This window comes from Kitasatospora sp. NBC_01266, from assembly GCF_036242395.1.
GTDB lineage: Bacteria > Actinomycetota > Actinomycetes > Streptomycetales > Streptomycetaceae > Kitasatospora.
On sequence record NZ_CP108458.1, the window covers coordinates 57,672 to 169,831 of the forward strand.

The 112,160-nt window shown below is 71.9% G+C and carries 106 protein-coding genes, 1 tRNA gene and 2 pseudogenes (2 of these 109 cut by a window edge); 52 read left to right on the forward strand and 57 right to left on the reverse strand.

Features of this window, described 5'->3' with window-relative positions; translation table 11 throughout:
- Positions 1-640 carry the 3' portion of an HAD family hydrolase gene (locus OG403_RS00260; RefSeq protein WP_329560345.1) on the forward strand. The gene continues 20 nt to the left of window position 1, outside the view, so 640 of the gene's 660 nt are visible here — the last part of the coding sequence; its start codon lies off the left edge, out of view; it ends in the stop codon at positions 638-640.
- 147 nt (positions 641-787) lie between these two features.
- Here the strand turns inward: OG403_RS00260 and OG403_RS00265 are convergent, their stop codons facing one another.
- Positions 788-1,459 carry a hypothetical protein gene (locus OG403_RS00265; protein WP_329560347.1) on the reverse strand — a complete coding sequence of 224 codons (672 nt, stop codon included), beginning with the start codon at positions 1,457-1,459 and terminating at the stop codon, positions 788-790.
- 21 nt (positions 1,460-1,480) lie between these two features.
- Positions 1,481-2,902 (reverse strand): endo-1,4-beta-xylanase, encoded by a 1,422-nt coding sequence (locus OG403_RS00270; RefSeq protein ID WP_329560349.1) that lies wholly within the window; start codon positions 2,900-2,902, stop codon positions 1,481-1,483.
- A 514-nt stretch (positions 2,903-3,416) separates the two neighbouring features.
- Between OG403_RS00270 and OG403_RS00275 the strand changes: the two genes are divergently transcribed.
- Positions 3,417-4,910 (forward strand): arabinofuranosidase catalytic domain-containing protein, encoded by a 1,494-nt coding sequence (locus OG403_RS00275; RefSeq protein ID WP_442910844.1) that lies wholly within the window; start codon positions 3,417-3,419, stop codon positions 4,908-4,910.
- Between the two features lie 125 nt (positions 4,911-5,035).
- Here OG403_RS00275 and araA read toward each other — a convergent pair whose 3' ends face one another.
- Genes araA through OG403_RS00290 form a run of 3 tightly spaced genes read right to left on the reverse strand, consistent with a single transcriptional unit; the run spans position 5,036 to position 8,947 of the window.
- Positions 5,036-6,544, reverse strand: a complete 1,509-nt coding sequence (araA, locus tag OG403_RS00280; RefSeq protein ID WP_329560351.1) for an L-arabinose isomerase — start codon at positions 6,542-6,544, stop codon at positions 5,036-5,038.
- A gap of 10 nt (positions 6,545-6,554) precedes the next feature.
- Entirely contained in the window at positions 6,555-7,226 is a 672-nt protein-coding gene (locus tag OG403_RS00285; RefSeq protein WP_329560352.1) for an L-ribulose-5-phosphate 4-epimerase, read from the reverse strand.
- Positions 7,223-8,947: a ribulokinase gene (locus OG403_RS00290; RefSeq protein WP_329560354.1), complete on the reverse strand. Its 1,725-nt coding sequence runs from the start codon at positions 8,945-8,947 to the stop codon at positions 7,223-7,225. Before OG403_RS00290 ends, OG403_RS00285 begins: the two co-directional genes overlap by 4 nt.
- 491 nt (positions 8,948-9,438) lie before the next feature.
- Here OG403_RS00290 and OG403_RS00295 point away from each other — a divergent pair, with 491 nt between their 5' ends.
- From OG403_RS00295 to OG403_RS00305, 3 genes are read left to right on the forward strand one after another with little or no spacing between them, the layout of a single operon-like run.
- Positions 9,439-10,611 carry a substrate-binding domain-containing protein gene (locus tag OG403_RS00295; protein ID WP_329560355.1) on the forward strand — a complete coding sequence of 391 codons (1,173 nt, stop codon included), beginning with the start codon at positions 9,439-9,441 and terminating at the stop codon, positions 10,609-10,611.
- Entirely contained in the window at positions 10,608-12,143 is a 1,536-nt protein-coding gene (locus OG403_RS00300) for a sugar ABC transporter ATP-binding protein (RefSeq protein WP_329560357.1), read from the forward strand. Before OG403_RS00295 ends, OG403_RS00300 begins: the two co-directional genes overlap by 4 nt.
- Complete coding sequence (locus OG403_RS00305) at positions 12,140-13,159, forward strand: ABC transporter permease (protein ID WP_329560359.1); 1,020 nt, start codon at positions 12,140-12,142, stop codon at positions 13,157-13,159. Before OG403_RS00300 ends, OG403_RS00305 begins: the two co-directional genes overlap by 4 nt.
- Before the next feature lie 171 nt (positions 13,160-13,330).
- Here OG403_RS00305 and OG403_RS00310 read toward each other — a convergent pair whose 3' ends face one another.
- Entirely contained in the window at positions 13,331-14,320 is a 990-nt protein-coding gene (locus OG403_RS00310) for a LacI family DNA-binding transcriptional regulator (protein ID WP_329572034.1), read from the reverse strand.
- 445 nt (positions 14,321-14,765) lie between these two features.
- Here OG403_RS00310 and OG403_RS00315 point away from each other — a divergent pair, with 445 nt between their 5' ends.
- The 3 genes from OG403_RS00315 to OG403_RS00325 all read left to right on the forward strand — a co-directional run bounded on the left by OG403_RS00315 (position 14,766) and on the right by OG403_RS00325 (position 20,058).
- Positions 14,766-15,809 (forward strand): LacI family DNA-binding transcriptional regulator, encoded by a 1,044-nt coding sequence (locus OG403_RS00315; RefSeq protein WP_329560361.1) that lies wholly within the window; start codon positions 14,766-14,768, stop codon positions 15,807-15,809.
- A 670-nt stretch (positions 15,810-16,479) separates the two neighbouring features.
- A complete protein-coding gene (locus OG403_RS00320) occupies positions 16,480-18,483 on the forward strand; it encodes a glycoside hydrolase family 6 protein (protein ID WP_329560362.1) in 2,004 nt (667 codons plus the stop codon).
- Positions 18,484-18,564: 81 nt separating this feature from the next.
- Complete coding sequence (locus OG403_RS00325; protein WP_329560364.1) at positions 18,565-20,058, forward strand: cellulase family glycosylhydrolase; 1,494 nt, start codon at positions 18,565-18,567, stop codon at positions 20,056-20,058.
- Between the two features lie 60 nt (positions 20,059-20,118).
- On the opposite strand, the gene OG403_RS00330 is transcribed toward OG403_RS00325, so the two are convergent.
- On the reverse strand, positions 20,119-21,177 hold the full coding sequence (locus OG403_RS00330; RefSeq protein ID WP_329560366.1) for a LacI family DNA-binding transcriptional regulator: 1,059 nt from the start codon (positions 21,175-21,177) through the stop codon (positions 20,119-20,121).
- A 258-nt stretch (positions 21,178-21,435) separates the two neighbouring features.
- On the opposite strand from OG403_RS00330, the gene OG403_RS00335 reads away from it, so the two are divergent.
- The 4 genes from OG403_RS00335 to OG403_RS00350 all read left to right on the forward strand — a co-directional run bounded on the left by OG403_RS00335 (position 21,436) and on the right by OG403_RS00350 (position 26,158).
- Complete coding sequence (locus OG403_RS00335) at positions 21,436-22,755, forward strand: ABC transporter substrate-binding protein (RefSeq protein ID WP_329560368.1); 1,320 nt, start codon at positions 21,436-21,438, stop codon at positions 22,753-22,755.
- 68 nt (positions 22,756-22,823) lie between these two features.
- Entirely contained in the window at positions 22,824-23,774 is a 951-nt protein-coding gene (locus tag OG403_RS00340) for a carbohydrate ABC transporter permease (protein ID WP_329560369.1), read from the forward strand.
- Between the two features lie 17 nt (positions 23,775-23,791).
- Positions 23,792-24,652 (forward strand): carbohydrate ABC transporter permease, encoded by an 861-nt coding sequence (locus OG403_RS00345; protein ID WP_329560371.1) that lies wholly within the window; start codon positions 23,792-23,794, stop codon positions 24,650-24,652.
- Between the two features lie 39 nt (positions 24,653-24,691).
- On the forward strand, positions 24,692-26,158 hold the full coding sequence (locus tag OG403_RS00350) for a GH1 family beta-glucosidase (protein WP_329560373.1): 1,467 nt from the start codon (positions 24,692-24,694) through the stop codon (positions 26,156-26,158).
- A gap of 351 nt (positions 26,159-26,509) precedes the next feature.
- Here the strand turns inward: OG403_RS00350 and OG403_RS00355 are convergent, their stop codons facing one another.
- Complete coding sequence (locus OG403_RS00355; protein WP_329560375.1) at positions 26,510-26,635, reverse strand: hypothetical protein; 126 nt, start codon at positions 26,633-26,635, stop codon at positions 26,510-26,512.
- Entirely contained in the window at positions 26,632-26,880 is a 249-nt protein-coding gene (locus OG403_RS00360; RefSeq protein WP_329560377.1) for a hypothetical protein, read from the reverse strand. The genes OG403_RS00355 and OG403_RS00360 overlap by 4 nt, the downstream gene beginning before the upstream one ends.
- A gap of 730 nt (positions 26,881-27,610) precedes the next feature.
- Between OG403_RS00360 and thpR the strand changes: the two genes are divergently transcribed.
- Both thpR and OG403_RS00370 read left to right on the forward strand, forming a co-directional pair.
- Entirely contained in the window at positions 27,611-28,222 is a 612-nt protein-coding gene (gene thpR / locus OG403_RS00365; RefSeq protein ID WP_329560378.1) for an RNA 2',3'-cyclic phosphodiesterase, read from the forward strand.
- 453 nt (positions 28,223-28,675) lie between these two features.
- Positions 28,676-29,323 (forward strand): hypothetical protein, encoded by a 648-nt coding sequence (locus OG403_RS00370; RefSeq protein WP_329560380.1) that lies wholly within the window; start codon positions 28,676-28,678, stop codon positions 29,321-29,323.
- A gap of 20 nt (positions 29,324-29,343) precedes the next feature.
- Here OG403_RS00370 and uppS read toward each other — a convergent pair whose 3' ends face one another.
- Positions 29,344-30,960 carry a polyprenyl diphosphate synthase gene (gene uppS / locus OG403_RS00375; protein ID WP_329560382.1) on the reverse strand — a complete coding sequence of 539 codons (1,617 nt, stop codon included), beginning with the start codon at positions 30,958-30,960 and terminating at the stop codon, positions 29,344-29,346.
- Between the two features lie 305 nt (positions 30,961-31,265).
- Positions 31,266-32,609, reverse strand: a complete 1,344-nt coding sequence (locus tag OG403_RS00380) for a cytochrome P450 (RefSeq protein WP_329560383.1) — start codon at positions 32,607-32,609, stop codon at positions 31,266-31,268.
- 410 nt (positions 32,610-33,019) lie between these two features.
- On the opposite strand from OG403_RS00380, the gene OG403_RS00385 reads away from it, so the two are divergent.
- Positions 33,020-34,996: an eCIS core domain-containing protein gene (locus OG403_RS00385; protein WP_329560385.1), complete on the forward strand. Its 1,977-nt coding sequence runs from the start codon at positions 33,020-33,022 to the stop codon at positions 34,994-34,996.
- Between the two features lie 107 nt (positions 34,997-35,103).
- On the opposite strand, the gene OG403_RS00390 is transcribed toward OG403_RS00385, so the two are convergent.
- Positions 35,104-35,820: a tRNA-dependent cyclodipeptide synthase gene (locus OG403_RS00390; RefSeq protein ID WP_329560387.1), complete on the reverse strand. Its 717-nt coding sequence runs from the start codon at positions 35,818-35,820 to the stop codon at positions 35,104-35,106.
- A 250-nt stretch (positions 35,821-36,070) separates the two neighbouring features.
- On the opposite strand from OG403_RS00390, the gene OG403_RS00395 reads away from it, so the two are divergent.
- Entirely contained in the window at positions 36,071-36,898 is an 828-nt protein-coding gene (locus OG403_RS00395) for an SCO6745 family protein (protein ID WP_329560388.1), read from the forward strand.
- A 282-nt stretch (positions 36,899-37,180) separates the two neighbouring features.
- Here the strand turns inward: OG403_RS00395 and OG403_RS00400 are convergent, their stop codons facing one another.
- The 3 genes from OG403_RS00400 to OG403_RS00410 all read right to left on the reverse strand — a co-directional run bounded on the left by OG403_RS00400 (position 37,181) and on the right by OG403_RS00410 (position 39,775).
- Positions 37,181-38,164 (reverse strand): phosphotransferase family protein, encoded by a 984-nt coding sequence (locus OG403_RS00400; protein WP_329560390.1) that lies wholly within the window; start codon positions 38,162-38,164, stop codon positions 37,181-37,183.
- Positions 38,165-38,311: 147 nt separating this feature from the next.
- Positions 38,312-38,998, reverse strand: a complete 687-nt coding sequence (locus OG403_RS00405) for an alpha/beta fold hydrolase (RefSeq protein WP_329560392.1) — start codon at positions 38,996-38,998, stop codon at positions 38,312-38,314.
- Positions 38,999-39,208: 210 nt separating this feature from the next.
- Entirely contained in the window at positions 39,209-39,775 is a 567-nt protein-coding gene (locus OG403_RS00410) for a YbhB/YbcL family Raf kinase inhibitor-like protein (protein ID WP_329560394.1), read from the reverse strand.
- A gap of 70 nt (positions 39,776-39,845) precedes the next feature.
- Between OG403_RS00410 and OG403_RS00415 the strand changes: the two genes are divergently transcribed.
- Complete coding sequence (locus OG403_RS00415) at positions 39,846-40,304, forward strand: MarR family winged helix-turn-helix transcriptional regulator (RefSeq protein ID WP_329560395.1); 459 nt, start codon at positions 39,846-39,848, stop codon at positions 40,302-40,304.
- Here the strand turns inward: OG403_RS00415 and OG403_RS00420 are convergent.
- Positions 40,282-41,304 carry a YihY/virulence factor BrkB family protein gene (locus tag OG403_RS00420; protein ID WP_329560397.1) on the reverse strand — a complete coding sequence of 341 codons (1,023 nt, stop codon included), beginning with the start codon at positions 41,302-41,304 and terminating at the stop codon, positions 40,282-40,284. The two genes, OG403_RS00415 and OG403_RS00420, sit on opposite strands and share 23 nt — an antisense overlap.
- A gap of 205 nt (positions 41,305-41,509) precedes the next feature.
- Between OG403_RS00420 and OG403_RS00425 the strand changes: the two are divergent.
- Positions 41,510-41,782 (forward strand): annotated as a pseudogene (locus tag OG403_RS00425) (glutamate-cysteine ligase family protein); the annotation flags it as partial.
- Positions 41,783-41,815: 33 nt separating this feature from the next.
- Here the strand turns inward: OG403_RS00425 and OG403_RS00430 are convergent.
- From OG403_RS00430 to OG403_RS00440, 3 genes are all read right to left on the reverse strand, one after another.
- A complete protein-coding gene (locus OG403_RS00430; RefSeq protein ID WP_329560399.1) occupies positions 41,816-42,307 on the reverse strand; it encodes a PH domain-containing protein in 492 nt (163 codons plus the stop codon).
- A 68-nt stretch (positions 42,308-42,375) separates the two neighbouring features.
- Positions 42,376-42,939 (reverse strand): GNAT family N-acetyltransferase, encoded by a 564-nt coding sequence (locus OG403_RS00435; RefSeq protein ID WP_329560401.1) that lies wholly within the window; start codon positions 42,937-42,939, stop codon positions 42,376-42,378.
- Positions 42,940-43,084: 145 nt separating this feature from the next.
- Positions 43,085-44,596, reverse strand: a complete 1,512-nt coding sequence (locus OG403_RS00440; RefSeq protein ID WP_329560403.1) for an alpha/beta hydrolase — start codon at positions 44,594-44,596, stop codon at positions 43,085-43,087.
- A gap of 333 nt (positions 44,597-44,929) precedes the next feature.
- On the opposite strand from OG403_RS00440, the gene OG403_RS00445 reads away from it, so the two are divergent.
- Positions 44,930-45,006 (forward strand) — tRNA-Ile (locus OG403_RS00445).
- A 97-nt stretch (positions 45,007-45,103) separates the two neighbouring features.
- Here OG403_RS00445 and OG403_RS00450 read toward each other — a convergent pair.
- On the reverse strand, positions 45,104-46,465 hold the full coding sequence (locus tag OG403_RS00450; RefSeq protein ID WP_329560405.1) for an aminopeptidase C: 1,362 nt from the start codon (positions 46,463-46,465) through the stop codon (positions 45,104-45,106).
- Positions 46,466-46,721: 256 nt separating this feature from the next.
- Between OG403_RS00450 and OG403_RS00455 the strand changes: the two genes are divergently transcribed.
- Positions 46,722-46,964: a hypothetical protein gene (locus tag OG403_RS00455; RefSeq protein ID WP_329560407.1), complete on the forward strand. Its 243-nt coding sequence runs from the start codon at positions 46,722-46,724 to the stop codon at positions 46,962-46,964.
- A 78-nt stretch (positions 46,965-47,042) separates the two neighbouring features.
- Here the strand turns inward: OG403_RS00455 and OG403_RS00460 are convergent, their stop codons facing one another.
- A complete protein-coding gene (locus tag OG403_RS00460) occupies positions 47,043-47,516 on the reverse strand; it encodes a flavodoxin family protein (protein WP_329560409.1) in 474 nt (157 codons plus the stop codon).
- Positions 47,517-47,797: 281 nt separating this feature from the next.
- Entirely contained in the window at positions 47,798-49,639 is a 1,842-nt protein-coding gene (locus OG403_RS00465; protein WP_329560411.1) for an OmpL47-type beta-barrel domain-containing protein, read from the reverse strand.
- Positions 49,640-49,870: 231 nt separating this feature from the next.
- Between OG403_RS00465 and OG403_RS00470 the strand changes: the two genes are divergently transcribed.
- Positions 49,871-50,545, forward strand: a complete 675-nt coding sequence (locus OG403_RS00470) for a Type 1 glutamine amidotransferase-like domain-containing protein (RefSeq protein ID WP_329560413.1) — start codon at positions 49,871-49,873, stop codon at positions 50,543-50,545.
- Between the two features lie 339 nt (positions 50,546-50,884).
- On the opposite strand, the gene OG403_RS00480 is transcribed toward OG403_RS00470, so the two are convergent.
- A complete protein-coding gene (locus OG403_RS00480) occupies positions 50,885-51,787 on the reverse strand; it encodes an aminoglycoside phosphotransferase family protein (RefSeq protein ID WP_329560414.1) in 903 nt (300 codons plus the stop codon).
- A 429-nt stretch (positions 51,788-52,216) separates the two neighbouring features.
- Between OG403_RS00480 and OG403_RS00485 the strand changes: the two genes are divergently transcribed.
- Together OG403_RS00485 and OG403_RS00490 are read left to right on the forward strand one after the other, a co-directional pair.
- Complete coding sequence (locus tag OG403_RS00485) at positions 52,217-52,591, forward strand: hypothetical protein (protein ID WP_329560415.1); 375 nt, start codon at positions 52,217-52,219, stop codon at positions 52,589-52,591.
- Positions 52,592-52,932: 341 nt separating this feature from the next.
- Positions 52,933-55,044, forward strand: coding sequence for an NEW3 domain-containing protein (locus tag OG403_RS00490; protein WP_329560416.1), 2,112 nt, complete (start codon positions 52,933-52,935; stop codon positions 55,042-55,044).
- A gap of 50 nt (positions 55,045-55,094) precedes the next feature.
- Here OG403_RS00490 and OG403_RS00495 read toward each other — a convergent pair whose 3' ends face one another.
- Together OG403_RS00495 and OG403_RS00500 are read right to left on the reverse strand one after the other, a co-directional pair.
- Positions 55,095-55,997: a GlxA family transcriptional regulator gene (locus tag OG403_RS00495; RefSeq protein WP_329560417.1), complete on the reverse strand. Its 903-nt coding sequence runs from the start codon at positions 55,995-55,997 to the stop codon at positions 55,095-55,097.
- Positions 55,994-56,173 carry a hypothetical protein gene (locus OG403_RS00500; RefSeq protein WP_329560418.1) on the reverse strand — a complete coding sequence of 60 codons (180 nt, stop codon included), beginning with the start codon at positions 56,171-56,173 and terminating at the stop codon, positions 55,994-55,996. The genes OG403_RS00495 and OG403_RS00500 overlap by 4 nt, the downstream gene beginning before the upstream one ends.
- A gap of 455 nt (positions 56,174-56,628) precedes the next feature.
- On the opposite strand from OG403_RS00500, the gene OG403_RS00505 reads away from it, so the two are divergent.
- Together OG403_RS00505 and OG403_RS00510 are read left to right on the forward strand one after the other, a co-directional pair.
- Entirely contained in the window at positions 56,629-56,925 is a 297-nt protein-coding gene (locus tag OG403_RS00505; RefSeq protein ID WP_329560420.1) for a muconolactone Delta-isomerase family protein, read from the forward strand.
- A 1,282-nt stretch (positions 56,926-58,207) separates the two neighbouring features.
- Complete coding sequence (locus OG403_RS00510; protein ID WP_329560422.1) at positions 58,208-58,600, forward strand: nuclear transport factor 2 family protein; 393 nt, start codon at positions 58,208-58,210, stop codon at positions 58,598-58,600.
- A 139-nt stretch (positions 58,601-58,739) separates the two neighbouring features.
- On the opposite strand, the gene OG403_RS00515 is transcribed toward OG403_RS00510, so the two are convergent.
- Positions 58,740-59,450, reverse strand: a complete 711-nt coding sequence (locus OG403_RS00515; protein ID WP_329560423.1) for a GNAT family N-acetyltransferase — start codon at positions 59,448-59,450, stop codon at positions 58,740-58,742.
- A 428-nt stretch (positions 59,451-59,878) separates the two neighbouring features.
- On the opposite strand from OG403_RS00515, the gene OG403_RS00520 reads away from it, so the two are divergent.
- Positions 59,879-60,316 carry a VOC family protein gene (locus OG403_RS00520; protein ID WP_329560425.1) on the forward strand — a complete coding sequence of 146 codons (438 nt, stop codon included), beginning with the start codon at positions 59,879-59,881 and terminating at the stop codon, positions 60,314-60,316.
- Here OG403_RS00520 and OG403_RS00525 read toward each other — a convergent pair.
- Positions 60,304-61,380, reverse strand: a complete 1,077-nt coding sequence (locus OG403_RS00525; RefSeq protein ID WP_329560427.1) for an NRDE family protein — start codon at positions 61,378-61,380, stop codon at positions 60,304-60,306. The genes OG403_RS00520 and OG403_RS00525 overlap by 13 nt on opposite strands.
- A 125-nt stretch (positions 61,381-61,505) precedes the next feature.
- On the opposite strand from OG403_RS00525, the gene OG403_RS00530 reads away from it, so the two are divergent.
- Positions 61,506-61,679 carry a CsbD family protein gene (locus tag OG403_RS00530; protein ID WP_329560430.1) on the forward strand — a complete coding sequence of 58 codons (174 nt, stop codon included), beginning with the start codon at positions 61,506-61,508 and terminating at the stop codon, positions 61,677-61,679.
- A gap of 92 nt (positions 61,680-61,771) precedes the next feature.
- Here OG403_RS00530 and OG403_RS00535 read toward each other — a convergent pair.
- Positions 61,772-61,909 (reverse strand): annotated as a pseudogene (locus OG403_RS00535) (ATP dependent DNA ligase); the annotation flags it as partial.
- Positions 61,910-61,952: 43 nt separating this feature from the next.
- Positions 61,953-62,090: a hypothetical protein gene (locus OG403_RS00540; RefSeq protein ID WP_329560432.1), complete on the reverse strand. Its 138-nt coding sequence runs from the start codon at positions 62,088-62,090 to the stop codon at positions 61,953-61,955.
- 301 nt (positions 62,091-62,391) lie between these two features.
- Between OG403_RS00540 and OG403_RS00545 the strand changes: the two genes are divergently transcribed.
- Entirely contained in the window at positions 62,392-62,940 is a 549-nt protein-coding gene (locus OG403_RS00545; protein ID WP_329560435.1) for a GNAT family N-acetyltransferase, read from the forward strand.
- Here OG403_RS00545 and OG403_RS00550 read toward each other — a convergent pair whose 3' ends face one another.
- On the reverse strand, positions 62,941-64,029 hold the full coding sequence (locus OG403_RS00550) for a HEAT repeat domain-containing protein (RefSeq protein ID WP_329560437.1): 1,089 nt from the start codon (positions 64,027-64,029) through the stop codon (positions 62,941-62,943).
- 113 nt (positions 64,030-64,142) lie between these two features.
- Positions 64,143-65,063 carry an alpha/beta hydrolase gene (locus OG403_RS00555; protein ID WP_329560439.1) on the reverse strand — a complete coding sequence of 307 codons (921 nt, stop codon included), beginning with the start codon at positions 65,061-65,063 and terminating at the stop codon, positions 64,143-64,145.
- Between the two features lie 104 nt (positions 65,064-65,167).
- On the opposite strand from OG403_RS00555, the gene OG403_RS00560 reads away from it, so the two are divergent.
- Together OG403_RS00560 and OG403_RS00565 are read left to right on the forward strand one after the other, a co-directional pair.
- Positions 65,168-65,743: a PadR family transcriptional regulator gene (locus OG403_RS00560; protein ID WP_329560440.1), complete on the forward strand. Its 576-nt coding sequence runs from the start codon at positions 65,168-65,170 to the stop codon at positions 65,741-65,743.
- Positions 65,744-65,808: 65 nt separating this feature from the next.
- The gene (locus tag OG403_RS00565) at positions 65,809-66,963 is read left to right on the forward strand and encodes an IS701 family transposase (RefSeq protein WP_442911037.1); all 1,155 of its coding nucleotides are present in this window, start codon (positions 65,809-65,811) and stop codon (positions 66,961-66,963) included.
- A 175-nt stretch (positions 66,964-67,138) separates the two neighbouring features.
- Here the strand turns inward: OG403_RS00565 and OG403_RS00570 are convergent, their stop codons facing one another.
- On the reverse strand, positions 67,139-67,870 hold the full coding sequence (locus OG403_RS00570) for an SDR family NAD(P)-dependent oxidoreductase (RefSeq protein ID WP_329560441.1): 732 nt from the start codon (positions 67,868-67,870) through the stop codon (positions 67,139-67,141).
- Positions 67,871-68,024: 154 nt separating this feature from the next.
- On the opposite strand from OG403_RS00570, the gene OG403_RS00575 reads away from it, so the two are divergent.
- The 3 genes from OG403_RS00575 to OG403_RS00585 all read left to right on the forward strand — a co-directional run bounded on the left by OG403_RS00575 (position 68,025) and on the right by OG403_RS00585 (position 71,184).
- The gene (locus OG403_RS00575; protein WP_329560443.1) at positions 68,025-69,794 is read left to right on the forward strand and encodes an MOSC and FAD-binding oxidoreductase domain-containing protein; all 1,770 of its coding nucleotides are present in this window, start codon (positions 68,025-68,027) and stop codon (positions 69,792-69,794) included.
- Positions 69,791-70,735: a hypothetical protein gene (locus tag OG403_RS00580; RefSeq protein ID WP_329560444.1), complete on the forward strand. Its 945-nt coding sequence runs from the start codon at positions 69,791-69,793 to the stop codon at positions 70,733-70,735. The genes OG403_RS00575 and OG403_RS00580 overlap by 4 nt, the downstream gene beginning before the upstream one ends.
- Before the next feature lie 131 nt (positions 70,736-70,866).
- Complete coding sequence (locus OG403_RS00585; protein WP_329560446.1) at positions 70,867-71,184, forward strand: hypothetical protein; 318 nt, start codon at positions 70,867-70,869, stop codon at positions 71,182-71,184.
- 259 nt (positions 71,185-71,443) lie between these two features.
- Here OG403_RS00585 and OG403_RS00590 read toward each other — a convergent pair whose 3' ends face one another.
- Positions 71,444-74,506: a hypothetical protein gene (locus OG403_RS00590; protein WP_329560447.1), complete on the reverse strand. Its 3,063-nt coding sequence runs from the start codon at positions 74,504-74,506 to the stop codon at positions 71,444-71,446.
- Positions 74,507-74,678: 172 nt separating this feature from the next.
- On the opposite strand from OG403_RS00590, the gene OG403_RS00595 reads away from it, so the two are divergent.
- Positions 74,679-75,179 carry a GNAT family N-acetyltransferase gene (locus tag OG403_RS00595; RefSeq protein WP_329560448.1) on the forward strand — a complete coding sequence of 167 codons (501 nt, stop codon included), beginning with the start codon at positions 74,679-74,681 and terminating at the stop codon, positions 75,177-75,179.
- A gap of 84 nt (positions 75,180-75,263) precedes the next feature.
- On the opposite strand, the gene OG403_RS00600 is transcribed toward OG403_RS00595, so the two are convergent.
- Both OG403_RS00600 and OG403_RS00605 read right to left on the reverse strand, forming a co-directional pair.
- Positions 75,264-75,704 carry a hypothetical protein gene (locus OG403_RS00600; protein WP_329560449.1) on the reverse strand — a complete coding sequence of 147 codons (441 nt, stop codon included), beginning with the start codon at positions 75,702-75,704 and terminating at the stop codon, positions 75,264-75,266.
- 170 nt (positions 75,705-75,874) lie between these two features.
- Positions 75,875-76,615 carry a GNAT family N-acetyltransferase gene (locus tag OG403_RS00605; protein ID WP_329560450.1) on the reverse strand — a complete coding sequence of 247 codons (741 nt, stop codon included), beginning with the start codon at positions 76,613-76,615 and terminating at the stop codon, positions 75,875-75,877.
- Between the two features lie 113 nt (positions 76,616-76,728).
- On the opposite strand from OG403_RS00605, the gene OG403_RS00610 reads away from it, so the two are divergent.
- Positions 76,729-77,208, forward strand: coding sequence for an HIT family protein (locus OG403_RS00610; RefSeq protein WP_329560452.1), 480 nt, complete (start codon positions 76,729-76,731; stop codon positions 77,206-77,208).
- Positions 77,209-77,505: 297 nt separating this feature from the next.
- Here OG403_RS00610 and OG403_RS00615 read toward each other — a convergent pair whose 3' ends face one another.
- Positions 77,506-79,902 carry a hypothetical protein gene (locus OG403_RS00615; protein WP_329560453.1) on the reverse strand — a complete coding sequence of 799 codons (2,397 nt, stop codon included), beginning with the start codon at positions 79,900-79,902 and terminating at the stop codon, positions 77,506-77,508.
- 226 nt (positions 79,903-80,128) lie between these two features.
- Here OG403_RS00615 and OG403_RS00620 point away from each other — a divergent pair, with 226 nt between their 5' ends.
- The 7 genes from OG403_RS00620 (at position 80,129) to OG403_RS00650 (ending at position 86,132) form a co-directional block, all read left to right on the forward strand.
- Positions 80,129-80,896, forward strand: coding sequence for an SDR family NAD(P)-dependent oxidoreductase (locus tag OG403_RS00620; protein WP_329560454.1), 768 nt, complete (start codon positions 80,129-80,131; stop codon positions 80,894-80,896).
- Positions 80,897-80,957: 61 nt separating this feature from the next.
- On the forward strand, positions 80,958-81,674 hold the full coding sequence (locus tag OG403_RS00625) for a FadR/GntR family transcriptional regulator (RefSeq protein WP_329560456.1): 717 nt from the start codon (positions 80,958-80,960) through the stop codon (positions 81,672-81,674).
- Positions 81,671-82,816 (forward strand): galactonate dehydratase, encoded by a 1,146-nt coding sequence (dgoD, locus tag OG403_RS00630; protein WP_329560458.1) that lies wholly within the window; start codon positions 81,671-81,673, stop codon positions 82,814-82,816. Before OG403_RS00625 ends, dgoD begins: the two co-directional genes overlap by 4 nt.
- Positions 82,810-83,664 (forward strand): hypothetical protein, encoded by an 855-nt coding sequence (locus OG403_RS00635; RefSeq protein WP_329560460.1) that lies wholly within the window; start codon positions 82,810-82,812, stop codon positions 83,662-83,664. Before dgoD ends, OG403_RS00635 begins: the two co-directional genes overlap by 7 nt.
- Positions 83,661-84,287 (forward strand): bifunctional 4-hydroxy-2-oxoglutarate aldolase/2-dehydro-3-deoxy-phosphogluconate aldolase, encoded by a 627-nt coding sequence (locus tag OG403_RS00640; RefSeq protein ID WP_329560462.1) that lies wholly within the window; start codon positions 83,661-83,663, stop codon positions 84,285-84,287. The genes OG403_RS00635 and OG403_RS00640 overlap by 4 nt, the downstream gene beginning before the upstream one ends.
- Positions 84,284-85,240: a sugar kinase gene (locus tag OG403_RS00645; RefSeq protein ID WP_329560464.1), complete on the forward strand. Its 957-nt coding sequence runs from the start codon at positions 84,284-84,286 to the stop codon at positions 85,238-85,240. Before OG403_RS00640 ends, OG403_RS00645 begins: the two co-directional genes overlap by 4 nt.
- A gap of 19 nt (positions 85,241-85,259) precedes the next feature.
- A complete protein-coding gene (locus OG403_RS00650; RefSeq protein ID WP_329560466.1) occupies positions 85,260-86,132 on the forward strand; it encodes an SMP-30/gluconolactonase/LRE family protein in 873 nt (290 codons plus the stop codon).
- Positions 86,133-86,185: 53 nt separating this feature from the next.
- Here OG403_RS00650 and OG403_RS00655 read toward each other — a convergent pair whose 3' ends face one another.
- The 6 genes from OG403_RS00655 to OG403_RS00680 all read right to left on the reverse strand — a co-directional run bounded on the left by OG403_RS00655 (position 86,186) and on the right by OG403_RS00680 (position 90,559).
- Positions 86,186-86,467, reverse strand: coding sequence for a hypothetical protein (locus OG403_RS00655; RefSeq protein WP_329560468.1), 282 nt, complete (start codon positions 86,465-86,467; stop codon positions 86,186-86,188).
- Between the two features lie 59 nt (positions 86,468-86,526).
- Positions 86,527-88,134, reverse strand: coding sequence for a glycosyltransferase (locus OG403_RS00660; RefSeq protein WP_329560470.1), 1,608 nt, complete (start codon positions 88,132-88,134; stop codon positions 86,527-86,529).
- A 28-nt stretch (positions 88,135-88,162) separates the two neighbouring features.
- Complete coding sequence (locus OG403_RS00665) at positions 88,163-88,687, reverse strand: hypothetical protein (protein ID WP_329560471.1); 525 nt, start codon at positions 88,685-88,687, stop codon at positions 88,163-88,165.
- A 181-nt stretch (positions 88,688-88,868) separates the two neighbouring features.
- The gene (locus OG403_RS00670) at positions 88,869-89,270 is read right to left on the reverse strand and encodes an ArsR/SmtB family transcription factor (RefSeq protein ID WP_329560473.1); all 402 of its coding nucleotides are present in this window, start codon (positions 89,268-89,270) and stop codon (positions 88,869-88,871) included.
- On the reverse strand, positions 89,270-89,407 hold the full coding sequence (locus tag OG403_RS00675; RefSeq protein ID WP_329560475.1) for a hypothetical protein: 138 nt from the start codon (positions 89,405-89,407) through the stop codon (positions 89,270-89,272). The genes OG403_RS00670 and OG403_RS00675 overlap by 1 nt, the downstream gene beginning before the upstream one ends.
- A gap of 108 nt (positions 89,408-89,515) precedes the next feature.
- The gene (locus OG403_RS00680) at positions 89,516-90,559 is read right to left on the reverse strand and encodes a zinc-dependent alcohol dehydrogenase family protein (RefSeq protein WP_329560477.1); all 1,044 of its coding nucleotides are present in this window, start codon (positions 90,557-90,559) and stop codon (positions 89,516-89,518) included.
- A 166-nt stretch (positions 90,560-90,725) separates the two neighbouring features.
- Between OG403_RS00680 and OG403_RS00685 the strand changes: the two genes are divergently transcribed.
- Entirely contained in the window at positions 90,726-92,444 is a 1,719-nt protein-coding gene (locus OG403_RS00685; RefSeq protein ID WP_329560478.1) for a sensor histidine kinase, read from the forward strand.
- Here the strand turns inward: OG403_RS00685 and OG403_RS00690 are convergent.
- Together OG403_RS00690 and OG403_RS00695 are read right to left on the reverse strand one after the other, a co-directional pair.
- Positions 92,430-93,425: an Acg family FMN-binding oxidoreductase gene (locus tag OG403_RS00690; protein ID WP_329560479.1), complete on the reverse strand. Its 996-nt coding sequence runs from the start codon at positions 93,423-93,425 to the stop codon at positions 92,430-92,432. The genes OG403_RS00685 and OG403_RS00690 overlap by 15 nt on opposite strands.
- A gap of 184 nt (positions 93,426-93,609) precedes the next feature.
- Positions 93,610-94,305, reverse strand: coding sequence for a response regulator transcription factor (locus tag OG403_RS00695; protein WP_329560480.1), 696 nt, complete (start codon positions 94,303-94,305; stop codon positions 93,610-93,612).
- 100 nt (positions 94,306-94,405) lie between these two features.
- Here OG403_RS00695 and OG403_RS00700 point away from each other — a divergent pair, with 100 nt between their 5' ends.
- The gene (locus OG403_RS00700) at positions 94,406-95,167 is read left to right on the forward strand and encodes an MIP/aquaporin family protein (RefSeq protein ID WP_329572038.1); all 762 of its coding nucleotides are present in this window, start codon (positions 94,406-94,408) and stop codon (positions 95,165-95,167) included.
- A gap of 33 nt (positions 95,168-95,200) precedes the next feature.
- Here OG403_RS00700 and OG403_RS00705 read toward each other — a convergent pair whose 3' ends face one another.
- From OG403_RS00705 to OG403_RS00720, 4 genes are read right to left on the reverse strand one after another with little or no spacing between them, the layout of a single operon-like run.
- On the reverse strand, positions 95,201-95,590 hold the full coding sequence (locus OG403_RS00705) for a CBS domain-containing protein (protein ID WP_329560482.1): 390 nt from the start codon (positions 95,588-95,590) through the stop codon (positions 95,201-95,203).
- A complete protein-coding gene (locus OG403_RS00710) occupies positions 95,587-95,802 on the reverse strand; it encodes a CBS domain-containing protein (RefSeq protein WP_329560485.1) in 216 nt (71 codons plus the stop codon). The genes OG403_RS00705 and OG403_RS00710 overlap by 4 nt, the downstream gene beginning before the upstream one ends.
- On the reverse strand, positions 95,799-96,263 hold the full coding sequence (locus tag OG403_RS00715; RefSeq protein ID WP_329560487.1) for a CBS domain-containing protein: 465 nt from the start codon (positions 96,261-96,263) through the stop codon (positions 95,799-95,801). Before OG403_RS00715 ends, OG403_RS00710 begins: the two co-directional genes overlap by 4 nt.
- The gene (locus OG403_RS00720; protein ID WP_329560489.1) at positions 96,260-96,907 is read right to left on the reverse strand and encodes an OsmC family protein; all 648 of its coding nucleotides are present in this window, start codon (positions 96,905-96,907) and stop codon (positions 96,260-96,262) included. The genes OG403_RS00715 and OG403_RS00720 overlap by 4 nt, the downstream gene beginning before the upstream one ends.
- 333 nt (positions 96,908-97,240) lie before the next feature.
- Here OG403_RS00720 and ppsA point away from each other — a divergent pair, with 333 nt between their 5' ends.
- A complete protein-coding gene (gene ppsA / locus OG403_RS00725; RefSeq protein WP_329560491.1) occupies positions 97,241-99,607 on the forward strand; it encodes a phosphoenolpyruvate synthase in 2,367 nt (788 codons plus the stop codon).
- Between the two features lie 119 nt (positions 99,608-99,726).
- On the opposite strand, the gene OG403_RS00730 is transcribed toward ppsA, so the two are convergent.
- Positions 99,727-100,305: a hypothetical protein gene (locus OG403_RS00730; RefSeq protein ID WP_329560493.1), complete on the reverse strand. Its 579-nt coding sequence runs from the start codon at positions 100,303-100,305 to the stop codon at positions 99,727-99,729.
- A gap of 270 nt (positions 100,306-100,575) precedes the next feature.
- Here OG403_RS00730 and OG403_RS00735 point away from each other — a divergent pair, with 270 nt between their 5' ends.
- Both OG403_RS00735 and OG403_RS00740 read left to right on the forward strand, forming a co-directional pair.
- Positions 100,576-101,586 carry a zinc-dependent alcohol dehydrogenase family protein gene (locus OG403_RS00735; RefSeq protein WP_329560495.1) on the forward strand — a complete coding sequence of 337 codons (1,011 nt, stop codon included), beginning with the start codon at positions 100,576-100,578 and terminating at the stop codon, positions 101,584-101,586.
- A gap of 285 nt (positions 101,587-101,871) precedes the next feature.
- On the forward strand, positions 101,872-102,837 hold the full coding sequence (locus OG403_RS00740; protein WP_329560497.1) for a pyridoxamine 5'-phosphate oxidase family protein: 966 nt from the start codon (positions 101,872-101,874) through the stop codon (positions 102,835-102,837).
- Between the two features lie 36 nt (positions 102,838-102,873).
- Here OG403_RS00740 and OG403_RS00745 read toward each other — a convergent pair whose 3' ends face one another.
- The 3 genes from OG403_RS00745 to OG403_RS00755 form a co-directional block, all read right to left on the reverse strand.
- A complete protein-coding gene (locus tag OG403_RS00745; RefSeq protein WP_329560499.1) occupies positions 102,874-103,158 on the reverse strand; it encodes a dsRBD fold-containing protein in 285 nt (94 codons plus the stop codon).
- Between the two features lie 168 nt (positions 103,159-103,326).
- Positions 103,327-103,962, reverse strand: a complete 636-nt coding sequence (locus tag OG403_RS00750; protein ID WP_329560500.1) for a CBS domain-containing protein — start codon at positions 103,960-103,962, stop codon at positions 103,327-103,329.
- A gap of 68 nt (positions 103,963-104,030) precedes the next feature.
- Positions 104,031-104,378 carry a hypothetical protein gene (locus OG403_RS00755; RefSeq protein ID WP_329560502.1) on the reverse strand — a complete coding sequence of 116 codons (348 nt, stop codon included), beginning with the start codon at positions 104,376-104,378 and terminating at the stop codon, positions 104,031-104,033.
- Here OG403_RS00755 and OG403_RS00760 point away from each other — a divergent pair.
- Entirely contained in the window at positions 104,372-104,527 is a 156-nt protein-coding gene (locus OG403_RS00760; protein ID WP_329560503.1) for a hypothetical protein, read from the forward strand. The two genes, OG403_RS00755 and OG403_RS00760, sit on opposite strands and share 7 nt — an antisense overlap.
- Here the strand turns inward: OG403_RS00760 and OG403_RS00765 are convergent.
- The gene (locus OG403_RS00765; protein ID WP_329560504.1) at positions 104,522-105,529 is read right to left on the reverse strand and encodes a 1-phosphofructokinase family hexose kinase; all 1,008 of its coding nucleotides are present in this window, start codon (positions 105,527-105,529) and stop codon (positions 104,522-104,524) included. The two genes, OG403_RS00760 and OG403_RS00765, sit on opposite strands and share 6 nt — an antisense overlap.
- 559 nt (positions 105,530-106,088) lie before the next feature.
- Between OG403_RS00765 and OG403_RS00770 the strand changes: the two genes are divergently transcribed.
- Positions 106,089-106,313 (forward strand): universal stress protein, encoded by a 225-nt coding sequence (locus OG403_RS00770; protein ID WP_329560506.1) that lies wholly within the window; start codon positions 106,089-106,091, stop codon positions 106,311-106,313.
- Positions 106,314-106,480: 167 nt separating this feature from the next.
- On the opposite strand, the gene OG403_RS00775 is transcribed toward OG403_RS00770, so the two are convergent.
- Genes OG403_RS00775 through OG403_RS00785 form a run of 3 tightly spaced genes read right to left on the reverse strand, consistent with a single transcriptional unit; the run spans position 106,481 to position 108,586 of the window.
- Positions 106,481-107,485 (reverse strand): IS3 family transposase, encoded by a 1,005-nt coding sequence (locus OG403_RS00775; RefSeq protein ID WP_329560509.1) that lies wholly within the window; start codon positions 107,483-107,485, stop codon positions 106,481-106,483.
- A 20-nt stretch (positions 107,486-107,505) separates the two neighbouring features.
- The gene (locus tag OG403_RS00780; protein WP_329560511.1) at positions 107,506-107,889 is read right to left on the reverse strand and encodes a hypothetical protein; all 384 of its coding nucleotides are present in this window, start codon (positions 107,887-107,889) and stop codon (positions 107,506-107,508) included.
- A gap of 28 nt (positions 107,890-107,917) precedes the next feature.
- Complete coding sequence (locus OG403_RS00785; protein ID WP_329560512.1) at positions 107,918-108,586, reverse strand: CBS domain-containing protein; 669 nt, start codon at positions 108,584-108,586, stop codon at positions 107,918-107,920.
- 217 nt (positions 108,587-108,803) lie between these two features.
- Between OG403_RS00785 and OG403_RS00790 the strand changes: the two genes are divergently transcribed.
- The 3 genes from OG403_RS00790 (at position 108,804) to OG403_RS00800 (ending at position 112,045) form a co-directional block, all read left to right on the forward strand.
- Positions 108,804-109,658: a universal stress protein gene (locus OG403_RS00790; protein WP_329560513.1), complete on the forward strand. Its 855-nt coding sequence runs from the start codon at positions 108,804-108,806 to the stop codon at positions 109,656-109,658.
- Positions 109,659-109,794: 136 nt separating this feature from the next.
- Positions 109,795-111,033 carry an APC family permease gene (locus OG403_RS00795; RefSeq protein ID WP_329560515.1) on the forward strand — a complete coding sequence of 413 codons (1,239 nt, stop codon included), beginning with the start codon at positions 109,795-109,797 and terminating at the stop codon, positions 111,031-111,033.
- Positions 111,034-111,154: 121 nt separating this feature from the next.
- Entirely contained in the window at positions 111,155-112,045 is an 891-nt protein-coding gene (locus OG403_RS00800; RefSeq protein ID WP_329560517.1) for a universal stress protein, read from the forward strand.
- A gap of 32 nt (positions 112,046-112,077) precedes the next feature.
- On the opposite strand, the gene OG403_RS00805 is transcribed toward OG403_RS00800, so the two are convergent.
- Positions 112,078-112,160 carry the end of a bifunctional acetate--CoA ligase family protein/GNAT family N-acetyltransferase gene (locus tag OG403_RS00805; RefSeq protein WP_329560520.1) on the reverse strand. It continues 2,671 nt past the right edge of the window, so 83 of the gene's 2,754 nt are visible here — the last part of the coding sequence; the start codon falls outside the window, past its right edge — the gene reads right to left on this strand; it ends in the stop codon at positions 112,078-112,080.

A 112,160-nucleotide genomic window follows, 5' to 3' on the forward strand; every position in this document is an offset into this window, starting at 1 on the left:
CGACCTCGACAACACGCTCATCGACCGTGATGCCGCCTTCGCCGCCTGGCTCGACGAGTTCGTCACCGAGCACCGGCTCGACGGCGCGGCACGCACCTGGTTGGTCCACGCGGACAGCCTCAACACCGGCCCGATGGACGGCTTCTTCCGTCGCGCGCGGCTGGAGTTCGGGCTGGCCCCGTCGGCGGAGGACCTCTGGAGTCGGTTCCGTCAGCGCATGCCCGAGCTGGCTCGCTGCCGTCCCCCGGACCTCGCGGCTCTCGGTGAACTGCGGGCCGCCGGCTGGAAGACGGCCATCGTGACCAACGGGATGACGGACAACCAGCGGGGCAAGATCCACCGCACCGGCCTCGCGGCCCTGGTGGACACCTGGTGCATCTCGGACGAGGTCGGGATCCGCAAACCCGACCCCGCGATCTTCCGGCTGGCCGCGCAACGCTGCGGAACCACGCTCGACCGGGGTGGTTGGACGATCGGCGACAGCAGCACCCACGACATCGCCGGGGGCCGCGGTGCGGGGCTCGGCACCATCTGGATCCGCCGCGACCGGACCTGGCCCGACGACCGGCCGGCACCCGACCACGAGGTCGACGACGTCGCCGAAGCCGTCAGGATCCTCCTCGGCCGGTCCGGGGCCTGAGCGGGTCCGGAGCCGTACTGCTCCCTCGAGGAGGCGCTGCGGACCGGTCAGGACCGTGCAGGGCCACCTTGTCAACGCGAACACTTGAGCGCGGCACGCGCCGGAGGCGGGGTCCCGACGGGACCCCGCCTTCGGCGCGCGGGGAACTCAGGACCGGTACGGGAGTGCCGCCTCCGAGGTACCCGCCGGGTGGGTGTGCAGCACGCCGTCCGGGCCGCCGATCCGCAGCTGCCACGGGTGCGGACTGTCGGTGGTCACCCGCAGGCGGTCGCCCTCGCGGCGCAGGTGGAAGACGGCGGTCCGGCCGGGGCCGTCGGTGCGCGGGATCTCCACGGTGCGCTCGGCCCCGTCGGCGAAGGCGTGCACCCGCAGTTCGACGCCGTCCGCCCAGGCGGAGACCGGGTGCTGGTCGTCGGCGCCGAGCGGGATGACGGAGTCCGGGCGGGCCAGCAGCGGCAGGGTGTGGAAGCCGTGCTGCTCCCGGACCCAGCGCGGGCCGGTGAGCTGAGCACCGGTCAGGAAGTTGGTCCAGGTGCCCTCGGGCACGTAGTACTCGACCGTGTCGTCGTCGGTGAAGACCGGGGCGACCAGCAGGTCCTCGCCCAGCAGGTACTGCCGGTCGAGCGCGGCGGCGGCGGGGTCCTGCGGGAACTCCAGCACCATGGCCCGCATCACCGGGATGCCGGTGGCGTGCGCCCGCTGGGCGGCGTGCCGCAGGTAGGGGGCGAGGCGGTGCTTGAGCAGGGTGAACTCGCGGGTGACCTCGACGGCCTCCTCGCCGTAGCTCTCGTTGACTCCGAGAAGATTGTTAACGCTCACATTTCCACTGTCAAGTGTGCGTCAGCCGAGGGTCCACTTCTGGTTGCTCTGGCCGCTGCAGGTCCACAGCTGGGCCAGGGCGCCGTCGGCGGTGGAGGCGCCGGTGACGTCCAGGCACAGGCCGGACTGGACGCCGGTGACGCTGCCGTCCGGGTTCAGCCGCCACTGCTGGTTGGTCTGGCCGTTGCAGGGCCACACGTCCACCCTGGTGCCGTTGCCGGTGCCCCTGCCGGCGGCGTCCAGGCACAGCCGGCTGCCGCCGCTGTAGACGGTGAGCTGGTCGGAGGCGGTGTGCGTCCAGGTCTGGTTCGAACCGCCCCAGCAGTCGTAGATCTGCACCCGGGTGCCGGCCGTGGTCGAGGCGTTCGGCACGTCCAGGCACTTGCCCGCACCCACCGCCCGCAACGCACCACTGCCACCACCACCGACCGGGCCCGAACCGCCGCCGAGGGCGGAGAGCGCCGCGCCGAAGGCGGGCTTGGGCTGGTCGTTGTCGTCGTACATGGTGGCGGCGCCGTAGCCGGGGAAGGTGCCGGGGATCCAGGAGTGCGCGTCGTCCACGCCCCACTGGGAGACGCCGACGCAGCCGCTGACGGCGAGGCAGTCGCCGACCACCGTGGCGTAGTCGGTAGCCTGCTGGGCCAGGGTGCCGCTGCTGGCCGGGAGTTGGATGCGGTCGTCGAGCTCGGTGACGGCGACGTTGAGGCCCAGGTTGACGAAGCGCTGCATGTTGGCCCGTATGTCGCCGGGGACCTGGCCGAGGATGAAGTGGCTCTCGAAGCCGATGCCGTCGAGCGGGACGCCCTGGGACTTGAGCTGGGAGGCCAGGGTGTAGAGGGCGTCGCTCTTGGGGTTCTGGCCCTCGATGTTGTAGTCGTTGAGGTAGAGCTTGGCGTTGGGGTCGGCGGCGTGGGCGGTGCGCAGGGCGTCGGCGATGTAGCCGGGGCCCATCGCGTTGTAGAAGGCGTCCTGGCGCAGGCTGCCGTCGTCGTTGAACGGCTCGTTGACGACGTCCCAGGAGTAGACCTGGCCCTTGTAGCGGGTGGCCTCGGTGGTGATGTGGGACTCCATCGCTCCCTGGACCTGGTTGCTGGGCAGGTTGCTCACCCAGGAGGGGAGTTGGCTGTGCCAGACCAGGTTGTGGCCGCGCACCCGCATGCCGTTTGCCTTGGCGAAGTTGACGATCTGGTCGCCGGGACCGAAGTTGTAGCTGCCGGGCGCGGGTTCGGTGGCGTCCCACTTCATCTCGTTGCCGGGGGTCACCATGTCGAACTGGGCGGCGGCGACGCTGGTTTCGCCGCTCACGCCGAGATCGCCGTCGGTCAGCGCGGTGCCGAAGTAGCGGGAGTCCGATTCGGCTGCGGCTCGCAGTGTCGTGCCGGTCGCGGCGGCGGGAGCGGTCGCGGCGCTGGCGGGAGCGGTCGCGGCCGGCAGGCCGACCACGACTGCCAGCGTGGCGGTGAGCGCGACGGCCCAGGCACGGTGCAGTGCCCTCGGTGCAGGTTTTGAGATGCATGTTCGACCTCCAGCGGTCGTTCCGGGCGAAGGCGCACACCGACGGCACGGCCTGTCGGCCGTGCGGGTCACGGGGTGCGCGGGGGGGATGGCGGATCGCCACCCCGGCGCGGGGCGGCGCCGCCCCGGCCGTCCGGCAACGGCACTCGGCGGGAGCGGCTCCCGTGGCCAGGAAAGCCGCAGCCCGGTCGGGGCGTCAAGAAGCGGTTGAAAGTTTCGGCATTGTTTCGAAACCTCCGAGGCCAACGGCGGTCGGCGGCCGAGCGGGCCCGGGAGCTGCGGCTGAGGCTACCAAACCCGGTTCCTGCGCAACCACTTGACAGTTGGTGATGCACACTGCACCGTCTCCTCCCATGACATCCTCCCCGTGGACCGGCATCCCCGAGCCGAGGATGTTAGCGCTAACAAATCCACCCGTTCGCGCTACCAGGGAGAATCCCGGATGAAGATCCCCCATGCCTGGCGCCGCCTCCGGCGGCCGCTGCGGACCACCGCCCTCGCTCGGGCGGCCGCCGCGATGACCATCGTCCTCGGTGCGCTGGCCACCGCCGGAACCACGGCCGGGCCGGCCCAGGCCGCCACCCAGGGGCCGTGCGACATCTACGCCGCGGGCGGCACGCCGTGCGTGGCCGCGCACTCCACCACGCGGGCGCTGTACGGCTCCTACGACGGCCCGCTCTACCAGGTGCGGCGCGCCTCCGACGGCGCGACCTCGGACATCGGCCCGCTGAGCACCGGCGGCTACGCCGACGCCGCGGCGCAGGACGCCTTCTGCGCCGGCACCAACTGCGTCATCACCGTCATCTACGACCAGTCCGGTCGGCACAACAACCTCACCCAGGGACCCGGCGGCGGGGCCGCCCCCACCACCGACAACCTGGCCGACGCCACCGCCGCGCCGATCACCCTGGGCGGGCACCAGGCATACGGCGTCTACATCGCCCCCGGCACCGGCTACCGCGACGACAACACCGACGGGATCGCCACCGGCGACCAGGCGGAGGGCATGTACGCGGTCCTGGACGGCACGCACTACAACGGCGGCTGCTGCTTCGACTACGGCAACGCCGAGACCAGCAACCACGACGACGGCAACGGCACCATGGAGGCCGTCTACTTCGGCGACATCAAGGTCTGGGGCTACGGCAGCGGCAGCGGACCGTGGGTGATGGCCGATCAGGAGAACGGCCTGTTCTCCGGGGTGAACGCCGGCTACAACGCGAACGACCCGAGCGTCAACGACCGGTTCCTGACCGCCATGGTCAAGGGCGAGCCCGACAAGTGGGCGATCCGCTCCGGCAACGCGCAGTCCGGCGGCCTGGCCACCGGCTACAGCGGAGCGCGCCCCGACGTCTCCGGCTACAACCCGATGCACAAGGAGGGCGCCATCATCCTGGGCATCGGCGGCGACAACAGCAACGGCGCCGACGGCACCTTCTACGAGGGCGTGATGACCTCGGGCTACCCGAGCGACGCGACCGAGAACGCCGTCCAGGCCAACATCACCGCCGCCGGCTACGGCACCTCCAGCGGTGGTGGTGGCAGTGGTGCGTTGCGGGCGGTGGGTGCGGGCAAGTGCCTGGACGTGCCGAACGCCTCGACCACGGCCGGCACCCGGGTGCAGATCTACGACTGCTGGGGCGGTTCGAACCAGACCTGGACGCACACCGCCTCCGACCAGCTCACCGTCTACAGCGGCGGCAGCCGGCTGTGCCTGGACGCCGCCGGCAGGGGCACCGGCAACGGCACCAGGGTGGACGTGTGGCCCTGCAACGGCCAGACCAACCAGCAGTGGCGGCTGAACCCGGACGGCAGCGTCACCGGCGTCCAGTCCGGCCTGTGCCTGGACGTCACCGGCGCCTCCACCGCCGACGGCGCCCTGGCCCAGCTGTGGACCTGCAGCGGCCAGAGCAACCAGAAATGGACCCTCGGCTGACCGGGCGTCACCAACCCACGACGGGCCCGGACGGCGGAGCACCAACCCCGCCACCCGGGCCCGTCACCGGTGGCGCGCCAGGCAACCCTCGCGACGGGGCGCGGGTTGCCTGACGCGGCACCGGCTCAGAACCCCTGCGCCAGGCGGTGGTAGGCCTGGTTCCAGCGCAGCTCCCGGGTGAACCGGCGGGTCGTGGTGTCGGCGTCGATCACCAGCAGCTCGACCCCGAGCATCTCCGCGAGATCGTCCAGCTCCTCGGTGCCGACCGCGCTGGAGAGCACGGTGTGGTGGGGCGCGCCGGCCGTCAGCCAGGCCTCCGCCGAGCTGCGCAGGTCCGGGCGGGGACGCCAGACCGCCCTGGCAACCGGCAGGTTGGGCAGCGGCGCCGGCGGCTCGACCACGTCGATCTCGTTGGCGACCAGCCGGAACCGGTCCCCGAGGTCGGCCAGGCCGACCACCACGGCCGGGCCCGGTTCGGCGTCGAAGACCAGCCGGACCGGGTCCTCCCGGCCGCCGATGGACAGCGGGTGGATCTCGCAGGACGGCGTGCCGGAGGCGATGCTCGGGCAGACCTCCAGCATGTGCGCCCCGAGCACCAACTCCCGTCCGGGCTCCAGGTGGTAGGTGTAGTCCTCCATGAAGGAGGTGCCCCCGGGCCGGCCTGCGGCCATCGCCTTGAGGGTCCGCAGCAGCAGCGAGGTCTTCCAGTCCCCCTCGCCGCCGAAGCCGTAGCCGTCGGCCATCAGCCGCTGCACGGCGAGCCCGGGCAGCTGGCGCAGGCCGCCGAGGTCCTCGAAGTTGGTGGTGAAGGCCTTGAAGCCGCCCGCGTCCAGGAAGCCGCGCAGGCCGAGCTCGATCCGGGCCGCGTAGCGCAGCGAGTCGTGCCGCGCGCCGTCCGCGCGCAGCTCGGGCGCGAGGCGGTAGGTCTCCTGGTACTCCTCGACCAGCGTGCCGACCTCCTTGTCCGAGGTCGAATCCACCGCCGCCACCAGGTCGTTGACGCCGTAGGTGTTGACCGAGACGCCGAACCGCCGCTGCGCCTCCACCTTGTCGCCCTCGGTGACGGCGACGTCGCGCATGTTGTCGCCGAAGCGGGCCAGCCGCAGGCTCCCCAGCGCGGCCCGGCCGGTGGCGGCCCGGGCCCAGGCGCCGATCCGGGCGGTCACGGCCGGGTCGGCGACGTGCCCGACGACGGTCTTGCGGGCCACTCCGAGCCTGGTCTGCACGAAGCCGAACTCGCGGTCGCCGTGGGCGGCCTGGTTCAGGTTCATGAAGTCCATGTCGATGGACTGCCAGGGCAGGTCGACGTTGGCCTGGGTGTGCAGGTGCAGCAGCGGCTTGCGCAGCCCGGACAGGCCGGTGATCCACATCTTGGCCGGCGAGAAGGTGTGCATCCAGGTGATCAGGCCGATGCAGTGGTCGTCGGCGTCGGCTTCCAGGCAGACCCGGCGGATCGCCGAGTCGCTGGTGAGCACGGGCCGCCAGACCAGCCTGACGGGCAGCTCGGACGACTGCCCCAGCGTGGTCGCGATCCGCTGGGACTGCTCGGCGACCTGGCGCAACGTCTGCTCGCCGTACATCTCCTGACTGCCGGTCAGGAACCAGATCTCGGGTCCTTCGGTCCTCCGGTTCACTGGTGGCTCCTCACTGGGCCGCGGGGCGCTGGCCGTAGACGTGTCGATAGCGGTGGTTGAGGCTGTCGATGTCGCTCCGCGCGATCGGTAGCGGCTCGCCCAGCTGGCGGGAGATGTGCACGGTGCGCGCCACGTCCTCGCACATCACGGCCGCCTTGACCGCGGCCTTGGCGTCCTTGCCGATGGTGAAGACGCCGTGACTCTTCATCAGGACGGCCGGCGAGCGGTGGCCGCTGAGGGTTTCCACGATTCCCCGGCCGATCGAGTCGTCGCCGATCAGCGCGAACGGGCCGATGGGGATCTCGGCGCCGAACTCGTCGGCCATCGCGGTGAGCACGCAGGGCACCGCCTCGCCGCGGGCCGCCCAGGCGCACGCGTAGGTGGAGTGGGTGTGCACCACTCCCCCGACCTCGGGCAGGTGGCGGTAGACGTAGGCGTGCGCGGCGGTGTCGGAGGAGGGCGAGTGCCTGCCCTCCACCACGTTGCCGTCCAGGTCGCAGACGATCATGTTCTCCGGCGACAGCTCCTCGTACGGGACGCCGCTGGGCTTGATCACCAGCAGGTCTTCACCCGGGACGCGGGCGGAGACGTTGCCGGCGGTCCAGACCACCAGGCCGTACCGCACCAACTCCTGGTGCAGGTCGCCGACCTGGCGGCGGATCGTCTCGATGGTCGTGGTCACGGTGCCTCGCTCGGCTCGGAGGGCTGGGTCGGGACGGCGCCGGCGGCGGTCGCCAGTGCGGCGTTGCGGATGCGGCGCAGCCGGTGCAGGGTGCCGTCGGTGGCGAACCGGTCGTGCAGCGCGCGGTACTCGGCGTAGAGCCGGTCGTACGCGTCGGCCCGCTCCGGATCCGGCCGGTACGCGGCGGGGCGAACCCGGCCCATCGCCGCCGAGGCGGCCCGCACGTCGGGGTGGGCCCCGGCGGCGACGGCGGCGTGGATGGCGGAACCGAGGGCCGGCCCCTGCTCGGACACGGCGAGCGAGACCGGCCGGCGCAGCACGTCGGCGTGGATCTGCATCAGCAGCGCGTTCTTGCCGAGGCCGCCGGTGACGATGTACTCGGTGACCGGCACCCCGCCCTGCTCCAGTGCCTCCACGATGACCCGGGTGCCGAACGCGGTGGCCTCCAGCAGGGCGCGGTAGACCTCCTCCGGACGGGTGGCCAGGGTGAGGCCGACGATCACGCCGGAGAGGTCGTGGTCGACCAGGGTGCTGCGGTTGCCGTTCAGCCAGTCCAGCGCCACCAGGCCGTGCCCGCCCACTGGTTGGCCCGTGGCCTTGCGGGTGAGCAGCTGGTGCGCGTCCTCGCCGGCGGCCTCCGCCTCGGCGAGGTAGTCGGCGGGCAGGCCCTGGCGCAGCCACCACGCGAAGATGTCGCCGACGGCGCTCTGGCCGGCCTCGTAGCCGTAGCTGCCGGTGACGATGCCGTTCTCGACCACGCCGCAGATGCCGGGCACCTCGGCCGGCGCGGCCCCGTTGACCACGTGGCAGGTGGAGGTGCCCATGATGGCGAGCAGCTGCCCGTTCTCCACGGCCCGGGCGGCGGGCGCGGCCACGTGCGCGTCCACGTTGCCGGCCGCCACCGCGATGCCCTCCGGCAGGCCGGTCCAGCCGGCCGCCTCGGCGGTCAGCGAGCCGACCCGGGAGCCGAGCGGGGCGAGCGGGTGCTCCAGCCGGGTGCGGGCGAAGTCGGCGAACTGCGGGTGCAGCGCGGCCAGGTAGTCCTCGCTCGGGTATCCGCCGTCCTGGTGCAGGCCCTTGTAGCCGGCGGTGCAGGCGTTGCGGCTCTCGGTGCCGGTGAGCTGCCAGACGATCCAGTCGGCGGCCTCGATCCAGCGCTCGCAGGCCGCGTAGACCTCGGGGTCCTCCTCCAGCAGTTGCAGCGCCTTGGCGTACTGCCACTCCGCGGAGACCTTGCCGCCGTAGCGCGCGATCCACTTCTCGCCGCGGGTGTGGGCCAGGGCGTTGATCCGGTCGGCCTGCTCCTGTGCGGCGTGGTGCTTCCACAACTTCGGCCAGGCGTGCGGGCGGTCGGCCCACTGCGGGAGCTCGGCGAGCGCGGTGCCGTCGGCGCGGGTGGGCAGCACCGTGCAGGCGGTGAAGTCGGTGGCGATGCCGATGATCCGGGCGGGGTCCACGCCCGCGGCGGCCACCGCGGCGGGGACGGCGGTGCGCAGCACCTCGCGCCAGTCCGCGGGGTGCTGGAGCGCCCAGTCCGGGGGCAGCGCCGCGCCGGTGCCGGGTAGCCGCTGCTCGATGACGGCGTGCGGGTACGCGTGGACGGCCGTCCCGAGCTCCTCGCCGTCGCGGGCCCGGACCAGCACGGCTCGACCGGAGAGCGTGCCGAAGTCGACACCGACGACGTAGCTGTCCGGGTCCGGGCTGGCAGATGGCGCGGTCACGTGTGGTCCTTCAATTCGAGGGGCGTCCGGGGTCGGAGCCGGTCGCCGACGCGTTCCCGCTTCGGCGCGGGAGTCGGCGACCGGCCGGCCGTTCCACGCCTGTGGGGAAGGAGGGAACGGGAGCCGCCGACGAGCGGCAGAAGCGGGATGTGGCGCTCGCCGGCGGGGTCTGGTGGGTCGATCGCGCAGCCGGCGGCGGCCGGCGGCAGGCAAATTGTTAGCGCTAACACCTGGCCTGTCAAGAGCGCCGAACGGGGGGCCGATTCGATGCTCCGGGGGCCCCTCGCGACGTTCCGTCAAGAGCCCGCGGAGGCTTGTGCGGCAGCTCGTCGACCCGTTGACGCCCGACTCTGTGAGCGCTAACAATACTCGCCACCGCCGAAACATCCGCGCAACACGAAACTCCTCCGCACCACGCCGACGGCGAGCTGACGCCGGCCATCCGCGACCCGCCGCTCCCGCCCCGGAACGGCCCACCGAGAGGACAGCACGTGCGCTCCGCAAACCCGCTCCGCCGAAGCTCGCCCCACCGAGGCTCAGGACTCATCCGGCTCACCGCCCTGCTCGCGGCCACCTCCGTGGTGCTGTCCGCAGCCGCCTGCAGCAAGCAGGGCGCCGGTGCCGCGAGCCCCGCGACCTCCGGCGCCGCTGCCGCTGCCGCCGCGAGCATCCAGGGCGACATCACCTTCAACGACGCCAACCTCGCCAAACTGGACCAGTCGATCAAGGACGCCCTCGCCGGCAAGGACCTCTCGCAGCTCAACGAGGCCATGGTGGTCAACGTCGCGGTCGACTACTGGAACGCCGGCAAGATCGGCTTCAACAAGGGCACCGGCGACCTGTCCGTCAAGGGCACCTTCCAGGCCCCCGCGAACGGCCGGCTCGACCAGCAGCTCTCCATGCTCTCCGCGCTGCACTCACAGAACCTCACCGGCCTGGAGGTGTCGGCGATCGACGCCACCGCCGTCAAGGCCCCGATCGACTCCTACACCAGCGCCGGCGTCCCGGTCCTCGCCATCGACTCCCCGCTGCCCCCTGAGGACGGCGCGGCGCTCTACCTCGGCACCCCGAACTACCAGGCCGGGCAGAAGGCCGGCGAGGCGATGAAGGCCGCCCTCGGCGGCAAGGGCCAGGTGGTGGTCCTGGTCGGCTCGCTCACCGCCTCCAACGCCGTCGAGCGCATCCAGGGCTTCGAGGACGCACTCAAGGACTCGGACGTCAAGGTGCTCCAGAAGATCAGCGACGGCATGGACCAGTCCAAGGCCCTCTCGAACGCCGAGAACGCCTTCCAGACCAACCCCGGCGTCAACGGCATCTACGGCGTCTACTCCTACGACGGCCCCGCAGCCGGCCAGGCAGTCCAGTCCGCGGGCAAGAGCGGCAAGATCAAGGTCGTCTGCGACGACAGCGACCCGCAGACCCTCGGCTTCATCAAGCAGGGCGTCATCCAGGCCAGCATCCTCCAGCAGCCCTACCAGCAGGGGTACACCGGCGCCTACCTGCTCGCCGCCCTCAAGGTGCTCGGCAGGGACGCCACCATGGCCCTGGTCAAGCCCTACCTGGAATCCGACGGCACCACCCTCAGCTCCGGGGTCGGCGTGGTCACCCAGGCCAACCTCGCCGACTACCAGTCCATGCTGGCCAAGCTCGGCATATCCGGATGACCACCGGGACCGACGCCGCCATCGCCCTGCGCGGCGTCAGCAAGAGCTACGGACCGGTCACCGTGCTGGACCTGCCCGAGCTGGAGCTGACGAAGGGTCAGATCGTCGGGGTGGTCGGGGAGAACGGCGCGGGCAAGTCCACCCTGATGGGTGTGCTCTCCGGCACCGTCACGCCCAGCACCGGAGCGGTGCTGGTCGACGGCCGCCCGCTGCACGGCGGCCGCCCCGACCACGCCAAGGCCCTCGGAGTCGCGCTGGTGGCCCAGGAGTTCCCGCTGGTCGGGCAGTTGTCGGTGGCCGAGAACCTGCTGCTCGGCCGCCGGCCGAGCGGTGCGGAGCAACGCCCGTTGGGCCGCTGGCTCTTCGACCGCGGCGGCACCCGCCGGGCGGCCCGCGAGCTGCTCGCCGAGGTCGGCGTCGAGGTCGATGTGGACCGGCCGGTCGAACAACTGCCGGTCCCGGTCCGCCAGATGATCGAGATCGCCAAGGCCTGGGGACAGCGTCCGCTGGTGCTGATCCTGGACGAGCCGACCTCCTCGCTGGGCCCGGTCGAGGCACGGCAGGTCCTCGACCTCGCCGAGCGCCATGCGGCGGCCGGCGGGTGCGTCCTGTTCATCGGCCACCGCCTGGACGAGGTAAGGGAGTTGGCCGACCGGGTGATCGTCCTGCGGAGCGGGCGGCTGGTCGCCGACCTCACCCCGCAGGAGGCCACCGAGGAACGGCTGATCCGCGAGATGGTCGGCAGCGAACTGACCCGGATCGACGTCACCCCGCCCCCGGCCGACCGGGCCACCGTGCTGTCCACCCGCGGCCTGACGGCCGACGGGCTCGGCCCGGTCGACCTCGACCTGCGGGCCGGCGAGATCGTCGGCGTGGCCGGGCTGATGGGCTCCGGCCGCAGCCGCCTGCTGCACACCCTGATGGGCGCCCAACCGCGCACCGGCGGCACGGTCACCCTCGGCGGAGCGGACTTCCACCCCAGGCACCCCGCCGACGCGGTGGCGGCCGGCCTCGGCCTGGTGCCGGAGGACCGCAAACAGCAGTCGCTGGTCCTCACCCACTCGGTGCGCTGGAACGCCACCCTGACCACCCTGCGCGGGATCAGCCGCCGCGGGGTGCTCACCCCGCGCGCCGACCGCGCGCACGCCGACCGGATCATCCGGGACCTCAAGGTCCGGCTGCACAGCCCGGATCAGCCGATCGGCGACCTGTCGGGGGGCAACCAGCAGAAGGTCGTGTTCGGCCGCTGGCTGGCCGCGCGCCCCCGGGTGCTGCTGCTCGACGAGCCGACCCGAGGGGTGGACGTCGGCGCGAAGGCGGACATCTACCGGCTGATCGACGACGCCGCCAAGGAGGGGCTGGCGGTCCTCGCCGCCTCCTCCGAGCTGGAGGAACTGCTGTGGATCTGCCACCGGATCGTGGTGATGGCGCACGGCCGGATCGTCGCGGACATCCCGCGCGACCGGTTCAGCAAGGAGAAGATCATGACCGCCGCGGCGGGGACGCCGGCGGGGACGGAGGTTTCGACATGAGCACCGGTACGGCACCGGCCCCGGCCGGGAAGCGAGTGCGGGCCGGGAGCGGCGCGGCCGGGTCGGCACTGAGCCGGCTCGCGCGCACCCCCGAGGTCGGCGTGGTGCTCGCCTGCGTGCTGCTCTTCGTCGGCCTGGCGCTCGCCAAGCCGGCCTTCGCCGGGGCGGTCAACCTGCAGAACATGGGCGCGGACCTGGCCCAGTACGGGGTCATCGCGATCGGCGAGTCGCTGGTCGTGCTGACCGGCGGCATCGACCTGTCGGTGGGCGCGCTGCTCGGCCTGTCCGTGGTGCTCGCCGCCTGGTTCAACGTCAAGGCCGGGATGCCGGCCGGGCTGGCGATCCTGTGCACCCTGGCCATGACCGGCCTGGTCGGGTGGATCCACGGACTGGCCGTGACCAAGCTCGCCATGCCGCCGTTCGTCACCACCCTGGTCACCTACACCGTCGCCCAGGGCGCGTCGCTGGCGATCACCTCGGGCATCCCGGTGGTCGGCATCTCCGGCTTCTTCGGCGACCTCAGCCAGACCTTCGTCGCACAAGTCCCGCTGCCTGCCCTGCTGTTCGCCGTGATCGCGGTCGCGGCGTGGTTCTTCCTGGAGCGCACCTACGCGGGCCGCCAGGTGTACGCGGTGGGTGGCAACAAGGAGGCCGCCCGGCTGGCCGGCATCCGTGGCGACCGGCGGATCATCGCCATGTACGTCACCAGCTCGCTGCTGGCCGGGTTCGGCGGCGTGCTGGTGGCCGGCCGGATGGGTGTCGGCTCCCCGACCGTCGGCGTGGGCTGGGAGCTGTCCGCCATCGCGGCGGCGGTGATCGGCGGGGTCTCGCTGGTCGGCGGGCAGGGGCGGATCCTCGGCATCGTCGCGGGCGCCGTCCTGCTGGAGCTGATCAACGACGGCATGATCGCGCTCGCGGTCAACGCCGACTACACCAACATCGTGCTGGGCGTCGTACTCGGGCTCGCGATCCTCGCCGACCGGCTGCGCGCCCGCAGGTTGTCCCGCCGCGGCTAGGGCGAGCCCTCGGCGGGGCTCCGCGCGGTGGGGTCGCCGCGCGGGTCGGGCCGCCGTGCGCAGCGGGTGCGACGCGCGCACGGCGGCTTCGTCATGCCCGGCCGCGTGCGGTCCGCCCCACCGTGGTCGGCCGCACCCGGCCGACCGGGTCTCGTGCCAGGTGATGGCCGGTCAGTCGCGCGCGGCGGGACCGGTGCTGCGGCGCAGCACCATCTCCGGCGAGATCCGCACCGGCGCCGGGGTCTCCCGCCCGCCCGCCAGTTCGGCGACGAGCAGTTCGAGCGCCCTGCGGCCCAGTTCCCCGAAGTCCTGCCGCACGGTGGTCAGCGGCGGGGTGAAGTACGCCGCCTCGGGGATGTCGTCGAAGCCGACCACGCTGATGTCGCGGGGGATCGACCGGCCGGCCTCGTGGAAGGCCCGGAGCAGGCCGAGCGCCATGTGGTCGTTGGCGCAGAACACCGCACTGACGCCGGCCGCCTGCGCGATCCGCAGTCCGGCCTCGTAGCCGGACCGCGCACTCCAGTCGCCGCTCTCGACCGGCGGCACCTCGGCCCCGGCGGCCTCCAGGGTGCGGCGCCAACCGTCCTGGCGGTCCTCGCTCTCCATCCAGCCGATCGGCCCGGCCAGGTGGTGCACCGTGCGGTGCCCGAGGTCCAGAAGGTGCCGGGTGGCCGCCTCGGCGCCCGCCCGGTTGTCGACCGAGACCAGCGGCACCCTGGCCTTGGTGCCCGAGCCGACCGCGACCACCGGCACCGAGCTGGACAGCTTGGCGACCGCACTGATCGCGGAGGTCTGCGGCGCGATCACCACGACGCCCTCGACGCCCTGGTCACGCAGGCGGTCGACGGCCTCCTGGACCGAGCGGCTGTCCAGCGAGCGCAGGCTGGCGACGCTGACGAAGTATCCGGCGCTGCGGGCCGCCCGTTCGATGCCGTCGAGCATCGAGGCGGGCCCGTACAGCGTGCTGTCGAAGCTGACCACGCCGAGTGTCTGGGAGCGCCGGGTGACCAGGGCGCGGGCGGCGGAGTTGGGCCGGTAGTCGAGCTCACGGATCGCGGCGAGCACCCGGCCCCTGGTGTCGGGGCGCACATGCGGCGCGCCGTTGAGGACCCGGGACACCGTCTGGTGGGACACCCCGGCCAGCTTCGCGACGTCCGCCATCACCGGCTGGCGCTGCTCCGTGCCGTCGGCTGCTGCTCCCACTCCCAGCTCCCCTCCTTGATATCGGGACACAACTGGTCCCGCGCCTGGCAAGCGTATCCGCCCGAGCAAATGCCAGCGCCACCATGGATCCGGCTCGTTCGCTTGCGAGGACGGCCCGTCGACGCCGGAATCCGCCGCCGAACGGTCCATCGGGGTGAACCTCACGCGGTACGTGCGGTCCCGGACCGGTCGTCGCGGGTTCGGCGTGGACCACGCCTGCGCGAGCAGGCCCCGCCCAGGTGTGCCGCACGCGGCGGTCGGTCGTGGGCAGCCGGTCGTTCGCGGCGCCGGCTCCCGTGCCCTTGACGCCGCCTACACCGTGCGCGATGGTGACCTGGCGCGGCGTAGCGGGCGGCGCGCTTCCAACTCCCACCCCCTCTCCCGACAGGCGAGGTCTGCCCGCATGCCGCAGCCCGACACCACCTCCGAACCGTCGGCCAGCACCGCGGCCGCACCCGCCCGTGTGCCCGCCACCCTCGCCGAAGTCGCCCGCCGCGCAGGCGTGTCCACCGCTACCGCCTCCCGGGTGCTGAGCCGGTCGGCGCCGGTCTCGGCCCCGGTGGCCGCACGGGTGGTGGCGGCCGCACGGGAGTTGTCCTACGTACGCCGGCGGGCACCGCGCGGGCGCGACACCGGTGTCGTGGCCGTGGTCGTCTTCGCGGATCCGCTGCGCTACCACGCCGACCCGTTCCACCTCCGGTTGCTGACGGGGTTGCGGCAGGCCGCGACCGGCCTGGAACGGGAGTTGGCACTCTTCAACGTCCCCGAACGGGCGCACCGGCCTGCCCTGCTGCGGCACCTGTGCGGCGGGCACGTGGATGGAGTGCTGCTGGTCGGGGCATGGGAGGACGCGGAGTTGCCGCGCCTGCTGCGGGCCGCGGACGTGCCGGTAGTGTCCGTCGGCCGCCCGGTGCGGGCCGGGACGGTGGCGTACGTGGACGTGGCGAACCTGACCGGCGCCCGGCTGGCAGCGCTGCGGCTGTGCGAGAGCGGTCGGCGGTCGGTGGCCACCATCGCCGGACCGCCGGGCACCGCGGTGGGCGCGGACCGTCTGGCGGGCTACCGGCAGGCGGTGACCGAGGCCGGACCAGTGGTCCGGTCCGTGGTCGCCTACGGGGACTTCTCGGGCGCCTCCGGCGAGCACGCCATGCTCCGACTGCTGCAGCAAAGGCCTTACCTGGAGGCGGTGTTCGTCGCTTCCGATCCGATGGCGATCGGTGCCCTGCGCGCGCTGCGGCGGCTCGGGCGCCGGGTGCCGGAGCAGGTCGCGGTGATCGGCTTCGACGACGTCCCGGCCGCGGCCCTGGCTCGGCCGCAGCTGACCACGGTGCACCAACCGGTCGAGCAACTCGGCGCCCGAGCCCTGGAGATGCTGCTGGAGCGCCCGGACCGGTCAGCGTCCCTGGTCCTCCCGACCAGCCTGGTCCTGCGCGACTCGGCCGACTGACGGACTGTCCGGACAGCCGGTGGTGCCGTGCCGGGAATGCCCCGAGCACCGCCCCGGCACGCGGCCAGCGAGTACCTGACGCCTGATCAACCACCCGGGTTCACCGTCGGCTGACGTGACAGGAACGACTGTTGGCGGCAGCGGCCGCCGGGGTGGTGCGGGCGCCGCCGGCCGTCGCGGACCGGGCGAGCGCGCTGACCGCCGCGAGGGTGGGGGCTGGGATGCGGGAGTGCAGGGTCCTGCGTCGCGTGCACGGCCTCCGGATGGGTGGGGGAACGCGGGCCGGCTTCCTGCCTGGTCCCGCGTGACGCAGCGTTCCGCGCCCGACCGGCCCGGTAAACGCCGCCGCCCGGCTCCCGCCCGGGGCGCCGGGGGCGATCGCGGCGCCGACCAGCGCGGACGGCCGCCGACGACTCGGGGCGGCAGCAGGTAAGTTACATACCCCATGGGAGCGCGCCCATTTCGATCCGGCCGTATCCGCCGAGGCTCTTGACGGCCCCCCATCATCCTGGCTTTATGTGTTTCGGCACCGGCAGTGCCGCCTGCCGACAAGTGGAAGCGCTCCCACACTCCGCCCGGAACTGCGGCGGCCCGGGTTTCCCGCTCCTCCCGCAGCATTCGGCAAGGCGCCACCCGGGCCCACCCCCACCCCACCCGAAGGGACCCGCTCGTGCCCCTCTCCGCTCTCCGCAGGCTCCGGACGGCGGCCGTTGCCGCCGCCCTCGGCGCCGCGGCTCTCGTTCCCCTGGTCGGCGCGCAGGCCGCGCACGCCGCCACCACCCACCTGGCCAATCCGTTCGTCGGTGCGACCGGCTACCTCAACCCCGACTACACCTCCGAGGTCAGCGCCCAGGCCGCGGCCGACGGCGGCACGCTGGGCGCCACGGAGGCCCAGGTCGCGAGCAACTCCACCGCCGTCTGGATGGACCACATCGGCGCCATCGCGGGCGACGGCGGCCGCCTGGGCCTGCGCGCCCACCTGGACCAGGCGCAGGCCCAGGCGAGCGGCGACAACTCCCCGGTGGTCTTCCAGGTGGTCATCTACGACCTGCCCGGCCGGGACTGCGCCGCGCTTGCCTCGAACGGCGAACTGCCGGCCACCGCAGCGGGGTTGGCCAGCTATGAGAGCCAGTACATCGACCCGATCGCGGCGATCCTGGCCGACCCGAAGTACGCCTCGCTGCGGATCGCCGCAATCATCGAGCCGGACTCCCTGCCGAACGCGGTGACCAACCAGAGCAAGCCGACCTGCGCCACCGCGACGCCGTTCTACGAGTCCGGCATCGAGTACGCGCTGAACAAGCTGCACCCGATCGGCAACGTCTACGACTACCTGGGCATCGGGCACTCGGGCTGGCTCGGCTGGTCGAGCAACATGGTCCCGGCCGGCCAGGAGTACGCCAAGGTCGCCAAGGCCACCAACGCCGGCTTCGCCAGCGTGGACGGCTTCATCAGCGACACGGCCAACACCACCCCGCTGAACGAGCCGTTCCTCACCGACCCCGACCAGCAGGTCGGCGGCCAGCCGGTGAAGTCCGCCAACTTCTACCAGTGGAACCCGGACTTCGACGAGTACACCTACGACACCCAGATGTACTCGACCCTGGTGTCCAACGGCTTCCCGAGCACCATCGGCATGCTGGTCGACACCTCGCGCAACGGCTGGGGCGGCAGCTCCCGACCCACCGCGCTGAACTCCAGCGCGACCGACGTCAACGACTACGTCACCGAGAACAAGGTGGACCAGCGCCCGTTCCGCGGCGACTGGTGCAACATCAACGGCGCGGGCATCGGCGCCCGGCCGCAGGCCCAGCCGTACGGACCGACCAATCCGATCATCGCCTTCCTCTGGGTGAAGCCCCCGGGCGAGTCGGACGGCGACTACCCGACCGCGACCCACCCGCACGGCGACCCGCACTGCGACCCGAACGGCACCCAGACCGACGGCAACGGCGGCACCTACCCGACCGACGCCCTCGGCGGCGCCGACGTCCCGGCCGGCCAGTGGTTCGGCGCCGAGTTCCAGCAGCTGGTGCAGAACGCCTACCCGTCCTTCGGCTCCTCCACCGGCGGGGGCGACACCACCCCGCCGAGCACCCCGACCGGGCTGACCGTCACCGGCACCACCGCCACCAGCGTCTCGCTCTCCTGGACGGCGTCCACCGACAACGTCGGCGTCACCGGCTACGACGTGTACCGCAACGGCACCAAGGTCGCCACCAGCACCACCACCGGCTACACCGACACCGGCCTCACCGCCGCCACCGCCTACCAGTACACCGTCGCCGCCTACGACGCCGCCGGTAACACCTCCCCGGTCTCCGCCGCCGTCACCGCCACCACGGCCGGCAGCGGAGGCGGAACCGGGGGTGGCGGCTGCACCGCGACCTACTCCGTGTCCAACGACTGGGGCAGCGGCTTCAACGCCAACGTCACCGTGGCCAACACCGGCAGTGCGCCCACCACGTCCTGGAAGGTGACCTGGACCTGGGCCGGCAACCAGCAGGTGACCAACGCCTGGAACGCCACCGCCACCCAGACCGGCAGCGCGGTCAGTGCCACCAACGCGGGCTACAACGGCACGGTGGCCGTCGGCGCCAACACCAGCTTCGGTTTCTCGGGCAGCTACTCGGGCAGCAACACCGCCCCGACCCTGACCTGCACCACCGGCTGACCCTGGGCCATCCCCTCCCCCACGGGGTCGGCCGGTCCACCCACCGGCCGGCCCCACTCCCCTGCGTACAGGAGCGCTCCCATGACTCCCCGCACCGTACTCGCCACCGCCGCGGCGGCCGCCGGCGCACTGGCCGCGGCACTGCTGCTGCCCGCCGGCGCGCTACCCGCCGCCGCCGCCAACAGCACTTCCTGCGACGTCGGTTACAGCACCAACGACTGGGGCAGCGGGTTCACCGCCAACCTCACCATCACCGACGCCGGCAGCACCCCGATCAACGGCTGGAGCCTCGACTACGCCTACACCGGCAACCAGACCCTCACCAACGGCTGGAACGGCACCTGGACCCAGACCGGCAGCACCGTCACCGTCACCAACCCCGGCTACGCCACCACCATCAACCCCGGCACCAGCTACACCACCAGCGCCAACTTCACCTACCGTGGCAGCAACACCGCCCCTACCGCCTTCAGTGTCAACGGCATTGCCTGCGGCCCGAGTTCCAGCCCCACGCCCACCCCGACCCCCACTCCCACGCCGACCGGCCCCCCTACGCCCGGGGGTCCCGCGCCCGCGCTGCACGTGGTGGGCAACCAGCTCCAGGACGCCACCGGACGGACCGTCACCCTGCACGGCGCCGACCGCTCCGGCGCCGAGTTCGCCTGCGTGCAGGGCAGCGGCATCTTCGACGGCCCGGTGGACCGGGCCTCCATCGACGCGATGAAGAGCTGGCACCTCACGGCGGTCCGGATCCCGCTCAACGAGGACTGCTGGCTCGGTCTGCCGAACGTCCAGGCGGCCTACGCCGGCTCCACCTACATCAACGCGATCAAGTCCTACGTGCAACTGCTGCACCAGAACGGCCTGAACACCATCCTGGACCTGCACTGGACGGACGGCGCCTACGCCGGCAACTCCTCGGGCTGCGCCTCCGCCACCGCCACCTGCCAGAAGCCGATGCCGGACGCCGCCGAGGCGATCCCGTTCTGGCGCTCGGTGGCCGCCACCTTCAAGGGCGACGACGCGACCGTCTTCGACCTGTTCAACGAGCCCTACCCGTCCCGCGCCACCGGCAGCGAGGCCAGCGGCTGGGCCTGCTGGCGCGACGGCGGCAGCTGCCCGGGCATCGGCTACCCGGTGGCCGGCATGCAGTCGATGGTGGACGCGGTGCGCGGCACCGGCGCGGACAACGTGCTGATGCTCGGCGGGATCGAGTACGCCAACGACCTCACCCAGTGGCTGGCCTACGAACCGACCGACCCGCTGCACCAGTTGGCCGCCTCCTGGCACTCGTACAACTTCAACGCCTGCTCCTCGTCCAGCTGTTGGGGCAGCGAGATCGGGCCGGTCGCGGCGGCTGTGCCCGTGGTCACCGGCGAGCTCGGCGAGAACGACTGCGCGCACGGCTACCTGGACACCCTGCTGCCCTGGCTGGACCAGCACGGGATCTCCTACCTGGCCTGGACCTGGAACACCTGGGACTGCTCCAGCGGCCCCTCGCTGATCTCGTCCTACGACGGCACGCCGACCGCCTTCGGCGCCGGCTACCGCGCCCACCTGGCCGCCCTGGGCTGATCCGAGCGCGCCCCGGGTGCCGGGAGCCCCTGACGGCTCCCGGCACCCCGACCTGTCCGGTCACGCCGAGTCCCGGACCACCAGCTCCGTCGCCAACACCAACTGCCGCCGAGTGCAACCGGGTTCAGCAATCTGCTCAAGCAGTTGCCGGACCATGGCGCGTCCCATCTCCTCGGTGGGCTGGCGCACGGTGGTCAGCGGCGGATCCGTGTGCCGGGCCACGATCGAGTCGTCGAAGCCGACCAGCGCGACGTCCTGCGGCACCCTGCGCCCAGCCGCTCGCAGCTCCTGCAGCGCACCGGCCGCCAGCACGTCGGAGGCGCAGAAAACTCCGTCCAACTCTGGTACACGAGAGAGCAGTTCGGCCATCGCGGAGCGACCGCCCCGCTCGGTGAAGTCCGCCACCGCGACCAGATCCGGCTCCGCCGGGACCCCGCCTTCGGCGAGCGCGGCCCGGTATCCGGCGAGCCGGGCCTGAGCGCCCTCGATGTCCAGCGGGCCGGTGATGGTCGCGATCCGGCGGCAACCCCGCCGGATCAGGTGGCGCACCGCCATCCGGGCCCCACCGGCGTTGTCGGCCGCCACGTAGCTCAGCGGCTCGTGCTCACCGCGCCGGCCGGCCAGCACGGCGGGCATGCCCAACTGCTCCAGCACACCCGGCAGCGGGTCGTCCAGGTGCACCGCGACCAGCAGCACGCCGTCCACCCGCTGCGCCCGCAGGTACGCCGACAGCCGCTCCCGTTCCCGCTGGTCGCGCACCAGCACCAGCAGCAACTGCAGCTCGCTGTCGGACAGTTCGGCCGATACGCCACTGATGATGTCGGCGAAGTACGGCTCCGAGAACAGCCGGGTCTCGGCCTCCGGCACCACCAGCGCGATCGCGTCCGTGCGCGAGGTCACCAGCGAACGGGCCGCCCGGTTGGGCACGTAGCCCAGCTCGGCCACCGCCCGCTCCACCGCGGCTCGTGCCTTCTCACTCACCCGGGGCGAGCCGTTGATCACCCGCGAGACGGTGCCCCGGCCGACGCCGGCCAGCACCGCGACCTCCTCCAGGGTGGGCCGGGCACGGACGTTCACCACCGGCTCGGGACCGGGGGCGCGCGATCCGCCGACACTCATCCGCGACCTCGTCTGCTGCGGGTCATCCACCGGCCTGTCCTGTCTCGTCCGGGTTGGACCTATCGGTCCGGGCGTCGCCAGGATACGCATCGGTCACATCCGCGCCGTCCCCTTGACACATGCCCCCGGTAGGAAGCAACCTTCCGGCAAGTCCTTGGGAGCGCTCCCACATCGTGCTTCCACAGTACACCGCAGAGTCCGCCGGACAACGGGCAGATCGAACTGCCACTCCGGGCCACTTGCCCAGAAGGAGTTCCCGTGCACCAGGCTCGAACCACCCGCCCCCGCAGAACCGCCCTCCTCGGAGCCGGCGCGCTGGCCGCCACCGCCGTACTGCTGGCGGGCTGCTCCTCCAGCGTCGGCGCCCCTAGCGCCGCCCCCTCCGGGCAGAAGATCACCCTGACCGTGGGCGACTTCGGCACCTTCGGCTACAAGGAGGCCGGTCTCTTCGACGCCTACATGGCGGCCCACCCGAACATCACCATCAAGGAGGACACCACCACCGCCGAGGCCGACTACTGGACCGCGCTGCAGACCCACCTGGCGGCCGGCAGCGGCATGGACGACGTGCAGGCCCTGGAGGTCGGCCGGATAGCCCTGGCCACCTCCGACGCGCTGAGCAGCGCCTTCGTCGACCTCTCCAAGGCACCCGGGGTCGACAAGGGCGACTACCTGCCGTGGAAGTGGCAGCAGGCCACCACCTCCGACGGCCGCACCATCGGCCTGGGCACCGACGTCGGCCCGATGGCCATCTGCTACCGACAGGACCTCTTCCAGGCCGCCGGCCTGCCCAGCGACCCCGCGGCCGTCAGCGCGCTCTGGGCCGGCGACTGGTCCAAGTACGTCGAGCAGGGCAAGGCCTTCCAGGCCAAGGCGCCCAAGGGCACCTACTTCATGGACACCGCCACCGGCCTGTTCAACGGCGTGGTCTCCTCCTCCACCCAGCAGTACTACAAGGGCGGCAAGCTCGACTACAAGGACTCGCCGAGCGTCAAGTCGGCCTGGGATCTGGCCATGCAGGCCGACGCCGCCGGACTCTCCGAGGGGCTCAAGGAGTTCGACCCGCCGTGGCAGACCGCCTTCGCGCAGTCCTCCTTCGCCACCACGATCTGCCCGTCCTGGCAGCAGGCCAACATCCAGAAGTACTCCGGCACTGCCAACGCCGGCAAGTGGAACATCGCCCAGGCCCCCGCCGCCGGCAACTGGGGCGGCTCGTTCCTGGCCGTGCCGAGCTCCGGCAAGCACCGAGCCGAAGCCGAGGCCCTGGTGGCCTGGCTGACCGCACCCGAACAGCAGGCCAAGGTCTTCCAGGCGGTCGGGAACATCCCGTCCAACCAGGGCGCGTACTCGCTGAGCGCGGTCAGCGACTACAGGAATCCGTACATCGGCCCGAACGCCCCCACCGGCCAGATCTTCTCGGCCGCGGCCAAGGCGATCCAGCCCGCCGAGACCGGCCCGCACGCGGGCGACCTGCAGGACGACTTCAGCAACGGGATCCTGCTGGTCGAGCAGAACCACAAGAGCGCGGGCGACGCGTGGAACACCACCGTCCAACAGATCGACAGCAGCATCCAGTGATCCGAACCCCCGGGGTCAGAGCGTCGCCCACCGGGCCCCGGGCCCGACACGACGGAAGGGAATCGCCCGTGGCCACCCCTCCCGACGCCCGCCACCGGCAGACCTGGCGCAGCCGGCTCCACCGCTGGGACAGCAAGGGCTCGCCCTACGCGTTCGTCGCCCCGTTCTTCCTGCTCTTCGCCGCCTTCGGGCTCTTCCCGCTGCTCTACACCGGCTGGCTGTCACTGCACCAGGTCAGCCTCTACAACGTCAACCAAGCCCGCTGGGTGGGATTCCAGAACTACCTCGACCTGTTCACCGGCGCGCCCAGCCGCTTCTTCTGGAACGCGCTGCGCAACACCATCACCCTCGGCACGCTCTCCACCGTCCCGCAGCTGGCGATCGCGATCGGTCTGGCCCACCTGCTCAACTACCGCCTGCGCGGGCGCGGTTTCCTGCGCACCGCGCTGCTCGCCCCGTACGCCACCTCGGTGGCCGCGGCCACCCTGGTGTTCGCGCTGATCTTCAGCCCCGAGGGCGGCATGGCCAACTGGGTGATCCACCTGTTCGGCTTCGGTCCGGTCAACTGGGAGGCCGGCAAGTGGACTTCGCAGTTCGCCATCGCCACCATCGTGACCTGGCGGTGGACCGGCTACAACGCGCTGATCTACCTGGCCGCGATGCAGGCCGTGCCCGGCGAACTGTACGAAGCCGCGGCGATCGACGGGGCCGGCCGGCTGCGCCAGTTCTGGCACGTGACGGTACCGGCACTGCGGCCGACCATCCTGTTCACCGTGGTGATCTCCACCATCGGCGCCACCCAACTCTTCGGCGAACCCTTCCTGTTCGGCGGCCAGAGCGGCCACCAGGGCGGCGCCGACAACCAGTACGAGACGCTCGGCGTGCTGATGTACGACCAGGGCTTCCACGACAGCATGCTGGGCCGGGCCTCGGCGGTGGCCTGGACGATGTTCGCGCTGCTCCTGCTGCTCGGCCTGGCCAACGCCCTGATCGCCCGCCGCCTGCGGCGGGCGCAGTGAGGAAGGAGCGACGAGGAATGGTGCTCAGGAGAACGACCGGAGCCGGCCGGACCCACCACGCCGGCCCGCTCAGCTACGCGGTGCTGGTCGTCGCCGCCCTGGTGTCGCTCTTCCCGCTCTACTGGACGCTGGTGGCCGCCTCCACCGACGCCCACCGGGTGGTCTCCAGCCCGCCGCCGCTGGTCCCGGGCGCGAACCTGTTCAAGAACCTCTGCTACGTCTGGCAGAACGCCGGCGGCCGCGGCATGGGCGTGGCACTGCTCAACTCCACCCTGGTCGCGGGGTCGGTGACGCTCGGCACGGTGGTCTTCTCGGTGCTGGCCGGCTTCGCCTTCGCCAAACTGCGGTTCGCCGGGCGCGGACTGCTGATGGGCCTGGTCGTGGCCACCCTGGCGGTGCCCGCGCAGCTGAGCGTGGTGCCGCTGTTCATCCTGATGAAGCAACTGGGCTGGGGCAACCACCTGCAGGCACTGATCATGCCGACCCTGGTGACCGCGTTCGGCGTCTTCTTCATGCGCCAGTACCTGGTCCAGGCGCTGCCCACCGAGCTGCTGGAGGCGGCCCGCAGCGACGGCGCCAACTCGCTGCGGGTGGTCTGGCACGTGGTGCTCCCGATCGCCCGCCCGGCCATGGCGGTGCTCGGCATGCTGACCTTCGTCCAGTCCTGGAACGACTTCCTGTGGCCGATCATCGCGATGAACGGCTCCACCAACCCGACCGTCCAGGTGGCACTGGCCGGTCTCGGCACCGGCTGGTCCACCGACTGGTCGGTCATCATGGCCGGGGCACTGATCGGCACACTGCCGCTGCTACTGGTCTTCGTCCTGTTCGGCCGCCAGATCGTCGGCGGCATCACCCAGGGCGCCGTGAAGGGCTGAACTTCCTTGGTCCTACTACCTCTTTGGGAGCACTCCACGATGACCTCGGTACCCCGAACCACCGATCGTGCCGACTCCGCGCACCGGTTGGGCGAGCGCCCGGCCTTCCCGACCGGCTTCCGCTGGGGCGCCGCCACCGCGGCCTACCAGGTCGAGGGCGCCGTCCGGGAAGGCGGCCGGACGCCGTCGATCTGGGACACCTTCAGCCACACCCCGGGCAAGGTCGCGAACGGCGACACCGGCGACCTGGCCACCGACCACTACCACCGGTTCCGCGAGGACATCGCACTGATGGCCGAACTCGGCATCCAGGCCTACCGGTTCTCCATCTCCTGGCCGCGGATCCAGCCGACCGGCCGCGGTCCCGCGCTGGAGCCCGGCCTGGACTTCTACCGGCGGCTCACCGACGAACTGCTGGCGCACGGCATCCAGCCGGTGGCCACGCTCTACCACTGGGACCTGCCCCAGGAGTTGGAGGACGCCGGCGGCTGGCCGGTGCGGGCCACCGCCGAGCGGTTCGGCGAGTACGCCCACGTGGCGGCCGAGGCACTGGGCGACCGGGTGGCGGTGTGGACCACGCTCAACGAGCCCTGGTGCTCGGCCTTCCTCGGCTACGGCTCCGGCGTGCACGCGCCGGGCCGCACCGACCCCGCCGACGCGCTGCGCGCCGCCCACCACCTCAACCTCGGCCACGGCCGGGCGGTGGCAGCGCTGCGCGCCGTGCTGCCGCGCCCGGCCGAGCTGTGCATCAGCCTGAACCTGCACCAGGTGCGCGCCCTGACGCAGCGTCCGCAGGACCTGGACGCGGGCCGCCGGATCGACGCGGTGGGCAACCGGATCTTCACCGGCCCGCTCCTGCACGGCGGCTACCCGGCGGACCTCAAGGCCGACACCGCGCACCTGGTGGACTGGGAGCAGTTGGTGCAGCCCGGCGACGAGGCGGCGATCGGTGCACCGATCGACCTGCTGGGCCTCAACTACTACACGCCGACCCTGGTCTCCGCGGCGGACGACGGCGTGGGCGCCAGCGAGCACGACGCGCACGGCAGCGGCGAGCACTCCCCGTGGCCGGCCGCCGAGCAGGTGCTGTTCCACCGGCCACCGGGCGAGACCACGGCCATGGGCTGGTCCATCGACCCGTCCGGCCTCTACGACCTGATCACCGCGACCGCCCGGGCCAATCCCGGCCTGCCGCTGCTGGTCACCGAGAACGGCGCCGCCTTCGACGACACCCTCGGCCCCGACGGCACCGTGCACGACCCGCAGCGGATCGCCTACCTGCACGCCCACCTGACCGCCGTGCACCGGGCCATCGCGGACGGCGCGGACGTGCGCGGCTACTTCCTCTGGTCGCTGCTGGACAACTTCGAGTGGTCGTACGGCTACCGCAAGCGGTTCGGCGCCGTGTACGTGGACTACCCGACCCAGCGCCGGATCCCGAAGTCCAGCGCCGCCTGGTACGCGCGCACCATCCGGGCCAACACGGTGGCGGCCGGGCCGGAGTAGCAGAAGCCGCGCAGTGCACGCATGGTGGCGGTCGGCAGCCGTCGGCGATCCGCCGACGGCCCCGCGCACCAGTGTCCGCCTGGGCTACGGCAAGCCGTGGCTCTGGCCGTCCACGGGGTGGAAGCGGCAGCGGCGCCGGCCTCCAGGGCCCTGGCGCCAGTGTCCACCGAGCCCGGTCCGGCGGCCAGTTGGCTCCCCGGTGGCGGGCGAAGTGGTCCGGAGCGTGCCGACTCGGGGCGGGAACGTGTGCGGTCCCCCGTCATCACCGTGCCGGGCGCCCGGCACCCCGCCCGGCGCGCCCGGCGCGCCCGGCCGTACGGGGCGGGGCGGGCGCGGCGCGGCACGGTTCCGTCAGGTGCCGCTGGACCACAGGATGGGGCCGGAGCAAGTGTAGTTCCCGTTGTTGGGGGCGTAGAGGACGATGTCGCCGTTGGTCTCGAAGCAGACGTAGGCACCGGCGTTCTGGCGTTCGGTCAAATAGCCCGTGCCGGTCTGCCACAGGAGGTAGTAGCCGGGCGGGGGGGGTTGGTGACTTCGAAGTTGCCGTTGGGCACCATGCTCACGAGATTCGGCGAGCCGGTGCTGGTGTTGGACGCCCACACCGCGGTGCCGCCGTTGTTGTAGACGACGAAGTTGCCGTCGTTCTGGCTGGCGAACATGTAGTCGCCCGCACAGACGTAGCTGATCTCACCCATGGACTGGCCGGGCAGCAGGTACGCCACGGGGCTGTTGCTGTTGCTGCAGGGGTCCGAGGTGAACGCCTGGGCGACCTGGCGCGGGTGAACATCGCGTCGTACAACGCCGGGTTCTCCGTGGCGTAGCTGCTGTATGCGCGGGCGACCGCACCGACCGCCTCGTCCGGTGCTGCCTGGCGTCGAGCGTCACCGAGGGCTTCGGCGAGTTCGCCGAAGCCCTCCAGCGCGATGGTCTCGACCAGGCCTTCCACCGACGCGAAGTGTTCGTAGATCACCGGCTGGCTGTACTCGACCCCGGTCGACAGCCGGCGGGTGGTCACCGCGTCCCAGCCTTCTGCGCGCTCGTCCAACGACCGGCCCTCGCCCGGGTCGACGATGCCGCGCTCACCGCGGTCATGGGCAGCGTGCACCGCTTCGGCGACCGGCGGATGCCTGCCCCCGGGATCCTGGGCATCATCGCCGCGGCTGCCGCGTCAGTCCTTGCCGCGTTGGCCGACCGACCTGCCGAATCAATGCTGGCGGGAGGCGCGCAGCCGACACCGCCTGGTTGCCGGACGCGCAGAGCCTGCCGGTGCGGCACGCCTGGGGCGCCGCGCTGGAGCGTGCTGACGCCCTCGCACCGGTCGGCGGGACCGGGCCGGTCGGCACAAGGCCGCTGTCCGCTGCCGTGAACTGCAGTCTCGGCGGTGGTCGGGGTCGGAAGCAGGCGTTCCGGTCCGGGTGCCCGGGAGATTGGGTGAGGTGCTAGAAATTCCTCGTGGACCATGACCCTGAGCCCTCGACCCTGCGCGTCTTCGTGGCACTGGCCCCGCCCGACGACGCGAAGGACGAACTGGCCCGGGCCCTCCAGCCTGCCTACGCCGCGTACCCGCAGCTGCGGTGGAACCGGATCGAGGACTGGCACATCACCCTGGCCTTCCTCGGTGAGCTGCCCTCCACAGCAGTGCCCACGCTGCGGTCGACGCTGGCTGCCCAGGCGGCATCGCACCCCGCCCCGCGCCTGGGCCTGCGCGGCGGCGGCCACTTCGACGAGCGAACGCTCTGGAGCGGGATCGACGGGGACCTGGAGGGACTGCACCTGCTCGCCGCCGACGTCCGGGACGTGGTGAGGTCCTGCCGAATCGAGTTCAGGGACCGTCCGCTGCGCCCCCATCTGACCCTGGCACGGTCCCGCCGCGACGATCCCGCCAGCGTGCTCCTGGCCGCCGCCGGGCTCACCGGGTTCGTGGGCCGGATGTGGCGGGCCGAACGTCTCCACCTGGTCGGCAGCAACTTCGGCCGCGGGCCCGGGCCGATCCGCTACCGCGACATCGAGGCGTGGCGGTTCGGCACCGCCGTCCGGACCGGCAGCGGTCCCGCCGGGACGTAGCCATCGGTGGTGACACCGGCCGGTGGGCCAGGCCGACCGCACCCGCCAGATCAAACCGGCTCCGCGCTCAACTACTTGATATTTCCCCGCTGTTGGGTCGGATCGTGGCGCAGCTGTCGCAGAGCCCGCGCCGGCCTGGGCACTGCGGATCACCGTCGCCCCGATTCGGAAGAACCCGGGCTGCGGCACGTCATCGGCAGCCGCTTCGACCAGGACTTCCCGGGCGGCGGCCCCGTCGGCACCGAACAGCGTCCCGAACCGGGGCCTGAACGCCCCGCAGCGGTGCCCGCAGCGGCGCCCGAGGGGCCGGCCGAGGCCAGGCGGTATCGGCGGCGCGGCCTGTCACCCTTTCGTGTACTTACCCGCGCATTCCGCAGCCGGGGTGTCTCGGCGGTCGGAGGATCCTCCTGGGGGTCGTGTCCCGCGGCCCGAGGAAGGATGGTGCGCACACCGATGAGCACGACGCGACGAATGGTGCTGAGCGCGGCCTTGGCCGCCCCGCTGCTGGCCCAGTTCACGGGGACGGCGTCCGGTGCCACCGCGGACGACAAGTGGGGCACGGTCTCCGACGGCTGGGTCGAGGTTCGCTGGACTGCGCCGGCCCAGGCGCAGTTGGACCGGTTCGAGGCCGTGGTCGAGGCCGTGGCTCCGGCCGAGTTGGTCAAGGACTCCGGCGGTTCGGCGGTGCGCTTCCCCCTGCGGTCGGCCACGGGCGATCCCGCGCTGACGAACCTGCCCACCGCGCAGGGCGACGGCGTCCTCGACGGCGGGGTCGCGGTGCGCACGCCGAGCGGCACCTTCCAACTGGTCGGCTTGGAGAGCGTTCTGCAGGACGGGGTGGCGTCCGGGAAGTGCGTGGTCAACGGTGTCGACGTCGGGCACCACGCGGTGGTCCGGTGCGGTCTGGCCGAGGGCCTGCTGAGCGCCGAGAGCGTGCCGGTGGGCCAGCCGTTGAAGGTCCAGCTCAGCGAGGTACCGCTGCGTGCCACCCCTGAGCTGTTGCAGGTGTACACGGCCACTTTCGGCACGCCTCCGTTCGCCGCTGACACGGTGCTGGCGTACGTGAGCGCGCAGGGCGTGTACACCCCGCCGAAGCCGTGAGGTGAGGGCCGATCCCGGGCTCAGGAGACGGGGGCTGGTTCCGCCGGGCGGGCGGGCGCGGGAAGGTCGCCGCCGAACCGGCGCCGGCGGCCGGCGTACGCCGTGAGGGCCTCCCGCAACTGCGCCAGGCCGAAGTCCGGCCAGGGGGTCGGGTCGAAGACCAGTTCGGCGTAGGCGAGGTGCCAGGGCAGGAAGTTGCTGATCCGCTGCTCGCCGGAGGTGCGGATCAGCAGGTCGATGTCGGGCAGGTCGGGTACGTAGAGGTTCCGGGCCAGGTCGGCGGGGCCGATGTCCTCGGGCCGGATCCTCCCCGCGACCGCCTCGGCGGCCAGCGCGCGGGCGGCGGCGGCCAGTTCGTCCCGTCCGCCGTAGTCGACGCAGAGGGTCAGCGACAGCACCCCGTTGTTCGACGTCATGCTCTCCACCACGGCCAGGGCGGAAGCGAGCGACGGCTCGATGCGGTCGCGCCGCCCGCACCAGCGCACCCGCACGCCGAGTTCGTGCAGCCAGGTCGCGCCTTGGGCGATCCCGTCGGCCAGGGTGTCGAACAGGGCGGCCAGTTCCTCCTGGGAACGGTCCCAGTTCTCGGTGGAGAACGCGTAGATGCTCAGGTGCCCGACTCCCAGCCGCAGGGCGGCGTTGACCAGGCGCATCGCGGCCCGCTCGCCCGCGTGATGGCCCTGAACGGCCGGCAGGCCCCGCAGCGCGGCCCACCGCCGGTTGCCGTCCATGATCACTGCGACATGGCCCGGCACCGCACCCACGTCCGCCCGGGCCGGGCGACGGCGCGCCGCCCCGGCCGACGTCAGCGGCTCGACACCGTCGACGAACACCCGACCCTGCTGGAGCGAGACCTCGTCGAACTGCAACTGCGCCCCCAGCAGCAGGCTGTGCAGGAACGGCTGGCAGTCGGAACCCACCATCCCGGTCACCGGCACCACCTGCTCCAGCAGGCCGCGCCAGTGGCCGAGTTGGACGCCCACCAACGCGTCCAACGCCTCCCGCCGCTCACCGCTCCGCAGGTCACCGACCTCCAGCCGCAGCCCGCGCATGTCCTCGCGCGGCAGGTAGCACCGCCCGGCGGCGAGGTCGACCGGCAGATCCTCGAAGATGTCCACCAGCTGGCACACCTCGCCCAGCACGGAGGTCAGCGACGACACCTCCGGCCCCCTCGCGCCCAGCAGCGGAGTCCACAGCTCGGCAACCACCCCCGAGACTCCTCGCAGGTAGCGCCGCTGGTCCGCGAAGGTCTCGAACACCGGCGGGCGGACGCAGTCGGTACCGATGGCCTCGAGGAACTCCTCGACCATCCCCTGGTCCAGATCCCACTGCCACACCGTGTCCACGAACGCCCGCCGCAACGGGTGCTCGCTGCGCCCGGCGCGCAGCTCCTCCAGCGTGTCGCGGCGCCAACGGGTGATCAGCTGCTCGCGGTCGGCCTCCGCTCCCTCGTCGGCGATGCGGTCGGTCCGCACCATGAAGGCGTGCACGGCGTGGAAATGGGGGCGGATCGCGGCGGGCACCAGCTCGGTCGCCGTCCACATCGGTGCCAGGAACTGCCTGGTCTCGGCCGCGCACAGCTCGTAGGACGCACGCAGTTCGGGTGAACCGTTGAACGCCGCCTCGTTCCTCAACACTTCCGGACCTCACCTTCGACCACGCCGCCGGTACGGGACCCGCAGCCTCGGCAGCGCGGCGGGCGGCGGCACCTCCCCGCCACCCGTGGCGGGGCCTCCACCATCACTAACGACACGCCGACCGATCGGTGCCGATCCCGGTGGCAGACCCCCGCCGCGAAGTCCGCGTTCTGGCACAGCACGCCGAGCACAGGACCGCGTGCCACCCCGGAGCCGGCGCCGGGGTGGCACGCGGTCCGCTGTGCACGCCTACTGGAGACCAGCTGGTGGACCCACCCGGACCTCCGGACCGCGACTGTCCCGCGTCACCGGCTGAGCGCGCGCAGCCGCAGCCGGCCCGGTTGCAGCACGGTGGACAGCCGCACCGGACGGTCGTCGAGCGGGTCGCCCGGTACCGGGGCGGGGTGCCAGCGGGCCAGCAGGGTGGCCAGTGCGATCGTCGCCTCGGCCCGGGCGAAGTCGGCGCCGATGCACTGGCGCGGACCGTTCGAGAACCCCGCGAACCCCCAGCGGGGCAGCTCCGCGGCCCGCTCGGGCAGCCAGCGGTCCGGGTCGAAGCGGGCCGGATCGGCGAAGATCCGCGGGTTGTGGTGGGCGACGTAGGGGCTGAGCAGCACCTGGCTGCCGGGGGTCAGGGTGCGCCCGCCCAGTTCGACCTCGCGGGTGCAGGTGCGCAGCAGCACCCAGCCGGGCGGACGCCGGCGCAGCGACTCGGTCAGCACCCGGGCGGTGTAGCGGAGGTGCGGCAGGTCGGCCCACTCGGCGGGGCGAGCGCCCGGCAGCACCGCGTCGAGCTCCGTCTGGAGGGTGGCCAGGACCTCGGGATGCGTCATCAGCAGGCGCAGTGTCCAGGCGAGTTGGGAGGCGGTGGTCTCGGCGCCGGCCAGCAGCAGGGTCACCACCTGGTCGTGCAGCTCGGCGTCGGAGAGCGCGGAGCCGTCCTCGTCCCGGGCGGCCAGCAGGCCGGCCAGCAGGTCGTCCCGGCCGGGGCCGCCGGTGCGGTACTCGCGCACCAGCTCGGCCACCGTGCGCTCCAGGGTGCGCACCGCCCCCCGGTAGCCGGGGCCCGTGGGTAGCAGCATCACCCGCCGCAGCGCCCCGGCGAACGCGGTCGCGAAGGCCTGCTGCAGCCGGTCGGCCAGCTCGTCCGGTACCTCGGTGCCCAGCAGCGTGCGCGCCACCACCCGCAGCCCGAACCGGTAGCAGGCGGGAAAGACCTCCACCGTCTCACCGGGCTGCCAGGAGTCGGCCAGCGCCGCGGCCTCCCTGGTCATCACGGCGGCGTACTCGGCCACCCGTTCGGGCCGGAACTCCGGTTGCAGCATCCGCCGCTGGCGCCGGTGGTCGGCGTGCGCGCAGGTGGCGAGACCGTTGCCGAGCACCCGCCGGAACCGCTGGTAGAGCGGCCCGCCCTTGTCGAAGGTCCGGTCGTCCGCGTACACCTGCCGCAGCAGCTCCGGATGGCAGGGCACCACCAGTCTGGTCGGCCCCAGTCGGATCTCCACCAGGTCCCCCAACTCCGGCAGGCGCCCCAGGAACCCCGCCGGATCCCGCACCAGCGCGGGCAGGTGCCCGAGCCCGGGCCAGGCCCCGGGCGCGTCCGCCCGGCGGTACGTCGTGGTCGTGGCGGAGCCTGCTGACGAGGACACGGCACCAGCGTAGGCGCGAGTGGCGGTGTCGGGGTAGGGCGCCACGAACGGGGAGCAGCGCCGTGCCTGTCCCCCGCTCAGGGCTCGCGAGCCGTCACAGTCGGGGATCCTGGACCGTTCGGGCAGCTCGGATTGGCCCTGGGTCCGCCCTTTCCGCCCTTCCCGCACGGCGGCTGCTGCGGCAGAGTCGCACTCCGAGGCGATGCGACGGATCTCGCGCGGAGGGATCTTCCATGCGGCGCACCACCGGGTCCCGACAGAACACCGGCGCCGACCGGGAACAGGCCACGCCGGGACCGCCCGTTCGCAGGTCCGGCACGCTCCCGGTCGCCGCCCGGGACCCCAGGGACGCCAGGGCCGCCGTCGGACGCGGCAGGCCGCTTCCGGGGCCGCCGGCTGCCCTGCAACGGGTGATCGGGAACGCGGCCGTCGCCCGGATGGTCGAGCACGAGCGGAACCAGGAGGCCACCGGCCGGGACGCCGTGCGGGAGGCGGTGAGGGTGGCCGGGCGCGGTGGCCGCCGACTGCCGGACGGTGTGCGAACGACCATGGAGCACGCGTTCGGCACCAGGTTGGACCACCTCAGGGTCTCGGTCGACGAGCAGGCCACCGCGAGCATCGACGCCAAGGCGTACACCGTGGGCGACACCATCGTCGTCCAGAACGCGAGCGTGCTGCGCGACGTCGAGACCATGGCCCACGAGATCCACCACACCACCCAGCACGACGCCCCCGTCGGTCTCAGCGATCCCAACGACAGATGGGAGCGCGAGGCGTCCGACGTCGGGGCCCGGGTCGCCCGCGGTGAGAACATCGACGACCGCGCGGCCGGCGGCGGGGACCGGCAGCACGACGCCGTCCACCGCACCGCGGTCCAGCGCCGCGTCGGCTTCGAGTTCGAGTCGCAGTGGCGGGTGCGCGACCACAACAACCTGACCGCGCAGGACGAGCAGGGCTACCAGGACGAGGTCTCCCAGCGTGACGCCCTGATCGGTGTGCAGGTCCTGCTGAGGATGGCCGACCGGCAGCAGCACAGTGATCTCCTGGACGATACCGAACGAGCCAAGCCTGGCGATGAGTTGAAGAACGCGTGGCTCACCGCCCAGCCGGGCGGAGCCGGGCGGTACCAGGCCACCGCCGAGGGCGCGGCACGGCTGGCGCGGGCGCGACGGGATGCCCCCGACACGTACGCGCAGCACCTGCACTTCGCCGCCCTGTCACTGCTCCAGAACGGCCGGATCCGGGAGACCCCCATCCGCGGCCGCGACGTCCCCAAGATGGGCACGGTCGGTGCCGGCACGGGCTACCGGCTCACCTCGGACGTCAGCCCGACCGGTGGCTCGGCCCTGGAATGGGTGACCGATCCGCTCACGAGGAAGGACGAACTCCTCCAGGTGATGGGGGAGATCACCGAGGTGTCGAGCGCCCTGGACGCCCGCAAGGACCAGGAGTCCTTCCCGCTCCAGGACGTCGACCTCGGCGGTTTCAGGGCGCTGCCGGGGATGATGGTGTTCCCGCTCGACGGTGCGCTCGTCTACACGCCGCAGATGACCGGCGGATTCAAACTGGACGAGCTGCCCCGGCTGATGGAGTACCTCCAAGTGCCGGACAAGCGACCCACGTTCACCACCCCTGGCGCCTTCGACCAGCGCAGGGAGGCCAAGCAGGACCTGCACCAGGACAGCATCCGCCTGGTCGACGGCATTCGTCGGGCGGCCCAGGAGCAGGCCAAGGCCCTGCCCGGGGAGGTCACCGGCGGTGCGGCCACGGACGGGCTGGTCGGTCTGGCCACCCTGATCGGCAGCTATCTGGCGTACGGCGCCGAGCTGGGGAACAGGGCGAACTCGAAGTCGATCGCGGGTGGTCTGATGTCCCGCACCTCCTTCGCCCACAACTTCACGCTGCTGCCCCGCGCGATGCGGATCTACTACCGCGAACACCCGGGCGAGTTCGCCGCGTTCGTCCTCGGAGCGGCCGGTCTGGACCCGGCCGACGAGCAGGCCCTGGTGTACCCCAGGAGCGTCGAGCACGGGGACGCCGGCAACCGCGTCGAGCGGCAGATCCCGCTGACGCGCCTCCAGTGGCTCACGGGCATGCCGGCCGGCAAGGACCTGCTGCGCAACTACAAGCACCTGACCGAGGCGGAGAAGATCCAGGCCAACGAGGAGGACTGGAGCCACATCCACGCCTCCCTCGGCGCCCTGGGCTCGGTGGACGACCGGGTCGGCACATCCGGCAAGGAGGAGGTCGCCCTGGTGGCCGAGCTGCGCCGGATGAAGGACGGCCTGCGCACCGCCGACCTCACGCCCCTGGCCACCGCCGCCTTCGACCTGGTCCAGCGTCTGAACGAGGGCAGGAGCCTCAAGTACGAGAAGAAGAAGCGATGACACCGGCCACGTACCGACTCCGGCCTACTGGCCGGGGACCGAGAGCCCGGCACCGACGCCATGGACCTCGCCCTCGACCTGGCCTCGGCGCCGGGGCGGGGCACCCGTCAGCGTCCCCGCAGGGAGAGCGAGACGAGGGTCAGCCGGCGCAGTTCCTCCGGGGCGTACGGGTGTCCGCCGTCGGTGATCTCGGCAAGGGTGCTGAACGAACCCGGGTAGACCATCACCGAGAGGTCCTTCTGCACCAGACAGGCGAAGACCGCGAACTCCTCCAGAAGGTACTGCGAGGACATTCTGAGCCGCCTCTCCAACGCGGCCTCGGTGAGCCGGTCGGACTGCCTGCGGTGAAAGCGTCGGCCGGACGCCTCGACGGATTCCCGGAACCTCGGGTCTTCCCGGTGACAGTCGGCGAGGCTTCGACGGAGCCTCGCGTAGGCATCCCACTCCTGCACCTCGGAGCAGCGCAGGTAGGTGAATCGGGTGTGCTCGCGTTCGGCCGCGAACAGGGCTCGGGTGTCGGCTATGAAGCGGTCGCCCAGGGCCAGCGCCCGGGAGAGCGCCTCGTCCTCGGACAGGCTCCGGGTGGAGGCCAGCGTGATCCGGTGGATGCTGTCACCGACCAGCACCGTGCACCGGGGGAAGTGCCTGGCTATCCAGCGGAGCATGGCAGCGAGCTTGCCCGGGGTGAAGTTGCTGTTCTCCAGGCTGACGCCGAGGAAGCACTGGCCCCGGTCCGCCAGGCCGGCCCGCTGGGCAGGAGGGGAGACCACGTCGATGCTCGCCTTGTAGGACCTGCGTGGTCGGTCCGCGGGAGCTTCTGACACGACCATGGGTATCAGACCGTCAAGAGACATGCAGCGAGCCTTCTTTGCTATGAAGTGAACGATTGATGCTCAATATCGATCGAAACTAGGTCGCGGGTGATCCACCGTCAAGTTCGTTCAACTCGCCCACGACATAGCGGGCTTGGGTCCTCACAGGGTGGAGCCGGGTCCGAGCGCCCGGCGGCCGGCCCGACCGATCCTGAGCGCCGCTCCCGCTCCGCGGGGCGCGACCACGGGCATGATGGAGGCCATGACGCAGACCGCCCGCCGCATGTTCGAGCTCCTGGAGCCGATCTGCCTGGTCACCTACTTCGCCGACGAGTGCAACGAGGAGCTGGCCGCTCTCGGCCACCGCACCTACTGGGACGGCTACTTCGCCAGCCGCGCCGCACCGCTGGGGCGGGTGCCGGCACAGGTCGTGCACGCGGCCTTCTACAGCTTCGCCGACGGGGAGGCCGCGCGGCACATCCCGAGCGCGTGGGAGACGATCCCGCCCGAGGCGTCCGTCGCCGCGCGGGAGCGGGGCAGCGCGGCCTCCGTACGGCGGATCCTCGGCCCCGAGTTGGCCGCCTCCCCCGGCCTGGCGCGCGCCGCCGACCTGATCACCAGAGCCGCGACGAGCACGCCCACAGCAGGCCGGGTGATGTTCGCCGGGATGCGCAACCTTCCGGTGCCGAGCGACCCGGTCGCCCGGCTGTGGCACTCCGCCACCATGCTGCGCGAGCACCGCGGTGACGGGCACGTCGCCGCTCTCGTCGGCGCGCGCATCGGCGGCACGGAGGCCCACGTGCTCGAGGCGCTGGCGAAGGGCATCCACCCGCCGGAGTCGTTCGGGCGCCTCCATCACCTGCCGAAGGAGCGGCTGGCCGCGGTCATGGACGGCTTGCGCGAGCGCGGGCTGGTCGACACCGACGGCCGCTTCACCGACACCGGCCGCGAGACCAAGCAGCGCATCGAAACCCTCACCGACGAGCTCGCCGCCCCGCCGTACGACGCCCTGTCAGCTGCCGAGCTCGACGAGCTGGTCGCCGAGCTCGAACCCATCACCGCGGTGCTGGTGGCCGCGGGGTCGCGGTGACGAGCAGCGCCCGACGGGACGAGCGGTCCGCCGTCCGCTACGGCGAGTTCCCGTCACTCCGTCGAGCCGCTGATCGGGGCGGCCGGCCCGCACGCCTGACCACCTCTGCCGGGCATGACCGCGGCGTGGACGGGGTTCTCGACGCAGTGCACCAGGTGGAGCGGGAGTAGCTGGTGGACCGGATCTGCGTCGTGCGACGCGACCGTACCGCCGTATTCGCCAACGAGCTGGTGCCGGTGGGCAGCGGGGCGTCCTTGCAGCGGTCACCGCTGGCACGGAAATTCACGAGTAGCGTTCGAAGAGAGCCTGGATGTATGCCTCAAGTCTGCCGGCCAGCAGAGAAGGGGTCAGATCCGAGCGGCCCAGTTCGCGCCAGGGGACGGCGACCTTCTCGGCATCCGGAGCAAAGGCCAACGCGTCGAGTAGCCGCCAGTACAGATGCGCCGCGTTCTCACCCGCGAGCTGTCCTCCTGCGGCGAGGTACCGGTCCGCAAAGGTCATGCCCAGGGGGACGCCGTGGAGTAGGGCCAGGGCACTCGAACAGTGGGCCACGTCCAGGTCGGCCGGGCCCCACGAGGTCTCCACCCAGTCGACGATGCCGCTGACACGGACGTCGTCGCCGTCACCGTCGAACAGAACGTTGCCCGGATGGAAGTCCCGGTGCAGGAAGCAGGGCTCGTAGGCGGGAGGAGCCTGCCGGATGACATCGACAGCCCGTCGCCAAAGCTCCGGCCTCGCCGTGGACTCAGGCAGCGTCACCCGCTCCGGGGAGGTCCAGGGCTGCCAGGTCCGCGGCCTCGTCTCCGCAGTGACCTCGACCTGGTGGATGCGAACCAACTGGTCGGCCAACAGATCGACACGCTGCTCGACACGGACCTCGTCCACACGGACGGTCCCGCGCAGCAGCGACATCAGCAAGGACGGATGGTCGCAGCAGGTCGCCGTCGCGTCCACCGCCACGAGCGCGGCTGCGGGCACATCCGTCCCACCGAGCAGGCCCAGGATTTCGGCCTCACGTGACAGCAGACCCTCCGCGTGCCGGACGTAGAAAGGCTTCACGAACGACCGCAACACCAGGTCACGACGACCGTCCGGCCCAACGATGCTCAGCCGGCGCATCTCCGAGGTCCAGCCACCGCGCAGGCGAGCGACATCCGCTATTCGCTCCCCGGCAGCGAGTCTTTGCGCCACCCAGGACCGCGTGGAGCCCCAGCTCTGCGCCTCAAGATCCGCACCGGCACGCTCTGCGCCCTCACCTTTGATCACGAAGGGAGCCTATCGGCGCCCAGCCGGACATGTGTGAGAGCCCTGGGCTCCGAAGCCCCGTGAACACCTCCACCCACAGCGGCTCGACCCACAGGCACCCCGCCCATCCGGGCGGAATGCCCCGCACCCGGCCCTCTGCAACAAGCTTCAGGACTCCAGAGCCTTCGCGGCGTCGCGGATGACGTCGAGGACGAAGTCGGGGTGCGACAGCATGGGCACGTGGCTGCTGTCCACGCTGTAGGTCTTCGCGCCCATGCGCTCGGCGACGGCCCGCTCCAACTCCGGGTTCACGGTGCGGTCGTCGTTCGCGACGATGTACCAGCTCGGCTTCGTACGCCAGGCGGTGCCGGGGACCTGCTGGGCGAACAGGTCGGCGACCGGCACCGCACCCGTCGCCAGGACCAACTGCTGCTCGGCCGCAGGCAGATCGCCGCAGAAGTCGCCGACGCCCGACTCGAGCAGCCACAGGCGGCCGTCGGCGACGTCGAGGTGCTCGAAGACGGGTGTGCCGGGGAACTTCTCCTGCTGGCTCTGCGAGGTCTCGTCCTCGTCGGGCGCGAGCGCGGCGATGTAGACCAGCGCGCCCACACGGTCGTGCACGCCCGCCTTCGTGATCAGCGTCCCGCCGTAGGAGTGGCCGACGAGCACGACCGGGCCGGGCACGTGGTTGATCGCCCGGGTGACGCACGCGACGTCGCCTTCGAGTGAGTCCAGGCCGTGCTGCGAGCTGTAGACCTGGTGACCCTCGGCCTGCAGCGCGGGGATGAGCTTGCTGAAGCACGACCCGTCGGCCCAGAGTCCGTGCGCGAAAACGATGCTGGCCTTGCCTGCCATGACGTCCTCCTCGTAACTGTCAAGCCGTGACTCCACGCTACGCCGAGCTGCCGAGAAGCCACTCATCGTGATGGTCCCATCGGGCCTCGACCGAGGCGTCGGGTGGCCCCCTCGCGAGCGGGCTCGCGCTCAGGGCGTGTCTTCGCCGCAGCCCGCGAGGAGGGCGGTGTGGGTCGGAGTGGGTCGGAGTGGAGCGCGGGCGCTACCGGGTCAGCGGTTCTCATAGGTCCCGTCCAACCGGGCCCGTCCGAGGACATGGCCCGTGACGGCGGCGACCAGTTGGTCCAGGGTGAAACCGGCTGCCAGTTCGGTGGCCCGGTCGAGAGCGAGGAGTTGGAAGACGTAGGCGTGGGGTCCGTGCGACCGGATCGGCATGGGTCCGGCGTAGCCCAGGCGGCCGAGCGGGCCCTTGCCGTGCCGGATCCCGGGGACCGGGCTGGGGTTGGCCAGGGCGTTGTCCGCGATGCCGCCCAGGGCCGGGTCGATGCCCAGCGCGAGCGCGTGGACGGCCGGCTTGCCGAAGGGGACGTCGGGGTCCTGCGCGATGAGCGCGAGCTCGACGGTGCCCTGCGGCGGTTGCGTCCAGGCGAGGGCCGGGGAGATGTTCGCGCCGAACAGCCGCCCGCGATGGGTGCTCGGGATGGGCGTGCCGTGGCCGAACGCCGGGCTGGTCAGGGTGAAGTTCTCCGGGGCCTGGAGGGCGCTGTCGGCCCAGGCGAGGGTGTGCTGGCCGGCGCGCCGGTTGCGCAGTGCGATGCCGAGCGGGTTCGCGGGCATGGTTTCGGCTCCTCCTGAGGCTCACTCTGTTTAGGTATACGAAAGATATGCTTAGGTATACTAAGAAACCATGGAGAACCACGCAACCGGCGGACCGCCCGCGGCCGGGATCGAGGACAGTGAGCTCGGTGCGCAGGTGCGCGCCGCCATCGGGAGCCTGTACCGCCGCTTCCGCAGCGAGCGCCCCGAAGGCGCCCTCGGCGACGTGGCGCTGGAGGTCCTGACCTACCTGCACAAGAACGGGCCCCAGACCCTGACCGACCTCAGTGAGCGAGGCCGGGTCTCCCCCGCCTCGATGAGCCAGACCGTCAACCGGCTGACCTCCGCCGGCTATGCCGTGCGCTCGCCGGACCCGCGTGACGGCCGCAAGGTGCGCTTCAGTGCCACCGAGGAGGGCCACCGCCTGGCCGGCGCCACCCGGGCGCAGCGGAACGCCTGGCTCGACGAACAGCTCGGGGCCCTCGGAGCCGAGGATCGCGCCGTGATCGCCCGTGCCGCCGCGCTGTTCAGCCGCATCGCCGACGCCTGAACCGCTGACGCCTGAACCGCTGGTGCCCGACCGGGGCGCTGGTGTCCTGGTCGTCGAAGGTGACCTGGACGTGCTGTTCCGGGCGGCGCTTCTGCTGGCGGGCGATGGCTCCGAGGACGGCCTGGTCGGATGGGGTGAGCGGGGGCTGCAGGAGGCTGCGGGGCCACAGGTGGCGGGCCAGGACCACGTTCGTCTCGGCCGCGTACACGGTGACCTGAGCGGCCAGGTAGAGCCAGGAGAGCAGGCCGATGACGGTGGCGAAGAAGCCGTAGATCTGGCTGCTGTGCCGTAGCTGGTGGGTGACCAGCACCGCGCCGAAGGCCTGGAGCACGGTGAACAGCGGCCCGGCCAGCAGACAGCCCGGCAGCAGTGGGCGGGCGGCGATCTCCCCGGGGGTCAGGATCCGGAAGCACGCCAGGCACATGCCGGTGTTGACGACGGCGGACAGCAGCAGGCCCCCGATCCCCGCGGCCGGGCCGGCCAGCGTGGTGCTGACCACGGTGGCGGCGGCGGTGCTCAGCAGCAGCCCGGTACCGAGGACGGCGAAGAGCAGCAGGCTCCGGGCCAGCCTGGGGAGGTATCCGGGCCGCCGGATCTCCGGGACGTTCCAGACCTCGGCCATCGCGTGCTGCAGGACCTGCGCGATGCCGAGCGCGCCGTACAGGAGCCCGAGCAGCGCGACCGCCAACGCCAGACCGCTGCCCTGCACGGAGTGGATGTTCTGGCGCAACTGGTCGCCGATGATCGGGAAGTCCGCGAGCGCGGAGTTCAGCACCGCGTGCTGGGTGCCCGGCCGGCCGTGCAGGACGAAGCCGAGCACGGTGCTCAGCAGGAGCAGCAGCGGGATCAGCGCGACGAAGCCGTAGTACGTGATCAGGGCGGCGAGCAGGCCGCCGCGGTCGTCACCGTACTTCTTGACCACACCCACCACGACGGCGGCCGCCGGCCGGCGCTGCTGCGCGCGGTCGACGGTGCGCACGACGTGTTCGAGGCGGTTCATGCGGCTGTCCTCCGGTGGCGGCGGACGGGTCGTGGATCGCGGCCCGGCACCAGACGTCTGCCCGGTCGGCGGCGCTTTCGCACGTGCCGGGTCGTCGCACGGCGACCCCGCGGGCGGGCCCGCGTGTGCTCGGCCGGCGTGCGGGTACCTGTGAGGTGTGACTGTCCGCACCGGGGCGACAGGTGGTGGCGGGAGGACCACCGGGGTGGTCGGCCCGCCGACCGTGGGGGTGGAGGAGGAGTACCTGCTGCTGGACCCGGCCAGCGGGCTCCCGGTGCCGCAGGTGGAAGCGGTGCGCGAAGCGGCGGGCCTGCACCCGGCCGTGGAGCACGCGGAACTCCAGCACGAGCTGCTCCAGGCCCAGGTCGAGGTGGCTACCCCGGTCTGCCAGGTCCTCTCCGAGGTCGGCGGCCATCTGCTCCGCCTGCGGCACGCACTGGCGATCGCCGCCGAAGGGGCCGGCTGCCGACTGGCCTCCTGACCGGCCGGGGAAGAGCCCGGGTCTCCCGGCTCACCCGGCTTCCGCAGCCGGATCGGACGGGCGCTCGCCCGTGACGTGCGCCCAGCGCTCCTCGATCACGAGCCTTGCCGAGGCCGCTCCTTCCGAGGATCCCAGTCGGGTGCCGGGGACGATGAACGACCGCCCGGACTTCCGACGCACCCGGACCATCCACGTCGTGCTGCCGCGACCGGTCCGGCTGTGGAGCTCGACCGCGGAGATCTCGGACCACGGGACCGAGCGACGGAGCGCGGGTGACCGTGTCCTGAGGTGGGACGCGCTGAGGACGGTGTACCCGAACGCCAGAAAGGCGATGTAGAGCGCGCCGAAGAGGACCGCGGCCATCACGATGGCCGCCACGGGGCGGGCGTCATGAGCGGTCACCGGATCACCCGCGAACCACGCCCAGCCTCCAAAAGCCGTCGCGACCACCAGACTCACAGCCAGCGCGATGAAGCCGATTCGGCGATCGCGTGGACCGCCCCCGATCCGGATCTCTTCCACGCCGCGATCCTACGGCTGGCTGTCATCGAGCAGGTCGCGGGTGGCGGAGTCCCGTTCCGCAGCCGTGGCTACTGCTGACCCCACTGCTCCTCGGTGATCTCGTACCGCACGCCTCCGTGCTCGGAGCCCTCGACCATCTCCATGTCGGAGGGAGTGGGGATGGTGTCCGCGAGCGTCATTTCGAGCTTCTTCATGACGTTGCGCGAACCGTGGTTCACGGACATCGTCTCAGCCCAGACCATCCGCACACCGAGCTCCGTGAACGCCTTGTCCAGCAACGCCCGCGAGCCCTCGGTGGCGTAGCCCTTGCCCCAGGCCGCCCGCCGCAGCCGGTAGCCGAGTTCGACTTCGTCCAGCGGGCCCTGCGGCTCGGGACGCAGGATGAACCAGCCGATGAACGCGCCGCCGTCCTTCTCGTGCGCGGCGAACAGTCCGAGGTCGCCACCCCACTTCTCGTAGCCGGCAAGGATGTTCGGCAGGTGACGCTCGCGGATGACCTCGGGCGCAGTCGGATTGCCGCCGGTCAGGTAGCGCATCACCGCCGGGTCGCTGTCCAACTCGATCAACAGGTCCGCGTCATCGGCGGTGAAGCGGCGCAGGGCCAGGCGCCCGGTCTCCAGGTAGGTGTCCACGAGTCGATCTTGCCTGAAGCAGGTCGGGCGGCCCAACAGCTTTTCTCGGCGACTCGGGGCTCTGCCGTGACGTCGCGGGATACGGAGACGGGTGCACCCTGGTGTCGGCCCAGGCCGGCCGCCGTCCGGCCGACGGATCTGACAGTCACTTACTTGAGCAGGTCTGGTCCTTCGCCGGCAGCCTGCCGGTGGTCAGGTAGGCCGTGGCGCTCGCGTCCGCGCAGGACTTGGTGACGCCGAGGACGCCGTGCCCCTCGCCACCCGCGACCGTGACCATGCGGGAGCCGCGCAGGGCCCGGTGCATGCCCTGCGCCATGGCCAGCGGCGTCTGGGAGTCCCACTGGTTCTGCAGGATGAGCACGCTGACGTCGTTGTTCACCACCGTGGTGGGCTCACCGCCCGCGGACTGCCAGAAGGCGCACGGCTGGATGTTGGACCCGGCATCGCCGTACAGCGGGTACCGGGCCTTGTCGCGGATCGCGTCGCGGCGGTACTGCTCGGGGTCGCGCGGCCAACTGCCGGTGTCCCCGCAGAAGATGGCCCAGGCGGCGGCGCCGGCGTTGTCCGCGGGAACACTGTGGGCGAAGGTCGGCGGAGCGGGGTGCGGGGCCGGCGTGGTCGGACCGGCCGGGGCGGGCTTTCCGCCCGCGGCCGCCTCCTTCAGCGCCGCGATCCAGGGGCTGGCGGTCTCGACGTGGACGAACGCGTCGTACCCGAGGCGGAGGTCGTCACCGGTGAGGGGCGCTCCCTCGGTGGGGATGGGCTTGCGGTCGGCCTGGGCGACCAGGTCCCAGAAGGTCCTGCGGACCTCGTCCGGCGTAGCTCCCAACCGGTAGGTGGCGTTGCGCTCGGCGGCCCACTCGGTCCACCTCGTGAAGTCGAGCTCGGCTCCCTTCGCCCACCCCTGGAACGTGCCCCGCCAGATCGTCGTGGGGTCGACCGCACTGTCCAGCACGACGCGGTCGGCCCGCTGCGGGAACATCTGCGTGTAGACGGCGCCGAGGTAGGTGCCGTAGGAGTACCCCAGGTAGGAGATCTTCTTCTCGCCCAGCACCGCGCGGATGACGTCCAGGTCGCGCGCGGTGTTGCGGGTGGTGATGTACGGCAGCGTGTCACCCTCCTCGGCCTGGCACTTGTCGGCAACCGTCCGGGCCCACGCCACGTCCTTCGCGAATGTCCGGTCCGTGTAGGCGTGTTCCCAGTTCTGTTCGTCGTCGGTCAGGCCGCAGCCGAGCGGGGAACTCTGCCCGACGCCCCTCGGGTCGAACCCGATCAGGTCGTACTGCCGCTGCACGGCCGCGGGCAGCAGCGTGCCGACGGAGAGGGGCATGTCCAGCCCCGCGCCGCCCGGGCCACCGGGGTTGAGCAGCAGGGCACCGTGCCGCTCCGCCGCACTGCCCGCCTTGATCCGGGATATCGCGAGGTCGATCTTCCGGCCGCCGGGATCGCCGTAGTCCAGCGGCACTTTGAGTGTCGCGCACTGGAAGGCGGCGGGGCTGTCCGGGGCGCAGCGCTGCCAGTGGGGCTGCTGCTGCGCGTACTGCCGCAGCGGGTCCCCGGTCGCGGCGAAGGACGCCGCGGGAGTGAGTGCCGAGAGCAGGGCCGCCACGGCGCCGACGGTCAGCAGGGAGGTTGTTCGGCCGTTTCGCACAGTCATGCCGGTCCTTGTGGAGAGGAGGTGCCTGGATTTCCTCCAGCCTCTTACGTGCGAACGGCCGGTGAGTCCGCCGCCGGGATGGGATGTCTGTCCAACTTGCGGCGTATGTGCGCTTGGTGACGTACCACCAGGGGTTGAGGACCCTGGCACCCGCTCGGAGTCGAACCGGGTCTCCTCGCCCAACGGGCGGGCCATCACCGCCACGTCCCGTCCGGCCGCCGCCCAGCAGAGCTCGCGCTGCGGGCGGAGCTGGTGGCGGTGGAGCGCCCGGGTGAACGTCGAGCAGGTGACCTGGCGGCCGAGTTCGGTCGGCTAATGTCTTCCACGCGACACGGGCCTATAGCTCAGACGGTTAGAGCGCTTCCCTGATAAGGAAGAGGCCACAGGTTCAAGTCCTGTTAGGCCCACCAGCGTCGAACGCCCGGAGTGGATATCCGCTCCGGGCGTCTCGGCATTCAGCGGTTCACCCGGCGCTCGGCACCCGGCCCGCCCGGACCAGGGCCCCGCTCAGTCGGCGAGGGCACCCATCGGGTCCCAGGCCGGCAGGACGATCGGCGGTTGGTCGAGGGCGGCGGCCAGTTCCGGCGGCAGCGCGGAGCGGCGGACCGCGATCTCGAAGACGTGCTCACCGAACCAGGAATCGTTCATGGTCCAGAAGCCCTTGTCGGCCTTCTCCTCGCCCCAGCTGTTCTCCACCCGCCAGCGGCGCGGGGCGCCGTCCAGCACGTCGACGCCGGTGAGCAGCATCGCGTGGGTCATCCGCGTCTCGTGGTGGAGCAGCCGCGCGGCCTTGTCCATGGTGAAGGCGGTGTCGTAGACGGCCGCGTAGTCGAAGAGGGCGGCGTCCCAGACACCGGCGTCCGCGCGCATCATCTTCGTCACGTCGCAGCCGAACCACACCGGCTCGCCACCGACGATCGCCGCCGTGGCCAGCCGCTTCAGCAGCTCCATCGGCACGTTGAGGTAGACGACCGGCGGGGCGTCCACGACGTTGCCCAGGTACTCGACGGTGAACGTGCGGCCCACCGGACTCGTCTCCCGCGGGTCGTGCACCAGGCAGACGTACTGGTCCAACGGGAGTTGTACGTACGAGGCGGCGAACTCCGCCGGGGTGAGCCAGCCGTCGCGGTGGAACTCCCGTTCCTTGTCCTCCCACTGCCACAGGAAGCGCTGTGGCGGCGTGCCGAGATGGATGCTGATCACCCGGTGCACGGCGGCCAGTACCTCCCGCTTGGTCCTGCGCTGCGCGTCGATCCCCTCACCGGCCTGCCCACGCAGGTCACGGGCACCCTGGCGGAGCAGGGTGCCCAGGGCCCGGTTCATCGCCCGGGTCGCGGAGGAGCTCTCACTCTCCGGCATGGCGGACTTGGGTACCAGGCCGTGCTTCGCGACCAGCGCCGCGAACATGTTCCACTGGCCGCCGTCACTGATCGGACTCGCCAGCAGCTGCGCCACCGTGCGGTCGTCCACGTCCCGGTCCGAGGTCTCGATGACCGCCTCGAGGAAGTGGTTCGCCCGCTCGAACTTGTCCCACCACAGGAGGTAGTTCTGGGAGAACTCGAAGTCCTTCACGCCCAGCTTCCGAGCGGCCCCGACCCGCAGCAGGTTGAGCCCGGCGAACATCCAGCAGCGGCCGCTCTGCTTCTGGTCGGTGGCCCGCCAGTCGTCCAGGTGGTGGGAGACCGAGTGGTCGATGCCGGTGAGAACCCGCCGGTCGAGAGCGATGTCATCCACCGGCGTCCGGGTGACGGCGTTCTGCATCAGCAGGTTCGCCGACCTGGCAGCGAACTCTTCTTCGAACAGCTGAAGTTGATCCGATGTCAGCTGGCGGCCCATGGCCGGGTGGGCACCGTCGTTTCCGAAGGTCACAGCAGTATCCTCCAGTTCCCGGTGGTTCGTGCGAGGAGCGCGCAAAACCACACCGTCGCACGACCGTTCGGCCGGAGTCAATGAAGTCAACGGAGTCAACGGGGTTGGCGCGGTGGCGGCTCACGGTGGTGACGATGGCGAACGGCGGGCGGGCGTTGGCGAGTTCTGGTGTCGGCTCGTGATCGGCTGCCGGAGCTGCCGGAGCTGCCGGAGCTGCCGCCTGGAACCGATTCCGCGGGTCGGGCGTCCAAGCAGCATGTCAGCCTTCCGTGCGTTCCTCTTCTGTCTGGGGATCGCTCTCCTCCTGGGCGCGGCGGTGACCGCGCTCGTCCGGGTGGCCGAGCCGGTCCCGGGCATGCACTGCTTGGTCATGAGCCAGAGCGGAGTTCGGGCCTGTCCGGACGTGCAGTCTGTCCGCCATACCGGGATCGCGATCGGCATGGCCGTGGCCGCCGTCGTGCTGTTGGTCGCCAGTGGGCTCGGACCGCGCCGTTCCTGACCGCCACCGCGCTCCAGCCCGCGCCGACCGATCACGGCGCAGGCTGAGCACTCCCCCGTGCGGGCGCTGCCGAGGTGGTCAGGAGGCCGCACCGCTCCGGTCCCGCAGCCCCTGCGCGAACGCGTGAGCGAGCGCCAGGTCCCCGGCGTCGGGCCGCGCCTTGTTGATGCCGCCGACGAGCCTGAAGGGAAGCCAAGTGTCGTAGCCGCGGCAGGAGAAGACGTCACCCACGGCGTAACCCTTCTGCTCGAGAAGCCGCACGAGTGGGCGGCTGAAGGGTCGCAACCGCGGTTCGGGCAGTCCGCTGGTGGCGAAGACGAACGCCCTGCCTCGCTCCTCCTGCGGCAGTGAGCGGACGAACCGGCGCAGCCGTGGGTGGAACTTCCCCGAGAAGATGCCCGAGCCGAATCCCACCAGGTCACAGGTGGCGAGCTCTGCCGGGTCAAGCTGCTCGGGCTCCACGACCGGGGCCGACAGGACCTGACCCAGGACCTCGGCGATCCTCTTCGTGTTCCCGTGCGACACGGAGGCGCACACGATGATGGCCTTCATGGTGATTCCCCTTTCCTACCTCAGGACTCGGTCAAGGCGCTGCTGGAACCGGGCCGCGATTCGGACTTCTCACCGGAACACGGCCCGCTCACGGATACGGCCGCGGCATCGCGTCTCGGTCGCACCCGAGGAGTGGACAGGACAGCGTCGACGAATGTGACATGGCCACCTGGGGGGCCGGGCGGGCGGGCGCGAACGCTCCCGGTCCGGTGGACACGGCAGCGCCCGGGGCCGTCGGGACCCGGGCGCTGCGGTTCAGCCGGTGGTGGTGGTCAGCACGCTCACGCGTTCGGGCCCGACGGGTGGCCGTGGCCGTGCTCGTGCTCGTGCTCGTGGCCGTGCTCGCAATCGATCCGCAGGGTCAGGGACTTGTCGGCCTCCTGGTTCTCCGCGAAGTCGATCGAGCGGTACAGCAGCTCGTGCCGGCCGTCCGTGGTCAGCGTGACCGGGCCGGTGTAGGCCGTCCAGCCGGCGCCGTCGAGGTTGTACTCGGTCCGGCTCACGCCCGAGATGTCGTCCGTCGCGGTGAGGGTGACGGTGACGTCCGTCGTGAAGTAGTCCTTCCGGCCGGCGGCCGGGTCGGTGGCGGCGGTGGTGACCGGCGGCGTGGTGTCCAGCGGCAGGATGCCTTCCTCCTGCTCCATGGTCGGTTCGTTGTTCGGGGTCGGCAGGTCGGGGAGGAGGGGGGCCGTGAGCAGGCCGATCCCGCCGGCGCGCAGCCGCAGGGCGCTCCAGTCGTCGTGGCCGGAGAGCCGGGTCTTCTGCCCGTCACCGTTGACGTCGGCGGTGACCACGCCGCGGTTCTGGACGCCGTCGCAGTTCCAGTCCACCCAGCCCTGGCTCCGCGGTGTGGTGATAAACGGGCCCTTCGGGTCGTTCTTGCAGTAGTGGACGACGTCGTAGTTCTTGCTGCTGAACGGGTAGTTGCTCTCGTCGATGAACACCTCGTTCAGGCTGCGGGCTTCCCGGGAGTAGTCGGCGATGCCGGTGGTCGTACCGGCGGTCAGGCCCCGGACGGAGTACGAGTAGTTCATCACGCTGAAGTACTGCGGCTTGTTGTTCGGGAGGTCCGCGTCACCACCGTGCCGCAGGTCCAGGTTGTGGCCCAGTTCGTGCATGAAGTCGACAGCCTGTGCGGCGATCTGGGGGACGTTGGAGGCGAGGGCGCCCAGGCTGAGGATGAAGTCACTGCCCGGGAGCTCGGCGATGCCGAGGGTGGTCGAGCCGGGCCACAGGTGGTCGGCCGAGATCGCGTAGTGGAAGACCGGGACCCGGCCGGAGCTGACGAAGCCGCCCTTCTCGGTCTTGATCTTGCTGAAGGCGTCCCACTGGTAGTTGCCGTTGCCGTCCACGGTGCCGAGGTTGGTCGTCTCGGTCAGCTGCCGCGCTTTGCTGAGCGCGCCCCAGGTGGCGTTGGTGTCGAAGTTGAGGATGCTGTTCGGCCCGGCGTCGATGTGCAGGTTGATGCCGGTGGTCGGCGAGTGCTTGTTGTACGGGGAGTTCTTGAACGCCTCGACCACCTGGCGGATGGCCTGCGGGTCGAGTGCGTGGCTGTGGGTCTCGTCGGCCATCCAGTCGAGCTGGACGAAGATGTCCGGCTTGTTCACGGTGGCGCCCATCTTGGGCAGGTCGATGAACTGCGGGTCGCTGCCGTCGCTGGGGAGGATGGTGACGCCGTTGCGCTTCCAGTCGTCGGGGATCCCGTCGCACGTGGTCGAGTTGCAGTCGAAGGTGAACTGGACGGTCGGGTTCGAGCCCTCGCCGCCGCTGTGACTGATGACGTAGCCGCCCGGTGCCGTCTGGGTGTAGCTGTTCGGCCCGGTGGTCGGGCTGTCCCAGCTCACCTGCACCGTGCCGACGGTCTCTCCGGCGACCCGGAAGGAGGCGTTGCCCGCACTGCCGTTCGAGCCGAAACAGGGCCCGGACGACCAGCTGGCGGAGGTGCCCGCGGCGATCTCGCTCGGCTGACTGCCGTTCAGGCAGCCCCTGGTCATGGTGAAGGTCGCGAGTGACAGGGCGCGGTCGCTGTTGTTGGCGAAGTTCACCGTCACGCTGCCGCCCTCGCGCCGCGCGGCGGCGGCCGGCGAGATGACGGCGGCGAAGGTGAGCATGGCCAGCGCCATCACCAGTACGGCGGAGAGCCCGGTCCGCGGTGCGTGGCCGGGTCTGCCTGGCCTGCCCGGCCCCCCGGCTACGGAGGGTGCATATTCTGTATCCATACCGTCACGCTAGGGTGCGCGCTGACGGTGGACCGTCACGACCTGACGGGTTGTCACCCTCTCGGACGCGGTCCGCTTGCCCCACGGCGGCGGGCTCGTTCGAGCGGTTGCTGACGTGGTGCTTAGGGTGGTGTGATGAAGCTTCTCCTCACCGACTCCGGCGTCAGGAACGCAAGCGTGCTGGCGGCGCTGGTCGATCTCCTGGGCAAACCGATAGCCGAGGCCAACGCCCTCTGCATCCCCACCGCAGGGTACGGGGGCCCGTATGCGGATCCGGGCGGGCCATGGCGTTTCGTCAGCGGACGGTCCCCAAGTCCCATGACCGAGTTGGGGTGGAAGTCGGTGGGCGTGCTGGAACTCACCGCGCTGCCCAGCATCGACAGGGAACGCTGGGTCTCCTGGGTCCGAGAGGCAGACGTCCTGCTGGTGAACGGCGGCGACGCGCTCTATCTGTGCCACTGGATGCGGGAGTCCGGACTGGCCGACCTCCTCCCCTCGCTGCGCGACACGGTCTACGTGGGGCTCAGCGCCGGGAGCATGGTGCTGACTCCCCGCATCGGGGAGGAGTTCGTCGGCTGGAAGCCGCCCACCGGTGACGACAGCACGCTGGGAATCGTCGAATTCTCCATCTTCCCGCACCTCGACAGCCCGGACTGTCCGGAGAACACCATGGCCGAGGCGGAACGCTGGGCCGCCAAGATCAAGGGCCCGGCGTACGCCATCGACGCTCAGACCGCCATCAAGGTGACCGACGGCGGCGTCGAGGTGGTCTCCGAGGGGCACTGGAAGCTGCTCAACCCGGCAGTCTGAACGTCGACTGCCTTCCGCCCCTCGACTAGAGGAGGGCCAGGTGGGGCTCGACGCCGGCCCCGGCGCAGCTGGCGTCCCACAGGCGCTCGGCAACGGCGGGATCGGTCATGTGGGCCCGCGCGGGCTCCGGTCGCGGTGCGCCACGCAGGCCGAAGGCCCTGGGGTCCCCACAGTTGTCCTCCCCGCCTCCCAACACCCTGCCGAACGCACGCGCCAGGCACTGCCGTGTACTGACCGAGTGGCTTCCCTCACGTGAAGTAGCAGCCCGGGGTGCGCGTGCGGTGCCGGCCTCGCCTGGCTGTGCCTGATCGACGACCCCGCCCCAGGTGACGGCCCAGCTCAACTGCGGGCGAGGGTCACGAGGAACCGGGTTCCGGTGTCATCCCGTCCCGCGCAGAGTCTGGGGGCCACGTCCACGACGGCCAGGGCACGGCACCAGGCCAGTACCCGGTCAGGAGACTGCCCCGGAACAAGTGCCGCCAGTTCCTCGACTCGCCGCTCCAGATCGGCGACTTCCGCCACCCCCGCCATCACCCAGTCCACGGCGTCGAAATCGGGATCGCCCAGCGTGGGCCGGGGATCGATCGCGACCACACTCGGGCCGGGTCCGGACAGTACGTTGGCCTGGTGGAGATCACCGTGGACGAGTCCCACCGTGTCGCCGCCGGCGAGCTCCAGAGCGGCCGCGCGGCTCCGCTTGAGGACCGCCGGGTCGAACGCGTTGCTCAGACCGGCGGTCGACAGCCTGCGATCGGTCATTTCGAAGAGGAAGTCCACCCGGTGCGCGAGCGGTGGCAACGCGGAACCCTGGCCGCCGGAAGGGGAAGGGATCCGCAGGTCGCGCAGCAGGGCCGCGACCTGCGGCAGGGTCCAGTCGAGTTGCCTCATCGGGATTCCCGGCTTCACGTCCTGCAGCAGCAGGGCCCCGACAGCAAGGTCCTCCGCCAGCAGATCGACAACCGACGGCGTGTCGGCCCAGGCGTGCAGTGCCTGTGATTCCGCGGCAGCGATCTCGGGATCGGGGGTGAGCTTCAACCACGCCGTTGCCCCGTCGGCCCGTTGGGCGCACCGGAACACCCGTGAGGTACCGCCTCCGCCCGCCTCGAGGACATTCAGGTTCCAGCGAGCCGTCAGCTGATCCACCAGCGCCGGGAGGCGATCGCACCAGTCCAGGGCTTCCGGTCCGAAGCGCACGGCAAGCCGCTTGCGCACTTCCGGTGCCACGAAGGCTGACTCGTCCACCGCATCCCCGTTCGTCAACGCATCCCTGTTCGTTGTCGCAGGTCGCCGAACGTATCAGGGTGCCGAGCAGTGCTGCGACAGAGATCTGGAACGCAGCGCGGCAAGGACACGCCCTTCCCGGGTTCCCGGCGATGCGGAACGCACGGGCCGCCCGGCGCGAGGCTGCGCCGGGCGGCCGCGGTGCGGGTGGCCGGTGCGGCGTCAGGTGACGCTGCCTTGGGCGTCGACCATCGACTTCACCGCGTTGTCGAAGAGCCTGCGCTTGACCGGGCCGTCCTCGGGCGCCGCTCAGCTGGTCCGATAGGGTTCGCAGCCGAACCAACCCGGTCCCATCGCCGCGATCACCGCCAGGCAGCACCGGTCTCCGGAGGGCGGATAATGGCCGGACCGCAGACCAGCTGCGCCGATCGATGGAGAGGCAGAGGACGGATGACCCTGGAAGAAGGCCGGCGCGTCAGGCTGACTGAGGATCTCGGGCTCGGCGAGGCAGTCGCCGGGGAGCCCGGGAGCGTCGTCGGATTCCTGTCGCTGGGAGCCGGGCTCGAGGGCACCGTCGAGCGGGTGGACGGGGAACTCGCGCAGAGCGAGGGGGCCCGCGAGTACCAGCGGCTGGGGGCGCTGTTCGAGGACTACGGGCACACCATGCCGGCAGCGAGCCGGGAGCGGCTGGCGGCGGAGATCGCCGCGCTGGAGCCGGAGTGGGCCGCGGATCGGGAGCGCGGGAGGCAGCTGACGGTCCGGGTCCGGTGGGACAACGGCTTCGTCCTGGACGGGGCGCACCAGCACATCCTCACCCCACTGTGAAGGAGGACGTCCGGCGCTTCGTCCCTCGTGGTCCGGTCGCCGGACGCTCCGTCCACCCCTACCCGGTTCCCGCACGACGGCTGGCCGGCCCCGCTGCGCCGTGCCCCTCGCGGTGATCCGTACGGACACCCACACCCGCCATGTTCTGCACTGCCATGCGCGTTATTGATTGCTTCTGCAGCCATCTTGTCATGAACGAGCAGCTTCCCGTAGAAAGGCTCTGCTGAGACAGCGTCAGCGACCATGCCCTGACCCCCGAGACCCCGTGAGGTCGAAGCGTGCCAACCGCCCTTCCCCGATGGCTCCGTGCTGCCGTCGCCTGCTGCTCCACGCTCGCCGCCGTGTCCGCCGGAACGCTCGCGGCCCAGCCCGCGGCCGCCGCGCCGCCCGCCTCGCCCGGTGCCGTGACCCAGTACCCCGACTATGCCCCCACCCCGCCGATGGGCTGGAACGACTGGTCGTACTACCAGTGCGGGATCGACGAGAAGACGATCCTCGGCAACGCCCAGGCCCTGGTGACCACCGGGCTGGCGAAGAAGGGGTACGACACCGTCACCATCGACGACTGCTGGATGTCCCAGCAGCGCGACGCCCAGGGCAACCTGGTCGCCAACCCGACCCTGTTCCCGCACGGAATGGCCTACATCGGGCAGCAACTCCATAAGCTCGGACTGAAGTTCGGCATCTACGAGGACGCCGGGACCGCCACCTGCGGCGGCTTCCCCGGTTCCCTCGGCCACTGGCAGCAGGACGCGGACCTGTTCGCGTCCTGGGGTGTCGACTACGTCAAGCTCGACGGCTGCAACGTCCCCTCCAAAGCCGGCGAGACCGACGATCAGAGCTACCGCGACACCTACACCGCGATGAGCCAGGCACTGCTCAACACCCACCACCGGATCACCTTCTCGATCTCCGCGCCCGCCTACTTCCAGGGCACGGCGAACTGGGACTCGGTGATCGGCTGGTCCGCGCAGCTCGGCAACCTCTGGCGGGAGGGCGCGGACATCGCGCTCGGCCAGGACACCGGCCCCGACAAGTGGGCATCGATCGACTACAACTACAGCTACAACGTCGGGCTGCCCGCGCTGCAGCGGCCGGGGCGGTGGAACGACCCCGACTTCCTGCTCGCCGGCGACTCCGGGCTCAGCCCGGACGAGATCCAGAGCCAGGTCTCGCTCTGGTCGATGATGGCCGCGCCGCTGATCTCCAGCACCGACCTCACCCAGCTCTCACCGACCGCGCTGGCCGCGCTCGGCAACCGCGACGTCATCGCCGTCGACCAGGACCGGCTCGGCGTCCAGGGCCGCGTCGTCCAGCACGGAACCGGCTACGACGTCCTGAGCAAGCCGCTGGCCGGCGGGGACCAGGCCGTCGCGCTCTTCAACTCATCCGACACCGCGCAGACGATCACCACCACCGCCGCCCAGGCCGGCCTGCACGCCACCGCCGGCTACACGCTCGAGGACCTGGTGAGCAAGCAGGTCACCGGGACGACCGGCGTGATCTCCGCGGACGTGCCGCCGCACGCCACCGTGCTCTACCGGGTCCACCCGGGCGCGGCCCGTGACCTGGCGCCCGCGACCGCGATCACCTGGCAGGACGTCAGCACCGCGCAGCAGCCCGGGACCTACCGGATCACCCTGGCCGACCACGGTACCGTCGCCCTGGGCGACACCCGGCTGCGGATCAACACCCCCGCGGGCTGGACCGCCACCCCGGCCACCGTCACCCTGCCGGACATCGCGCCGGGCGGCACCGCGTCGGCCACCGTGACGGTACGCGGTCCCCAGGGCACCCCCGGAACCACCGTCACGCCGGTCACCGCCACCGCGGGCTACCGGGCCCGGTCGGGCCGGACCGACACGGTCAGCGGTGAGCAGACGATCGTCCAGGTCGTGCCCTACCCCTCCCTGGCGGCCGCCTACAACAACGTCGGCGCCACCTCCGAGAGCGACACCACGCCCGGCAACTTCGACGGCGGCGGGGACAGCTACTCGACCCAGGCCCTGGCCGCGGCGGGCGCCACCGCGGGCGCCACGATCAGCGCCAACGGCCTCAGCTTCAGCTGGCCGTCGGCCGCCGCGGGCACGGCCGACAACGTCTCGGCCACCGGCCAGGAGATCACCCTCGGCGGCCAGGGCCACGCGCTGGGGTTCCTCGGCGCCGAGGCGGGCTTCACCGCCGGCCCGGTCACCGTCACCTACACCGACGGCACGACCAGCACCGGCCAACTCGGCTTCCCCAACTGGTGCTGCGCCCCGACCGACGCCTACGGCGCGAAGGCGGCGTTCACCACGGGCCACCGCGACACCCCCACCGGCCCGGCCGACTTCGGCACCAGCTACGGCGTCTTCACCAACACCGTCCCGCTGACGCCCGGCAAGACCGTCCGCTCCGTCACCCTGCCCGACGCCCCCGCGATCCACGTCTTCGCACTCAGCGTCCAACCGTGATCCACGCGGCCCGCGGGATCATCCCCGCGGGCCGCGCGGCTCCCTCGGGTTCAGGCCCGAGCCCGCAGGCGGCGGAGCATGCGGGCGTCCTGGAAGCCGACGGCGCGGGCCGCGCTCTCGCTGGTCGCGCCGTGGGCGATGAGGTGTTGGGCGCGCTCCAGCCGCAGTTCCTGCTGGTAGCGCAGTGGGGTGAGCCCGGTGGCCTCGGTGAAGTGGCGGGTGAGGGTGCGTTCGCTGATGCCGGCGCCGGAGGCGAGTCCGGCGAGGCTCAGCTGGGTGGTGAAGCGGGCGTCGATCAGGTCCTGCACCTGGTGGACGGCGTCGACCAGGTGGGCCCGGTGCCGGAACATCACGCTGGTCTGCTGCTCGTCACCGTTGCGCCGGGCGTAGACCACCATCTCGCGCGCGATCCGGGCGGCGGCCGCGGGCCCGTGCCGGACGGCCACGAGGTGGAGCGCGAGGTCGATGCCGCTGGCGATGCCGGCCGAGGTGACCACGCGGTCGTCCACCACGTAGAGCACGTCGCGCAACACCCGGGCCCGCGGGTAGCGGCGGGCGAGGTCATCCTGCGCGTCGTGGTGCGTGGTGCAGCGGCGGCCGTCCAGCAGCCCGGCGCGGCCGAGCGCCACCGCTCCCGTGCAGACACTGGCAACCGTGCCACCGGCCGCGTGGTGGGCGGCCAGCTTCTCCAACGCCGCCGGGGACAGCCCGTCCTCGTCCCCGGTCGACGCACGCCGGCCGGGAACGACGAGCAGGTCCTCGGCCGACAGCCGCGGCCACTGGGTGGCGGCCCGCAGCGAAAGGCCCTGGGCCGTCAGGACGTCCTCCTGCTCGGCCACGTAGCCGATCTCGTATCCGAGGCCGAAGTCGGCCGCTGTCGAGAACACCTGGGCCGGCCCGGCGAGGTCCAGCAGGTGCAGCCGCGGGACGAGCAGGAAGACGACGCGGGTCACGATCCGGTCAGCTCCTTGACGGTGGCGATCCGCGCGAAGCGGCCCGAGAGAGCGTACTCGGTGCGGGCGGTGATCTCGTTGACCTGGCCGACGGTGTCGGGGTTGGAGACGGCCGCCCAGCTCTCCAGCTGCCGGAAGGATTCCTGGACGTCGATGACGAGGAGTGCTCTGTTCATGTCTCGATCTTGACGGGTGCGGGGCGCTCGGTTGAAGGCATCATCATGCCCCGATGCGGAACGATCCGGCCACTGCCGGACCAGGTCCTCCCCCGGCGGCCTGCCCCGGAAGAACCGCCGGCCCGAGCCGCCGCGTGGCGATCGGTGGTCCTGAGGGTGCGCCATGGGGCCGGGCTCAGGACCCAATGCCCAGACATGGACCGATCTTCCTGCCCAGCGCCGCACGGCTCCAGCGGTTCCGGTTCTGCCCCGAACTGGCGCGCGGGGATCTCCCTCAGGGCCCAGCCCATCGCCACCCCCGTCCACCCATGCCACCCCCGCCACAGCCGGCTGACGGCTCGACCGGGCCAGGGCCAACCCGGCGGAAGCGGAAGACTGTTGAATCAATTGACCCCGAACGTTACGATCAGTCAATCCGCTTGTCACACGACAGGTCGACATAACGGAGGGCTCCCATGGATTTCCTGGTACGCATCGACGGCTCCCGCGTCTTCGAACTTCCGGCCGACGAACGGAACGCCGTGGTCCAGCGAGAGCACACCCACGCGCACGAACTCCAGGCGACCGGCGTGCTGCGGCACATCTGGCGACTCCCCGGCCAGCGCGGCAACATCGGCATCTGGTCGGCCGCGGACGCGGACGCGCTGGAGAACGTGCTGACCGGCCTGCCGATCCGCCCCTACGCGGAGATCGAGGTGACCGCGCTGGCGACCCACCCGCTGACCCTGGAGGCGGCGGCCGCCCGCGGCTGACGGCAGACGGAGAAACTCCTTTGGCCCCGACAGTACTTCGGGGCCAAAGGAGTTTCGGGAAGACGGCTCGGCGGGCGGCGAACACCTCCTCGGCGACGCCCTTCGCCTGGTCCGGGAACGACCCTTCACCGAGGCCGGCGATGCTTGGCGCATCGTCTCCCAATGGGCCGCCACCCAGACCTCGGGCGATGTGGTGCGGATCCGAACCGCGGACAGCCGGCGCGCCGTTCCCGCTGAGAGAGCCACGGCACGGCGGGCCTTCTGCCGACGGGGAAACTGCGGCGCGAGAGCGCGGACGACGGGCATGGCGCGGCAGCGGGACCGGTGGGGTTGGACCGAGGCGTTCGAGGAGGGGTTCTGCCTGGTGCTGGCGGGGGGTCTGTCCGCGGCCGGGTTGGTGTCGCGGTTCTCGCCGGAGCCGGTCGCGGTCGCGGTGTCGGAGCCCGACGAGGCGGTCGGCGAGGGGTGGGTCCGGGCGGGCGTCACGGGTGGGTGGGCGTTCGCTCTCGAGCTGTCCTCGGCCCAGGGCTCGCGGCCGGAGGTGCTGCGGGAGCTGTCGCGCGACTCCGAGGTACTGGGCCTGCTGAGCCTGCCCATGGCGAGCCTGCTGCGGTACTGCCGACCCGCTGCCCGAAGCCGCGGGCTCGGGGCCGGTGCCGGTGCCCGCCGCCCGCTGGGGACAGGACGGCCCGATCCCGGCCGGTGCTGTCATGGCTGTGCCGATGCCGCTGGGGAGAACAGTCTCCTGAGTACACGCTCGAACCCCCGCGCCGACCCTCCTGAGCAGCTGTACCGCCTGCGCGGACAACGGCACGAGCTGCGCGCGCTCCCAGGGGGCAGGCGTGGGCTGATGCGGTATCAGTGGATGACGCGGTAGTCGACGAGCAGGTAGCCGGTCGGTGAGGTCCCGGACGAAGTCGACCAACCCGCCCTCGATCACCGTCGTGTTGTCCCACTCCTGGTCCAGCGGTGTGGACGTGGCGACGTACTTCTCGACCCCGTTGATGAACGTGGCGAACGGCTCGGTCTCGCTGCCCGGCCAGTACCGTGCCCACTCCCCGGCCGGTCCCCACCCCCGCGGGTCTCGCTGGGGTCGCCGATCCTTCCACCGGGTCCTCGGCTCGGTTGAGCGGGACGCCCAACGCATCAGCGATCTCGCGCTCCGTCTCGTCCCCGCACCTCGAGACTAGCGTGCACAGCGCACGCATCCAGTGCTACAGTCAGAGCGAAGCGTGCGCAGGGCACGCAGTTGCTCCGAGTGTCAGCCTCGAAAGGGATTCCCATGAACAGCACCGGTATCGCCGCCGCCATCACCGATCTGGTCTTCAACTCCGCCATCACCGTGGAACAGGCCGCCGACCTCCACTTCACCCCCGACTACCGGCAGCGCACGGACGGGGAGTGGGCCGACCGCGCCGGTTTCATCGAGCACATCGCCCACCTGCGCACCGTCGTCGCCGACGGCTTCGTCGAGGTCCACGACGAACTGCGCGACGGCACGAAGTACGCCGACCGCCACACCGTGCACGCCACGAAGAAGGACGGCTCGTCCGTGCGCCTGGAGGTCTACGTCTTCGCCGACGTGGCGCCCGACGGCCGCTTCAGCCGCGTCGAGGAGACCACGCTGATGGTCCAGGGCTCCGAAGCCGACCGGGACCTCGGCAGCGCCCGCTGACCACCACCGTCCGGCGAATCGGCGTCAGCACAGCTTCCGGTGACCCGCGTCTGACGGCCGGCCCCCCGCGATTCGAGCACGGGGGGCCGGCCGGCGCAGTTCTGTCGAGCAGTCCGACTCGGACCGGCCCGACCTTCGGTCAGTCACCCCGCCGCGGCCCCGAAAGCGGTGCTCGGTGAACACCCGGGTTCAGGAGCCCGAGCACCGGCCGGCATTCGGCGACGCCGACGAGGTCGATATCCTCGCGCCGGCCCCTGGACCACTGCTCGCGCGTCAGCCGCCAGCGGTAGAGCTCTGCGGCTTCACCGCGCCGGGTGGCCCAGTCGGTCCCGTTGCGCTGGTAGCCGAGGGCCTCCGAGACCCGGTTCGAAGCATGGTTGTCGACGAACGCGTCGCTGGCGGCCGCCTGGGCTTCGAGTCCGTCGAAAGCCAGGTGCAGCACGGCCTGGCGCATCTCCTTGCCCAGGCCGCGTCCGCGCGCATCGGGGCCGAGCCAGGAGAACGTGGTGACGGTGCCGAAATCGGAGAAGTCGGTCGCCTTCACGTCCTGCATGCCCACCGGTTCGCCGTCGACGACCACCACGAAGTACAGCCGCCAGAAGTCGTCGCTGACCTTTGCGCGGCCGGCCCAAATCGCGCGGAGCCAGGCCCACTCCCGGTCCGGGCCGTCCTTGTACAGCGACATCGGGTCGTCGAACGGCCACGGCGGCGCCGTGACCACCCCCCTGCGGACCACGGGCAGCAACTGCTCCAGCAGCTCATCCGTCGCGCCCAGCAGCGACAGCCGAGGCGTATGCACCGCCACGTTCAGCGGAGGATACTCGGACGCGGTCTTGGCGATCGTCGGCACGCACGCAAACGTAGCGGCGGCCGGCAGGGTCCGCACCCGATTATGTCCCGGGCGGACCCAGCCGGGCCATTTCGACTGACCGCGGGGTCGGGACTGGACGGTCAATGGTCCAACTCCCGTTCTGAACGAGACAGTTGACGCTCGCTCTACTGTGCCGCACCCCCGCTCGTGGCCGTTGCCGCTCACTGCTACCATCCCGCCGACCCGCCGTGGCGGAACTCCCGCGGAACTCCCGGCACGAGGCACACGGGAGCTCCCCGCACTCCGGCGACGGGACAACCCGGTGGACCAACCTGCCGCGCTACCGCCGACCCCCTGCCTGACCTGCGAAGACCAACCGACCGGGCTCGACCGGACAGCAGCTTCTACCATGGGTGGCAGGGCCCAGCTCAGGAAAATTCCGGGACCGAAAGCAGTGGAGGTGCCTGATGGCCGAACTCCCGCCGCCCCCAGAGGGAATCGTGGTGACCCACTTCATCGTCTCGGACGATGTCGAGCGCTCTCGGCGTTTCTACACCGAAGTACTCGGCGGCAGGGTGGTGTTCTCCGGAGCGCCGACCGTTGTCGCGCTGTCCAACAGCTGGATCGTCATCAATCTCGGTGGAGGCCCGACCGACGACAAGCCGACGGTCCTGCTGGAGACGCCGCCCGATCCCGACCGGGTCAGCAGTTTCCTCAATATCCGGGTCAAGGACATCAAGGCCGTGTATGCCGACTGGAGTGCCCGGGGCGCTCAATTCCTGACGCCGCCGAAACAGCACCAGTACGAGATCCGCTGCTACATCCGCGATCCCGACGGTCATCTGATCGAGGTGGGGCAGACCACGGACCCGGACGGGGACTGGTTGCCCGCTCAGTGGTCATAGGGGCCCAGGTCGATCCGGCGCCAGGCTCCGTCGCCCGGAACCGGGCGGAAGTCGTAACGCGCTCCGGCGGGCCCCAGGGCGAGCAGGGAGATCGAGGTCGATCCCCAGATCCGCCCGTCACCGAAGTCCCGGCGCTGTATCAGGGCAGCCGGATCGTCCAGGTCCAGTCCGTCACCGCAGGCCAGCGGCAGCCAGTCGCCCCACGCGTCCTCCGCCGAGCCGTCGGCGGGCTCGGGGCGCGCCACGGCCTGGAGGCGATCACGGAAGTGGGCCGCGCGGGCGGCCATCATCAAGCGGACCCGCTGCGAGGCGGTGCGGTTCTCCGCTCGGCCCTCGAGCCCGTCGTTGAGCACGACGCTCAGCCCCGGCGGCAGCGCGCGATCCGTCAGCCCGCTCCCGCTCCAGCTCAGCAGGCGTGCCCCGGTGGGCCGGGCCACGAGCAGATGGAACGGGTCGTACCGCTCGGGCTCGAGGTGGTCGAGCCCGTGGTCGATGACGGCGGTGAGCGGCAGGTCTCCGCGCGAGAGGCGGGCCCGCGGGTCCACCTCGGGTCCGAAGCCGTTGAGGAGGCAGGCAGCCACCGGCCCGTCCTGCCGCTCGCTCTCCGGGTCGACCGCGAACCAGGTTCCGCCCGCCACCAGGTCCAAGCCGCCGACGACGGCGGGCCGCGACGGCCAGTGACGATCCGGCGGCAGCCACGGTCGACCGACGTATTCGTCCCGGACGGACAGCAGGAGGACCGGCACCGCCGATGACGGTTCGAGACTGATGAACGCCGTGCACACGATGGTCCCCCGTGGATGTCCGGCCGCCCGCCGGGGCGACCCGCTACCGGGGTGATTGGCATGACCACCCCACTTAATGATCCTCGCATGGTGGGACATGCCTAGAGTAGAAGGGGGATTGACAACAGGGCCCAGCTGTCGGTGGGTTCCGGCAGCAGGGCCCGGCGGGGCGCAGCGCGGGCCGGCAGTACTCAGGAATCCGCAGCCGACTCCGTCTGTTTCTGCGGCGGCCCGGGATCGACGGTCATGTACTGCCCTCAGGAAGTTCAAGGATTTCATCGAGGACAGGAGGTGCCGTCCCGATCCGGTGTGAGACGGCCCGCGCCGGGCAGACGCGGTGTCCGGGCCCGTTGCACGCTCCGGGGCCGGGCACAGCCGGATCCGACGACGAGAAGGGACCCGCCATGAGTGGCGAGGACAAGATCAAGAACGCTGCCGAGAAGGCGAAGGGCAAGGCCAAGGAGGCGACCGGCCAGGCGGTCGGCAACGAGCGGCTGACCGCGGAGGGAAAGGCGGACCAGGCCAAGGGAGACCTGAAGCAGGCGGGCGAGAAGCTCAAGGACGTGCTGAAGGACTGACCACGGGCCGGCCCAGCCGGCCCAGCCGGACCGTCGCGGCCGGCGTGCGGATGGCGCCGACGCGGCGGTCCTCGCTGTGGACGTCGGCCACCGGACGCCCGGCGGCGGTCCTGTTCCAGGCGGTCGAGATACGGCCGCAGAGTGCGCAGCACGGCCGTGTCACAGCCGCTGCCGACCTTCCCGGCACAGCGCAGCACGCCGTCCTGGTAGTAGCCGAGCAGCAGCGCACCGAACGTTCTGCGGCTTCCCGGTGCGCGAGGCGAGGCGGCGCGGTCAGGAGGACGAGAACGGGAACGTGGCGAGCAGCACGGTCAGCAACGCCAGGACGGCCACCGCCGACAGCGTGATCACCACTGCGGCCCAGCGCTGGTCGTACCGGTGGACGGGATCGCTCTTCCGCGTGGCAGTCATCGTCGTCCGGCCTCCTCGCACAGTGGGCACCAGCCTGACAGCCGTGCCCCGGCGTGACTCCAGCGTAGGAACGGCGGTCCACGCTTTTCAACCGGCGCCGAGCCGACGGCGTCGAAGCCGCCCAGACAGCCGAGAAGCTCCAGTGCGCGCCGGTCGGGCAGTGCCTTCCCGGCACCTTTTCCGGGTGCGTGCAACTGGAGTCTCGTCGGGGGCGTCTCGATGTGGGGCGACGTCAGAAGTCGTTGCCCGCCGTGGCCGTACGGATTCGAACCGTGTGGCCGAGAGGATCAGGAGCCGCTCCATGCCGGATGAGATCACCGCGCACCCCGTCCCCTGGCCACCTGCCCCGATCAGGACCGAGCGGCTCGTGCTCCGCGAGCCCGAGGCCCGGGACCGTGCGGCGTTCGTCGAGTTGCTGGCCTCGCCGGAGGTGCACACCTTCCTCGGCGGCCCCCGGGCGCGTGACGAGCTCGAGCGCGAGCTGCCCGGGGCGCCCGAGCGGTGGCCCGGGAGTTTCGTCGTCGATCTCGACGGGGCGATGATCGGCCAGATCCTGCTCAGGAGGCCGACGGGGAACCGTCGCCCGGCTGCCGCGGGGAAGGCTGATCTCGGCTATCTGTTCCTGCCGCGGGCCTGGGGGTCCGGGTACGCCGCCGAGGCATGCGCGGCGGCACTCGACTGGTTCGACGGCGTCTGTCCGGGCGAGCCGGTGGTGCTCGCCACCCAGAGTGCCAACGTCCGCTCGATGCGCCTGGCGGCGAAGCTGGGGTTCACCGAGGTGGAGCGGTTCCAGGCCTGGGACGCCGAGCAGTGGCTCGGCCTGCGGTCCCCAGGTTCGGGCCGGGACTGATCACTGAGGCTGAGGGCCGGGAGCGGAGTCGGGCAGGGTTGTCGGCAGGTCGGTGGCGACCAGCTCGGCGGCGCGCGTCGGGTCGCCGTCCGCGCGCGTGAGCAGTGCCTCGATGTCGTAGCCCGATGACCCGAAGGCGGCGTCGACGCCGAGGGAGCGGCCCCAGCCGAAGCGTTCCATCGAGACGGCGGCGTCCAGGTCGGGGCGGAGCCGGTGGAGCGTGGCGACCAACTCCCAGGCCCAGGCGTCCAGGCGGGCCCGCCGCGCCGGATTGCAGGCGTTCACGGCGTCGGTGACCCAGTCGTCGCCGGGCTCGTACTCCGGGAGGGCCGGCAGCTGTTCGGGGACCCCCGTGGTCTGCGCCGCGCTGAACGTGAGGACGTGTGCGCCCTCGGGGTTGCCGACCAGTTCGACCAGGAGCGGGACGGCGCGGGGGTCGTGCCGACAGGCCAGTCCGCGGACTGCTTCCGTGCGGGTCTCGGCGTGCTCGTCGGCCGTCCGCTCCCAGAGCGCGGCCCGGATCGCGGGGCTGTCCACCTCGGCCTGGACGCCGAGGGTGAACGTCGCCCAGTCGCGGACGTGCGGGTCCGGGTCCCGGGTCAGCCCGATGAGGGTGTGGATGTCCGGTCCGTCCGGCAGGCCGGTGAGGACCTCCGCGAACGAGCGGGCCACTGACTCACGGACCTCGGCGTCGGGATGCCCGGCGAGGGTGACGAGGACGGGGACGGCGCGCGGGTCGTACGTCTTCTCGATCGCGCGCGCCAGGGTCCGCAGCACGCGGGCCTCGGTCTCCCGCTGCGCGAGGGCCACCAGCGCGGTGGCCGTCCCGGCGCGGGCTGCCTCGTGCTGCGTGCTGGTGTCGCACAGCAGGCTGCAGCCTGCCTCGCGCTCGACCGGATCGGCCGAACCGATCAGCTCCAGGCCGAGCGGCGGCGCCCCCGCCCCGTCCGCGGCCGCCTGCCACAGCAGCGATGCGTAGTCGTGCCAGGCGTCCCGGTCGTCCGGGTCGGACGGGTCGTCCGGGTCGGTGGCAGCTCGCAGTGCCGCCACTGCCTGGGTGACCAGCTTCGACACGCTGTCCGTTTCCATCCGGGCATTCTGCTGCACGAACCGCGAACGCGCGCGGGAATTGTCGGCCCGACCGCGCTTGCGGTCCACGTACCACGTGCGCGGCGAAGCCCGGCGCGCACGCCGGGCCTGGCTCAGGCCAGGGCCGAGGCGATGGCCGACGTCCAGGTGGCGGTGGCGCGGCGGGCCAGCCGGGTGTCGGGTGCGTAGCCCTCGAAGAGGTGGAACGCGCCTGGGACGACGTGGAGTTCGGTGTGGACGTCGGCGGTCATGAGCCGGCGTCCGTACTCGAGCGCCTCGTCGCGCAGGGCGTCGGCCTGGCAGATCTCGAGGTAGGCCGGCGGCAGGCCGGTGAGGTCCTCGGCGCGCGCCGGGGCGGCGTACGGGTCGGCGGTGGCGGAGCCCAGGTACAGCGGCCACATGCCGCGGACGACGCGGCCGTCGACGATCCGGCCGTCGACGCAGGTGTCGACCGAGGGCAGGGCGCAGCGGTCGTCCAGGGCGGGGACGAGCAGGAGTTGGAACGCGAGGCGCGGGCCGCCGCGGTCACGGGCGGCAAGGGCGACGGCCGCGGCGAGCGCGCCTCCGGCGGAGCGGCCGGCGACGGCGAGGCGGGCGGGGTCCAGGCCGAGCCGCTCTGCGTTGGCGGCGGTCCAGAGCAGGGCCGCGTAGCAGTCGTCGAAGGCGGCGGGGTAGCGGTGTTCGGGGGCGAGGCGGTAGTCGACGGAGACGACTGCGGCTCCGGCGGCCAGGCACAGGTCGCGGCAGTTTCCGTCGCCGGTGTCGAGGTCGCCGGAGATGAAGGCGCCGCCGTGGAAGTAGAGGACGCCGGGGCGCGGGCTGTCCGGCGCGCCGGTCGGCTGGTAGACCCGGACGGTGATGTCGCCGGCCGGGCCCGGGAGGATGGCGTGGTCGACGGTGATCCGGGGGTCGTCCGCCGGGGGCCTGGCAGCGAGCAGGTCGCGCAGGTAGGCGCGGGTCGCGGCCGGGTCGGCGAGCGGGTCGAACGGCGGGACGCGGTCCAGGACTTCGGCTATCTCGGGGTGCAGGTGCATCGCGGGCGCTCCACAGTCTCATTGATATGGTTGCGGCGCGCCGACGCTAACGGTCTCAGTGATATGGTGTCAATTGAATGGTTGAGCACCGGCGAGGAGAGGGAGTGGACACCGTGGCCAAGGACCTGACGCCGTCCCAGCTGGTCGTGCTCGGCCTGATCGCCCGGCACGGGCCGATGACGCCCTACGAACTGAAGGCCAGGGTCGAGTCCTCCGTCAGCCGGTACTGGCCGATTCCGCATGCCCAGCTCTACCGCGACCCGCCCCGGCTGGCCGATCTGGGCCTGCTGCGCGAGGACGCCGAGGAGCACGGCCGCCGGCGCCGGGTCTTCCACCTGACCGCGGCCGGGCACGAGACCCTGCGGAGCTGGCTCGCCGACCCGACCACTCCCGAGCCGGAGACCCGGAACCCGGCCCTGCTCAAGCTGACCTTCGCCGACCTGGGCGCCCCTGGCCAGGTCGGCGAGTTGGCCGGGGCCCAGGCGGCGCAGCACCGCCAATGGCTCGACACCTACCTCGACATGCGCGCGCAGCTCGACCCGCACGCCCCGGACACCCCGGCACGCACCCGCCTGCTGACCCTCGGCATCGCGCACGAGCAGAGCTACGTCACGTTCTGGGAGTCCCTGGCGGCCGACCCGGACGGCACCGGCGCTCCGGGGCCCGAAGCGGCCGGCTAGTACTGCAACTGCACTTGCGTGACGATCATGGTTTTGGCTCGTTGAAGTGACTGTGTGCTGAAGAGCTGACGGTTGAGCAGGTCGAGTCGTGGTCCGATGGCATAGCCGGGTTCCATGCCCGGTTCGCCCACCATTTCGGCAGGTCGGAGCCCCGCGAGCGGGCGCTGGACTACCTGAGGGGGCTACTGGCCCCGCTGGAGCGGAAAAACGGCTGGACGCTGTCCGAGCAGGTCGGGCAGCTGCGCCCGGACTCGGTCCAGCGCCTGCTCAACCACTCCGAGTGGGACGAGGACGCGGTCCGCGACGACGTGCGCGACTACGTGGTGGAGACCATCGGCACCAGGGACGGCATCCTGATCGGAGACGACACCGGCTTCCTGAAGAAGGGCACCAAGTCCGCCGGCGTCCAACGCCAGTACACCGGCACCGCCGGCCGGACAGAGAACAGCCAGATCGGAACGTTCCTGGCCTACGCCTCGACCAAGGGCCGTGCGCTGATCGACCGGGAACTCTACCTTCCCGTCTCCTGGACAGATGACCGCGAGCGCTGCCGAGCTGCCGGCATCGACGACGAGATCCCGTTCGCGACCAAGAACGAGCACCTCAAGTGGATGCTGCAGCGCGCGATCGACGCCGGGGTCCCGTTCGCATGGGTGACCGCCGACGAGGCGTACGGGCAGGTGAAACACCTGCGCTCCTGGCTGGAGGAACGAGGCGTCGCCCACGTGCTGGCCACCAAGGTCAACGACACCGTCATCACCACCAGTTGGGCCGATATCCGCGTGGACTCCCTGATCGCCGCCCTGCCCCGCCAGGCATGGAAACGCCTTTCCGGCGGGCAGGGCGCACACGGCGAACGGATATACGACTGGGCCCGCGTCGCGATCCGCCCCGTATGGGAGAACGGCTTCGGGCACTGGGTCCTGGCCCGCAGGTCGGTGAGCGACCCCACCGAGATCGCCCACTACGTCTGCTACGGCCCCGTCGACACCCGCCTGAAAGACCTGGTCAAGGTGGCCGCGGCCAGGTGGGCCGTGGAGGAGTCGTTTCAGATCGCGAAGAACGAGTGCGGCCTGGACCACTACCAGGTCCGGCTCTACCGCGCCTGGTACCGCCACATCACCCTGTCCATGGCCGCACTCGCCTACCTGACCGCCCTACGCGCCCAGGAAGCCACAAAAGGGGCACCGCAGACGACGAGCAAGACCTCATACCCCTGAGCGTCCCGGAGATCCGCCGACTGATGGGCCACCTCGTCAAACCCCGCCACCAGACCAACGAACACCATCTGCACTGGTCACGCTTCCGACGACGCAGCCAAGCCCGAGCACGCCGATCCCACTACAAACGCCGAGGCCACACTCCCCAGATGCGGTTGCAGTACTAGGACTCCGCTCAGAAGCCGGCGCTCTGGCCGCCGTCGACGTGCAGGATCTCGCCGGTGACGAATGAGGCCCGTTCGAGGTACATGATCGCCTCGACGACGTCAGGGATCTCGCCCATCCGACCGAGCGGGTGGAGCGCGGCGAGCGAGCCGCCCGGGTCGTCCGGGTCACCGGGGTCGTCCGGGTGCATCGGGGTGCGGATGACGCCGAGCGAGACGGCGTTGGCGCGGATGCCGCGTGCCGCGTACTCGATGGCGAGTTCCTTCGTCGCCGCGACCAGGCCGCCCTTGGTCAGCGAGGCGAGTGCTGCGGGGATGCGCGCGTTGGCGCGGTCGACCAGCGAGGTCGAGACGCACAGCAGGTGGCCGCCGGCGCCGCCGGCGAGCATCGCGGGGATGGCGCTGCGCGTGACGTCGAAGAAGCCGCGCAGGTTGACGCCGGTCACCAGGTCGTAGTCGGCGTCGGTGTAGTCGGTGAACGGTTTCTCCAGGTAGACGCCGGCGTTGTTCACCAGCGTGTCGATCCGGCCGAAGCGGTCCAGGGCCTGCTCGACGATCCGCGCTCCGGTGCCGGGCCGGCTCAGGTCGCCGGGCACGGCCAGCACGTCCGGATCGTGCGACGAGGGGATGGCGCGGGCCGTCGCGACGACGGCGTACCCGTTCCCGCGGTACGCCGCGGCGACGGCCGCACCGATGCCCCGTGACGCACCGGTGACGATCGCGACCTTCTTCGCTGAGCTCATGAATGTGTCCAAGGAGGTGTCCACTCGGCGACAGCGCCCATCACACCCACGCTACGTCGCACCGGGTCCCGGCGCCGCGCAGGGCCCTTCGGGTGCGGTCGGTGGCCGACCGTACGAGGCTGGAGGAGGGTGCGCTCGACCGGAGGGAGGTCCTGTGGCCGCTCTGATCGCCGTGAACGTCGGCATGCCCAAGGACGTCGCCTGGCACGGGAAGACCGTCCGCACCGGCGTCTGGAAGCAGTCCGTCGCCGGGCCCGTGATGGCGCGCCGGCTCAATCTGGACGGCGACGGGCAGGGTGACCTCGCCGGGCACGGCGGCGAGCAGCGTGCCGTGCTGGTCTACCAGTTGCACTCCTACCGCCACTGGCAGGAGTTCCTGAAGCGGGACGACTTCAGCTACGGCCAGTTCGGCGAGAACCTCACCGTGGACGGGCTCGCCGACGACGAGGTGTGCATCGGCGACCGCTACGCGATCGGCGGTGCGGTCTTCGAGGTCACCCAGCCCCGGGTGACGTGCTACCGCGTGGGGTTGCGGCTGGGTGAGCCGCAGATGGCGGCCCTGCTGGTGTCCCATCGCCGTCCGGGGTTCTACATGCGGGTGCTGACGGAGGGTCAGGTGCGGGCCGGGGACGAGATCGTGAAGATCGCCTCGGGGCCCGAGGAGATGACCGTCGCGGAGATCGACGCGCTGCTCTACCTGCCCGGCCACGCCCGGCGGGAGCTCGAACGGGCGCTGCGGATCCCGGCGTTGAGCCCCGGCTGGCAGACCTCGCTGCAGGCCCTGCTCGACGACGCGGACGGCGGCTCCGGTGCCGTGGGCGGGAACAGCGGGCTGGCCACCAGCAGCCCGCCGCCAGCCTGGCCCGGGTTCCGCCGGCTCGCAGTCGTCCGGATCGCGCCGGAGAGCGCGAGCATCTTCTCGCTCACGCTGGCCTCGGTCGACGGCGAGCCGCTGCCGGCCGCGCTGCCGGGGCAGTTCCTCGGGGTCCGCCTGCGGCCGGACCCGCAGGCCGCCCCGGTGATCCGCGACTACTCGCTCTCCGGCCGGCCGGGCGCCGACACCTATCGCATCAGCGTCAAGCAGGAGCCGCACGGCGTCGCCAGCAACTACCTGCGCCGGCAGGTGCACGTGGGCGACGTTCTCGACGTCGCCGCCCCGCGCGGCACGTTCTGTCTGGCGCAGGCCGACACCCCGGTGCTGCTGCTGTCCGCCGGTGTCGGCGCCACCCCGGTGCTGGCCATGCTGCACGCGCTGGCCACGGCGCGCTCACCGCGCACGGTGTGGTGGCTGCACGCGGCCCGGAACAGCGAGAACCACCCCTTCGCCGACGAGGCGCGCGCCCTGCTCTCCCGGCTGCCCGCAGGCCGGTCGTTCGTCTGCTACAGCCGTCCGTTGGGCACCGATCGCCCCGGTGTCGACTACACCGTGCACGGGCGGCTCGGTCCCGAGCGGATCCGCGGCCTCGAACCGCCTCGGGACGCCGACGCCTACATCTGCGGGCCGGACGCGTTCATGCGGGACATGACGGGGGCTCTGGAGGCCTGCGGTCTGTCGTCCTCGCGGATCCACACGGAGGTCTTCGGGGCCACGTCCGCCGTCAACCCCGGTGTGGTGAACGGATCCACCCGGGCACCGCACCAGCCGGCCCGTCCGCCCGACGGACGACCGGGGCCGTCCGTCTCCTTCGCCCGCAGCGGCCTGACCCTCCCCTGGCACCCCGGCTACGGGACCCTGCTCGAACTCGCCGAAGCCTGCGACGTGCCCGTGCGCTGGGCCTGCCGCACCGGGGTCTGCCGCACCTGCGAGACCGCGCTGCTCGCCGGCCAGGTCGAGTACGCCCCGCAGCCCGTGGAACTTCCCGCCGAAGGAGACGCGCTCATCTGCTGTTCGACGCCGCCCGCCGACGTGGTCCTGGACCTGTGACCGCCCGCGGTCGACGGAGAGCGTCAGTAGTGGCAGGCGACGGCGAAGGACAGCAGGAGCAGGATGACGATGGTGCGGTGGAGGCAGCCGCGGCGGCGGTCGGGGTCTCCGCGGTGGAACTCCACCTGGCCGCCGGACACGCGCGCACAGCCGAACTGCTGCGGCGCGGTGGCGCGGCCGATGATCTGGTGGCGGCCCACTTGCTGCTGGCCGAACCGGGCGGTGAGGGCTGGCGGGTTGACGCCTTGAGGCAGGCGGCGCGGGCGACCCGTGGCCGAGGAGCTCCGGAGATCACCGCGACCTATCTGCGCCGGGCCCTGCGCGAGCCGGTGTCCGTCGAGGAGCGTGGCCCCTTGCTGCTGGAGTTGGGCAAGGATGAGATGCAGGTCGATCTCGGCGCGGCCAGGCACTACCTGACGCAGGCCTCGACGGCGTTGACCGACCCGTATGCCCGGGCCGAGGCGGCCTATCTGCTCGGCAACGCTCTCTTCCTCAGCCATGAGCACGAGGGAGCCGTCGACGTCCTCGCCCGTGCGGTGGAGGACTTGCAGCAGATCGACAACGGTAGTGGCCTCGCCCGGGAGGTGTCATGGTTCCTTCAGGCGCAGATGCTGTTGATCGGCTACGACCGGATGGCAACCCTGCCCGCCGCCCAGCGGCACGCGCGACTGCTGTGGGACCACAAGCTGGCCGGTGAAACCCCCGGCGAGTGCGCGGTCCTGGCCGCGCTGTCCGCCTGGGCCGTCACCGGCGCCGCCAGCGCCTCGGTCACCGATGACCTCCTCGACCGGGCCATGCGAGGCGGTCTGGCCGCCGTGGACACCTCCCAGATGCTCGTGAGCCTGGCCGGGCTGGCCTTCGTGGCCACGGACCGTCTCGACGACGCGGGGGCGCAGTTCGACCACATCGCCGACGTGGGCGGGCGGTGGGCTCGTTCCTGATGGTGTCGGCCGCCATGACGTGGCAGTTGCTCGTCCAAGCTCGTCGTGGCCAACAGCTCCCGCTCACAGCGGATTTCGGCCACCCCGCCACGACGGACGGGGAAGGCCTGGAGCCCCGGGTCAGGCTGGCGATGACGACCCAGCTGGGCGGGTCGTTGATCGAGCGGTGCGACCTGGCCTCGGCGACGGCTCTGCTGGCCGCAGACCCCGACACCAACCGGGTGGGCTGGCTCTCCCAGGGCCCGGCGCGCCTCGCACGCAGTCGCCTGCAGGCGGCGCGGGGCAAGCCGGTCGCCGCCCTCACCGTCCTGCACGAGTACGGCGCGCAGGAGAGGCGTGCACAGGTCACGAACCTGGCCATGACGCCTTGGCGGTCGCAGGCGGCCTCGCTGCATCTCGCTCGGACAGCGGCAGCGTCCTGCTGGCAGCCCAGGTACGCGGAGCACTGACCGCGGCAGGAGTGCGCCCGAAACCAACGCCACCGGTGCGATCGGGCGAACGGGCCGCAGACTTGGGGTGTCCGGCAGGGCGGAGCTGGCGTCCCAGGCCCAGGCCCACCAGCGAACCGGCGGCGAGTAGAGCAGACGCGCGGGTACAGGCGCAGGTGCGCGCCTGTACCCGCAGGCCCGTCATCGTCAGGGCTTCCGTTCAGCCTGGACGCACCGGGTGATGGAGGCTGGGTGTCTTTCCCGGCCCGCTACCGCTTGGTCAAGACGCGGTCGTCAGGTGCATTCCCTGGGCGTCCTGTCCTGGTGTGTTGTCGCAGGCTGCCTGGTGGACGCTGGGTGCGGCGGCCATGAGGGTGAGGCAGCGGCCGAGGGCGAGTTGGCCGTAGTAGTTGGGGTGGAAGGATTCCTGCATTTCTCCTTGGGCCCCGCCCATGACCAGGAAGCGGGCCCATTCGCTGGTGGTTGCCGAGGGCGGGTTGGCGGAGTCGGCCAGGGAGGTGGCGGTGGAGCAGACCTCTCGGCCCTGGAAGGCGTCGCGCAGGTCCAGGAAGTCCGCGCCCGCGGTCTGGGCGGCGGATTTGAGGGCGTCGGACATCTGGTTGACGAGGTGGTCGCGGGCCCAGTCGGCGTCCGAGAGGTAGATCGGGCAGCCGCCGGTGTTGATGCGGTCCCAGCCGCTTTCCGGGTAGCGGATTTCGGCGGCGCGGGGCAGCGGGGACGGGGCGGACTGCAGGATGATCCGGTAGCTGCCGGCCGCGTATCCGGCGCTGGTCATCGCGGCCTGGATGCTGCCGATGGCCTTGACGACGTTCTGCTGGGTGGCTGCGATCTTGGCGTCGACGTTGGCCTGCTGGGTCGTGTTGCACGGCCCGCTGCCGAAGATGAAGGCCTTGACGCAGGCGCTGATGATGTCGGAGAAACCCAGATCGTTGCCACCGATGGACAAGGCGATTTCTTTCACGTCGTACTGCCGGGCGACATTGACGAGCTGGTCGGCCTGCGGGTCTTCGCTCTTGAAGCTCTGGCCGCCGTCGGCGGCACGGAGGATGTTGGCCGTGGTGGCACCCGAGCAGGCCAGGTTGATCGAGACCTGGGCGATGTCGGTGGCGCTGTGTACCTCGGCGGAGTCCGAACGGTTGCAGCCGTCGTCGTAGGAAGTGCCGTAGACCTCGTAGGGGTTGTAGGTGCCCCAGCTGGTGTAGGCGCGGTCGGTGCCGTCGCGGCTGCCGGTGAAGGTGTTGCTGTTGCCCTGCCAGCGGCCACCTTCACCGGACATGAAGCTGTCGCCCAGGCTGACCACGGCGGTGGGAGGGGTGACCGATGCGACGTTCCAGGTCAGCTGCCTCTGGTTGCCTTCACGCCAGCCCCGGGTGTGCACGGGGCCGGCGGTGGGGCTGCCGATCCCGGCGTCGACGTTCTGTCCGGGGTCGCCGAACCACTGCAGGGCCCGAGCCCCCCAGCTCTCCCAGCCGCCGAAGGAGAACTCCTGCCCGCCCTGGGTGGGATAGGCCAGCGGCTGCAGGTCCAGCAGGCCTTGATTGCCTCCGGTGTAGCCCACGGCCCTGCCGAATTCGGGGTTGTAGAGCAGGAACTCGTTGTCGGAGCCGAAGCGCAGCCACTCGCAACCGAGGTTGGTCTTGTCGGTCGACAACCGCAGGGTGCCGTCGGCGGCAGCGCACAGCAGCTGGTCGGACCAGTTTCCGTTCATGATGTATGTCGCGCTGGCCGACCGGGCGGTCTCCGACGCGGCTTGGGCGACCGGCGCGACGTTCCAGGTCAGCTGCCTCTGGTTGCCGTCACGCCAGCCGCGGGTGCGCACGGCGTCGGTGCGGGGGGTGGTGCCGGTTCCGGCGTCGACGTTCTGCCCGGAGTCGCCGAACCACTGCAGGGCCCGAGCCCCCCAGCTCTCCCAGCCGCCGAAGGAGAACTGCTGTCCGCCCTGGGTGGGGTAGGCCAGATCCTGCATGATGAGCAGGCCCTGGTTGCCGCCCTGGTAGCCCAGTACCTTGCCCTTGGCCGGGTTGTACAGGCTGAACTGTCCGTCGTAGCCGATCCGCTCCCACTGGCAGTAGGGGTTGGTCTTGTCGTCGGAGATCCAGGTGTCGTCGTTGTCGGCGGCGGCGCACAGCATGGCGTTGCCCCACAGTCCGTTGGTCAGGTAGACCAGGGTGGCGGAGCTGAAGTTGGAGCTCTGGGGCACTCCCTTGTATTCGGTGGCCCAGCCGGTACTCAGGCCGCCTTCCTTCGCGTAGGCGTCACCGCCGGAGTCAATGCCGATGAGCGGCCCGTTGGTGGGGTCGCTGGCCAGCGCGTTCTGGCTGACCCCGCTGTACTCGTTGACCCAACCGGCGTTCAGGCCACCCTCCTTCACGTACGCGTTGCCGTCCTTACCGAGGACGCCGATCAGCGGCCCGTTCGTGGCATCGCTGGCCAGCGCGAGCTGACTCACCCCGCCGTACTCGTTGACCCAACCGGCGTTCAGGCCACCCTCCTTCACGTACGCGTTGCCGTCCTTACCGAGGACGCCGATCAGCGGCCCGTTCGTGGAATCGCTGGCCAGCGCGAGCTGACTCACCCCGCCGTACTCATTGACCCAACCGGCGTTCAGGCCACCCTCCTTCACGTACGCATTGCCATCCGTTCCCACGACCCCGATCAACGGCCCGTTCGTGGAATCGCTGGCCAGCGCGAGCTGACCCACCCCGCCGTACTCATTGACCCAACCGCTGCTCAGGCCACCCTCCTTCACGTACGCATTGCCATCCGTTCCCACGACCCCGATCAACGGCCCGTTCGTGGCATCGCTGGCCAGCGCGAGCTGACCCACCCCGCCGTACTCATTGACCCAACCGGCGTTCAGGCCACCCTCCTTCACGTACGCATTGCCGTCCTCGCCGAGGACCCCGATCAGCGGCCCGTTCGTGGGATCGCTGGCAACGGCGACCTGGGTGGCTCCGCTGTATTCCAGCACCCAGTCGGGATTCCGGTCACTCTCCTTGACGTACACGTCACCATCGGCGGTGAGGACGCCGATCAGCGGCCCGTTGGTGGGGTCACTGGCGACCACCACCTGCTTCACCAGCTCCGGATCCGCCGGGCCGGACCCGCCGGTGGTCGTCGCGGCCGAGGCCCCGGACACCGGAGCCAGCGCCGCCAGGAACAGCGTTAGTGCGGCGATCGCGACGGGAGAGCGCCCCGTCCACCGCAGGATTTGTCGTTGCTTGACGCCCACGCACGTCTCCACTTCCAGGAGGGATGAGTTGTCCGACCAAGGCTTGGCCAGCCTGGCCGCATTGCGTGAGCACATCACTGAGCCGGGCACAGGCACCAGGAAGAAGAGCGGGACGAACTACCGGAAGAACCCCCGGACACCGCCCTGGCGGCCTGGTCAGGACACCAGGGAGCAGGGGGCAGGGGGCAGGGAGCAACCGTGCTGCCGGCTACTGGTGGAAACTCGGGTGGCCTCGGCGCGCCGTCTGGGTAGAGTTGCGCGGGTGCCCGAGCTGAAGCAGTTGGATGCCGGCCATGCCGCGGCGGTCCTGGCCTTCGAGCTGGCGAACCGTGCCTACTTCGCTGCCTCGGTCTCCGACCGCGGCGACGAGTTCTACAACCGGTTCGCCGACCGGCACCGCGCCTCGCTGGCCGAACAAGAGGCCGGCAGCTGCGCCTTCTACGTGCTGGTCGCCGAGGACGGTTCGGTTCTGGGCCGGTTCAACCTGTACGACATCGAGGGCGGCACCGCCAACCTCGGCTACCGGGTCGCGCAGCACGTCGCCGGCCGCGGCGTGGCGACCGCGACCGTCCGAGAGCTGTGCCGGCTGGGGGCGGCGCGGCACGGGCTGCGCACCCTGCGGGCGGCCACCGCCGACGCCAATGCCGCGTCCCGGAAGGTGCTGACCAAGGCCGGGTTCGTCCTGGTCGGCCCGGCCGACCCGGCCGGCCTCGGCGGAAAGCCCGGCACCTGGTACGAGCGCGACTTGGCACTTCAGGTGTAGGCACAGGACCAGGCCGGCTCCGTGTACTCGGCGTACATGGGCCGACGGTTCAGCTCGACGCGAGGGTGCGCCGGTGATCCCCGGTCAGCGGCGGCCGGTGGCCAGGATGACGAGGAACTGGCCGCCGCCCGCCTCGATGTCGGCGGTCACCGGCAGCCCCGGTACCAGCCGGGAGAACCGGTCCACCAGCCAGTCCGCCGCCTCCTGGGCGTCCTGCCTGGTCGGACAGCGGCCCACCATCTCGCGGCCCCCCTTGCGCTCCAGCCGGCCGGCAACGGTGATCAGCGGCGCGGGTTCGACCACGTACAGGCGGTCCGGCCAGGCGATGACCACCTTGACCGCACCCTTGCGGGTGTTGCACCCGCGGTGCGCGAGCCGCTCGGCGACCTTGGCCTTCCGGTCGGCGGTCCGGCTGTCGACGCTGGGCCCCCGCGGGTCGTTCACCGACTTGTCGGGGTCGACCGGTTCGTCGCACACCCAGCACAGCCAGCCATCGCGCTCGGCCACATCATCAAGGAGACTCATCCGAGCAAACTAGCCTGCCCGGCCGCCACCCCGCACATCAGGGCCTCGGCAGAGTCGCGACACCGGCCGCCAATGCCGCAACGGCCGGCCGACCAGCCGCCGTGTTTCGGTTCGCTCCGCGCGTGATCCGGGCGGTTGCAGGAGGCGGCAGCGGAGTCTGGTCCTCGCCGTCAGCGGTGGAGGAAGGAGTGGCTGCGGCCGAGCTCGGTGAAGCCGCGGCGGGCGTACCACTCGCGCGGCCAGTCGTTCACGTCCGCGGCGAGGAAGAGCTGCGGGATTCCGGCAGCGGCGGCCAGCGCCAAGCCGGTCGCGAGCAGGGTGTCGCCGTGGCCCTGCCCACGGTGCGGTGTGGCGGTGGTCAGGTCCTCCAACTGGGCCAGCCCGGCGGTGGGGTCGAGGTAGAGGTCGGCCCAGGCCGTGATCTCGCCGTCCGGCGTCCGGGCGGCCAGGAAGAACACCTGCTCGGCGCCGCGCAGCCGGGCGGTGCGGCGCTCGGTGAGCTGCCGGGCGAGGTCCTCGTCCGGGGTCCAGTCCAGTTGCTGGCGGAACACCGCCGCTCGCAGCTCGGCCAGCTCGACCTGGTGCGCGGCGCGTTCGGGCCGTGCGCAGCCGGCCGTCTCCCGGGCCAGTATCAGCTCGGTGTCCCGGTCGTAGCCGACCGCCGCGAGTACCGGGGTGGCCCGCGCGCCGAGCGCCTCGTCGAGCACCGTGATCCGGTACTGCTGACGCTTCCCGAGGCCCTGCACAGCCAGCCCGGGCAGTGCTGCCGGGTCGGCGTCCGTGGTCTCGACGATCAGTTGGTTGTGCTCCTGGGAGCGGGAGAAGTCCGGGTCGCGAACCGCGAAGGCCCCGGGCAGCTCGACGATTTCAGCGGCCTGGCGGCGGGCGAAGGCGGCGCGGAAGGCGGTCACGCGCTCAAGTAGATCCGACACCCCGTCATGCTCGACCCACCCGCTGCCGCAGGCAACTGCTTTTCCCTGCTGCGGCCTCAGCGAGTTGATCACGGTTGTGTAGCGTCTACCAGATGAGTGATGACTGGCGGATGGATCGGATCGGAAGTGCACTGCGGGGAGAGAACCCCGCCGTGCTCAGGCGCCTTGAGGCGGGCTTCGCGGTGATCGGGGATGTGCAGTTCCTGCCCGGATACTCGGTGCTGCTCGCGGATGACGCGGATGTGCGGCGACTGTCGGACCTGCCGAGGGCGAGGCGGCTGGCCTTCCTGTCCGACATGGACCGGCTGGGGGAAGCGGTCGAGCGTGCGTGCAGGCGCCTCGACCCGGCTTTCCGTCGGGTGAACCTGGAGATCCTCGGCAATACCGACGGCTTCCTGCATGCGCATGTGTGGCCGCGATTCGAGTGGGAACCGGCCGATCTCGTGGGCATGCCGGTGTGGCTGTATCCGCACGAGCGGTGGAGCGATGAGCAGTTCGCGCTCGGCCCGCAGCATGACGTGCTGCGGGAGGCTATCGGCACGGAGCTGGATCGGTTGAAGGACGTGCGCTGACGGGTCGGCCCCGTTGTGACGACCGGGCGGGACCGGGCCGGGGCCCTTCCTCGGCGCCGTGCTGGCGGCACCGAGGAAGGGCCCCGACACTGACCCGGCCCGGTCAGCGCCTGCAGCGGTGCCCTAGGGCTGTCGTCAAACCCCCTTCGTCGCCCGCAGGGCGGCTTGGCGGCGTCAGGTGCGTGCTCTCGGCGTGCCGGGCGCAGGCCCTCGTACTGGACGTACTTGGGCCTGTGCCCGGTGCGGCGAGAGTGCGTGCATGGCGTCGCCGAGCAGAGGGGGGTTTGACGACAGCCCCTAAACGTGGCCGGCCGCTGCGGGGCTGCCGGTCAGCGGCAGGGTGTTGTCCAGCTGCTGCCAGTTGCCGGACGGTCCGGTGCCGACGCGGTACCACTGCCACAGGCTGTTGTCGGCGCCGCGGGCGTAGACGTTGGCGCGGCCCGCGACCTCGGCCGCACTCGGTGCGCCGGCGATGACCTGGCTGCCGAGGCTGTACCAGCCGCTGCTCCAGCCGCCGCCGGCCGTCCAGTTGAGTTCGCCGACCGTGCCGCCGCTCTGGGCGGCGAACACGTCGAGCTGGCCGGGACCGGCGCTGGCCGCGGCGGGGGACGAGGTCAGCGTGCCGCCGAGGCTCGACCAGCCGGTCCACGCGCCGTTGACGTAGCTCCTCTGCCACAGGGCGTTGTCGGTGCCGCGGGCGAAGACGTCGACGCGGTTCAGCGACGCCACGGCGGCCGGGGCTCCGGTGAACGTGCCGGGGCCGGTGGTGGTGTTCGGGCCGCCCAGGTTGGTCCAGTCGGCCGTCCACGCGACGTTCGGGCTGTTGGCCGCACCCGAGCCGGGGACCTGCTGGTAGGTCTTCTGGTACAGGGCACCGTCGGTGCCGCGGACGAACACGTCGATGCGGTCCTGGCCCAGGCCGGCCGCGGTCGGGCTGTCCGACAGGGTTCCGCCGAGGCTGGCCCAGGCGCCCCAGGCGCCGTTGGTGTAGGTGTCCTCCCACAGGGCGTTGTCGCCGCCCCGGACGAAGACGTCGGTACCGGACGGCGAGGACACGACCGCCGGGGCGCCCTGGATCGAGCCGGGGCCGGTGGAGCCGGCGGTGCCCAGCGGCAGGGTCTGCCAGGCAGACCACGAACCGCCGTTCCAGCTCTTCTGGTTCAGGCCCGAGGCGCCGGCGGCGAACACCGTCTCCGGCTTCTGCTCACTCGCGCCGGTCAGTCCCAGCATCACCGACTGGTGGGCGGCCAGGGTGAAGGAGAGCGATCCGGTCTGGCTCAGGCTGCCGAGACCGGCGCCGGTGTACAGGTTCTGCACCGACGGACTGCCCAGCAGATCCAGGCCCTGCGTGGTGAACGAGTACGTCGTCGACGAGGCGCTCGTGTTCAGCAGCAGGACGGCGCGGCTCCCGGGCGTCGCGAGCTGCTTGGACCACACCTGCACGGTGCCGTTGTCGAGGACTTTCTGGGCCTGCTTGTCGGCGCTGTCCTGGTCGACGGCGATGACGGCCTGGTTGGCGACGACGGCCGCGGTGGCCGGGGTGAGGTTGGTGACGTCCGTCGACAGGACGAGCGGCGCGCCTTGGATGGCCCACATGCCGAAGTAGGACTGCTGCTCGTCGGGGGTGAGTCCGTAGGTCGTGCCGCCGCTGGACTGCTGCCGGCCGGTGGTGGGGTCGTTACCGAAGCCGGGTCCGATCAGCAGGTAGTCCGGGTCGTTGTACTGCCCTGCGGCTTCGTTGCTGGGGTGGTCGTTCAGCAGGAAGTTGTTCTGCACGTTGCCGAAGTTGATCCAGGAGGAGCCGCCGTCGGCCGGGGTCCCGTAGCCGTTCGCCCCGGTGATGTCGCTTCCGGTGCGCCAGGTTCGCCCGGCCGCGCCGCCCCAGAGAGACGGGTTGTCGGGTCCGCCCTGTCCCCATTCGCAGACCTCCAGGGACATCGGACGGGGCACGCCGGCCGAGGTCCTGGCGTTGGCCAGCAGGCTGCCCCAGGCCTCGTAGTCGGCCATGGTCGAGCCGTAGCCCGAGGGCACACCGCCGCAGTGGTCGACCTTGACCCAGTCGAAGCCCCAGGTGGCGAAGGTCGTGACATCGGCGGCCTCGTGGCCGCCGCTGCCGTTCTGTCCGCCGCACCCGCTGGTCCCGGTGTCGGTGTAGATGCCGGCGTACAGCCCGAGCGAGTGGATGTAGCCGGTGAGGTCGCTCATCGAGTTGAGCGTCACCGAGGGCACGGTGGTGCCGTTGGACAGGGTGACCGCCTTGGTCCGGTAGCCCGAGAGGAAGGCGGAGTCGGGGACGATGTTCCCGCCCGCGTCGCGGCCGGCGGACCCGTTGGTCCACCAGCCGCCGTCCATGCCGACGTCCCTGTATCCGAGGTCGGCCATGCTCTCGTGCGTGCCGGAGCCGTTGAGCGGGAGGTCGCTGTTCTGCGCGGCGAGCGCCGCGGCCGCGTCGGCGATGTTCTGCGAGTCGTAGTTGTTGTTGTAGAAGTACCAGGAGTTCCAGCCCATCGGCGCCGTCATGGCGCCGAACGTGCCGGGCGGAACCGACGCCGCGGCGGGCGTCGGCCGGCTGACGGCCGTCACCGCCAGCGAGCCGGCCAGGGCCATCGTGACGCTCAGCGCCGCGGTCGCGATGCGTCTACCGAGCGTGCGGGCCGTCCGTGCCTGACGGACCGCCGATTCCATGTCGGTCATTTCCAACCTCCATTGCCGGGTGGGGACGAGGGGGTCTTGAGGAAGTGCGGGTGTGGAAGAAGCGGGGTGTTGCAGAAGCGGCGCCAGCGGGCCCGTGGCAGGTGGTGACCCGGGCAGGCCGACGGCACGTTCGCCGGCGCGGCGCTGCTGGGCTCGAATCCTGGGACCGGACAACCAGCACTGTCAAGATATTTGCATAATTAATCACAAGCGCTACGGTGACGACGTGACTGAGCAGACCTGTCGAAGATTCCAGGGCCGCGTCGCCCTGATCACCGGTGCCGCCAGCGGCATCGGCGCCGCCACCGCGAGGCGGCTGGCCGCCGAGGGCGCGGCCGTGGTGGCCGTCGACATCGCCGATGCGGCCGGCCGGGCCGTCGTCGAGGCGATCACCGGCGAGGGCGGCCAAGCGGAGTACCGGCACGGCGACGTGACCTCGGCCGCGATGTGGGACGAGCTGGCCGCGCACGTGCGCAGCCGCTACGGACGGCTGGACGTGCTGCACAGCAACGCCTACGCCGTCGTGGTCAAACCCGCCCACGAGCTGACCGAGGGCGAGTGGGACACCCAGCTCGCGGTGACGCTCAAGGCCTCCTGGCTGGCGATCCGCGCCTTCGCCGGGGCGCTGCGGGAGAGCGAGGGTTCGGTGGTGCTCACCTCCTCGGTGCACGCGCTGGTAGGCCTGCCGGGACACCCGGCGTACGCCGCCGCCAAGGGCGCGCTGTGTGCGATGGGCCGTCAACTCGCCGTCGAGTACGGCCCGCAGGTGCGGGTCAACACCATCGTGCCCGGGCCGATCATGACGGCGGCCTGGGACCGGGTGGACGAGGCCGGGCGGGCCGACAGCGTCAGCGAGACCGTCGCCAAGCGCTTCGGCCGGCCCGAGGAGGTGGCGGCGGCCGTGGCCTTCCTCGCCTCCTCGGACGCCTCCTACGTCACCGGCGTGAACCTGGTGGTGGACGGCGGCTGGTCCGTCGTCAAGGCTTCCTCGTGAACACGCGAAGGATCGACGCGCGGGCCGCCCGCCCGCGCAGACCCACGGAGGACCAGTCGCCATGAACCACCCGGTACGAGGACTGCACGGACAGGCCGTCGAGGTCATCGGCGCGCAGATCATCGGCGGCGCGTACGCCCCGGGCGACTCGCTCTACCCCGACCAGCTCGAGCGGGAACTCGGCGTCAGCAAGACCGTCGTGCGCGAGGCGCTGCGGGTGCTGGCCTCCAAGGGGCTGATCGACTCCCGCCAGAAGCGCGGCACCTTCGTGCGACCGCGCACCGACTGGAACCTGCTGGACAGCGACCTGCTGCGCTGGCAGGGCCTGGGCACCCCCGACGAGACCTTCCTCGACAACCTCGGCGAGGTCCGCGCCATCGTCGAACCGGCCGGGGCCCGGCTGGCCGCCGAGCGCCGCGACGAGAGCGACCTGGCCGCGCTGCAGGACGCACTCGAGCGGATGGCAGCCGCGGGCAGTGACGCCCACGCCGCTGTCGAGGCCGACCTCGCCTTCCACCGAGCGCTGCTGGCCGCCGCCCACAACGAGCTCCTCACCCGCATGGAGGTCGTGATCGAGGCCGGTCTGCGGGTGCGCGACCACATCGTGCACGGCGCCGACCAGAGCGCCGACGCCGTCCCCGCCCACCGGGCCGTCCTGGACGCCGTGCGCGCCCAGCAGCCGGAGGCGGCCGCCCGCGCCGTCCAGGACCTGCTCACCCAGGCCGCCGCCGACCTGCACAGCCTTCTTGACGACAACAGACCGGGGGAGACCGGATGAAGATCACAGCACTGGAGACCTTCCTCGTCGCACCACGCTGGCTGTTCCTGCGCATCGCCACCGACGAGGGGATCACCGGCTGGGGCGAACCCGTCGTGGAGGGCCGCGCCGAAACCGTCCAGGCGGCCGTCCGCGAACTCGCCGACCACCTGGTCGGCGAGGACCCGCTGCGCATCGAGCACCACTGGCAGATCCTCACCAAGGGCGGCTTCTACCGCGGTGGCCCGGTGCTCTCCAGCGCGGTCGCCGGCATCGACCAGGCGCTCTGGGACATCGCCGGCAAGGCCCACGGCGTGCCCGTCCACCAGCTGCTCGGCGGCCACGTCCGCGACCGGGTGCGGATGTACGCGTGGATCGGCGGCGACCGCCCCGCCGACGTCGCCGAACTCGCCCGGGCCCAGGTGGAAGCGGGCTTCACCGCCGTCAAGATGAACGGCTCCGCGCAGCTGCGCCCCATCGACACCCCCGCCCAGACCCAGGCCGTGATCGACCGGGTGGCCGCCGTGCGCGAGGTCCTCGGGGACGAACGCGACGTGGCCATCGACTTCCACGGCCGGATGTCCACGGCCATGTCCCGGCGCCTGCTGCCCCTGCTGGAGCCGCTGCACCCGCTGTTCGTGGAGGAGCCCGTCCTGCCCGAGCACGCCCGCGACCTGCGCAGCCTCGTCGACTCGACCTCCGTGCCGCTGGCGGTGGGTGAGCGGCTCTACTCCCGCTCGGACTTCCGCGACGTGCTCGCCACCGGCATCGCCGTCGCCCAGCCCGATGTGTCCCACGCCGGCGGCATCTCCGAGGTCCGGCGCATCGCCTCCCTCGCCGAGGTCCACGACGTCACGATGGCCCCGCACTGCCCGCTCGGCCCGATCGCCCTCGCGGCCAGCCTCCAACTCGCCTTCGCGATACCGAACTTCCTCATCCAGGAACAGAGCCTCGGGATCCACTACAACCAGGGCAACGACCTGCTGGACTACCTGCTCGACCCCGAGCCGTTCCGCTTCACCGACGGCCACGCCGCCCGGCCCACCGGCCCTGGCCTGGGCATCGAGATCGACGAGGACGCCGTGCGCCGCGCCGCCGAGACCGGCCACCGCTGGCGCAACCCCGTCTGGCACCACCAGGACGGGTCGTTCGCGGAATGGTGACCGACCTGCCGATCGCGGCCCGCACCGACCCGGCCCACGGCGGCCGGTGGACCTCGCTGCGGGCCGGCGACCGCGAATGGCTCTGGACCCGCCCGGATCCGGCCCGCAGCACCGTCCGCCCCGGCGACGCCTTCGTGGACGCCGGCGGACTGGAGGAGTGCGTCCCGACCGTGCGCGGCATACCCGACCACGGCGACGCCTGGTCCCGGCCCTGGCGGCGCGAGGGCGACACCGAGATCCTGCACTCCCCCGACTTCGAGCTGCGCCGGCGCGTCGAGAGCGGTCCGGCAACGCTGCGCGCCCGCTACGAGCTGCACGCCGACCCGGGCTACCGCCTGATCTGGGCCGCCCACGCACTGCTCGACGTCACCCCGGCCGCCCGGTTGGCCGCGCCGCACGCCACACCGACCCGGCTCTTCCCCGAGGCGGCCGAGCTGCTGGCACACCCGTGGCCCGCCAGTGCCCACCACCTCACCGGCCCCTGGCCCGCGCCCCACGGCCTGCGCCTGGACCGCCTCGGCCCCGACGACGGCACCGCCGTGGGCGCGATCCTCACCGACTGCGCGAGCGTGACCGTCATCGACGGCCCCGACACGCTCACCCTGTCCCTGCGGACCGACGCCGACGTCCCCGTCTCCGTCGCCCTCTGGCGCAACCTGCGCGGCTTCCCGGCGCCGACCCCCTACCGCAGCATCGGCGTCGAACCGATGCTCGGATCCGTCTTCGACCTGGCCGAGGCCGGGCCCGGCGACGCCGCGACCGTGCCACCCGGCGGCACGCTGCGCTGGGAGCTCGACATCACCGCGACCAGCACCCGCCCCCCTGGACCGACAAGGCCCCTCGTATGAACCTCACCGACCTGCCCTACCGGACACTGGCCATCGTGCGCGGCACCGACCGCGACGCGGCCCTGCGCACCGTCCTCACCCTCGCCGAGGAGGGCATCACCGCCACCGAGGTGTCGCTGACCACCCCCGGCGCGCTGTGGGTGATCGAGCGGGCCCGCCGCGAGCTCGGCCCGCACGCCACGCTCGGCGCCGGCACCGTGCTCAGCGGCGAGGACGCGGCGCGCGCCGCCGACGCCGGCGCGGGCTTCCTGGTCACTCCCGGCCTCGGCGACGGCCTGCGCCACGGGCCGGCGCCCGAACTCCCCATGCTGATCGGCGCGGTGACGCCCAGTGAGGTGATCGTCGCCACCGAGCGCGGAGCCCTCGGCGTCAAGCTCTTCCCCGCCTCCCTCGGCGGCCCCGGCTACCTGAAGGCCCTTCGGGACCCCTTCCCCACCGTGCCGTTCGTGCCCGTCGGCGGCATCGACGCGGCCCGCGCCCTCGCCTACCTCGCCGCCGGCGCGGTCGCGGTGGGTGTCGGCTCACCCCTGGTCGGCGACGCCGCCGCCGGTGGAGACCTGACCGCCCTGCGCGAGCGCGTCGCCGAGTGGCGCACCGCCCTGACCGAGGAGATCGCGGCATGACCGGCCCCGAGGTTGTCACCGTCGGGGAGGCCATGGCCGCCCTGCGGGCCACCGGCCCGGTCAGGCTCGGCGCGCCGATGCAGCTCTCCGTCGCCGGGGCCGAGGCCAATGTGGCGATCGGCCTGGCTCGACTCGGGCACCGGGTCGGCTGGGTGGGCCGCGTCGGCGACGACGAGTTCGGCGCCCTCGTCCTGCGCACGCTGCGCGCGGAGCAGGTCGACGTCAGCCACGCACGGCTCGACACCGACGGCCGGCCCACCGGCCTGATGGCCCGCGAGGACCGGATCGCCGACCTGGTCAACGTCGCCTACTACCGCGCGGGCTCGGCCGGCTCGGCCCTTCGGGTCGCGGACGTCCTGCCCGCCCTGGATCCCGGTGTCCGCATCCTCCAGCTGACCGGAATCACGCCCGCCCTGAGCCCCGGCGCCGCCGAGGCCGTCCACGCGGCGGCTCTCAGGGCCCGGGAACTCGGCATCACGATCTGCCTGGACGTCAACTACCGTGCCCGCCTCTGGTCGCCGGCCGAGGCGCGCAGCGCCCTGCTGCCAGTTGCCCGGCTCGCCGATGTGCTGGTCGCCTCAGCCGACGAACTGCACCTGGTCTGCGAGGATCCGTCCCTGCCCGAGCAGGACGGGGTCGCCGCGCTGCTCGCGCAGGGACGCCGCGAGGTGGTGATCACCCGTGGCGGCGACGGCGCGAGCGCCACCAGCGCGGACGGCACCGTCAGCACCCTCGCGCGCAAGGTGCCCGTCGTCGACGTGGTCGGGGCCGGCGACGCCTTCGTCGCGGGCTACCTCTCCGGCCTGCTCGACGGACTCGACGTCGAAGGCCGCCTCCACCGGGCCGCCACCACCGGCGCCTTCGCCGTCAGCACCCGAGGCGACTGGGAGGGCCTGCCCACCCGCCGCGACCTCGCACTCCTCGACCAACCCGCCGGCACCACCCTTCGCTAGAAACCCCCTTGGAGCTTCCATGACCGATTCCAGCCAGGTCCAGGTGTGGGCCGCCGGAGACCACGAACTCGGCGAAGGCGCCCGCTGGATCGACGGACGACTCGTGTACGTCGACATCCTCGCCGGCCGCCTGCTCGAAGTCGCCGACCTCCCCGGCCCGCGAACTCCGCGCGAAATCGCCCGTCTTGACGTACCGCTGGGCGCCGTCGCCCCGATCAGCGGCCGCCCCGGACACTGGATCGCCGCCGCCGGCACCGGCATCGCGCTGCTCGACCCCGCCGGCGACCTGGACTGGCTCGCCCGCCCCGAGGACCGATCCCCCGTCCCCACCAGGATGAACGACGGCGTCTGCGACCCGCACGGCCGCTTCTGGGCCGGCAGCATGCCCTACGACGGCACCCCCGGCGCCGGCTCCCTCTACCGCACCGACCACGACGGCTCCGTGCACCGCGTCCTGGACGGCATGACCATCGTCAACGGCCCCGCCTTCAACAGTGCGGGAGACCTCCTCTACGTCGCGGACAGCACGGCCGGAGTCATCCACCGCTACGACCTCGACGCCGACGGCAACCCCACCAGCCGCGAGGAGTTCGCCCGGGTAGCGGTCGGCGGCTCCCCCGACGGCATGACGGTGGACACCGACGGCTGCCTCTGGGTCGCCATCTGGGGCCACGGCGCCGTCCACCGCTACCACCCCGACGGCACCCACCTGACCACCCTGCGGCTGCCCACCCCCCAGCCCACCTCCGTCTGCCTCCCCCCGTCCGGCGGCCGCCTCCTGATCACCACCGCCCACCACGGCCTCAGCCGCCCCGCCGGCCCAGCCGGATCGGTGCTGTGCGCCGCCGTCGAGGCATCGGCCCCGCCCGCCCACGCCTACCGGCAGGGGTAGCACACCGGTGGATCGCGCGCACCGTCGCGCGCACCGTCCGGGTTCGCGGCGGACTACGGAGGCGCCTGGTGCCAGGTCCGGGTGTCGAGCAGGCCGGCGGCGTTCAGCTCGGCCAGGGCGCGTCGGACGAGGGTGGCGTCGGCCGGCGGGTGGGTGCGGGTGAGGGCCGTGCTGAGGTCGGTGAGCGTGCGGGTGCCGTCGGCCAGGTGGTAGACGGCGGCGCACAGCGGGCTGAGGAGGTGTCCCTGCTCGGCGTTCTCGTCGTAGACGGCCAGCCGGCCGTCGGCGATCTCCTTGACGCGCAGCCCGTCGCGGTGGGCCCGGGGGGCCGTCATCGGGGCGCTCCTTTCGGTGTCCGCGCGGTGGTACCGGTGGTACTGGTGGTACCGGTGGTTCACGGGGTGAACTGGTCACGCAGGTCCGCCGCCACCAGTTCGATCTGGTCACTCCGGGCGGCGATGACGGGGACGGTGCGGTAGCAGTCGGGCCGGTTCCAGCGGGCCAGGTACTGGTCGAGCGCGGTGTTGCGCTGGATCCAGGCGGACATGGACTCGACGGTGTCGGGGAGTTCGTCGAGCAGGTGGGTGAAGACGCTGCGGTGGTAGGCGATGGCGTGCGTGGTGGTGATGCCCGTGACGGCTTCCAGGTGGTGGCAGCCCTCGGTGCGCGGGAAGGTCCGCCCCCAGTCGGCACCGCCGAGGTAGAGCAACGACCATGGCCGGTCACCGAGTTCGGCCAGGGCCCGGCGCAGCACCCAGGTCGTGCCGGGGAGGAAGAGGGCGTCGTCCTCCAGGACGAGCAGGGTCTCCAGACCGTCGGTGTGGGCCTGCTGGATGGCGTGGCGGTGGGAGAGGGCGCAGCCGATGTGGTGGTTGGCCGGTGTGGCGGTGGCCGGTTGGCGGTGGATTCGTTCGGGTGGGATACCCAGGGTGTTCAGCCGGCCCTGCACGGCTTGCCAGCGGTCGGGGCGTTCGTCGAGGTTGATGCAGGTGATGCCGCCGAAGGCGGTGAAGGGGTTGCGCGTCCCGGTCCGGTAGTCGGCGAGCCACTGCTGGACCACTGCCTCGTCCAGGAAGGCGGTGAAGTGGTCGATGGCCTCGTCGGCGCTCTGGCCGAGTTCGTCGAAGCCGATCAGGTAGTTGCGCAGGCGCTGGTACCAGGTCTGGGCGGGCGGGGTGGGACGGGGTGCGTCGAAGCGGTGGGTCCAGCGCAGGGCGGGCAGGCACCAGGTGGTGCGGCCGGCGCGGCGGAACTTCTCGTGGAGGTGGCCTTCTTCGCCGCCGTGGCCGGTGAAGGCCGGGTTCAGGCCGGGCCACGCCTGGGTCCGGCAGGCGAAGACGCCCAGGCCCTGCATGCCGATCTCGAACGGCGGCGCGGACGGGTCGGTGCCGCGCGGGTCGGTTGCCCACACCCCGTACATGCCCTGTCCCCAGCGGGGCTCCCAGTGGGTGGACACCTTCCGTCCGTCCAGCGAGACCAGCGGCCCCTGGAGCAGGTCGCCGCTGTCGGGGTGCTCGTCGATGTGGTCCAGCAGGGCGGCCAGCGCCCCAGGGGGCAGTTGGACGTGGGAGTCCACGCAGAGCACCCAGTCCGAGGCCGCCTCGCGGAAGACCCGGTCGCGGGCGGCGGTGCCCACCCGCCGGTCGTAGGGAACGTAGCGCAGCTGGGGGATCTCCTGCTCCAGCCGCTTCAGGGCCCAGGCGTGCGGGCCGGAGGGGTGGTTGTCGACCACCAGGATGCTGACCCGGTCCATCACCTCGGCGTGGTAGAGCAGCAGGCTCGTCACGGTGAAGTACACGCCGTCGTAGTCGTCGTAGGTGGCCATGCCCACGGTGAGGGTGCGCGGCTCCTGGGCCGGTCCGGGCTTCGGGCACTGCCGGAAGCGGTCGTCGGACGCGGCCACCAGTTCCCGTAGCGCCGTCAGCCCCGCCTCGTCCACCGTCTCGGCTGCCGCCTGGTTCATCGCCTCGGCTGCCGCGCCGGACGGATCCGCTGCCGTCATCCCCACTCCAACTCACTGAGGCGCACGCTCAGCGGCTCCAGTCGACCGGGACGACGGCGCACTTGAGCCGGCGGTCGCTGGGGGGCGCCGTACTGAAGCAGTCCGTGCCGATGGTGATCGTCCCGTGCGCCGAGGTCGCCACGTGGACACCGTCGCCGACCAGTACGGCGTCGTAGCCGTTCAGCAGTTCCTGGACGGTACCGGGACCGAAGTTCTCCGAGGAGCTGATGCCGGCGATTCCGCCGTAGTTGGTGTAGGCCGAGCCCAGCAGGTGGCCGCCGGAGGTGTAGAACCGGACCTGCAGGCCCACCAGCGGTCGCCCGGTGACGATGTCGGTGACGGTGGCGGAGATGTTCTCCAACTGCAGGCTCGTGAGGTTCAGCGTCCCCTGGCTGGCACTCATGCCCACGGGCTTCAGGCTGGGGCAGTCGGCCTCACCGCAGATGGGCGGCTGGGCCACGGCGGGCGTCGCGGACGCGGCGATGACGCCGAGCGACAGCGTGCTCACCGCGACGGCCGCGATTCTGGCGACCTTGTTTCCTGGAACCTTCATGTCCCCTCCGGGAGGTGGCTGTGTGACGGGCTGTTCGGTGCCATCCCACCCGAATGACCGGCTCCACCGCTTGCGGAAATCAGGACAAAGGGGATCCCGGTGGCATTGTTCGCCCCATCGGATGAACACCCTGGCCGGAGCCGCGTTCGACCCCCGAGCCCCTGCCCGAGAAGCGGGCCTGTCACCCGGCGCCCAACGGCTCCTCTCCAGCGGCGAGTTCGTTGTCCGCCGAGGCCGTGGCCAGTTCCGAGTCCTGTTCCGCCCGGCGCAGTTGCTCCAGCACCGCCTCGCGGTCGGTAAGCAGGACGGTCAGGATCCGGCGGGCCGACTTGAGGAGTTCGGAGACGTCCGCACCGGCCAGCGCGTACAGCACGGTGCCCCGCTCCCGGGTGGAGACCACGATGCCCGAGCGCTTGAGCACCGCGAGTTGCTGGGAGAGGCTGGACGGCTCGATCCGCAGGTCGGCCGGCAGGTCCCGCACCGGGAGCGGTCCGCCCTGGAGGAGCTCCAGTACCCGGATCCGCACCGGGTGGCCCAGCATCCGGAAGAACTCCGCCTTGACCTGGTACAGCGGCTGGTGCATCAGAACTCCAGCATGCTCTCGACCTGCTTCTCGGCGGGGCACACGTCTCGCTGCCTCGCGCGCGGCCCGGTCGGCGGCCGCCCGGTCGGCCGGTCGGCGGCGGAGCCGTCCACTGCGACGGTGACGGGCTGGTCCACAGTGCTCAGCTTCTCGGTGCCGGCTCCCCCGGTGGCGTCGGGTCAGGCGGACCGGTCGGCGATCGTGCGGGCCAGGGCGGTGCCGGGTTCGGTGTTCACTACTCCTCCTCAGGTGCGGAACAGCGCGACCTTCAGCGCGCCGTTGGTCCCGGCGTCGGCGAAGACGTCGTAGGCCTCCTGCATCTCGTCCAGGCCGAGGCGGTGGGTGACGAGGTCGGTGGCGCCCAGGCGTCCGGCGGCGAGCAGGTCGAGCAGCAGCGGGGTGGTGCTGGTGTCGACCAGGCCGGTGGTGATCGTGAGGTTCTTGATCCAGAGTTCTTCGAGGTGCAGCGTGGCCGGTCTGCCGTGCACGCCCACGTTGGCGACCCGCCCGCCGGGGCGGACGATCCTGGTGCAGAGCTCGAAGGTCTGCGGTATACCGACGGCCTCGATGGCGACGTCGGCGCCCAGTCCGTCCGGGCTCAGCGCGCGGATGGCGGCGGCGTCGACCGCCGCGGCGTTCAGCACCTCGTCGGCGCCGAGGCGCTTGGCGGCGTCGAGTCGGCTGTCGGCCAGGTCGACGGCGATGATCCGGCCGGGACTGTAGAGGCGGGCGGTGGTGACGGCGGCCAGCCCGATCGGCCCGGCGCCGACGATCACCACGGTGTCCCCTGGGCTCACCCGCCCGTTGCGGACGCCGACCTCGAAGGAGGTGGGCAGGACGTCCGCCAGCAGCAGGGCCGCCTCGTCGGAGACGGCGTCGGGGAGCTTGTGCAAGGAGTTGTCGGCGAACGGCGCGCGCACGTACTCGGCCTGGGTCCCGTCGATCAGGTGGCCCAGGATCCAGCCCCCGCCGCCGGTGCACTGGCCGTAGGCGGCCTGGCGGCAGTAGCCGCACCGCCCGCAGGCCGAGATGCAGGAGACCAGGACCCGGTCGCCGGTCGCGACGGTCCGCACACCGGGGCCGGTCTGGACGACGGTACCCACCGCCTCGTGGCCGAGGATCCGGCCGTCCGTCACCTCGGGGACGTCGCCCTTGAGGATGTGCAGGTCGGTGCCGCAGATGGTGACCGCGTCCACCCGGACGATCGCGTCCTCGGGGTCGGCGACGGCCGGGTCGGGGACCTCGCCCCAGCTGCGGCGGCCCGGTCCGTGGTAGGTCAGTGCTCTCATCGTCCGCACTCCTTCCGGTCTCTCCTCCAGGGTCGGCCCCCTCCGGTGGCGGCCGCATGGGCCGGGTGGCCCCGGTGCGGGGCCGGACGGTCCTCGGCACGCCGGTGATCGGGCCCGCGCCTAGGCTGGGCTGGGGGACCCAGCCGGCAAGCCCTGGAGGAGCCCGGTGGACGGCACGTCGGAGAAGGGTTCGCCCGCCCTGCCGCAACTGCACCTGGACGAGCTGCTCGACGAGTTGCAGGCCCGGCTGGACGCCGCCCGGGGCACCCGGGACCGCGTGCACAGCCTGCTGGAGGCCGTCCTGGCAGTGGGCCGGGACCTGGAGCTGGCCCAGGTCCTGCGCCATATCGTCGAGGCCGCGGTGACGCTGGTGGACGCGGAGTACGGCGCGCTCGGCGTGATCGGCGAGGACCAGCGGCTCTCCCGGTTCATCCCCGTCGGGGTGACCGATGACCAGGTAGAGAAGATCGGCAACCTGCCGACCGGGCACGGCCTGCTGGGCGAGCTGATCCGCCATCCGCAGGCGCTGCGGCTGTCGGAGATCGGCGCCCACCCTTCCTCCTCCGGCTTTCCGGCCGGCCACCCGCCGATGCACAGCTTCCTGGGCGTGCCGATCCGGGTCCGCGACAAGGTGTTCGGCAACCTCTACCTGACCGAGAAGCGCGGCGGGCGCGAGTTCGACGCCGAGGACGAGGCGGTGCTCGCCACCCTCGCGGTGGCGGCGGGCGTGGCGATCGACAACGCCCGCCTGTACACGCAGGCACGGCTGCGGGAGCGATGGCTGACGGCCAACGCCGAGGTGACCAACGGTCTGCTGTCCGGACACGGCGAGACCGAGACGCTGGACCTGCTGGTGGCCCGGGCGGGCGAGATCGCCGGCGCGGATCTGACCGTGGTCGCCCTGCCGGCGGCCGAGCGCGAGGGGCTGGAGGTGCGCACCGCGATCGGGCTGGACGCCGAGCTGCATTCCGGGCTGGTGCTGCCGCTGTCCGGATCGTTCATGGGAGCCGCCGCCCAGACGGGCGGCTTGGTGGTCAGCGGCGACGTGGGGAACGACCCGCGGATCACCACAGGGCCGCCGCGCTGGGCCGGCCTGGGCCCGGCGGTCGCGGTGCCGATCGGCACACCGCAGGGCGGCGTGCGCGGGGTGCTGATGCTCGCCCGCGCGGCCGGCAAGCCGGTGTTCGACGAGGACGAGTCGGCGCCGCTGGCGGGCTTCGCGGGGCAGGCGGCCGTCGCGATGGAGCTGGCCGAGCGGCGCCGGGACTCCGAGCAGGTCGCCCTGCTCCAGGAGCGCGACCGGATCGCCCGGGACCTGCACGACCTCGCCCTCCAGCGCCTGTTCGCCACCGGTATGACGCTGCAGAGCGCCACCCGCTTCATCGAGCACCCCGAGGCGCGGGAGCGGGTGCTGCGCGCGATCGACGACCTGGACGAGACCGCGAGGACCATCCGCGCCACCATCTTCGGCCTGCGCGACCACGAGAGCGGCCCGCAGGCAACCGGGCTGCGGGCCCGCGCGGCCGACGCCGTCGAGCGCGCGGCGACGGTCCTGGGCTTCGCCCCGGCGCTGCGGATGACCGGCCTGCTGGACGTCACGGTCCCGCCCCCGGTGGCCGAGGACGCCGTCGCGGTGCTCCAGGAGGCGCTCTCCAACGCCGCCCGGCACGCGCACGCCAGCGCCGTGGAGGTCACTCTGACCGCCGGAGCGGAGCTGGTGGTGACCGTGACGGACAACGGCGTCGGGTTGTCGGCGGGCGGCCGCCGCAGCGGACTGGCCAATCTCGCCGACCGGGCGAGGGCCCATGGCGGCGCCTTCCAGGCCCGGGCGCTGCCCCGGGGCGGGACGGAAGTGCGCTGGCAGGTGCCACTACCGGTCGACTGACTCCTCGGCGTCCACCACCTCGGGTACCGCCAGCCGCGGCGTCGCCGTCCCCTCCTGGCCGTAGCCGAGCCGCAGCACCATCTGTACGAAGCCCGGCCGGAGTTCGGGATCGCGCGCCTCCCAGCGCAGGGACGGCCACTCCAAGGCCTGGTGCAGCAGCGAAGCCCGCACGCCGTGCACGGTCGCCAGCAGCAGCACGTGCTCCAGCGCCATCCCGGCGCGCAGCCAGTCCACCGGCCGGTCGTGCTCGGTGGCGAGGACGGCCAGGCACGGCTCGGCCTCGAAGTCGGCGGGCGGCAGGTGTTCGGCGGGGCGGAGGGCGGCGAAGTCCCGCATCGGCAGGTGTCCGGTGGCGTCCTGCGGGCCGAGGGCCGAGGCGGGAATGCCGTAGGGCGGAGCGTCGGGTCCCTGGATCCAGGCGCGGCTCTCGGCGCTGCGCTCGGGGTCGGTGGTGCTGCGGCGCTCGGCCTCGGCGGTCAGCCGCAGCAGCCGCTCGCGCTCGGCGTGGTCGGGGAAGAAGAGCAGGGCCTCCTCCAGCCGCGCCGCCTCGGCGAGCTGCTCGAGGACGGTGGGCGGGATCGGGTCCGCGCTGAACGGGGTGCGGATCGTGTGCCGGTGCCAGATCGCGTCGTAGAGCGCGCTGGTGGGGGCGAGGTGCGCCCGGGAGGGCTGGTCGAGTTCGACGGTGGCCAGCAGGTCCGGTTCGCCGGTGTCGGGCAGCAGTCGCACCTCGGGCGCCCAGCCCAGGTGCCGGGCGGCGGTGCGCAGGTTGAGGACGGCGGCACCCACCGAGATGTGCAGGGCCTGGCCCTGGGGGTCGGTGACCGGCACCGCGCGCTCGCGGGCGGCGCGCACCTCCAGGGTGGAGGTCTCGGCGCGCAGCCGAAAGTGCCAGGGCTGGCTGTTGTGCAGCGACGGCGCCGCGACCGCGGCCGAGATCAGCTTCTCCAGGGCGGCGGCGTCGAGCGCGATGGTGAACATGATGGGCTCCCTGCAGACGCGGTCGGTGGGCGCCGGGGGCGGGTGCGGTGCTCCGACGGGCCCGCGGCATGGTGGGCTTGTGCTCTCACCGCCCACGGTGCACCTGCGGGCAGCGGTCGCGCTTGGGCCGATCGGCTCCATTCGGCGGGCCGGACGGCCACGACGGCCGGCTCGGTGCGGACCGTCAGCGCGGACCGCCGGAGTGCCGCTGCCCGGTGTCGGCCTGCGCGGCGAGGACGGCCGCCTGGAGGCGGCGCTCCACCCCCAGCTTGGCAAGCAGCCGCGAGACGTGGTTCTTGACCGTCTTCTCGGCCAGGTACAGCTCCTGGCCGATCTGCCGGTTGGTCTTGCCCTGGCCGACCAGGACGAGGATCTCGCGCTCGCGCGGGGTCAGTTGGGCCAGGGCCACCTCGGTGCCGCTCTCCTCGTGATGGCGCAGGCTCTCCATCAGCCTGCGGGTGGTGGCGGGGTCGAGCATCGACTGCCCGGACGCCACCGTGCGCACGGCCGCCACCAGGTCCTCGCCCTTGACCTGCTTGAGCACGTAGCCGGCCGCCCCGGCCATGATCGCGTCCAGCAGCGCGTCGTCGTCATCGAAGGAGGTGAGCATCAGGCAGGCCAGGTGGGGCAGCCGGTCCCGCAGCTCGCGGCAGACCGTGACCCCGTCCCCGTCGGGCAGCCGCACGTCGAGGACAGCCACCTGCGGCCGCAGCGCGGGGACCCGGGCCAGCGCCTGGGCGCAGCTGCCGGCCTCGCCCACCACCTCGATGTCGGGCTCGGCCTCCAGCAGGTCGCGCACCCCTCGCCGGACCACCTCGTGGTCGTCGAGGAGGAAGACCTTCACGGGCTGCTCGCACTGGCGGGGCTCGCTGGCATCCATGGTCTGCTCTCCAGAACCGGACCGGACTGCTGATCTCTGCCTCGATTCTGCGCGCCATCGGGCCGCCGTGCGCGCATGGTGGAGGTCGGAGGTGGGCGAGATGGCCGTGGACCGGCAGGCGCGCCGGCGGCGACTGGGTGCCGAGGGCGTGGGCACGTTCTTCCTGGTCCTGGTCGCCGCCGGCGCGGGCGTCGTCGCCGCCGTCACCGGCGGTAGGGTCACACCGGCGGCCCAGGCGATCGCGCCCGGCGCGATGGTCCTCGCCCTGATCTACACCCTGGGTGTGACCTCCGGCGCCCACCTCAACCCGGCGGTGACCCTGGCCTTCGCGGCGCGCGGCCACTTCCCGTGGCGGCGGGTGCCGGCCTACGTCGGCGCACAGCTGCTCGGGGCCGTCGCGGCCGCGGCGGTGCTGCGGGCCCTGTTCGGCACCGCGGGTCAGTTGGGGGCCAGCCGCCCGGGGCCCGGCGTCGGTACGGGAGCGGCGTTCGCCCTGGAGGTGCTGCTGTCGCTCGGGCTGATGACCGTCATCCTCGGCACCTCCACCGGGGCGCGGAACATCGGCCACAACTCGGCCATCGCCATCGGCGGCTACGTCGCGCTGGCGGGGCTGTGGGCCGGCCCCGCCAGCGGCGCGTCGATGAACCCCGCCCGCAGCCTGGCGCCGGTGCTGCTCGGCGGGCACGGCGGCCCGCTCTGGATCTACCTGCTCGGGCCGCTGATCGGCGCCGGACTCGCGGTGCCGCTCGCCTGGCTGCTGCGCGGCCCGCCCAGTCCGGCGGCCACCCAGGCCGCGCAAGGCACCGACCTGGACGGCGGCACCGCCGGGAACGGCACCGAGCCCGACGACGGGACCAGGTGACCTCGCGGCTCGGCTGCCGTCGGGGCCGCGTTCTCAGACCTTGGTGGCCGGCCTGACCTCGACATCGACCACACCGGGAACGGCCCGCACGAGCTGCTCCAGCATGGGCAGCATCCCCGGCTCCGCCACAGTGCCGGTCAGGGTGATCCGCCCCTCCTCGGCCCGCACGTCCACATCGGACGCCTGCTGCGGATGGAGTACGGCGAGCAGTTCGAACCTCACCTGGTCGGCGAGTTCCTCGTCGGAGCGCAGGTGGACCTTGAGCAGGTCGCTGCGGCTGACGATCCCGACCAGCACGCTCTCGGCATCCACGACGGGCAGCCGCTTCAGGTGCTCGCGGGCCATCGCGCGGGCGGCCTGGGCGATCGGGCTCTCAGGGTGCACGCAGACCGCGGGAGAGGTCAGCAGGTCCCGCGCCGTCATCTTCGGTGCGTGCCGGGGTCGCGTTCACCGGCGAGCAGCAGGTCCGCCTCGGAGACCACGCCCACGACCCGCCCGTCTCCGGCCAGTACCGGGACGGCGCTGACCTTCCACTCCTGGAGCATCTTCAGGATCTCCCGGTACGTCGTGTCCCGGCCGGCGGCGATGACGGGGTGGGTCATCACGTCGCCTACGGTGTTCCACTGGCGTGTCATGGCAAGCTCCTCCGAATCCGGTCCGATTCACGGTCACGGGGTCCGCCCTCGCGCATCGCGCTCCACGAGACCGGGCCGAGCAGGTCGAACAGGCGGGACAGGACGTCGAGCAGCAGGTCGTCCACGGCGAGCAGACCCACCAACCGGTGCCCGTCGAGCACCGGCAGCCGCCGCACGCCGCTGCGGCGCAGAGTCCGGTAGGCGCTGTCCAGGTCATCGGCCGCGTCAACGGTCACCACGGAGGCGGACATCAGCTCGGTGACCGGCGCGTCGGGTTCGGCGGCGCCGGCCACGCTCCGGACCACCAGGTCGCGGTCGGTGACGATGCCGAGCAGGCGGTCGTCCTCGGCGACCAGCACGCAGCCGACCGCCTCCTCGGTCATCCGCAGCGCCGCCAGCCGGGCGGTGGCCTGTGGGGGCACCGTGACCGGCGGTGTGGCCATCAGCTCGGAGACCTTCATGATCGCGTCTCCAGAGCGACGGTCACATCGGGTCGGTCGGCGAGGGTGTTGTGGACCGTGCAGAGCCGGGCCTCCGCGAGCAGGGCGTCGGCGCGCTCCGGCTGCAGGCCGGGGACGGTCAGGCGGAGGTCGACGGAGGCGATGCGGGCGGGGTGGTCGTCGGCCATGGTGTAGTCGGCGGTCACCCGCAGGCCCGCCCGCGGGATGCGGTGGTGGTCGAGATGGCGTCCGGCGTAGTGCGCCACGCAGCCGGCCAGCGAAGCGACCAGCAGCTCGACGGCCGTGGGCCCGGTATCGGTACCACCGTCGGCGGCGGGCTGATCAACTGTCACCAGGTGGCCGCGCACCGTCACGGCGTACACGTCGCCTTCCACCCCGACCGCCGTAATGCGGCGGTCTGCCTCGGCTCCGGTGCCGTCCACCCGGGCGGCCTGCTGGAGCAGCAGCCCCGCAAGCCGCCTGGCCTCGTCCGACGTGAGTGAGGCCCAGACCTCACCCAGGTCGTTCCGCTCGCAGGCGGTGTCCAGCACGACCCGGCCCAGCTCCGGCGGCAGCGTCCCCACCCCGTACCGGGAGACCGCGATCGTCCGGCCGCTCCGGGTGTGCAGCAGGCTCTGCTCGTGCGCGATGCCCTCGGTCTGCATGATCGCCCTCCAACCCTGCGGGCCCCCGCTGCGACCAGCAGACCTCATCGGCCCCCAGCGGTGACAGGGTCGGCGGGTACCGGGCGTTGGGCCGGTCGGCCCTGCCGGAACCGCCCCGCTCGGGCCCGCCACGGGAGGCTGACGCCCCTGGCGAGCGGGCCACCACGCGGGCGAGGGTGGAAGCCGGAGCCCGAGGAGGTGGCGGCGATGCCTCAGATCCGGATCACCAAGCGACGAGTTCGGTCCGGGCCGTACCCGTCGATCGATACGCGCACGCCATCCGGACGTCCGCTGCCGTACTGACAACCGCCGTACCGAACCCTGGGAGCAGCCATGCGCCGCGTGATCTGGTTCGCCGACCTCCGACGGGACGATGTGGGTCTGGTCGGAGGCAAGAACGCCTCGCTGGGCGAGTTGGTCGGGCATCTTGGCCCGGCTGGTGTGCGGGTGCCGGACGGCTTCGCCACCACCGCCGACGCCTACCACGAACTGCTCGCCACCAGCGGCCTGCGCGAGCTGATCGCCGCGCAGCTCGACCGGCTGCGAACCGGAGCACCGCTCGCCGAGGTCGGCGCCGCGATCCGTGCGGCCGTGCTGGCCACCGGGCTGCCGGCGCCACTGGTCACGGAGTTGGTCACGGGCTACGACACGCTGGCCGGGCGGGCTGGCCGCGCGGATCCCGACGTGGCGGTACGCAGCAGCGCCACCGCCGAGGACCTACCCGAGGCGAGCTTCGCCGGACAGCAGGAGACCTTCCTGAATGTCCGGGGCCACAAGGCGCTGCTGGACTCCAGCCGGCGCTGCATCGCTTCGCTCTTCACCGACCGGGCGATCGACTACCGCGAGCGGCTCGGCTACGACCACCTGGCGGTCGCGCTCTCGGTCGGGGTGCAGCTGATGGTCCGTTCCGACCTCGGGGGCGCGGGGGTGATGTTCACCCTGGACCCGGAGACCGGCTTCCGCGAGGTCGTCGTGGTCAGCGCGGCCTGGGGGCTGGGCGAGACCGTGGTCAGCGGCCAGGTCGACCCCGACGAGTCCATCGTGTTCAAGCCGCTGCTCAAGGACCCCGCCGTGAACCCGGTGCTCAGCGCCACGATCGGTGCCAAGCGCCGCAAGACGGTCTACGCCGAGGCGGGGCTGACCCGCACGGTGGACACCACGCCGGCCGAACAGGCCGCGCGGGTGCTGAACGACGCCGAGGTGCGCCGGCTCGCCACCTGGGCGGTGGCCGTCGAGGAGCACTACGGCTGCCCGATGGACCTGGAGTGGGCCAAGGACGGCCGCACCGGCGAGTTGTTCGTCGTGCAGGCGAGGCCGGAGACCGTGCAGTCCCGTCGCCGCGGCGCGGTGCTGCGCCGCTACCGGCTGACCGGGACGGGCGAGCGGCTGGTGGACGGGATCGCGGTTGGCCAAGCGATCGGCGAGGGCCCGGTCTGCGCGTTGGCGAGCCCGGTCGAGCTGGAGCGCTTTCCGACGGGCGCCGTGCTGGTGACCGCGATCACCGACCCGGACTGGGAACCGTTGATGAAGCGGGCCGCCGCGATCGTCACCGACCACGGCGGGCGCACTTCGCATGCCGCGATCGTCAGCCGTGAACTGGGTGTTCCGGCCCTGGTGGGCACGGGGCGGGCCACCGCCCTCCTGACGGATGATCAGGAGGTCACCGTCTCCTGTGCGGAAGGCGCCGAGGGCCATGTCTACGCGGGACGGGTCGACTTCGAGGAGACCGACACCGACCTGTCCACCCTGCCGACGACCCGTACCCGGGTGATGCTCAACCTGGCCGACCCGGCCGCCGCCTTCCGCTGGTGGCAACTCCCGGCCGACGGTGTGGGGTTGGCGCGGATGGAGTTCATGGTGGCCCATCAGGTGCGGGTCCACCCGATGGCCTTGGTGCACCCCGAGCGGCTGTGCGCCGAGGACCGCCGGCGGCTCGACGCGCTGACCGACGGCTACCGGGAACGGACGGACTACTTCGTCGACCGCCTCGCCCAAGGCATCGCGCTGATCGCCGCCGCCCGTTGGCCGGACCCGGTGGTGGTGCGGCTGAGCGACTTCAAGACGAACGAGTACGCCCGGTTGATCGGCGGGCAGCCGTTCGAACCAGTGGAGGCCAACCCAATGATCGGGTGGCGCGGTGCCAGCCGGTACTACGACGAGCGCTACCGTGAGGGCTTCGCACTGGAGTGCCGGGCGCTGCGCAGGGTCCGCGAGGAGCTGGGGCTCACCAACGTCGTGGTGATGGTCCCGTTCTGCCGCACCCCCGAGGAGGGCGACCGGGTGCTCGCCGAGATGGCCGGCCACGGCCTGACACAGGGACAGAACGGTCTGCTGGTGTACGTGATGGCCGAGATACCGGCGAACATCCTGCTCGCCGAGCAGTTCGCACAGCGCTTCGACGGCTTCTCGATCGGCAGCAACGACCTCACCCAGCTCACCCTCGGCGTGGACCGCGACTCCGACCTGCTGGCCCACCTCTTCGACGAGAGCAACGACGCGGTCACCCGCTCGATCGAGACCCTCATCGCCGCCGCCCACACGGCCGGCCGTCACGTCGGCCTGTGCGGGCAACGCCCCAGCAACGAACCGGAGTTCACCCGCTTCCTGGTCCGGGCCGGAATCGACGCGGTCTCGGTCACCCCGGACAGCTTCGCCACCGTCAAGCAGCACATCGCGGCGGCCGAGCGGGAACTGCGCTGAGCGGCTGAGCGCAGGGTGGTGGCCCGGAGCCTGAGGCTCCGGGCCACCACCCTGAGACGGGTCGACGCCTGCCGACGCCGTAGGCGTGCGGCTGCTCAACCCGTGGTTCGGTGTCGTCCTCACGGCCACGACAGCAGGCGACTCTCGGATCTGCGGCCGGGTTCGGCGGTACCGCGCCGCTCGGCCTCGGCGGTCGCCGCCAGCAGGCGGTGGATCTCCAGCTCACCGGGCAGCTCCAGGACGGCTCCCTCGGCTGTGGCCGCCTCGGCGAGTTCGTCCAGCACTTCACCGGGAATGGGCGTGTCCGAGAACGGCAGCCGGCTGCTGTGCCGATGCCAGAGCGCCCGGTAGAGGTCCGGACCGCTCTCCTCGGCAGGCTGGACCGGGCCGGCCACCCGGACGGCGGCGAGCAGGTCCGGCTCGGGCGACCGGAGCAGCAGCCGGACCACCGGCTCACGGCCCAGCTGCCGGATGGCCAGCCGGAGATTGAACACCGCCGGGCCAACCGACAGGTGCAGGCACCGCCCAGTGGGGTCGGTCACCCGCAGACCGGGCTGCGGCACCAGACGGACCTCCATCGTGGTCGTCTCGGGACGGTAACGGAAGTGCCATGGCTGGCTGTTGTGCATGGACGGCGCCGCGATCGCGGCGGAGACCAGCCGTTCCAGGGTCACCGCGTCGAGTCCTGAGGTGAGCATCATGGCCTCCCTGTGCTCCGGCGGTGAGCAACCGCCGCCGCTGCTCCCATCGTGCACCCGGCAGGCCGCCCGGCGAGCGGGCCGGCGGGCGGGCCGGCGGGCGGGCCGTCCGGCCCTGTCGGCACGGGACGTACGGACTGCTGCCCTGCCCGTTCGGTCCCACGGCGTCCGGACGGTCGGCGGCGCACGATGGAGAAGGAAACGGCCCGCGCCCGCCCGGCACCGCCATGCGGAACGCGAGGCACTGCTTCGGACTCCGAGGAGGGCGCCGTGCCCGAGACGACCGCATGGGTGGTGGAGCGCCCAGGGCCGCTGACTTCTGCCCCGCTGCGGCGCGTGGAACGCCAGGTACCCGAGCCGGGCCCCGGGGAGCTGCTGATCGAGGTGGCCGCCTGCGGGGTGTGCCGGACCGACCTCCACCTGGCCGAGGGCGACCTGGTCCCCCGCACACCGCGCTGCACGCCCGGCCACGAGGTGGTCGGACGGGTACTGCGCACCGGCGGCGGACCTGCGGACTTCACGGCCGGCGACCGGGTCGGTGTGGCCTGGCTGGCGAGCACCTGCGGCTCCTGCGAGTACTGCCGGACCGGCCGCGAGAACCTCTGCCCGGCCTCCCGTTACACCGGCTGGGACCGGCACGGCGGCTACGCCGGGCTCCTGCTCGCCGACGCCCGGTTCAGCTACCACCTGCCCGAGGGGCCGCCGGCCGAGGAGCTCGCCCCACTGCTCTGCGCCGGCATCATCGGCTACCGAGCGCTGCAGCGCGCCGAGTTGCCGCCGGGCGGGCGACTGGGGATCTACGGCTTCGGCGCCTCCGCGCACCTGACCGCCCAACTCGCCCTGGCCCGAGGCGCCACCGTGCACGTCCTCACCAGATCCGAGCAGGCCAGGCAGCTGGCACTCGACCTCGGGGCCGCCTCCGCCCACGGCGCCTACGACGCACCGCCCGAGCCACTGGACGCGGCGATCCTCTTCGCCCCCGTCGGCGACCTGGTCCCGGTGGCGCTGCGGGCCCTGGACCGGGGCGGCACCCTCGCCGTGGCCGGCATCCACCTCACCGACATCCCCGCACTGAACTACCAGGAACACCTGTTCCAGGAACGCACCCTGCGCAGCGTCACCGCCAACAGCCGCGCCGACGGCCGCGCCTACCTCGCCGAAGCCACCCACACCCGCCCCGCCGTCCACGTGCGGCGCTACGCCATGGAGCACGCCGACACCGCGCTGGCCGATCTGGCGGCCGACCGGATCACCGGCGCCGCCGTCCTGCTGAACGGGTAGTACGGCTCCGTCCCGCCCTGCGGCCACGGCTTCAAGGCACATCCCTCCCTCCCCACGCGCGGCGTGATCACCGTGGGGGCCCGGGTGTCAACCGAGACCCGGTTCGTCCCCGTAGGTCTGGATGGCCGGCAGATTCAGCAGATCGGCCCGCTGCCGTCCGGGCACGGCCGGAGAACTCGCTCCAGGTCCGATCGGCCCTGGCGGGGACGGCCCGGCTCTGTTGTGCTGGGAGTCGGGGCAGGCGCCCGCCACCCCACGCAACGAGCATCCCGCGGGGAGGCCGTGATGAAAGCCGCCGTCGGAGACCGGGTCATCGTGGAAGGCACCCGTCCGAACACGCCGCGGCGCGACGGACAGGTGGTCGCCCTGCACCACGCGGACGGCGACCCACCGTGGGACGTCCTGTGGTCGGACACCGGGCACACCACCACGTTCTTCCCCGGTCCGGACACCCACCTGCACCGCTTCACCCACCAGGACTCCCCCGGGCATCCGCGCATCCCGTGCACGCCGCCGCGCACCCCCTCGAATGCCGAACAGGGCGAGCGAGCTGGGTCCACGGAAGCCCTCGGCAACCACCCGGACCGAGCCAGGCCGAGCAATCCCGGCGACGTCGGCCGACGCATCGCGCTGCGCCGCGAGCAACTGGGGCTCAGCCGGAAGGAGACCGCGGCCCGGGCCGGCATGGCTGCCCCGTACCTGGAGTATTTGGAGAGCTCACCCGCCGACGTCGAGCGGGGAGCGCTGGCCAGGCTGGCCGCGGTGCTGGGCACGTCGGCCGATCAGTTGCTGGGCGGCGGCCTCGACACGCCGCCCGGCCGGGCGGGTGGCGCCGCCCACCCGGTGCTGGATGTGCTGGCACACTCCGACTGCTGGGAGCGACTGGCCACCGGCGGGGTCGGCCGGGTCGCCCTCAGCACAGCTACTGGTCCGGTCGTCCTGCCGGTCAACTACTGGGTGCTGGACGGCACGCTGATCTTCCGCACAGCTGCCGAGGGCCCACTGGCCGCCGCCGTCGGTGAGCGCGTCGCCTTCGAGGTCGACCGGATCGACGAGGTGCTGCGCACCGGTTGGAGCGTGTTGACCATCGGCACCGCAGAGCGGATCGACGACCGGCCGGCGCTGGCCCACCTGAAGCAGCGCGACACGCCCTCTCCCTGGGCGGGCGGCGAGCGGGACCTGTGGGTTCGGATCAAGCCGACCGAACTCAGCGGACGCGTGATCCGGACCGGCGGCGAACCGGCCCGGTGACGCCTGGCGGCGGCCTGGCGACGCCCACTGGCGCGGTCAGGACCCGGTGGCGTTCGCTTCCGAGTCCGCCCGCCCGGCCCGCAGCAGTTGCTGCCCCAGGTCGATCAGGGCCCGGCCTGCCGCGTACTCGTCGCCGATCTCCGGTACCGGCGCGTCGTCCCGACCGCGGTGAGCCGCGGCGCGGCTCTCCAGCGTGTTGTCACCGGTGTCGAGGATGGCGTGGACTTTCGTGACGTCGCCCTCCTCGAAGAGGTCCAGCCGCAGAGACCACCGCCTGGTGCGTGCTGCCGACGCCGACGCGGACGTGTTGGTGCTGCTCATGGCCGGTGCTCCGTTCGTTTCTCCGCTGGTTCCCGATCCGCTCGGTGCTCGGCGCCTCCGGCTCGCCGCCCGCCTCACCCGCGACGGTCCGCGTGAGCCCCTGTCGTGCGGCTCGCTCGGTCGCGGCGCCTCCATCCATGATGGTCGAGCCGTACTCCGTCCGTCCGGTCATGACACGCCTTCCTGCTCCTCGCCAGTCCGGTCCCGGCCTCCCGTCCGGTCGGTGACCGACACGACCCCGTCCACCGCACCGCACAGGCGCACCACGATCGGCGCCAGGTACGGGGGTTCGAGGGTGCCGCTCAACACCACCCGGCCCTGCTCGACCTCCACGCCGAGTGCCGCCGGGCTCACCCCCTGGACCTGGCTGAGCACCTCCTCCACGATCTCGCGGTGGATCGCCTGATCGTCGCGGAGGAACACCTGGAGCAGGTCGTGGCGGCTCACCAGCCCGACCAGCCGGCCGCCCTCTCCCACCACCGGTAGCCGCTTGACCTGACGGCCGCCCATGAGCCGAGCCGCCTCCACGACGCTCGCCGTCGGCGTGGTACACACCGCCGGGCTGCTCATCAGCTCCTTGGCGGTCACCGCCGCGTTCGAAGCCGGCCGACCTGCCGGTGGCAGGAGCACGGCCGGGTCGTCCTGGGACGCCTGGAACCGGATGAGGTCACCCTCCGAGACCACTCCCACCGGCCGGTCCTCGGCGTCGACCACGGGCACCGCTGAGATGCCGTACTCGCTCAACAGCACCGCGATCTCGCGGAACCCGGTCTCCGGGACCACCCGCACGACCTCCCGGGTCATCACCTCTCCAACGGTGCGATGCCGCATCGCCCACCTCAGCCCGTAAGTCGCCCTCCCCCACTCCCACGCTACGACCATGCCGAGCCGTCGGCGTCCGGGCGGTTCACGCGCCTGGTACAAGGCCGGCAACCACCAGCGGCACTCAGCGCGATCTCCTCCGCGATCCGTTCGGTGAGCCGATCCACGACGGCTGCCACCGGTGCAGAGAGGCCGAAGCCCAGGCCGCCTTCGGCTCCCTCGACCGCGTAGACGACGAGCCGCTGCGGCAGCCGGTCGAGTTCGCGGGCCAGTTCGACCGCCCCGCCGAGGCCGAGACCGTGCGAACTCGTCGTCCCGGCTGTCAGTGAGAGCCGCTCGCCGTTCAGGTCCAGGCGGTGGATCCGGCCGGGCCGCCCAGGGTGGGCGCGTGATGGCACTGTGGTCGGTCACCTTCCTCGGCAGCACCCCCATCGGCGGCCCCATCGGTGGCGTCGTCGCCCACTCCTTCGGCCCGCGCGCAGGGCTCGCCCTCGGTGCGGTGGCCTGCCTGGCCGGCACGGACGCCCAGGGGGTAGTCCGGTCATGAGCCGACTTGCCGACTTGTCCGTACCGCAGGGTAGAGGGACTCGGCCACCTCTCGATCGAACGGTTCGGTGTCGGGAGTGAGCACCGATGCGGCGGCCACGGCCACCCCAAGCGCACAAGCCTCGACCGGATCGTCGCCCGCAGCCAGTCGGAAGGTGAGTGCGGCCACCATGGCGTCTCCGGCCCCGGCATCGCTGAGCGGCTCTCCGGGCAACCCCGGGGCGCGCAACTGGGTGTGGCCGTGACGGGTCGAGCAGAGCGCGCCCAGCTCCCCGAGGGTGGTGATGGCAACCTCGGTCGCTCCCGCAGCGAGTAGGTACTCGTTGACGGCGCGGGCGTCGTCGAAGCTCCGGACAGCCCGGCCTGCGAGGCTGGCGGCCTCGTGATTGTTGCACCTCCGCAGGAAGACGCTCTCCTGCAGCGACTCGTGCAGGGCCCGCCCCGAGGTGTCCAGCACCAGCTGGGACCCGGCCCCCTTGACCCTGCGGGCGACGGCCGCATAGAAGTCGTCAGGCAGGCCACCGGGCAGACTGCCGCTGGCCACGACGTACGGGTGACTGCCGGCTGCCCGGTCCAGCGCGTCCAGGAGACGTCCGCCCTCGTGCTCGTCCAGTCGTGGGCCCGGCGGCACGATGTGATAGCTGCGGCGTGACTCGGTCTCGAACAGCACGAACGCTTCGCGGGTCTCACCCGCAATCCCGAGGGCGAGGTGGTCGACCCCCTCCTCGTCCAGTAGCCGGTTCAAGCGCTGGCCGACCTCGCGACCGGCGGTGTGGATGGCGGTCGCCCGCCCTCCGAGCCGCGACACACCCCGGGCAACGTTGATCCCTCCGCCGCCGGCAGCCACGAACCTGACCTGGGCGCGGGTCTTGCCGATGTCGGCCAGACGATCGACCTCGCAGCAGATGTCGACGGTGGGGTTGACCGTCAGAGTGAGGATCGGACGCGTTGCTTCCGACAGCGGGCTCCTCCCGCCGCCACCCGCCGCGAGCGATCCGGACACTTCAGCACCACTCAGCGCGGTGACACGATGACTGTGATCCCGATCGTCCGTGGCCGCTCTCCCGGGTTGTCCGGAGGGAGACGGAACTCCAGGGGGAGGCCCCAGAACAGGTCCGGGCACGAAGGCCAGCGGTGCCCACGTCTACGAGCAGATCGCAGGCCATCTCGACCTCCTCACTCAGTCACTCCTCCCATCCTGCTGCGCGAGCGAAGGAGGCGCGATTGGGGGCACCCCTCAGCCGCCGGCGTGTGCTCTGACGCCGGACCCTTGATCAGAGCTGCGCCGCCCGTGCCGGTGCAGTCACCATGGGAAGCCTCTCCCGCCCCGCTCCCCCCTTCGGACATTGCTTCCCTTTACCCCGCCGTCCAGCGGTGGCACTCCAGCCGCCTGTCCCTCACCGACCGTGATTCACCGAAACCGTCCTGGGCGAACTCATCGCGGCGGCCCGGACGAACAGCGCACCGCCGCCGCCCGGCAGCGCTCGCGCCCCGCGCCGGGCGGCGCGCAGGATGGAGAGGCGCCCGCACCGACACGAGCGCACCGGATTGGAGGCGAGGCCGTGGCGAACCAGCAGATCATCACCGGCTTCGACGGCTCAGAGCCCAGCCGGGCCGCCGCCCGCTGGGCCGCACGGGAGGCCGTGCGGCGCGGCCTGCCGCTCCAGGTGCTGCAGGCTTGGCCCTGGGGCCCGAGCCGCCCGCTCGGCACCGGGCAGGCCGAGCGCTGGGGTCGCGAGCAGCTCGCGACCGAGGCTGACGCCCTGCGCGCGCTGTGGCCGGCCTGACCTCCACGTCGGCCACTCCGGGAACGGCCCGCACGAGCCCCGGCGCGGTCAACGCCTGCCAGCGCCGTAGGCGTGCGGCTGCTCCACCCGTGGTTCGGTGTCGTCCTCACCCCAGGTCAGTGTCTGGTGGACCGGAAGATTTCAAGTCCAGTGAGACGGTCGTGACGCTATGAGGTTTGTGGTGCGGGTTCCCTGCGCTTGGCGGGGTCGTTGATCCACGCTGTCTTCGGGATCTCGGGTGGTCTGGGGCGGCGGCCGAAGCGTTCGGGGTGGCGTGTGTAGGCCTCGGCGAGGGTGACGGCCCGCTGGTCGCGGATCTCCTCGGCGGTGCCGAAGTGGACGCTGGCGGGCGTGTGTAGTCCGATGCCTGAGTGCCTGTGCTCGTGGTTGTAGTACGAGATGAAGGCGTCGAACCATTCGCGGGCGTGGGCCAGGGATTCGAACCGTTCGGGATAGTCGGACATGTACTTGGTGGTCTTGAACTGGGCTTCGCTGTAGGGGTTGTCGTTGGAGACCTTCGGGCGCGAATGGCTTCTGGTGACGCCGAGGTCGATCAGCAGCTGGGAGACCTTCTTGGAGGTCATGGAGGTGCCGCGGTCGGCGTGCACGGTCTCGGGGACGATGCCGTTGCGCGTGATGGTGTCGCGGATCAACTCCTCGGCTCGCTCGGCTGATTCGGCCGCCTCGACGGTGTGGCCGACGATGTAGCGGCTGAAGATGTCGATGATGACGTAGGCGTGGTACCAGATGCCCTTGCTTGGGCCGGCCGCTTTGGTGATGTCCCAGGTGAAGACCTGCGACGGGCCGTCGGCGACCAGTTCGGGCACCGTCTTGGCCGGGTGGGTGGCCTGGCGGCGGCGCTCACCGGACTGCCCCCGCTCACGCAGGATCCGGTACATCGTGGAGACCGAGCAGTGGTAGTGCCCGGTGTCCAGCTCACGGGCCCAGATCTGCGCGGGCGCCAGCTCGGCGTACTCGGGGCTGTTCATCAACTCCATTACCGCGTCACGCTCTTCGGCCGTCAGGGCCGACGGCTGGACCTGCGGCGACCTTGGCTCGCGCACGGGCGTCGGCTTCAGGCTGCGGTAGTGGGTGGCCCGGGAGCGGCCGGTCAGCCGGCACGCGGCTGTGACGCCCAGCTCGTGTTCGACGGCGGCGAACGCCTCGTCCACGACGGGATCGGCGGCGTGCCTCAGTCCGCGCTCTCGGAGATCATTTCCAAGAGCGCCGACGCTTTTCCCAGGACCTCCAACGCGGCCTTGTTCCGGGCGAGTTCCTTCTCCAGCCGTTCCACCTGGCGGCGCAGCTTCTCGTTCTCGACCTCGGCGGCGGACTTCTTCGGGCGGGCCGGGCTCGTGCGGTGGTCGACCAGGTTCTCCAGGGCCCCGGCATCGCGCGCGGCCCGCCACTCGGTGACGTGCGAGTGGTACAGGCGCTCGCGGCGCAGGACCGCGCCCTTCTCGCCCTCGGGCGCGGCGTCGTACTCGGCCACGATCCGAAGCTTGTACTCGGGACTGAACGTGCGGCGCTTCGGCCGGGGAGCCGGGTCGGCTGCGGACGGATTGGTGCTGGTCATCAGGGGTGGAACTCCTACTCGGGCCCTCTCAGGCTAACCCGACAAAGCGGGACGTCTCACCCAAGGCTGACAGAGAGGGGACCGCCACCACGCCGTCCACCGCCCTGCACAGCTGCTCCGTGATCGGCACCAGGCTCCGACGGGGCACCCGGCCGGTCAGTGTGACCACGCCATCGTGCACAGCCGCCCGGACCTCGTCGGGGGCCAGCCACAGGGTCTGACCGAGGACGTCGTGGTTGATCTCCTCGCGGATCGCCGAGTCGTGCCGCAGGAACACCTGCAGCAGGTCGCTGCGGCTGACGATGCCCACCAGGCGGCCTACCTCGTCCACCACCGGCAAGCGCTTGACCTTGTGCTTGTCCATCGCCCGGGCCGCCTCGGCGACGCTCCAGCCGGCCCGGGCGGTGACGGCCGGGCTGGTCATCAGGCCACCGGCGGTCTCCGCCTCGGCCCGGGCCCGGTCGTGCGCGTCCAGCCAGCGGCCGGGGTCGCGTCCCTCCGGATCGGGCAGCACGGCCTCCTTGCGGATCAGGTCGGCCTCGGAGACCACACCGAGCGGACGGCCCTGGTCGTCGATGACCGGTATCGCGGTGACGTCGTTGCGGTGGAACAGCGCCGCGACCTCCTTGAACGGCGTGTCCGACCGCGCGGTGACGACCTCCCGGGTCATCACGTCGTGGACAGTGCGGTGCTGCATGGTCCTCACTCCTCACAGCTCGGCTCCCGTACCCCCACTCTGCACCCGCCCTACCGCTCTCCCCAGGGTCGTTCGGCCCACCCACCAGGGCCGACCCGGCCACGACAGCAGGCAGGCGCGGGCTCAGGATGGAAGGAGGTCCTCCGGCTTCGCAGGAGACCATGGACCACCCGCCCAGGTCCGCTCACCCAGCCCGAACGACCGAAGGGAGCCGACGATGGGCAAGCCAGTCATCGTGGGGATGGACTCGTCACCGGCCAGCAGGCACGCGCTCGACTGGGCGGCCGACGAGGCGGCCCTGCGCGCCGAACCACTGAGCGTGCGGCACATCTGGGTCGCGGAGAGCACGAAGACGCCCGACGGTCAGGAGTCACCGCCCAGCAGGGAGGCCGGCGAGGCGCTGCTCGACGAGGCCCTGGCCCGGACCCTGCGGCAGCACCCGGACCTGGAGGTCTCGATCGAGCTGCTGGACGGCCGGTTGCGCGATGCCATGACCGACGCGGCGCGCGGCGCTGACCTCCTGGTGCTGGGGGCACGCGGATCGGGCGGGTTCCCGGGACTGCTGGCGGGCTCGACCAGCCTCTTCGTCGCCGCGCGGGCGACCTGCCCCTTGGTGGTGGTCCGCCCCACCGACACCGGGCCCGGCCGGGGCGGGGTGGTCGCGGGCATCCACGGCGACCACGGGGACGCCGAAGTCCTGGCGTTCGCCTTCGACTTCGCCCAGCGGCGGAACCTGCCGCTGCTCGCCCTGCACGCCTGGTCCTACCCGCTGATCGCGATGCCCGGCCACACCAACCCTCCGGTCTTCGAGGAGGGCCACATCGCCGCGGAGCAGGACCGGCTGGTCGCCGAGGTGCTGGCCGGCTGGCGTGAGCGGTTCCCGCAGGTCGATGTCACCGAGAGGGCGGTGCGGGCCCACCCCGCCGGGGAGTTGGTCGCGCGTTCGCGCGAGCACCAGCTGGTCGTGGTGGGCCGCCGCGGCGAGCCGCACGGCCCGCTCGGCCGCCTGGGCTCGACGAGCCAGGCCACCGTCCTGCACGCGACCTGCCCGGTCGCCGTCGTGCCCACCTGACTTTCGGCGGACCGCGTCGGCCCGGTCCGCGCGGCGGGGCAGGGCGGTGCGGGATGGTCGGGAGTTCACCCGCGCGACAGCACGCTCCTCTATCGTTCCGCTGGTCGCAGGCGGTCTGCGGGGTGAGGAGCGGGTCGTGCGGACACTGCAGCGGCGCCTGGGCGTGTTCGACGCCGTGGTGATCGGACTGGGATCGATGATCGGCGCGGGGATCTTCGCCGCGCTCGCCCCGGCCGCCCGAGCCGCGGGCTCCGGGCTGCTGATCGGACTGGCCGCAGCCGCCGTGGTGGCCTTCTGCAACGCCACCTCCTCCGCCCGGCTGGCCGCCCGCTATCCGCAGTCCGGCGGCACCTACGTCTACGGACGCGAGCGGCTCGGCCCGTTCTGGGGGTACCTGGCGGGCTGGGGGTTCGTGGTCGGCAAGACCGCGTCCTGCGCGGCGATGGCGCTGACGGTCGGCTCGTACGTCTGGCCCGGACAGGAGCACGCCGTCGCGGTCGGCGCGGTGGTGGCACTGACGGCCGTGAACTACGCCGGGGTGCAGAAGGCCGCCTGGCTCACCCGGCTGATCGTGGCGGCCGTCCTGGCGGTGCTGGCCGCCGTGGTCACGGCCTGCCTGTCCGGGGGCACGGCCCTCGCGGCCAACTTGGACGTCGGCGCGGACGCGCGCGCCGGCGGTGTGCTGCAGGCCGCCGGGCTGCTCTTCTTCGCCTTCGCCGGCTACGCGCGGATCGCGACCCTCGGTGAGGAGGTCCGCGATCCGGGCCGCACCATCCCCCGCGCGATCCCGCTGGCGCTGGGCATCACGCTGGCCGTCTACACGGTCGTCGCGGTCGCGGTGCTGGCCGTGCTCGGCCCGGACCGCCTCGCCCACGCCGCCGCACCGCTCGCCGACGCGGTGCGAGCGGCCGGAGCCCCGGGCTTGGTGCCGGTGGTCCGGGCGGGGGCCGCCGTCGCCTCGCTCGGCTCGCTGCTCGCCCTGATCCTGGGCGTCTCGCGCACCACCCTGGCGATGGCCCGCGACCACCACCTGCCGTCCGCACTCGCCGCCGTCCACCCGCGCTTCCAGGTCCCGCACCGCGCCGAACTGGCCGTGGGCGCGGTGGTCGCCGTCCTCGCCGCGACGACGGACGTACGCGGCGCGATCGGCTTCTCCTCGTTCGGTGTCCTGGCCTACTACGCGGTGGCCAACGCCGCCGCCTGGACCCTCACGCCCGCGGAGGGACGGCCGCCACGCATCGTCCCCGTCCTCGGCGCGGTCGGCTGCCTGGCCCTGGCCGTCGCCCTGCCGGCCGCCTCGGTGCTCTGGGGAGCCCTCGTGCTCGCCCTGGGCGCCGCGGTCTACGGCCTGCGCCGGGCGTTCACCCGCGGCTGACCCGCGCGGGCGGCGAACGCCGGGCGTGGCAGCCGCTCCGCTGGCCCGCCCCGCCCAGCGGTGCGCAGGATGGAGGACGGGCCCGCGCCCCGGGGCGGGAGTGAGACCGGAGGATCACACCGTGAACAGACTGATCATCGCCGGATTCGACGTATCGGCCGAGAGCGCGACCGCCACCGACTGGGCCGCCCGCGAGGCACGGCGGCGCGGGCTACCGCTGGAGATCATCCAGGCCTGGCCCGGATCGCCGAGCAAGGCCCCGGGCACCGGGCCGGCCGAGCACTGGGGGCGCCGGCAACTGGCTGATCAGGCGGACGAGATCCGCACCCGCTTCCCCGATCTGGACGTGCGGGCGACGTACGTTCCGGACGACCCGGTGGCCGTGCTGGAAGCCGCGGCCGACCGGGCCACGATGCTGGTGCTCGGGTCTCGCGGGCTCGGCACACTGCGCGGCTTCGTGGTCGGCTCGGTGAGCCAGCAGGTGCTCGGCCGTGCCGACTGCCCGGTCGTCCTGGTCCGGGCCGAGACCCCGGCGACCGACCCTGACCGCCAGGCCGACGAACCGGCGCAGCCGCCCGGCCCGGGGCCGGGCGTCACCCTGGGCCTGGATCTGGAGCACCCCTACGAGGCGGCACTCGCCTTCGCCTTCGAGAGCGCCTCGCTGCGCCGGGTCCCGTTGACCGTGGTGCGCGCCTGGGGTCCGCCGCCCGGGAGCGAGTACATGGCGTTCGCCGCGATCGGCGGCATGGACCAGGAGTTGGCCGACGACGAACGGCGCCGCCTGGCGGCGGCGCTCGCTCCCTGGCGCGCGAAGTACCCCGACCAGCCGGTGGCGACCGAGGTGATCCGCGGCCACGCCGGCATCGTCCTGGTGGACGAAGCCGCGCACGCCGGGCTGCTGGTCATCGGTGCCCGGCACCGGAGCAGCCCGCTGGGAGCGCATCTGGGGCCGGTGGCGCATGCGGTGATCCACCACGTGCGGTGTCCGGTCGCGGTCGTCCCGTTCCGTTGACCTGCGCCTCACCTGCTCCGCTGGGACACCGGTCAGCCCTGTGCCCGCTGAGCGGCGGCCGGGCGGCGCAGCTGTCGCAGGTAGGGATCGAAGGCGGGCCTGGGTTCCAGTCGGA

Coding starts and splice junctions, on each gene's coding strand:
- OG403_RS00690 (WP_329560479.1), bottom strand. CDS start 93,425: ATGTTCACCATCGCGCTCGACGCCGCCGCCCTGGAGAAGCTGATCTCG.
- OG403_RS00730 (WP_329560493.1), bottom strand. CDS start 100,305: ATGCTCACCTCAGGACTCGACGCGGTGACCCTGGAACGGCTGGTCTCC.
- OG403_RS00395 (WP_329560388.1), top strand. CDS start 36,071: ATGACGCAGACCGCCCGCCGCATGTTCGAGCTCCTGGAGCCGATCTGC.
- OG403_RS00275 (WP_442910844.1), top strand. CDS start 3,417: ATGAAGATCCCCCATGCCTGGCGCCGCCTCCGGCGGCCGCTGCGGACC.
- OG403_RS00555 (WP_329560439.1), bottom strand. CDS start 65,063: ATGCACCTGCACCCCGAGATAGCCGAAGTCCTGGACCGCGTCCCGCCG.
- OG403_RS00330 (WP_329560366.1), bottom strand. CDS start 21,177: ATGAGTGTCGGCGGATCGCGCGCCCCCGGTCCCGAGCCGGTGGTGAAC.
- OG403_RS00520 (WP_329560425.1), top strand. CDS start 59,879: ATGGCCGAACTCCCGCCGCCCCCAGAGGGAATCGTGGTGACCCACTTC.
- OG403_RS00460 (WP_329560409.1), bottom strand. CDS start 47,516: ATGAAGGCCATCATCGTGTGCGCCTCCGTGTCGCACGGGAACACGAAG.
- OG403_RS00345 (WP_329560371.1), top strand. CDS start 23,792: ATGGTGCTCAGGAGAACGACCGGAGCCGGCCGGACCCACCACGCCGGC.
- OG403_RS00600 (WP_329560449.1), bottom strand. CDS start 75,704: ATGAGTCTCCTTGATGATGTGGCCGAGCGCGATGGCTGGCTGTGCTGG.
- OG403_RS00745 (WP_329560499.1), bottom strand. CDS start 103,158: ATGAGCAGCACCAACACGTCCGCGTCGGCGTCGGCAGCACGCACCAGG.
- OG403_RS00665 (WP_329560471.1), bottom strand. CDS start 88,687: ATGAAGGTTCCAGGAAACAAGGTCGCCAGAATCGCGGCCGTCGCGGTG.
- OG403_RS00740 (WP_329560497.1), top strand. CDS start 101,872: ATGAAAGCCGCCGTCGGAGACCGGGTCATCGTGGAAGGCACCCGTCCG.
- ppsA (WP_329560491.1), top strand. CDS start 97,241: ATGCGCCGCGTGATCTGGTTCGCCGACCTCCGACGGGACGATGTGGGT.
- OG403_RS00370 (WP_329560380.1), top strand. CDS start 28,676: ATGAGCACGACGCGACGAATGGTGCTGAGCGCGGCCTTGGCCGCCCCG.
- OG403_RS00550 (WP_329560437.1), bottom strand. CDS start 64,029: ATGGAAACGGACAGCGTGTCGAAGCTGGTCACCCAGGCAGTGGCGGCA.
- OG403_RS00680 (WP_329560477.1), bottom strand. CDS start 90,559: ATGAGAGCACTGACCTACCACGGACCGGGCCGCCGCAGCTGGGGCGAG.
- OG403_RS00650 (WP_329560466.1), top strand. CDS start 85,260: ATGACCGATTCCAGCCAGGTCCAGGTGTGGGCCGCCGGAGACCACGAA.
- OG403_RS00660 (WP_329560470.1), bottom strand. CDS start 88,134: ATGACGGCAGCGGATCCGTCCGGCGCGGCAGCCGAGGCGATGAACCAG.
- OG403_RS00315 (WP_329560361.1), top strand. CDS start 14,766: ATGCCGCAGCCCGACACCACCTCCGAACCGTCGGCCAGCACCGCGGCC.
- OG403_RS00305 (WP_329560359.1), top strand. CDS start 12,140: ATGAGCACCGGTACGGCACCGGCCCCGGCCGGGAAGCGAGTGCGGGCC.
- OG403_RS00325 (WP_329560364.1), top strand. CDS start 18,565: ATGACTCCCCGCACCGTACTCGCCACCGCCGCGGCGGCCGCCGGCGCA.
- OG403_RS00525 (WP_329560427.1), bottom strand. CDS start 61,380: ATGAAATCCTTGAACTTCCTGAGGGCAGTACATGACCGTCGATCCCGG.
- OG403_RS00785 (WP_329560512.1), bottom strand. CDS start 108,586: ATGCAGCACCGCACTGTCCACGACGTGATGACCCGGGAGGTCGTCACC.
- OG403_RS00710 (WP_329560485.1), bottom strand. CDS start 95,802: ATGACACGCCAGTGGAACACCGTAGGCGACGTGATGACCCACCCCGTC.
- OG403_RS00640 (WP_329560462.1), top strand. CDS start 83,661: ATGAACCTCACCGACCTGCCCTACCGGACACTGGCCATCGTGCGCGGC.
- OG403_RS00540 (WP_329560432.1), bottom strand. CDS start 62,090: ATGACTGCCACGCGGAAGAGCGATCCCGTCCACCGGTACGACCAGCGC.
- OG403_RS00635 (WP_329560460.1), top strand. CDS start 82,810: ATGGTGACCGACCTGCCGATCGCGGCCCGCACCGACCCGGCCCACGGC.
- OG403_RS00545 (WP_329560435.1), top strand. CDS start 62,392: ATGCCGGATGAGATCACCGCGCACCCCGTCCCCTGGCCACCTGCCCCG.
- OG403_RS00625 (WP_329560456.1), top strand. CDS start 80,958: ATGAACCACCCGGTACGAGGACTGCACGGACAGGCCGTCGAGGTCATC.
- OG403_RS00655 (WP_329560468.1), bottom strand. CDS start 86,467: ATGACGGCCCCCCGGGCCCACCGCGACGGGCTGCGCGTCAAGGAGATC.
- OG403_RS00780 (WP_329560511.1), bottom strand. CDS start 107,889: ATGACCAGCACCAATCCGTCCGCAGCCGACCCGGCTCCCCGGCCGAAG.
- OG403_RS00615 (WP_329560453.1), bottom strand. CDS start 79,902: ATGACCGACATGGAATCGGCGGTCCGTCAGGCACGGACGGCCCGCACG.
- OG403_RS00530 (WP_329560430.1), top strand. CDS start 61,506: ATGAGTGGCGAGGACAAGATCAAGAACGCTGCCGAGAAGGCGAAGGGC.
- OG403_RS00505 (WP_329560420.1), top strand. CDS start 56,629: ATGGATTTCCTGGTACGCATCGACGGCTCCCGCGTCTTCGAACTTCCG.
- OG403_RS00645 (WP_329560464.1), top strand. CDS start 84,284: ATGACCGGCCCCGAGGTTGTCACCGTCGGGGAGGCCATGGCCGCCCTG.
- OG403_RS00670 (WP_329560473.1), bottom strand. CDS start 89,270: ATGCACCAGCCGCTGTACCAGGTCAAGGCGGAGTTCTTCCGGATGCTG.
- OG403_RS00510 (WP_329560422.1), top strand. CDS start 58,208: ATGAACAGCACCGGTATCGCCGCCGCCATCACCGATCTGGTCTTCAAC.
- OG403_RS00415 (WP_329560395.1), top strand. CDS start 39,846: ATGGAGAACCACGCAACCGGCGGACCGCCCGCGGCCGGGATCGAGGAC.
- OG403_RS00570 (WP_329560441.1), bottom strand. CDS start 67,870: ATGAGCTCAGCGAAGAAGGTCGCGATCGTCACCGGTGCGTCACGGGGC.
- OG403_RS00750 (WP_329560500.1), bottom strand. CDS start 103,962: ATGACCCGGGAGGTCGTGCGGGTGGTCCCGGAGACCGGGTTCCGCGAG.
- OG403_RS00455 (WP_329560407.1), top strand. CDS start 46,722: ATGTCAGCCTTCCGTGCGTTCCTCTTCTGTCTGGGGATCGCTCTCCTC.
- OG403_RS00585 (WP_329560446.1), top strand. CDS start 70,867: ATGACGACCCAGCTGGGCGGGTCGTTGATCGAGCGGTGCGACCTGGCC.
- OG403_RS00440 (WP_329560403.1), bottom strand. CDS start 44,596: ATGACTGTGCGAAACGGCCGAACAACCTCCCTGCTGACCGTCGGCGCC.
- OG403_RS00470 (WP_329560413.1), top strand. CDS start 49,871: ATGAAGCTTCTCCTCACCGACTCCGGCGTCAGGAACGCAAGCGTGCTG.
- OG403_RS00350 (WP_329560373.1), top strand. CDS start 24,692: ATGACCTCGGTACCCCGAACCACCGATCGTGCCGACTCCGCGCACCGG.
- OG403_RS00705 (WP_329560482.1), bottom strand. CDS start 95,590: ATGACGGCGCGGGACCTGCTGACCTCTCCCGCGGTCTGCGTGCACCCT.
- OG403_RS00695 (WP_329560480.1), bottom strand. CDS start 94,305: ATGGATGCCAGCGAGCCCCGCCAGTGCGAGCAGCCCGTGAAGGTCTTC.
- OG403_RS00405 (WP_329560392.1), bottom strand. CDS start 38,998: ATGGCAGGCAAGGCCAGCATCGTTTTCGCGCACGGACTCTGGGCCGAC.
- dgoD (WP_329560458.1), top strand. CDS start 81,671: ATGAAGATCACAGCACTGGAGACCTTCCTCGTCGCACCACGCTGGCTG.
- OG403_RS00715 (WP_329560487.1), bottom strand. CDS start 96,263: ATGAAGGTCTCCGAGCTGATGGCCACACCGCCGGTCACGGTGCCCCCA.
- OG403_RS00760 (WP_329560503.1), top strand. CDS start 104,372: ATGGCACTGTGGTCGGTCACCTTCCTCGGCAGCACCCCCATCGGCGGC.
- OG403_RS00790 (WP_329560513.1), top strand. CDS start 108,804: ATGGGCAAGCCAGTCATCGTGGGGATGGACTCGTCACCGGCCAGCAGG.
- OG403_RS00410 (WP_329560394.1), bottom strand. CDS start 39,775: ATGCCCGCGAACCCGCTCGGCATCGCACTGCGCAACCGGCGCGCCGGC.
- OG403_RS00310 (WP_329572034.1), bottom strand. CDS start 14,320: ATGGCGGACGTCGCGAAGCTGGCCGGGGTGTCCCACCAGACGGTGTCC.
- OG403_RS00485 (WP_329560415.1), top strand. CDS start 52,217: ATGACCCTGGAAGAAGGCCGGCGCGTCAGGCTGACTGAGGATCTCGGG.
- OG403_RS00465 (WP_329560411.1), bottom strand. CDS start 49,639: ATGGCGCTGGCCATGCTCACCTTCGCCGCCGTCATCTCGCCGGCCGCC.
- OG403_RS00610 (WP_329560452.1), top strand. CDS start 76,729: ATGAGTGATGACTGGCGGATGGATCGGATCGGAAGTGCACTGCGGGGA.
- OG403_RS00720 (WP_329560489.1), bottom strand. CDS start 96,907: ATGCAGACCGAGGGCATCGCGCACGAGCAGAGCCTGCTGCACACCCGG.
- OG403_RS00420 (WP_329560397.1), bottom strand. CDS start 41,304: ATGAACCGCCTCGAACACGTCGTGCGCACCGTCGACCGCGCGCAGCAG.
- OG403_RS00700 (WP_329572038.1), top strand. CDS start 94,406: ATGGCCGTGGACCGGCAGGCGCGCCGGCGGCGACTGGGTGCCGAGGGC.
- OG403_RS00300 (WP_329560357.1), top strand. CDS start 10,608: ATGACCACCGGGACCGACGCCGCCATCGCCCTGCGCGGCGTCAGCAAG.
- OG403_RS00500 (WP_329560418.1), bottom strand. CDS start 56,173: ATGAACAGAGCACTCCTCGTCATCGACGTCCAGGAATCCTTCCGGCAG.